90 protein-coding genes and 3 pseudogenes (1 of these 93 running past the window's edge) are annotated in these 94,822 nt (G+C 71.6%); 47 read left to right on the top strand and 46 right to left on the bottom strand.

Annotation, left to right across the window (positions count from 1 at the left end; genetic code table 11):
* The first annotated feature begins 166 nt into the window (after nt 1–166).
* The gene (locus AC5WRT_RS18955; RefSeq protein ID WP_496096035.1) at nt 167–931 is read left to right on the top strand and encodes a DsbA family protein; all 765 of its coding nucleotides are present in this window, start codon (nt 167–169) and stop codon (nt 929–931) included.
* A gap of 6 nt (nt 932–937) precedes the next feature.
* Here the strand turns inward: AC5WRT_RS18955 and AC5WRT_RS18950 are convergent, their stop codons facing one another.
* Genes AC5WRT_RS18950 through AC5WRT_RS18940 form a run of 3 tightly spaced genes read right to left on the bottom strand, consistent with a single transcriptional unit; the run spans nt 938 to nt 4,496 of the window.
* Entirely contained in the window at nt 938–3,220 is a 2,283-nt protein-coding gene (locus AC5WRT_RS18950; RefSeq protein ID WP_496096038.1) for an FtsX-like permease family protein, read from the bottom strand.
* A gap of 20 nt (nt 3,221–3,240) precedes the next feature.
* Complete coding sequence (locus AC5WRT_RS18945; protein WP_496096034.1) at nt 3,241–3,993, bottom strand: ABC transporter ATP-binding protein; 753 nt, start codon at nt 3,991–3,993, stop codon at nt 3,241–3,243.
* Complete coding sequence (locus AC5WRT_RS18940; RefSeq protein ID WP_496096033.1) at nt 3,990–4,496, bottom strand: PadR family transcriptional regulator; 507 nt, start codon at nt 4,494–4,496, stop codon at nt 3,990–3,992. Before AC5WRT_RS18940 ends, AC5WRT_RS18945 begins: the two co-directional genes overlap by 4 nt.
* A 129-nt stretch (nt 4,497–4,625) precedes the next feature.
* Between AC5WRT_RS18940 and AC5WRT_RS18935 the strand changes: the two genes are divergently transcribed.
* The 5 genes from AC5WRT_RS18935 (at nt 4,626) to AC5WRT_RS18915 (ending at nt 11,263) form a co-directional block, all read left to right on the top strand.
* On the top strand, nt 4,626–5,897 hold the full coding sequence (locus AC5WRT_RS18935; RefSeq protein WP_496096032.1) for an ABC transporter substrate-binding protein: 1,272 nt from the start codon (nt 4,626–4,628) through the stop codon (nt 5,895–5,897).
* A 195-nt stretch (nt 5,898–6,092) separates the two neighbouring features.
* A complete protein-coding gene (locus AC5WRT_RS18930; RefSeq protein ID WP_496096031.1) occupies nt 6,093–7,700 on the top strand; it encodes a glycoside hydrolase family 13 protein in 1,608 nt (535 codons plus the stop codon).
* Between the two features lie 29 nt (nt 7,701–7,729).
* The gene (locus tag AC5WRT_RS18925) at nt 7,730–9,055 is read left to right on the top strand and encodes an ABC transporter substrate-binding protein (RefSeq protein ID WP_496096030.1); all 1,326 of its coding nucleotides are present in this window, start codon (nt 7,730–7,732) and stop codon (nt 9,053–9,055) included.
* Nucleotides 9,056–9,057: 2 nt separating this feature from the next.
* Nucleotides 9,058–10,413: an ABC transporter permease subunit gene (locus AC5WRT_RS18920; protein WP_496096029.1), complete on the top strand. Its 1,356-nt coding sequence runs from the start codon at nt 9,058–9,060 to the stop codon at nt 10,411–10,413.
* Nucleotides 10,414–10,423: 10 nt separating this feature from the next.
* The gene (locus AC5WRT_RS18915; RefSeq protein WP_496096028.1) at nt 10,424–11,263 is read left to right on the top strand and encodes a carbohydrate ABC transporter permease; all 840 of its coding nucleotides are present in this window, start codon (nt 10,424–10,426) and stop codon (nt 11,261–11,263) included.
* Between the two features lie 304 nt (nt 11,264–11,567).
* Here AC5WRT_RS18915 and AC5WRT_RS18910 read toward each other — a convergent pair whose 3' ends face one another.
* The 6 genes from AC5WRT_RS18910 to tkt all read right to left on the bottom strand — a co-directional run bounded on the left by AC5WRT_RS18910 (nt 11,568) and on the right by tkt (nt 18,806).
* Entirely contained in the window at nt 11,568–12,062 is a 495-nt protein-coding gene (locus AC5WRT_RS18910) for a lamin tail domain-containing protein (protein WP_496100424.1), read from the bottom strand.
* Nucleotides 12,063–12,174: 112 nt separating this feature from the next.
* Nucleotides 12,175–12,957 carry a 6-phosphogluconolactonase gene (gene pgl / locus AC5WRT_RS18905; protein WP_496096026.1) on the bottom strand — a complete coding sequence of 261 codons (783 nt, stop codon included), beginning with the start codon at nt 12,955–12,957 and terminating at the stop codon, nt 12,175–12,177.
* Nucleotides 12,954–14,015 (bottom strand): glucose-6-phosphate dehydrogenase assembly protein OpcA, encoded by a 1,062-nt coding sequence (gene opcA, locus AC5WRT_RS18900; RefSeq protein WP_496096025.1) that lies wholly within the window; start codon nt 14,013–14,015, stop codon nt 12,954–12,956. The genes pgl and opcA overlap by 4 nt, the downstream gene beginning before the upstream one ends.
* Nucleotides 14,012–15,550 carry a glucose-6-phosphate dehydrogenase gene (zwf, locus tag AC5WRT_RS18895; protein WP_496096024.1) on the bottom strand — a complete coding sequence of 513 codons (1,539 nt, stop codon included), beginning with the start codon at nt 15,548–15,550 and terminating at the stop codon, nt 14,012–14,014. Before zwf ends, opcA begins: the two co-directional genes overlap by 4 nt.
* 1 nt (nt 15,551) lies before the next feature.
* The gene (tal, locus tag AC5WRT_RS18890; RefSeq protein ID WP_496096023.1) at nt 15,552–16,670 is read right to left on the bottom strand and encodes a transaldolase; all 1,119 of its coding nucleotides are present in this window, start codon (nt 16,668–16,670) and stop codon (nt 15,552–15,554) included.
* Between the two features lie 33 nt (nt 16,671–16,703).
* Complete coding sequence (gene tkt / locus AC5WRT_RS18885; protein WP_496100423.1) at nt 16,704–18,806, bottom strand: transketolase; 2,103 nt, start codon at nt 18,804–18,806, stop codon at nt 16,704–16,706.
* 378 nt (nt 18,807–19,184) lie between these two features.
* Between tkt and AC5WRT_RS18880 the strand changes: the two genes are divergently transcribed.
* From AC5WRT_RS18880 to AC5WRT_RS18870, 3 genes are all read left to right on the top strand, one after another.
* A complete protein-coding gene (locus tag AC5WRT_RS18880) occupies nt 19,185–20,174 on the top strand; it encodes a heme o synthase (RefSeq protein WP_496096021.1) in 990 nt (329 codons plus the stop codon).
* 69 nt (nt 20,175–20,243) lie between these two features.
* A complete protein-coding gene (locus AC5WRT_RS18875) occupies nt 20,244–20,564 on the top strand; it encodes a hypothetical protein (protein ID WP_496096020.1) in 321 nt (106 codons plus the stop codon).
* Nucleotides 20,565–20,741: 177 nt separating this feature from the next.
* Nucleotides 20,742–21,851 carry an amidohydrolase family protein gene (locus tag AC5WRT_RS18870; RefSeq protein ID WP_496096019.1) on the top strand — a complete coding sequence of 370 codons (1,110 nt, stop codon included), beginning with the start codon at nt 20,742–20,744 and terminating at the stop codon, nt 21,849–21,851.
* A 6-nt stretch (nt 21,852–21,857) separates the two neighbouring features.
* Here the strand turns inward: AC5WRT_RS18870 and AC5WRT_RS18865 are convergent, their stop codons facing one another.
* Genes AC5WRT_RS18865 through AC5WRT_RS18850 form a run of 4 tightly spaced genes read right to left on the bottom strand, consistent with a single transcriptional unit; the run spans nt 21,858 to nt 25,508 of the window.
* A complete protein-coding gene (locus tag AC5WRT_RS18865; protein ID WP_496096018.1) occupies nt 21,858–22,868 on the bottom strand; it encodes a COX15/CtaA family protein in 1,011 nt (336 codons plus the stop codon).
* A 45-nt stretch (nt 22,869–22,913) separates the two neighbouring features.
* Complete coding sequence (locus tag AC5WRT_RS18860) at nt 22,914–23,630, bottom strand: ABC transporter permease (RefSeq protein WP_496096037.1); 717 nt, start codon at nt 23,628–23,630, stop codon at nt 22,914–22,916.
* A 53-nt stretch (nt 23,631–23,683) separates the two neighbouring features.
* Nucleotides 23,684–24,661, bottom strand: coding sequence for an ABC transporter ATP-binding protein (locus AC5WRT_RS18855; protein ID WP_496096017.1), 978 nt, complete (start codon nt 24,659–24,661; stop codon nt 23,684–23,686).
* Between the two features lie 31 nt (nt 24,662–24,692).
* Entirely contained in the window at nt 24,693–25,508 is an 816-nt protein-coding gene (locus AC5WRT_RS18850; RefSeq protein ID WP_496096016.1) for an AAC(3) family N-acetyltransferase, read from the bottom strand.
* A 170-nt stretch (nt 25,509–25,678) separates the two neighbouring features.
* On the opposite strand from AC5WRT_RS18850, the gene AC5WRT_RS18845 reads away from it, so the two are divergent.
* From AC5WRT_RS18845 to AC5WRT_RS18810, 8 genes are read left to right on the top strand one after another with little or no spacing between them, the layout of a single operon-like run.
* Nucleotides 25,679–26,413 carry a helix-turn-helix transcriptional regulator gene (locus AC5WRT_RS18845; RefSeq protein ID WP_496096015.1) on the top strand — a complete coding sequence of 245 codons (735 nt, stop codon included), beginning with the start codon at nt 25,679–25,681 and terminating at the stop codon, nt 26,411–26,413.
* Nucleotides 26,410–27,831, top strand: coding sequence for a Fe-S cluster assembly protein SufB (gene sufB / locus AC5WRT_RS18840; protein WP_496096014.1), 1,422 nt, complete (start codon nt 26,410–26,412; stop codon nt 27,829–27,831). Before AC5WRT_RS18845 ends, sufB begins: the two co-directional genes overlap by 4 nt.
* Nucleotides 27,832–27,887: 56 nt before the next feature.
* Complete coding sequence (gene sufD, locus AC5WRT_RS18835) at nt 27,888–29,108, top strand: Fe-S cluster assembly protein SufD (RefSeq protein WP_496096013.1); 1,221 nt, start codon at nt 27,888–27,890, stop codon at nt 29,106–29,108.
* A complete protein-coding gene (locus AC5WRT_RS18830) occupies nt 29,105–29,422 on the top strand; it encodes a non-heme iron oxygenase ferredoxin subunit (protein WP_496096012.1) in 318 nt (105 codons plus the stop codon). Before sufD ends, AC5WRT_RS18830 begins: the two co-directional genes overlap by 4 nt.
* Nucleotides 29,423–29,429: 7 nt before the next feature.
* Nucleotides 29,430–30,194, top strand: a complete 765-nt coding sequence (gene sufC / locus AC5WRT_RS18825; protein WP_496096011.1) for a Fe-S cluster assembly ATPase SufC — start codon at nt 29,430–29,432, stop codon at nt 30,192–30,194.
* Entirely contained in the window at nt 30,191–31,447 is a 1,257-nt protein-coding gene (locus tag AC5WRT_RS18820) for a cysteine desulfurase (protein ID WP_496096010.1), read from the top strand. Before sufC ends, AC5WRT_RS18820 begins: the two co-directional genes overlap by 4 nt.
* A gap of 16 nt (nt 31,448–31,463) precedes the next feature.
* Nucleotides 31,464–31,931, top strand: coding sequence for a Fe-S cluster assembly sulfur transfer protein SufU (gene sufU / locus AC5WRT_RS18815; protein ID WP_330340759.1), 468 nt, complete (start codon nt 31,464–31,466; stop codon nt 31,929–31,931).
* Entirely contained in the window at nt 31,928–32,260 is a 333-nt protein-coding gene (locus AC5WRT_RS18810) for a metal-sulfur cluster assembly factor (RefSeq protein ID WP_330340760.1), read from the top strand. The genes sufU and AC5WRT_RS18810 overlap by 4 nt, the downstream gene beginning before the upstream one ends.
* Before the next feature lie 59 nt (nt 32,261–32,319).
* Here AC5WRT_RS18810 and AC5WRT_RS18805 read toward each other — a convergent pair whose 3' ends face one another.
* On the bottom strand, nt 32,320–32,679 hold the full coding sequence (locus tag AC5WRT_RS18805; protein WP_496096009.1) for an AbfB domain-containing protein: 360 nt from the start codon (nt 32,677–32,679) through the stop codon (nt 32,320–32,322).
* Nucleotides 32,676–32,975: a hypothetical protein gene (locus AC5WRT_RS18800; RefSeq protein ID WP_496096008.1), complete on the bottom strand. Its 300-nt coding sequence runs from the start codon at nt 32,973–32,975 to the stop codon at nt 32,676–32,678. Before AC5WRT_RS18800 ends, AC5WRT_RS18805 begins: the two co-directional genes overlap by 4 nt.
* A 263-nt stretch (nt 32,976–33,238) precedes the next feature.
* Here AC5WRT_RS18800 and AC5WRT_RS18795 point away from each other — a divergent pair, with 263 nt between their 5' ends.
* From AC5WRT_RS18795 to dapD, 3 genes are all read left to right on the top strand, one after another.
* A complete protein-coding gene (locus AC5WRT_RS18795; RefSeq protein WP_496096007.1) occupies nt 33,239–33,562 on the top strand; it encodes a DMT family transporter in 324 nt (107 codons plus the stop codon).
* Nucleotides 33,562–34,098, top strand: coding sequence for a TetR/AcrR family transcriptional regulator (locus tag AC5WRT_RS18790; protein ID WP_496096006.1), 537 nt, complete (start codon nt 33,562–33,564; stop codon nt 34,096–34,098). The genes AC5WRT_RS18795 and AC5WRT_RS18790 overlap by 1 nt, the downstream gene beginning before the upstream one ends.
* A gap of 64 nt (nt 34,099–34,162) precedes the next feature.
* Nucleotides 34,163–35,149 carry a 2,3,4,5-tetrahydropyridine-2,6-dicarboxylate N-succinyltransferase gene (gene dapD, locus AC5WRT_RS18785; protein ID WP_496096005.1) on the top strand — a complete coding sequence of 329 codons (987 nt, stop codon included), beginning with the start codon at nt 34,163–34,165 and terminating at the stop codon, nt 35,147–35,149.
* A gap of 276 nt (nt 35,150–35,425) precedes the next feature.
* Here dapD and dapA read toward each other — a convergent pair whose 3' ends face one another.
* Nucleotides 35,426–36,328 carry a 4-hydroxy-tetrahydrodipicolinate synthase gene (dapA, locus tag AC5WRT_RS18780; protein WP_496096004.1) on the bottom strand — a complete coding sequence of 301 codons (903 nt, stop codon included), beginning with the start codon at nt 36,326–36,328 and terminating at the stop codon, nt 35,426–35,428.
* A gap of 167 nt (nt 36,329–36,495) precedes the next feature.
* On the opposite strand from dapA, the gene AC5WRT_RS18775 reads away from it, so the two are divergent.
* The 5 genes from AC5WRT_RS18775 (at nt 36,496) to AC5WRT_RS18755 (ending at nt 39,603) form a co-directional block, all read left to right on the top strand.
* Nucleotides 36,496–36,648, top strand: coding sequence for a hypothetical protein (locus AC5WRT_RS18775; protein WP_496096003.1), 153 nt, complete (start codon nt 36,496–36,498; stop codon nt 36,646–36,648).
* Nucleotides 36,645–37,340 carry a hypothetical protein gene (locus AC5WRT_RS18770; RefSeq protein ID WP_496096002.1) on the top strand — a complete coding sequence of 232 codons (696 nt, stop codon included), beginning with the start codon at nt 36,645–36,647 and terminating at the stop codon, nt 37,338–37,340. Before AC5WRT_RS18775 ends, AC5WRT_RS18770 begins: the two co-directional genes overlap by 4 nt.
* A gap of 375 nt (nt 37,341–37,715) precedes the next feature.
* Nucleotides 37,716–38,189, top strand: a complete 474-nt coding sequence (locus AC5WRT_RS18765; RefSeq protein ID WP_496096001.1) for a DUF3618 domain-containing protein — start codon at nt 37,716–37,718, stop codon at nt 38,187–38,189.
* A 53-nt stretch (nt 38,190–38,242) separates the two neighbouring features.
* Nucleotides 38,243–38,851 (top strand): ArsR/SmtB family transcription factor, encoded by a 609-nt coding sequence (locus AC5WRT_RS18760; protein ID WP_496096000.1) that lies wholly within the window; start codon nt 38,243–38,245, stop codon nt 38,849–38,851.
* Between the two features lie 14 nt (nt 38,852–38,865).
* Entirely contained in the window at nt 38,866–39,603 is a 738-nt protein-coding gene (locus AC5WRT_RS18755; protein WP_496095999.1) for an SRPBCC family protein, read from the top strand.
* Nucleotides 39,604–39,609: 6 nt separating this feature from the next.
* On the opposite strand, the gene AC5WRT_RS18750 is transcribed toward AC5WRT_RS18755, so the two are convergent.
* Nucleotides 39,610–41,436, bottom strand: coding sequence for a DUF8508 domain-containing protein (locus tag AC5WRT_RS18750; RefSeq protein ID WP_496095998.1), 1,827 nt, complete (start codon nt 41,434–41,436; stop codon nt 39,610–39,612).
* Nucleotides 41,437–41,703: 267 nt separating this feature from the next.
* Here AC5WRT_RS18750 and AC5WRT_RS18745 point away from each other — a divergent pair, with 267 nt between their 5' ends.
* The 3 genes and pseudogenes from AC5WRT_RS18745 to AC5WRT_RS18735 all read left to right on the top strand — a co-directional run bounded on the left by AC5WRT_RS18745 (nt 41,704) and on the right by AC5WRT_RS18735 (nt 44,296).
* Nucleotides 41,704–43,131: a hypothetical protein gene (locus AC5WRT_RS18745; protein WP_496095997.1), complete on the top strand. Its 1,428-nt coding sequence runs from the start codon at nt 41,704–41,706 to the stop codon at nt 43,129–43,131.
* 81 nt (nt 43,132–43,212) lie between these two features.
* Nucleotides 43,213–43,347 (top strand): annotated as a pseudogene (locus tag AC5WRT_RS18740) (alkaline phosphatase PhoX); the annotation flags it as partial.
* A gap of 382 nt (nt 43,348–43,729) precedes the next feature.
* Nucleotides 43,730–44,296, top strand: coding sequence for a TetR/AcrR family transcriptional regulator (locus tag AC5WRT_RS18735; RefSeq protein ID WP_496100422.1), 567 nt, complete (start codon nt 43,730–43,732; stop codon nt 44,294–44,296).
* 264 nt (nt 44,297–44,560) lie between these two features.
* Here AC5WRT_RS18735 and AC5WRT_RS18730 read toward each other — a convergent pair whose 3' ends face one another.
* From AC5WRT_RS18730 to AC5WRT_RS18700, 7 genes are all read right to left on the bottom strand, one after another.
* On the bottom strand, nt 44,561–45,751 hold the full coding sequence (locus AC5WRT_RS18730; RefSeq protein WP_496095995.1) for a TerD family protein: 1,191 nt from the start codon (nt 45,749–45,751) through the stop codon (nt 44,561–44,563).
* Between the two features lie 70 nt (nt 45,752–45,821).
* Nucleotides 45,822–46,811, bottom strand: coding sequence for a zinc-dependent alcohol dehydrogenase family protein (locus tag AC5WRT_RS18725; protein ID WP_496095994.1), 990 nt, complete (start codon nt 46,809–46,811; stop codon nt 45,822–45,824).
* Complete coding sequence (locus AC5WRT_RS18720; protein ID WP_496095993.1) at nt 46,808–47,635, bottom strand: carbohydrate ABC transporter permease; 828 nt, start codon at nt 47,633–47,635, stop codon at nt 46,808–46,810. The genes AC5WRT_RS18725 and AC5WRT_RS18720 overlap by 4 nt, the downstream gene beginning before the upstream one ends.
* Nucleotides 47,632–48,567, bottom strand: coding sequence for a carbohydrate ABC transporter permease (locus tag AC5WRT_RS18715; RefSeq protein ID WP_496095992.1), 936 nt, complete (start codon nt 48,565–48,567; stop codon nt 47,632–47,634). Before AC5WRT_RS18715 ends, AC5WRT_RS18720 begins: the two co-directional genes overlap by 4 nt.
* A complete protein-coding gene (locus AC5WRT_RS18710) occupies nt 48,564–49,931 on the bottom strand; it encodes an ABC transporter substrate-binding protein (RefSeq protein WP_496095991.1) in 1,368 nt (455 codons plus the stop codon). Before AC5WRT_RS18710 ends, AC5WRT_RS18715 begins: the two co-directional genes overlap by 4 nt.
* A gap of 76 nt (nt 49,932–50,007) precedes the next feature.
* On the bottom strand, nt 50,008–50,778 hold the full coding sequence (locus AC5WRT_RS18705; protein ID WP_496095990.1) for a DeoR/GlpR family DNA-binding transcription regulator: 771 nt from the start codon (nt 50,776–50,778) through the stop codon (nt 50,008–50,010).
* A 273-nt stretch (nt 50,779–51,051) separates the two neighbouring features.
* Nucleotides 51,052–51,861, bottom strand: a complete 810-nt coding sequence (locus AC5WRT_RS18700; protein ID WP_496095989.1) for an NAD-dependent epimerase/dehydratase family protein — start codon at nt 51,859–51,861, stop codon at nt 51,052–51,054.
* A gap of 212 nt (nt 51,862–52,073) precedes the next feature.
* On the opposite strand from AC5WRT_RS18700, the gene AC5WRT_RS18695 reads away from it, so the two are divergent.
* Both AC5WRT_RS18695 and AC5WRT_RS18690 read left to right on the top strand, forming a co-directional pair.
* The gene (locus AC5WRT_RS18695) at nt 52,074–53,015 is read left to right on the top strand and encodes a 5-dehydro-4-deoxyglucarate dehydratase (protein WP_496095988.1); all 942 of its coding nucleotides are present in this window, start codon (nt 52,074–52,076) and stop codon (nt 53,013–53,015) included.
* Nucleotides 53,012–54,175: a hypothetical protein gene (locus AC5WRT_RS18690; RefSeq protein ID WP_496100421.1), complete on the top strand. Its 1,164-nt coding sequence runs from the start codon at nt 53,012–53,014 to the stop codon at nt 54,173–54,175. Before AC5WRT_RS18695 ends, AC5WRT_RS18690 begins: the two co-directional genes overlap by 4 nt.
* On the opposite strand, the gene AC5WRT_RS18685 is transcribed toward AC5WRT_RS18690, so the two are convergent.
* Nucleotides 54,112–55,344 (bottom strand): MFS transporter, encoded by a 1,233-nt coding sequence (locus tag AC5WRT_RS18685; protein WP_496100420.1) that lies wholly within the window; start codon nt 55,342–55,344, stop codon nt 54,112–54,114. The two genes, AC5WRT_RS18690 and AC5WRT_RS18685, sit on opposite strands and share 64 nt — an antisense overlap.
* Before the next feature lie 195 nt (nt 55,345–55,539).
* Here AC5WRT_RS18685 and AC5WRT_RS18680 point away from each other — a divergent pair, with 195 nt between their 5' ends.
* From AC5WRT_RS18680 to AC5WRT_RS18655, 6 genes are all read left to right on the top strand, one after another.
* Entirely contained in the window at nt 55,540–55,728 is a 189-nt protein-coding gene (locus tag AC5WRT_RS18680) for a hypothetical protein (protein WP_496100419.1), read from the top strand.
* 240 nt (nt 55,729–55,968) lie between these two features.
* Nucleotides 55,969–56,634 carry a GntR family transcriptional regulator gene (locus AC5WRT_RS18675; protein WP_496100418.1) on the top strand — a complete coding sequence of 222 codons (666 nt, stop codon included), beginning with the start codon at nt 55,969–55,971 and terminating at the stop codon, nt 56,632–56,634.
* Nucleotides 56,631–57,542, top strand: coding sequence for a dihydrodipicolinate synthase family protein (locus tag AC5WRT_RS18670; RefSeq protein ID WP_496095983.1), 912 nt, complete (start codon nt 56,631–56,633; stop codon nt 57,540–57,542). The genes AC5WRT_RS18675 and AC5WRT_RS18670 overlap by 4 nt, the downstream gene beginning before the upstream one ends.
* A complete protein-coding gene (araD, locus tag AC5WRT_RS18665; RefSeq protein ID WP_496100417.1) occupies nt 57,530–59,251 on the top strand; it encodes an L-arabinonate dehydratase in 1,722 nt (573 codons plus the stop codon). The genes AC5WRT_RS18670 and araD overlap by 13 nt, the downstream gene beginning before the upstream one ends.
* 177 nt (nt 59,252–59,428) lie before the next feature.
* Nucleotides 59,429–60,226, top strand: a complete 798-nt coding sequence (locus tag AC5WRT_RS18660; protein ID WP_496095981.1) for an HAD family acid phosphatase — start codon at nt 59,429–59,431, stop codon at nt 60,224–60,226.
* Between the two features lie 427 nt (nt 60,227–60,653).
* Nucleotides 60,654–62,051 carry an NCS2 family permease gene (locus AC5WRT_RS18655; protein WP_496095980.1) on the top strand — a complete coding sequence of 466 codons (1,398 nt, stop codon included), beginning with the start codon at nt 60,654–60,656 and terminating at the stop codon, nt 62,049–62,051.
* 6 nt (nt 62,052–62,057) lie between these two features.
* Here AC5WRT_RS18655 and AC5WRT_RS18650 read toward each other — a convergent pair whose 3' ends face one another.
* From AC5WRT_RS18650 to AC5WRT_RS18640, 3 genes are all read right to left on the bottom strand, one after another.
* Nucleotides 62,058–63,512, bottom strand: coding sequence for a peptidoglycan D,D-transpeptidase FtsI family protein (locus AC5WRT_RS18650; protein ID WP_496096036.1), 1,455 nt, complete (start codon nt 63,510–63,512; stop codon nt 62,058–62,060).
* A 244-nt stretch (nt 63,513–63,756) separates the two neighbouring features.
* Entirely contained in the window at nt 63,757–64,227 is a 471-nt protein-coding gene (locus AC5WRT_RS18645) for a GNAT family N-acetyltransferase (RefSeq protein ID WP_496100416.1), read from the bottom strand.
* A gap of 48 nt (nt 64,228–64,275) precedes the next feature.
* Entirely contained in the window at nt 64,276–65,049 is a 774-nt protein-coding gene (locus tag AC5WRT_RS18640) for an IclR family transcriptional regulator (RefSeq protein WP_496095978.1), read from the bottom strand.
* A gap of 132 nt (nt 65,050–65,181) precedes the next feature.
* Between AC5WRT_RS18640 and AC5WRT_RS18635 the strand changes: the two genes are divergently transcribed.
* The 5 genes from AC5WRT_RS18635 (at nt 65,182) to AC5WRT_RS18615 (ending at nt 69,902) form a co-directional block, all read left to right on the top strand.
* Nucleotides 65,182–66,711 (top strand): aldehyde dehydrogenase (NADP(+)), encoded by a 1,530-nt coding sequence (locus tag AC5WRT_RS18635; RefSeq protein WP_496100415.1) that lies wholly within the window; start codon nt 65,182–65,184, stop codon nt 66,709–66,711.
* Nucleotides 66,712–66,756: 45 nt separating this feature from the next.
* Nucleotides 66,757–67,365 (top strand): DUF1349 domain-containing protein, encoded by a 609-nt coding sequence (locus AC5WRT_RS18630; RefSeq protein WP_496095976.1) that lies wholly within the window; start codon nt 66,757–66,759, stop codon nt 67,363–67,365.
* Nucleotides 67,366–67,449: 84 nt separating this feature from the next.
* Entirely contained in the window at nt 67,450–67,956 is a 507-nt protein-coding gene (locus AC5WRT_RS18625) for a GNAT family N-acetyltransferase (protein ID WP_496095975.1), read from the top strand.
* A gap of 77 nt (nt 67,957–68,033) precedes the next feature.
* Nucleotides 68,034–68,753: a DsbA family oxidoreductase gene (locus tag AC5WRT_RS18620; protein WP_496095974.1), complete on the top strand. Its 720-nt coding sequence runs from the start codon at nt 68,034–68,036 to the stop codon at nt 68,751–68,753.
* Nucleotides 68,754–68,849: 96 nt separating this feature from the next.
* Nucleotides 68,850–69,902, top strand: coding sequence for an aminotransferase class V-fold PLP-dependent enzyme (locus AC5WRT_RS18615; protein WP_496100414.1), 1,053 nt, complete (start codon nt 68,850–68,852; stop codon nt 69,900–69,902).
* A gap of 75 nt (nt 69,903–69,977) precedes the next feature.
* Here AC5WRT_RS18615 and thpD read toward each other — a convergent pair whose 3' ends face one another.
* From thpD to AC5WRT_RS18590, 5 genes and pseudogenes are all read right to left on the bottom strand, one after another.
* A complete protein-coding gene (gene thpD / locus AC5WRT_RS18610) occupies nt 69,978–70,871 on the bottom strand; it encodes an ectoine hydroxylase (protein ID WP_496095972.1) in 894 nt (297 codons plus the stop codon).
* A 6-nt stretch (nt 70,872–70,877) separates the two neighbouring features.
* Nucleotides 70,878–71,282 (bottom strand): ectoine synthase, encoded by a 405-nt coding sequence (locus tag AC5WRT_RS18605; RefSeq protein WP_496095971.1) that lies wholly within the window; start codon nt 71,280–71,282, stop codon nt 70,878–70,880.
* A 32-nt stretch (nt 71,283–71,314) separates the two neighbouring features.
* Nucleotides 71,315–72,586 carry a diaminobutyrate--2-oxoglutarate transaminase gene (gene ectB, locus AC5WRT_RS18600; protein WP_496095970.1) on the bottom strand — a complete coding sequence of 424 codons (1,272 nt, stop codon included), beginning with the start codon at nt 72,584–72,586 and terminating at the stop codon, nt 71,315–71,317.
* Between the two features lie 13 nt (nt 72,587–72,599).
* A complete protein-coding gene (ectA, locus tag AC5WRT_RS18595; protein ID WP_496095969.1) occupies nt 72,600–73,118 on the bottom strand; it encodes a diaminobutyrate acetyltransferase in 519 nt (172 codons plus the stop codon).
* A gap of 287 nt (nt 73,119–73,405) precedes the next feature.
* Nucleotides 73,406–73,634, bottom strand: a pseudogene (locus tag AC5WRT_RS18590) (alanine--glyoxylate aminotransferase family protein); the annotation flags it as partial.
* 225 nt (nt 73,635–73,859) lie between these two features.
* Here AC5WRT_RS18590 and AC5WRT_RS18585 point away from each other — a divergent pair.
* The 5 genes from AC5WRT_RS18585 (at nt 73,860) to AC5WRT_RS18565 (ending at nt 78,519) form a co-directional block, all read left to right on the top strand.
* Nucleotides 73,860–74,714 carry a transporter substrate-binding domain-containing protein gene (locus AC5WRT_RS18585; protein WP_496100413.1) on the top strand — a complete coding sequence of 285 codons (855 nt, stop codon included), beginning with the start codon at nt 73,860–73,862 and terminating at the stop codon, nt 74,712–74,714.
* A 4-nt stretch (nt 74,715–74,718) separates the two neighbouring features.
* Nucleotides 74,719–75,555, top strand: a complete 837-nt coding sequence (locus tag AC5WRT_RS18580; RefSeq protein WP_496095967.1) for an amino acid ABC transporter permease — start codon at nt 74,719–74,721, stop codon at nt 75,553–75,555.
* Nucleotides 75,552–76,346, top strand: a complete 795-nt coding sequence (locus tag AC5WRT_RS18575) for an amino acid ABC transporter ATP-binding protein (protein WP_496095966.1) — start codon at nt 75,552–75,554, stop codon at nt 76,344–76,346. The genes AC5WRT_RS18580 and AC5WRT_RS18575 overlap by 4 nt, the downstream gene beginning before the upstream one ends.
* An 18-nt stretch (nt 76,347–76,364) precedes the next feature.
* Nucleotides 76,365–77,456, top strand: a complete 1,092-nt coding sequence (locus tag AC5WRT_RS18570; RefSeq protein ID WP_496095965.1) for an amidohydrolase family protein — start codon at nt 76,365–76,367, stop codon at nt 77,454–77,456.
* 157 nt (nt 77,457–77,613) lie between these two features.
* Nucleotides 77,614–78,519, top strand: a complete 906-nt coding sequence (locus AC5WRT_RS18565) for an SCO1860 family LAETG-anchored protein (protein WP_496100412.1) — start codon at nt 77,614–77,616, stop codon at nt 78,517–78,519.
* 16 nt (nt 78,520–78,535) lie between these two features.
* Here AC5WRT_RS18565 and AC5WRT_RS18560 read toward each other — a convergent pair.
* From AC5WRT_RS18560 to cobM, 7 genes and pseudogenes are all read right to left on the bottom strand, one after another.
* Nucleotides 78,536–78,766 (bottom strand): annotated as a pseudogene (locus AC5WRT_RS18560) (NADPH-dependent oxidoreductase); the annotation flags it as partial.
* 85 nt (nt 78,767–78,851) lie between these two features.
* A complete protein-coding gene (gene cobC, locus AC5WRT_RS18555) occupies nt 78,852–79,907 on the bottom strand; it encodes an Rv2231c family histidinol phosphate aminotransferase CobC (RefSeq protein WP_496095963.1) in 1,056 nt (351 codons plus the stop codon).
* The gene (locus AC5WRT_RS18550) at nt 79,897–80,826 is read right to left on the bottom strand and encodes a sirohydrochlorin chelatase (RefSeq protein ID WP_496095962.1); all 930 of its coding nucleotides are present in this window, start codon (nt 80,824–80,826) and stop codon (nt 79,897–79,899) included. The genes cobC and AC5WRT_RS18550 overlap by 11 nt, the downstream gene beginning before the upstream one ends.
* A complete protein-coding gene (locus AC5WRT_RS18545; RefSeq protein WP_496095961.1) occupies nt 80,823–81,410 on the bottom strand; it encodes a precorrin-8X methylmutase in 588 nt (195 codons plus the stop codon). Before AC5WRT_RS18545 ends, AC5WRT_RS18550 begins: the two co-directional genes overlap by 4 nt.
* Nucleotides 81,407–83,077, bottom strand: a complete 1,671-nt coding sequence (gene cobJ, locus AC5WRT_RS18540; protein ID WP_496100411.1) for a precorrin-3B C(17)-methyltransferase — start codon at nt 83,075–83,077, stop codon at nt 81,407–81,409. Before cobJ ends, AC5WRT_RS18545 begins: the two co-directional genes overlap by 4 nt.
* Complete coding sequence (gene cbiE / locus AC5WRT_RS18535) at nt 83,074–84,360, bottom strand: precorrin-6y C5,15-methyltransferase (decarboxylating) subunit CbiE (RefSeq protein ID WP_496095959.1); 1,287 nt, start codon at nt 84,358–84,360, stop codon at nt 83,074–83,076. Before cbiE ends, cobJ begins: the two co-directional genes overlap by 4 nt.
* Nucleotides 84,357–85,175: a precorrin-4 C(11)-methyltransferase gene (cobM, locus tag AC5WRT_RS18530; RefSeq protein ID WP_496095958.1), complete on the bottom strand. Its 819-nt coding sequence runs from the start codon at nt 85,173–85,175 to the stop codon at nt 84,357–84,359. Before cobM ends, cbiE begins: the two co-directional genes overlap by 4 nt.
* Nucleotides 85,176–85,292: 117 nt before the next feature.
* Here cobM and AC5WRT_RS18525 point away from each other — a divergent pair, with 117 nt between their 5' ends.
* Complete coding sequence (locus AC5WRT_RS18525; RefSeq protein ID WP_496095957.1) at nt 85,293–86,027, top strand: ZIP family metal transporter; 735 nt, start codon at nt 85,293–85,295, stop codon at nt 86,025–86,027.
* A 23-nt stretch (nt 86,028–86,050) separates the two neighbouring features.
* Here the strand turns inward: AC5WRT_RS18525 and cobI are convergent, their stop codons facing one another.
* The 6 genes in view from cobI to AC5WRT_RS18495 are tightly spaced (each overlapping or abutting the next) and all read right to left on the bottom strand, a layout consistent with a single transcriptional unit that may run on beyond the window.
* Complete coding sequence (cobI, locus tag AC5WRT_RS18520) at nt 86,051–86,782, bottom strand: precorrin-2 C(20)-methyltransferase (protein ID WP_496095956.1); 732 nt, start codon at nt 86,780–86,782, stop codon at nt 86,051–86,053.
* Nucleotides 86,779–88,128 carry a cobyrinic acid a,c-diamide synthase CobB gene (locus AC5WRT_RS18515; RefSeq protein WP_496095955.1) on the bottom strand — a complete coding sequence of 450 codons (1,350 nt, stop codon included), beginning with the start codon at nt 88,126–88,128 and terminating at the stop codon, nt 86,779–86,781. Before AC5WRT_RS18515 ends, cobI begins: the two co-directional genes overlap by 4 nt.
* Nucleotides 88,122–88,721 carry a cob(I)yrinic acid a,c-diamide adenosyltransferase gene (cobO, locus tag AC5WRT_RS18510; RefSeq protein WP_496095954.1) on the bottom strand — a complete coding sequence of 200 codons (600 nt, stop codon included), beginning with the start codon at nt 88,719–88,721 and terminating at the stop codon, nt 88,122–88,124. The genes AC5WRT_RS18515 and cobO overlap by 7 nt, the downstream gene beginning before the upstream one ends.
* Nucleotides 88,721–90,805 carry a putative cobaltochelatase gene (locus AC5WRT_RS18505; RefSeq protein WP_496095953.1) on the bottom strand — a complete coding sequence of 695 codons (2,085 nt, stop codon included), beginning with the start codon at nt 90,803–90,805 and terminating at the stop codon, nt 88,721–88,723. The genes cobO and AC5WRT_RS18505 overlap by 1 nt, the downstream gene beginning before the upstream one ends.
* A complete protein-coding gene (gene cobN, locus AC5WRT_RS18500; protein ID WP_496100410.1) occupies nt 90,802–94,455 on the bottom strand; it encodes a cobaltochelatase subunit CobN in 3,654 nt (1,217 codons plus the stop codon). The genes AC5WRT_RS18505 and cobN overlap by 4 nt, the downstream gene beginning before the upstream one ends.
* Nucleotides 94,452–94,822, bottom strand: partial view of a cobyric acid synthase gene (locus AC5WRT_RS18495; RefSeq protein ID WP_496100409.1) — the 3' portion only. It continues 1,141 nt past the right edge of the window; the window shows 371 of its 1,512 coding nt (coding positions 1,142–1,512); the start codon falls outside the window, past its right edge — the gene reads right to left on this strand; the stop codon is at nt 94,452–94,454. The genes cobN and AC5WRT_RS18495 overlap by 4 nt, the downstream gene beginning before the upstream one ends.

Here is a 94,822-nt window from a genome sequence, read left to right as displayed (position 1 = left end):
GGGCGCGGACGTCCCCGGCCTGGACGCCTCCACCAAGGCCCTGGTCGCCAGGTACCGGCAGCTGCGCGGGCGGAGCTGATCCGGCGTGAGCCGCCGCGGCAGCGCTTTCCGGGTGTCCTCCGTGCTGATCCCTTAGGGTTGGGCGACTTCAGGGGAGGAAGGGCGCATGGTGCACAGAGGGTTCGCCGCGGCGGTCGCGACGGCCGTGGTGGGGGTCTCGGCGGTGGGCTGCGGCGGCAGAGACCGGCCGGCGGAGGGAAAGAACGGTCTTCCCGCAAGGACCGCGCCCGCCTACAAGACGCTGTCGGACGTGCCGGAGCGGCTGGGCAGCGACGGTACGACCATCACGGTCGGCGACCCGGCCGCCCCCGTCACCGTGCACCTCTACGAGGACCCGCGGTGTCCGGTGTGCAAGCGGTTCGAGACCACCGGCGGTGCCCCGCGACTGCGTGCGGCGACCATCCGGCGGGAGACGAAGACCCTGTACACCCTGGCCTCCTTCCTGGACGGCCGGCTCGGCGGCAACGGGTCGAGGAAGGCGGTCAACGCCCTGCGGGCCGCGCTGGACAAGGGCAGGTTCGCCGAATACCACGACGTGCTGTACGCCCACCAGCCCGAGGAGAGCGTCGACGGGTTCACCGACGCCTGCCTGCTGAAGCTGGCCACCCGCGTCCCCGGGCTGCGCGGGCCGGACTTCGACTCGGCGGTGAAGACCATGAAGTACCGCTCGTTCGTGGACCGGGCCGAGGAGGTGTACGAGAAGGCGGGCGGAGCGCAGGACCCCCGGGGCCCCGGCACCCCCACCGCCGAGATCGACGACGTGCGCATCCCGGCCGAGTACAACGCCGTGCTGTTCGACGGCGACGCCTTCGCCGGTCTCCTCTCGAAGATCCGGGCTCACCCCGAGCAGTGGCGGAAGGCCGCGCCCTGACCGCCGTCAGGCCACCGCGCTCAGGGTGTCCGCGAGGCGTCGGCGCGCCGCGCGGGCCGCGGGCAGGGCGGCGAGTGCCGCCGCCCCGAGCACGGCGGCCGCGCCCAGCACGAGCAGCAGCGTGGGCGACGGGGACTGGGCGATACCGGCCCCGATACCGCTGGAACTGCCCTGGGCGTCGATCAGCCGACGGCCCAGCGGCAGCCCCAGTGCCGTGGCGGCGATCGCAGCGGCCAGGGCCGTACAGCTCGTCGCCGTGACGGTGATCGCGGTGATCTGCCGTGGCGACATGCCGATCGCCTTCAGGGCCAGCACGTCCCGCTCGCCCTCGCGGACGCTGCCGCCGATGGCGGTGAGCAACTCGACCAGCCCGATCAGGGCCAGCACGGCGATCAGTCCGGCGACGACGCCGCGCAGCGGGGACAGTCCGTCGGCCGGGTTCGTCACGGGGTGCACATCGAGGTGGCCCCGGCCGGCCCGGGCCAGCGCGGCGGCCACGCTCCGCGCGTCGGCACCGGGGCGCAGCCGCAGCTCCCAGAAGGCCGGGGTCAGCGCGGGGTCGTTCTCGCGAAGGGTGTCCAGGGAGGTGGTCACCACCCGGCCGGCGTTCTGCGGTTCGATGCTGCGGCCCACGATGTGCAGGATCTGCGGCCGGTCGCCCACCGTCATGCGCACCCAGTCACCGACCCGCGCGTGCAGCAGGTCCAGCAGGCCCTGGCCCGCCACCGCCTCGTCCGGCCCGCGGGCCGGACGGCCCTCGGCGAGGGCGTACGGGTAGGGCTCGGCGCGGGTGCCGACGCCGCGCAGCGCGATGGTGCCGGTCTGGCCCGGGACCAGCGCGGCGACCTCGACCCCGGGATAGGCGGCGGCGACCCGGAAGTCGCCGGTCAGCACGGACCGCACACCGGAGGCGTTCAGGGCGCCGTCCGTGCGGACGGTGAGCGAGGTGGGCAGCCCCATGCGGGCGGGGCTGCTGTGGAAGCGGTCGATCGTGGTCCAGGCGCTGAGCGCCACCACCATCAGCAGCAGCGGCAGCGTCAGCCGGGCCACGGTTGCCAGCGACCGGCCGCGCCCCGCGAACGCCTTGTGGCAGCCGAGGACCAGCGCGGCCGGCAGCCGCAGACCGAGCGCCCGCCGGGCCACACCGGTCAGCCGTCCGCCGGCCGGCGCGGCCCGGCGCGGCACCGGAACCGGCGGCACCCGGCCGGCCCGCCACGCCGCGAGACCTGTGGTCAGACTGATGAACAGCACCGCGCTCACGGGCACCGCGAACAGCGCCACGGTGTGCCCGGGGAGCCCCTGCCACACTCCCACGGCGTCGCCGAGCCGGCCCGGGATCCGGCGGCCGAGGGTCTCGGCGAGCGCGGCCGCGGCGGCCGAGCCGAGCAGCGCGTACGCCAGGTGCTGGAGCAGGAAGATCCGCACGACCTGGCCGGGCGTGAAGCCGATCGCCTTCAGCACCGAGATGTCGCGCAGATGCCCCCGGATGCGGGTGGTGATCGCCCCGTGCACGGCGAATCCGGCGGCGATCAGGGCGCCCAGTCCGAACAGGCCGAGCACCTGGCCCAGCAGCCGGTCGTCGCCCTGGGCCACCGAGCGTGCCTGCTGCCAGGTGGACACCTCCCCGACCGCGCCCGAACCCAGCACCGTGACGGCCCTCTGCACCAGGTAGTCCGTGTCGGCCGGGTCGGCGAGCCGGAGGCCGATCACCTGGCCGCCGGGGGTGCGCACGGCGGACGGCAGCGCCCAGACCAGGCCGGGCTGCTCGCCCGGGCTGTAGTGGGGCTCGGCGCTGTCCGCGATGCCCTCGACGGTCAGGGAGCGGGCCGTACCGGGCAGGGTGAGGGTGTCCCCGGGTTCGGCCAGCAATGCGCGCGCCAGGCTGCTCTCCAGCACCACGCCGTCCGGTTCGGCCGGATCCAGCCAGTGCCCGGAGGTGAGCAGCGGCCGCCCGACGGAGGGCAGCTGCGGGATGCCGCGCAGCTCCACGGAGGCACGGGTGCCGCGTACGGCGACGGTGGCGGACTCGGTGCGGTAGGGGCCGGCCACCGACTCGACCCCGTCCAGCCGGGCCAGCCTGCGGGCGTCGGCGGACGGCACCGTGTGAATCCACACGTGCGCCCCGCGGGCCTGGGTGAAGATCCGCTCCCAGGGGTTGGTGGCGTACCCGAACAGGGCGGTGGCCAGCAGCAGCGAGGCGACGATCCCGGCGGTGGCCAGCACGAGGAACAGCGCCTCGCCCCGATGCGTACGCAGGTCGGAGTGCGCCCATCGCAGGGCGGCCCGCACATCTCCGAGATCCGGCACCGTCAGTCCCTCAGCTCCAGCACGCCCGAGATCCCCGGTTTCCGGGAAGGGGTCGCGCCGTTCAGGGGCGCGTCGTCGGCTATGCGCCCGTCGAAGAAGCTGATCACGCGGTCGGCGGCGCTCGCGAGCCGGGCGTCGTGCGTGACGAGGACGATGCTCTGCCCGCGGCCGTGGAAGCGGGACAGCAGCCGCATCACCTCACGCGTGCCCTTGCTGTCCAGGCTGCCTGCGGGCTCGTCGGCCAGCAGCAGCGGGGGATGGTTGACCAGGGCGCGAGCGAGCGCGACCCGCTGCTGTTCGCCGCCGGACAGCTCGCCCGGCATGCTGCGCTCCTTGCCCGCGAGCCCGAGCTCGGCCAGCAGCTCCTCGCGTTCGGCGCGCGCCTTCTTCGGCGGGACGCCGGCGAGCAGGGCGGGCAGCTCGACGTTGTCGGCGACGGACAGGTTCGACACCAGGTTGAAGAACTGGAACACGATCCCGATGGCCTTGCGGCGCTCCACCGCCCAGCGCGCCTCGCCGAAGGAGTCCGTGCAGCGTCCGTCCAGCCAGATGCTGCCCCGGTCCGGCCGCTGCAGTCCGCCGAGCAGATGCAGCAGCGTGGACTTGCCGGCGCCGGACGGGCCGGTGATCGCGACGAACTCGCCGTGCGTCACGGACAGGTCGACCCCGCGCACGGCGTGCGCGGGCGCGCCCTCGCCGTGGTGGGTCTTCACCAGGCCCTCGGCCCGAAGCACCGGAACAGTGTCCTCGCTCATTCCAGTTCCTCCTGGCACCGCTCCAGCCAGTCGAGGTCGGCCTGCAGATGCAGCATCGCGCCCTCGATGAGCAGGTGGGCGATGCGGTTGTCCCGGTTCTCGGCCGCGGCCAGTTTCGACAGATTGCGCATGGTGTTGAGGTACTGGCGCCGCTGCTTGTTGATGAGGGCGATCTGGTCGGTGAGACCGGTCTGCGGGGCGAGGGCGAGCTTCATGAAGAACTCGTCCCGTACCCGCGGCTCGTCCTCGGTCTCCTCGAACCAGGCGTGCAGCGCCTCCCGCCCGGCGTCGGTGAGGTGGTAGACCTTCTTGTTGGGTCGGCTGGACTGCTCGACGTCCTCGCCCTCGATCAGTCCCGACTTCTCGAGACGGCCGAGGGTGACGTAGACCTGGCCGACGTTCGGCTGAGGGTACGCCGAGCCCAGCAGTTGCTCAAGGTCCTGCTTCAGCTCGTAACCATGGGCCGGGCCGCGGGCGAGGAGTGCCAGGAGGGGCAGGCGCACTCGTGCTGTCCTCCTGTCTGCTCAATGTGCTCCAGGCCCTAGTATCGCCCATACCTAACAGGTATACATGGCCTCTGACTCCCGGGCGAGGGTGCCCGGAGCCGTGTGTACGTGTTCAGGGAGGAACCTATGCGGTGGATGCGCGCCGCCGGTAGGGGTCTCCTCGTACTCGCGGTGGTCATGACCGGGTACGTCGCCGCCGGCGCCCATGCCGACGAGGGCGCGGACGAGGGGCGCGGACCGCTCACCCTGGCCACCGCCGGTGATCTCACCGGCTATCTGGCCCCGCTGCTCCAGGGCTGGAACCGCACCCACCCCGGAGAGAAGGTCACCCTCGTCGAGCTCCCGGACTCCGCCGACGAGACCCACGCGCAGATGACCACCGATCTGCGCGGCGGCGACCGGGGCCGCTTCGACGTCCTCAACATCGACGTCAACTGGACCTCCGAGTTCGCGGCGGCCGGCTGGATCCGCCCGCTGCCGCGCGACCGCTTCCCGCTGAAGAGCTTCCTGCCGCCGGTCGTGGACACGGCCACCTACGACGGCCGCCTGTACGCGGTCCCGTATGTGACGAATGCCGGACTCCTCCTGTACCGCAAGGACATCCTCGCCAAGGAGGGCGTGCCCCCGCCGCGTACCTGGGCCGAGTTGGAGCACGACGCCAAGACCATCGCGCCCAAGTACGGACTCGACGGCTACGCGGGACAGTTCCTGCCGTACGAGGGCCTCACCGTCAACGCTGCCGAGGCCGTCTACTCGGCGGGCGGCACGATCCTGGGCGGTGAGGGCACCCGGGTCACCGTCGACTCCGCGGCCGCGCGCGAGGGCATCGGCTTCCTCGCCCGCGGTGTGCGCGAGGGCTGGATACCGAAGGCGGCGCTGACATACAAGGAGGAGGAGTCCAAGCGGGCCTTCCAGGACGGCAGGCTCCTCTTCCTGCGCAACTGGCCCTACGCCTACGCCGTCGCCTCCGCCAGGGGATCCAAGGTCGCCGGGAAGATCGGCGCCCTACCGATCCCCGGACCCGACGGGCCGGGCACCAGTGTGCTCGGCGGCTCCGACCTCGCTGTCAACTCCCATACCCGGCATCCCGATTCGGCCGCACGGCTGATCGCCTACCTCACCAGCGCGCCCGTCCAGCGACAGGTGCTCACCCGGGGCTCGCTGCCGCCCGTGCGTGCCGCGCTGTACGAAGATCCCGCACTGATCCGGCGGTTCCCCTACCTGCCGACGCTGCGCACCGCCGTGCTCACCGCCCGGCCGCGCCCCAAGAGCCCGCACTACGACCAGGTCAGCCTGGTGGTGCAGGCGGTGATGCAGGACGCGCTCACCGGGCGCGAGACTCCCGAGCAGGCGGTGCGCCGGCTCGCGCGCGAACTCGACGCGATCGCCCGTCGCTAGTTTCCGCCTAGTTACTTGTTAGGTAACGCGCGGATCTCATCTCGGCTTTCAATGCCCTAGTAAGTCCGAATTTATAACCTCAACTCACCAGTAGCTTTCGTTCTTTTCGTTGACATCCTCGCGACACGGCTACCTAACATGCATGCATAACCGCTGCACTGCGCAGCTGGCCCTTCAGAGAGACAGGCACAAGGGTTGAACAGGCATCATTGGTGGCGTGACGCGGTGATCTACCAGGTCTACGTCCGCAGCTTTCTCGACAGCACCGGCGACGGCGTCGGCGATCTGGCCGGTGTCCGGGCCGGACTGCCGTACCTCAAGAAGCTCGGCGTCGACGGCATCTGGCTGAGCCCGTTCTACCCCTCGCCGCAGCACGACCACGGCTACGACGTGGCCGACTACTGCGACGTCGACCCGGTCTTCGGCGACCTCGCGGAGTTCGACCTGCTGATGGCGGCGGCCCGGCGACTCGGTGTCAAGGTGCTCCTCGACATCGTCCCGAACCACTGCTCCGTCGAGCACCCCTGGTTCCGCGAGGCACTGGAGAGCGCCCCCGGCAGCCCGGCCCGCGCCCGCTTCCACTTCGCCGACGGGCGCGGCCCCGACGGTGCCGAACCGCCCAACAACTGGCACGCCATGTTCGGCGGCCCCGCGTGGACCCGGGTCGGCGACGGCCAGTGGTACCTGCACATGTTCACGCCCGAGCAGCCCGACTGGAACTGGCGCGCCCCCGAGGTCGCCGAGGAGTTCGACCGCGTCCTGCGCTTCTGGCTCGACCGGGGCGTGGACGGCTTCCGCATCGATGTGGCCGCCGGGCTGTTCAAGCACCCCGACCTGCCCGACTCCGACGACCCGGAGGCCGACGCCCGCACCCGCGACTCGGTCAACCCGCTCGCCTGGAACCAGCCCGAGGTGCACGAGGTGTGGCGCCGCTGGCGCGCCCTGTGCGAGGAGTACACCGCACGCGACGGCCGTGAACGCCTCCTCGTCGGCGAGGTCTCCGTTCCCACCGCCCGCGAACACGCCCTCTACGTCCGCCGGGACGAACTCCACCAGGCCTTCTTCTTCGACCTGCTCGGCGCTCCCTGGGACGCCGACGCCTTCCGCAAGGTCATCTCCGAGGCCATGCAGGACATCGCCGGCACCGGCTCGACCGTCACCTGGGTCCTCAACAACCACGACCAGGTCCGCACCGTCACCCGCTACGGCGAACCCGCCCCCGAGGGCAGCGGCCTCGGCGCCGCCCGCGCCCGCGCCGCCGCCCTGCTGATGCTGGCGCTGCCCGGCGCCGCGTACATCTACCAGGGCGAGGAACTGGGCCTGCCCGAGGTCGTCGACCTGCCCGACGACGTCCTCACCGACCCGATATTCCGCCGCACCGGCAGCCGCGCGCGGATCCGCGACGGCTGCCGGGTGCCGCTGCCCTGGTCCGGGCAGGCCTCCCCGTTCGGCTTCACCTCCGGTGTCGACGGTGTGAAGCCCTGGCTGCCGCAGCCGGAGTACTTCGCCGAGTACGCCACCGACCGTGCCCTCGCCGACACCCGCTCCTTCTGGCACCTGTACCGCGAGGGCCTCCAGCTCCGGCGATCCCTGCCGCAGTTGGGCGAAGGCGAACTGCACTGGGTGGACACCGCGCCCGGCGTCCTCGCCTTCAGCCGCGGCGACGGCCTGGTCTGCGCCGTCAACTTCGGTACGGCGCCCGTGCCCGCCCCCGTCTCCGGCACCCCCCTGCTCTCCAGCGGCCCCTGCCCGGCCGGCGTCCTGCCCGGCGCCACGGCCGCGTGGTGGCTCAGCGACCTGTGATCAACCGTCTCTCGAAAAGGACATCGACGATGATGCGACGCCGTACCACCCTGCTCACCAGTTGCACAGCACTCGCCCTCGCCCTCGGCGCGACCGCCTGCGGCGGCGGACCCGTCTCCGCCGGCGGCGGCGACAAGGCGCTCAGTGGCCAGACCGTCACCGTGGCCGGCGTCTGGTCCGGCAGCGAGCAGAAGAACTTCCAGAAGGTGCTGGACGCGTTCACCGCGAAGACCGGCGCCAAGACCCAGTTCGTCTCCACCGGCGACAACGTCTCCACGGTCGTCGGCAGCAAGATCGAGGGCGGCAACGCGCCCGACGTCGTAATGGTCCCGCAGGTCGGCGTCCTGCAGCAGTTCGCGAAGAAGGGCTGGCTCAAGCCGCTCTCGCCGACCGCCCAGCAGACCATCACCGCCGACTACGCGCCCGTGTGGAAGCAGTACGGCAGTGTCGACGGCACCCTCTACGGCCTCTACTTCAAGGCCGCCCACAAGTCCACCGTCTGGTACAGCCCCGAGGCGCTCGCCCAGGCCGGGGTCAAGCCGCCGAAGACGTACGACGAGATGCTCAAGGACGGGCACACCGTCTCCGACTCCGGGCTCGCCGCCTTCGCCATCGGCGGCGAGGACGGCTGGACCCTCACCGACTGGTTCGAGAACATCTACCTCTCCCAGGCCGGACCCCAGAAGTACGACGCCCTCGCCGCGCACAAGCTGAAGTGGACGGATGCCTCGGTCGTCAAGGCGCTCACCACGCTCGGCAAGCTGTTCAAGGACAAGCAGCTCATCGCGGGCGGCCAGAAGGAGGCCCTGAACACCGACTTCCCCGGGTCGGTCGAGAAGGTGTTCGGGCCCAAGCCCCAGGCCGGCATGGTCTACGAGGGCGACTTCGTGGCCGGGGTCGCGCACGACCAGTTCGGCAAGACGATCGGCAAGGACGCGAACTTCTTCCCGTTCCCGGCGGTCGACGGCGGCACCGCACCGGTGGTCAGCGGCGGTGACGCTGCGGTCGTCCTCAAGGACGGCAAGAACAGCAAGGCCGGCATGAAGCTCCTGGAGTACCTGGCCACGCCCGAGGCGGCGGCCGTCTGGGCGAAGGCGGGCGGCTTCCTCTCCCCGAACAGGAAACTCGACCTCGCCTCCTACGGCGACGATGTCACTCGCGCCACCGCCAAGTCCCTCATCGACGCCGGCGACTCGGTCCGCTTCGACATGTCCGACCAGGCGCCGGCGGCCTTCGGCGGCACCAAGGGCGCGGGGGAGTGGAAGCTGCTCCAGGACTTCCTGCGCGATCCGTCGGACCCCAAGGGCACGGCGGCGAAGCTGGAGTCGGCCGCGGCGAAGGCCTACCAGGACTGAACATGGCCGCCACCACTGTCGTGAAACAGCGGGCGGCCGAGCCGGCCGCCGCCGGCGTGGCGCGTGGGCGCCGCGGCCGGCGGCGCGCCCGGCTGATCGCCCTGCTCTTCGTCTTCCCCGCGCTGCTCCTGCTCGGCGCGCTCGTCGTCTACCCGGTGCTCTTCTCCGTGGGCCGCAGCTTCTTCGACGCCTCCGGCACCCGCTTCGTCGGCGGCGACAACTACGCCGAGATGTTCCGGGACCCGGCGACCCTGAAGGCCATCCGCAACACCACCATCTGGGTCGTCGTGGCCCCTGCCCTGCTGACCGGCCTGGGCCTCATCCTGGCCGTCCTGGTGGAGAAGGTCCGCTGGGCCACCGCCTTCAAGCTGCTGCTCTTCATGCCGATGGCGGTGTCCTTCCTGGCCGCCGGCATCATCTTCCGGCTGGCCTACGACGAGGACCCGAACAAGGGCGTGCTGAACGCGGCCGTGGTCTCCGTCCACGACGCCTTCGAGGGCACCTCGGCGTACCCGACGGCGCGCGGCCGAGCGGGCCTGCTGACCCAGGATCGGGACGGCTCGTACCGTACGACCGCCGCCACCGGGCACTCGGTGGCGCTCCCGATGGTCGGCGTGCTGCCCAAGGACCTGCCCGAGGGCGCCGAGGCAGCCGCGGCGGCGGCCTCGCGCCCGGCGGCGCCCGGCGAGCTGCGCGGTGTCGTCTACCTGGACTTCACCCCCGGCGGCGGGGGCAGGCAGGGCAAGGTCGACCCCAAGGAGAGCGGCCTGCCCGGCATGAGGGTGCAGGCGGTGCGTGACGGGCGGACGGTTGCGAGCGCGACCACCGCGGCCGACGGCTCCTTCCGCTTCTCCGGACTGCGCGCCGGCTCCTACACGGTGAAGCTGCCGGCGTCCAACTTCGCCCAGCCCTACCAGGGCGTCTCCTGGCTCGGGCCGACGCTCGTGACCCCGGCGATCATCGGCGCCTATCTGTGGATCTGGACCGGCTTCGCGATGGTCCTGATCGGCGCCGGCCTGTCCACGCTGCCCCGGGACGCGCTGGAGGCGGCCCGGATGGACGGCGCGAACGAGTGGCAGATCTTCCGCAGGATCACGGTCCCCCTGCTGGCGCCCGTCCTGACGGTCGTCTTCGTCACGCTCGTGATCAACGTGATGAAGGTCTTCGACCTCGTCTACATCATCGCGCCCGGGCCGGTGCAGGAGGACGCCACGGTGCTCGCCACCCAGATGTGGCTGGTGTCCTTCGGCGGCGGCAACAACCAGGGCCTGGGCAGCGCCCTCGGCGTGCTCCTGCTGCTGCTGGTGATCCCCGCGATGGTCTTCAACGTCCGCCGTTTCCGAAGGAGTCAGCGATGAGGAGTCAGCGATGAACGCGATCAGGCGGGGCCTGGGCAACGGTCTGGTGCAGGCCTTCCTGGTGGTGATCGGCCTGGTCTGGCTGACCCCGCTGGCCGGACTCTTCGTGTCCTCCCTGCGCTCGGCCCAGGACACCGCGAAGGGCGGCTGGTGGACGGCGCTCAGCAGCCCCGGCCAGCTGTCCTTCGGCAACTACACGGCGCTGCTGAAGAACTCCGGCATGACGCAGGCCTTCTGGAACACGGTGCTGATCTCGGTTCCGGCCACCACCCTCGTCGTGGTCATCGCCGCGCTCGCCGGATACGCCTTCGCCTGGCTGGACTTCCCGCTGAGGGAGCCCCTCTTCCTGCTGGTGGTGGCCCTACTGGTGGTGCCGGTGCAGATCGGTCTGCTGCCGGTGGCCAAACTCTTCGGCGCGCTCGGCCTGTTCGGCACGATCCCCGGAGTCGTCCTCTTCCACGTCGCCTACGGCCTGCCCTTCGCGGTGTTCCTGCTGCGGAACTACTTCGCGGAGATGCCGAAGGAGATGCTGGAGGCGGCCCGGATGGACGGTGGCAGCGAGTGGCGCATCTTCACCCGCCTGGTCCTGCCGGTGGGCCGGCCCGCCATCGCCTCGCTCGCCATCTTCCAGTTCCTCTGGGTCTGGAACGACATGCTGGTGGCGCTGCTGTTCGCCGACAGCTCCGCACAGCCGCTGACGGTGGAACTCCAGTCCCAGATCCGGCAGTTCGGCAGCAACATCGACGTCCTGGCCCCGGGCGCCTTCCTGTCCCTGATCGTGCCGGTGGTGGTGTTCTTCGCCTTCCAGCGGCACTTCGTGCAGGGCGTGATGGCGGGCTCGGTCAAGTGACCGACCCCGCCCGGCTCACCCGTGCGTACGGCGCCAGGCGCTGCCCCTGTAGGAGCACGTGATCGGCGTACCGCTCGCGGTGACGGTCGGTCCGGGCGGTCGGACGGTTCTCGTCCGGGTGACGCGCCCGGGCGCCGGCTCGGCGGTCACGGGGGCGTCGGCACCGACGCCTTGGCTGCGCCGCCGGACCGGCCGCAGCCGGCCGCGCCGGCGGCCGGCAGCGTGACACCGGCGGCCCATGGGCGCACACGCCGGTACGGGCGCTTGTACGCGTTCACTCCCGCCCTCTGCGGGCTGTGCGGTGTCAGCCGTGGAAGGTGATGTAGCCGTTGCCGTCCCGGTCGTCGCGGGACTTGGTGTAGGCGTGGGTGTCCGCGTGGGCGCCGGAGGGCTTGGAGAGGTGGACGGTGTCCTTGTCGTTGTTCCAGAGGAAGTTGCAGTTCTGGCGGTAGACGACGTTCTTCGCGTCCGAGTCGGTGCCGCGGCCACCGCGCAGCTTCACGTAGTCGCCGGGCTCGAGGTAGTGGTTGGACGGGAAGGTGAACCGGTTGCCGGTGGCGTCCTTGACGACGTAGCCCCTGAGGTTCACGGTCGTCGTGCGCGAGTAGTTCTTGATCGTCAGGTACTCGTCGCGGGTGTTGCCCGTACGACAGTTGTTGGAGTCCCGCCCCGGCGCGTCGTACTGGACGCCCTTGATCTTCAGGGCGGAGGAGTACTCGGTGGCCCGGGCCGGCGCCGCGACGACGACGCCGAGCGTTCCGGCCGTGACGGTGGCGGCGAGCGCGAGGCGTACACGCATGAGGCCCCCCTCGGTGGTGCGGATGCAGCGCCTGGAGCCTACACAAAAGTTGACCGGTGCATGGATATCCGGTGGAGATTGTGTGAAGCACCGGTGAGGGGGGCTCAGTGGATCACGGCGACGCCGGCGGATACAGCGACCTGGGCAGCTGCGAGGCAGCCGCCGCGTCCAGCAGCCACAGCGTGCGCGAGCGGCCGTACGCCCCGGCCGCCGGCGCCTGGATCTCGCCCGCGCCCGACAGAGCGATGGCCACGGCCTCCGCCTTGTCCTCGCCGGCCGCGAGGAGCCAGACCTCACGGGCTGAGCGGATCGCCGGGAGGGTGAGCGAGATCCGGGTCGGTGGCGGCTTCGGCGCGCCGTGCACACCGATCACCGCGCGCTCGGCCTCCCGCACCCCCGGATGCTCCGGGAAGAGCGAGGCCACGTGGGTGTCCGGGCCGACGCCCAGCATCAGCACGTCGAAGGTGGGCACCGGACCGTGGTTCTCCGGACCGGCGGCCTTCGCCAGCTCCGCCGCGTACACCTCCGCCGCCGCCTCGACGTCCGTCCCGTACGGCCCGTCGGAGGCGGGCATGGCGTGCACGCGCTCCGGGTCCAGGGGTACGGCGTCCAGCAGGGCCTCGCGGGCCTGCGTGACATTGCGCTCGGGGTCGCCCTCGGGCAGATACCGCTCGTCGCCCCACCACAGGTCCAGGCGCGCCCAGTCGATGGCGTCCCGGGCCGGTGCCGCCGCCAGCGCGGCCAGCAGGCCGTTGCCGTTGCGGCCGCCCGTGAGGACCACGGACGCGGTGCCCCGGGAGGCCTGCGCGTCCACGATCTTCGTGATCAGGCGGGCCGCGGCGGCCTGCGCCATCAGCTCCTTGTCGCGGTGGACGACCAGCTGCGGAGTGCTCACTTCGCCGTCGCCTTCCTCGCCGGTGCCTTCTTCGCGGTCTTGGCCGCCGCCTTCCTCGCGGGCGCCTCGGCCGCCTCCTCCTCGGACCCGGGCTCGGCCACCGGCGCACTCGGCGCAGGCTGCTGCTCCGGAACCGTGCTCAGCCGCTCCACGCCGTAGCGCAGCGCCGACGCGTAGGTGTCGTCCGGGTCGAGCCGGCGCAGCTCCTCCGCGATCAGCTCGGCGGTGTCCCTCCGCTTCAGCGCCACCGCGCGGTTCGGCTGCCCCTGGACGGACAGCGTGGCCAGCGTGCCGTCCGCGCGGTCCAGGACGATCGGGCCGCAGGTGGTGTCCATGCGCACCGCGGTGAGGCCCGGGCCGCCCGACAACGACCGCTTCACCGGGACGTCCAGCCGCTCCGCGAGCCACATCGCCAGCAGCTCACAGCTCGGGTTGAACTCCTCGCCCTCCACCTCGACGGCCTTCACCTCGCAGCTGACCTGGTCGAGTGCGGCCGCAAGCATGGAACGCCACGGGGTGATCCGCGTCCAGGACAGGTCGGTGTCGCCGGGGGTGTAGGCCGCGGCGCGGGCGGACAGCTCCCGCACGGGCTGCTCGGCCGCGTAGGTGTCGGTGACCCGGCGCTGGGCGAGCGCGCCCAGCGGGTCCTTCGCCGGATCGAGCGGCGCGTTCACCGGCCACCACACCACCACCGGCGCGTCCGGCAGCAGCAGCGGCAGGACGACCGAGTCGGCGTGGCCCACGACCTCGCCGTACAGCCGCAGCACGACCGTCTCGCCGGTCCCCGCGTCCGCGCCCACCCGTACCTCGGCGTCGAGACGCGAGGACGTGCGGTCGCGGGGGGTGCGGGAGACCCGCTTGACGACCACCAGCGTGCGCGAGGGATGCTCGCGCGAGGCGTCGTTGGCGGCCTTCAGAGCGTCGTAGGCGTTCTCCTCGTCGGTGACGATGACGAGGGTGAGCACCATGCCGACGGCGGGCGTCCCGATGGCCCGGCGGCCCCGCACGAGCGCCTTGTTGATGTCGCCGGCGGTGGTGTCGGTCAGGTCGATCTTCATGGCCTGCGCCAGCTCCGTCCGTCTCGTGCGAGCATCTCGTCCGCCTCCGCCGGGCCCCAGGTGCCCGACTTGTACTGCGCGGGCCTGCCGTGCTTGTCCCAGTACGCCTCGATCGGGTCGAGGATCTTCCAGGACAGCTCGACCTCCTCCGTGCGCGGGAAGAGGTTGGCGTCGCCCAGCAGCACGTCCAGGATCAGCCGCTCGTACGCCTCCGGGCTGGACTCCGTGAAGGACTCGCCGTAGGCGAAGTCCATGGAGACGTCCCGGATCTCCATCGAGGTGCCCGGCACCTTGGAGCCGAAGCGGACCGTGACGCCCTCGTCCGGCTGCACCCGGATGACGACGGCGTTCTGGCCCAGCTCCTCCGTCGCCGTGGTGTCGAAGGGGGAGTGCGGAGCCCGCTGGAAGACGACCGCGATCTCCGTCACCCGGCGGCCGAGGCGCTTGCCGGTGCGCAGATAGAACGGGACGCCCGCCCAGCGGCGGTTGTCGATCTCCAGCTTGATCGCGGCGTACGTGTCGGTCTTCGACTTCGGGTCGATGCCCTCCTCCTCGAGGTAGCCGATGACCTTCTCGCCGCCCTGCCAGCCGCCCGCGTACTGCCCGCGCACGGTGCTGCGACCCAGGTCCTTGGGCAGCCGTACCGCGCCGAGCACCTTCTCCTTCTCCGCGGCCAGCGCGTCCGCGCCGAAGGACGCCGGCTCCTCCATGGCGGTGAGCGCCATGAGCTGGAGCAGGTGGTTCTGGATGACGTCACGGGCGGCGCCGATGCCGTCGTAGTAGCCGGCCCGGCCGCCGATGCCGATGTCCTCGGCCATGGTGATCTGCACGTGGTCCACGAAGGACCGGTTCCAGACCGGCTCGAACATCGTGTTGGCGAAGCGCAGCGCCAGGATGTTCTGGACGGTCTCCTTGCCGAGGTAGTGGTCGATCCGGAACACCTGCTCCGGCTCGAACACCTCGTGCACGACCTTGTTCAGTTCCTCGGCCGACCTCAGGTCGTGCCCGAACGGCTTCTCGATGACCGCGCGCCGCCAGGAACCGCCCGACTGCTCGGCCAGACCGTGCTTCTTCAGCTGCTGGATGACCACCGGGAACGAGCGTGGCGGCACCGACAGGTAGAAGGCGAAGTTGCCGCCCGTGCCCTGGGCCTTGTCCAGCTCCTCGATGGTGCCGCGCAGCCGCTCGAAGGCCTCGTCGTCGTCGAAGGTGCCCTGGACGAAGCGCATCCCCTGCAGGAGCTGCTGCCAGACCTCCTCGCGGAACGGAGTGCGCGAGTGCTCCTTCACCGCGTCGTGCACGACCTCGGCGAAGTCCTCGTGCTCCCAGTCGCGGCGGGCGAAGCCCACCAGCGAGAATCCCGGCGGCAGCAGACCCCGGTTGGCGAGGTCGTACACCGCGGGCATCAGCTTCTTGCGGGAAAGGTCGCCGGTGACCCCGAAGATGACCAGGCCCGACGGCCCCGCGATACGCGGGAGCCGTCGGTCGGCCGGGTCACGAAGCGGGTTCGCTCCCGAACCGGAAAGGGGTGACAATTCAGCCCTCCGAAGGAGCGAGGCGCTCGAGCTCCGCCTGGGTGGACTTCAACAGGTCGTTCCAGGACGCCTCGAACTTCTCGACGCCCTCGTCCTCCAGCACCTGCACCACGTCGTCGTACGAGATGCCGAGCTTCTCCAGCGCGTCCAGGTCGGCGCGCGCCTGCTCGTAGGTGCCGGCGATCGTGTCGCCGCTGATCTCGCCGTGGTCCTCGGCCGCCTCCAGCGTGGCCTGGGGCATGGTGTTGACCGTGTTCGGCGCGACCAGCTCGGTGACGTACAGGGTGTCCGGGTACGCCGGGTCCTTCACGCCGGTCGACGCCCACAGGGGACGCTGCCTGTTGGCGCCCGCGTTCTCCAGCGCCTGCCAGCGGCTGGAGGAGAAGACCTCCTCGTACGCCTGGTAGGCGAGGCGCGCGTTGGCGACGCCGGCCTTGCCGCGCAGCGCCTTGGCCTCCTCGGTGCCGATGCCGTCCAGGCGCTTGTCGATCTCGGTGTCGACGCGGGACACGAAGAAGGACGCCACGGAGTGGATCAGCGACAGGTCCAGGCCGCGCTCCTTGGCCTTCTCCAGGCCGGAGAGGTAGGCGTCCATGACGGCCCGGTACCGCTGGAGGGAGAAGATCAGCGTGACGTTCACGCTGATGCCGAGGCCGATGGTCTCGGTGATCGCCGGCAGACCCGCCTGGGTGGCCGGGATCTTGATCAGGGTGTTGGGCCGGTCCACCAACCAGGCCAGCTGCTTGGCCTCGGCGACGGTGGCCCGGGCGTCGTGGGCGAGGCGCGGGTCGACCTCGATGGACACCCGGCCGTCCTTGCCGCCGGTGGCGTCGAAGACGGGGCGCAGGATGTCGGCGGCGTCGCGGACGTCCGCCGTGGTGATCATGCGGATGGCCTCTTCCACGGTGACCTTGCGCGCGGCGAGGTCCGAGACCTGCTGGTCGTAGCCTTCGCCCTGCGAGATCGCCTTCTGGAAGATCGTCGGATTGGTGGTGACGCCCACGACGTGCTGCTGGTCGATCAGCTCGGCGAGGTTGCCGGACGTGATCCGCTTGCGCGACAGGTCGTCCAGCCAGATCGCCACGCCTTCCTCGGAGAGGCGCTTGAGTGCGTCTGTCATGGAATTACATCTCCTACGGGTCGTATATGAGCGTCAGCGCTGGGCGGCGGCGATGGATTCCCGGGCCTTGGCGGCCACGTTCTCGGCGGTGAAGCCGAACTCGCGGAAGAGGACCTTGCCGTCGGCGGAAGCACCGAAGTGCTCCAGGGAAACGATGCGGCCGGCGTCCCCGACGTACCGGTACCAGGTCAGCCCGATGCCTGCCTCCACGGCCACACGGGCCTTGACGGACGGCGGGAGCACGGAGTCCCGGTACCCCTGGTCCTGCTGCTCGAACCATTCGACGGACGGCATCGACACCACGCGCGTCGGGACGCCCCCGGCCTGGAGCTGCTCCCGCGCCTCGACCGCGATGTGCACCTCGGAACCGGTGGCGATCAGGATGACCTGCGGCGCCGCGCTCCGTCCTTCGGGCCCTTCGGCCTCGAACAGGACGTAACCGCCGCGGGCGGCGTCCTCATCGGGCTCGTACGTCGGCACGCCCTGGCGGGTGAGCGCCAGGCCGTGCGGCTGGCCCTTGCCGAACTCCTTGGTCCAGCGGCGCAGGATCTCGCGCCAGGCGATCGCGGTCTCGTTGGCGTCGGCCGGGCGGACGATGTTCAGGCCCGGGATGGCGCGCAGCGAGGCCAGGTGCTCGACCGGCTGGTGGGTGGGGCCGTCCTCGCCGAGGCCGATGGAGTCGTGCGTCCACACGTACGTCACCGGCAGGTGCATCAGGGCCGACAGGCGCACCGCGTTGCGCATGTAGTCGGAGAAGACGAGGAACGTGCCGCCGTAGACGCGGGTGTTGCCGTGCAGCGTGATGCCGTTCAGCTCGGCGCCCATGGAGTGCTCGCGGATGCCGAAGTGGATCGTGCGGCCGTACGGGTTGGCCTCGGGCAGCGGGTTGCCCGCGGGCAGGAACGAGCTCTCCTTGTCGATCGTCGTGTTGTTCGACCCGGCGAGGTCGGCGGAGCCGCCCCACAGCTCGGGGATCACGGCGCCGAGCGCCTGCAGCACCTTGCCGGACGCGGCACGCGTCGCGACGCCCTTGCCCGGCTCGAAGACCGGGATCTTCTCCTCCCAGCCGGTGGGCAGCTCGCCCCGGCTGATGCGGTCGAACTCGGCGGCGCGCTCGGGGTTGTCGTCCCGCCACACCTGCAGGGCCTTCTCCCACTCGGCGCGCGCCTGGGCGCCGCGCTCCAGGGCCTTGCGGGTGTGGGTGATCACCTCGTCCTCGACCTGGAAGTGCTTGTCGGGGGCGAAGCCGAGGACGCGCTTGGTGGCCGCGACCTCCTCGTCGCCCAGCGCCGAGCCGTGCGCGGCCTCGGTGTTCTGGGCGTTGGGGGCCGGCCAGGCGATGATCGACCGCATCGCGATGAAGGACGGCTTGTCCGTGATCTTCTTCGCCTCCTGGATCGCGGCGTGGATCGCCTGCGGGTCCAGGTCGCCGTCCGCCTTCGGCTCGACGCGCTGCACGTGCCAGCCGTACGCCTCGTACCGCTTGACGGTGTCCTCGGAGACGGCCGTCTCGGTGTCGCCCTCGATCGAGATGTGGTTGTCGTCCCACAGCAGGATCAGGTTGCCGAGCCTCTGGTGGCCCGCCAGCGAGGAGGCCTCGGCGGAGATGCCCTCCTGCAGGCAGCCGTCGCCGGCGATGCAGTAGACGAAGTGGTCGAAGGGGGACTCGCCGACGGCCGCGTCCGGGTCGAACAGACCGCGCTCGTAGCGGGCGGCCATCGCCATGCCCACCGCGTTGGCGACACCCTGGCCGAGCGGACCGGTGGTGGTCTCGACACCCTTGGTGTGCCCGTACTCCGGGTGGCCCGGGGTCTTCGAACCCCAGGTGCGGAAGGACTCCAGGTCCTCGAGCTCCAGACCGAAGCCGGCCAGGTAGAGCTGCGTGTAGAGGGTCAGGGACGAGTGGCCGGCGGACAGCACGAAGCGGTCGCGCCCGACCCACTCCGGGTCGGCGGGGTCGTGCCGCATCACCTTCTGGAAGAGGGTGTAGGCGGCCGGGGCCAGGCTCATCGCCGTACCGGGATGGCCGTTGCCGACCTTCTGTACGGCGTCGGCGGCCAGGACACGGGCGGTGTCCACGGCCCGCTGGTCCAGCTCGGTCCACTCAAGGTCTGTGGTGGTCGGCTTGGTGCTCACCCTGGGTCAGGGCTCCTCTCCACATGTCGGTCGCCGGTCGTCGGGGCACTACGCGCCCACCCGGCCGCCGGCGTGCTTCTGCCCGCCGGCCGCTGACGAGCCTACCCCCGTGAGGACGTGCATTTTTTCGAGTGTTTCCAGACTGCCGGGACTCCGTGTCATCCGCCTCCCGACTGGCCGACAAGGGCATTTGGCACATGAATACGGAGGCGGTCATCTGAGCGCTCAATCGAGTGCCGTGTCCCCTCTTATGGGGGGTGTGTCAACACGACCCCACCCCCGCGAAGGACGAGGTATGGGCAACGTCTAAAGTGGCGTGGTACGCGCGAGCCTTACCGGCAGTTCCCAGGAAAGGCTCGCTGGGAGTCTCTGTCAGGGGTGTGCGTGACGGTCGTCGAATCCCGTCCTGGGGGCACCTCCCAGGCCCTCAAGGCCCTGGGGGAGGGTGTGCTCGGTGGTGCGGGCCAGGGCCCGGTTCACCGGCCGTTCGGGGCCCGTGTCAAGGCGTTCGTGGCTCTGACCAAGCCGCGGATCATCGAGCTGCTGCTCATCACCACCGTTCCGGTGATGTTCCTGGCGCAGCGGGGCGTGCCGGACCTGAAGCTGGTCCTGCTGACCTGCGTCGGCGGCTACCTCTCGGCGGGCGGCGCCAACGCGCTGAACATGTACATCGACCGGGACATCGACGCCCTGATGGACCGCACCGCGCAGCGGCCGCTGGTGACCGGCATGGTCAGCCCGCCCGAGTGCCTCGCCTTCGGCATCGCCCTGGCGGTCGTCTCGACGCTGCTGTTCGGTTTCACCGTCAACTGGCTGAGCGCGTGGCTCTCGCTCGGAGCGCTCCTTTTCTACGTCGTCGTCTACACGATGATCCTCAAGCGGCGTACGTCGCAGAACATCGTGTGGGGCGGCATCGCGGGCTGCATGCCCGTGCTCATCGGCTGGTCGGCCGTGACGGACTCCCTTTCCTGGGCGCCGGTGATCCTCTTCATGGTGATCTTCTTCTGGACCCCGCCGCACTACTGGCCGCTGTCCATGAAGGTGAAGGACGACTACGCGCGCGTGGGCGTTCCGATGCTGCCGGTCATCGCCTCCAACAAGGTCGTCGCCAGGCAGATCGTCATCTACAGCTGGGTGATGGTCGCCGTCTCCCTGCTCCTCACCCCGCTCGGCTACACCGGCTGGTTCTACACGGCCGTCGCGGTGGCCGCCGGCGGCTGGTGGCTGTGGGAGGCGCACGCGCTGCAGAACAGGGCCAAGGCCGAGGTCGCGGGCGCGAAGCTGAAGGAGATGCGGCTGTTCCACTGGTCCATCACCTATGTGTCGCTGCTGTTCGTGGCGATCGCGGTGGACCCGTTCCTGCGCTGAGGCACACCGGGCGTACGTCACAGAGCCCCGCCCTCGCCAGTCGATCTACCCGCGAGTAGCATCCTGGTCATGGCAGACACGCAGCAGGTTGACGCGAGGGCCGAGCGCAAGGTGGCCGAGCTCGCCCGGGAGATCAGTGCCTTCGCCAAGGTGCACGGCGGCGCCGAGGGCCAGGTGGCCTACATCGGCGAGCGCGGCGCCCGCATCGTCCTCGTAGGCGAGGACGGCGGCTGGGGCGATCTCGTGGCGCCCACGTACGCCGTCGCCGAGCAGGCGGTGGAGAAGTCCGGCATCACGCGCCACGAGTCCTTCGACGGCGAGTTCGCGGCGAAGGTGAAGACGGGCGCGTACGAATGGAAAAGGATGGCCGGCATCCAGATCGGCGGCTGAAACAACGCGCCCCGAAGGGGCGCAGGACTGCGTCGGCATACGGCTCCGCCGCGCGGGCGCGAGCGACCGGCGACGGCCCGCAGCCGCCGCTCGATGCGTATTCCCGGGCCGAACCGCCACCTCGAACCCCCTTCCCCCGTTAGGCCGTTGAAGCCCAGCGCAGCGGGGAGGCCGGGAATGATCGAAACGCCGTCCCTCGTGGACCAGTACTGCCACGGCGTACTGAGAACGGAGCTGGGCCTCGGCACCTTCGAGGCTCAGCTCGCCCGCACCGAGGGACCGCCCGCCCCCGGCACCACTCTCTTCGACACCCAGACCGGCTTCGCCGTCCGGCGCTGGTGCCCGCCCCTGCTCGGCCTGGAACCGCACTGCCCGCCCGCCCGCTATCTGGCCCGGCGCCGGGAAGTGGGCGTGCTGGAAGCGGGCCGCAGGCTGCTGCGCGGCAGCGGCATCACCACGTACCTGGTCGACACAGGACTGCCCGGCGACCTCACCGGCCCCGGCGAGATGGCGTCCACCGGCGAGGCCGAGGCCCGCGAGATCGTCCGGCTGGAGCAGCTGGCGGAGCAGGTCGCCGACACCTCCGGCACCGTCGAGTCCTTCCTCGCCAACCTCGCCGAGTCGGTGCACGGAGCCGCCGCGAGCGCCGTCGCCTTCACCTCCGTCGCCGGTGTCCGGCACGGTCTCGCGCTGGCACCCGAGCCGCCGGGACCGGGGGAGGTGCGGGGCGCGGCGGGCCGCTGGCTGGCCGGACGCCGGGTCGGCGGGCCGCTCACCGATCCGGTGCTGCTGCGACACCTGCTGTGGATCGCGGTCGCCTCGGGCCTGCCCCTGCAACTGCACGCCGGACTCGGCGAGCCGGGCTCCCGCATCGACCGCACCGACCCCGTGCTGCTCACCGACTTCGTGCGGGCCACGGCCGCCCTCGGCACCGATCTGATCCTGCTGCACGGCTATCCGTACCACCGCCACGCCGCCCATCTGGCCGGCGTCTTCCCGCACGTCTACACCGACTCCGGCGCCGCGCTCGTGCGGACCGGCGCCCGGGCGGCGACCGTCCTCGCCGAGATCCTGGAGCTGGCGCCCTTCGGCAAGATCCTCTTCTCCACGGGCGCCCACGGCCTGCCCGAGCTGCACGTCGTCGGCGCCCACCTGTTCCGCGACGCCCTGGGGCGGGTGCTGGGCAGCTGGGTTGCCGACGGCGCCTGGTGCCTGGAGGACGCCCAGCGGGTGGCCCGGATGGTCGCGGCGGACAACGCACGCCGGGTCTACGGGCTGAGCGGCTGAGGGCGGCTACGCGCGCGTGCCGACCGCCACCTCGGCCGAGGGGCCGGGGAGGCCCAGGTCGGCCGCCGGGCGTTCGCGGAGGGCCAGCAGGACGCGCAGGACGCCGATCCACACCAGGCAGGAGCCGAGCATGTGCAGGCCGACCAGAAACTCCGGCAGGTGCGTGAAGTACTGGACGTAACCGACCACGCCCTGGGCGAGCAGGATCAGGAACAGATCGCGGGTGCGGGCGAGCGGTCCCTTCGGCGCGTCCACCGCCTTGAGCACGAACCACAGCGCGAACGTCAGCGTCACCACGATCCAGGCGAGCACCGCGTGCAGCTTGGCCACGGTCTCCCAGTCGATGGGGATCCGCTTGACGTCGCTGGAGTCACCCGCGTGCGGTCCGGCTCCGGTGACCACGGTGCCGACCGCGATGAGCAGCAGGGACGCGGTCACCAGGAACCACACGAGCTGCTGCACGGCTGTGCCGACCAGCGGGCGCGGGGCACCGTCGCCCTCGTGGGTGCGCTGCCACATCACGGCGGCGACCGCGACCAGCGCCGTCGCCAGCAGGAAGTGCGCCGCGACCGTGTACGGGTTGAGGCCGACGAGCACCACGATGCCGCCGAGGACCGCGTTGCCCATCACCAGCCAGAACTGCGCCCAGCCCAGGCGCGTCAGGCTGCGCCGGTAGGGCTTCTCGGCTCGGGCGGCGATGATCGCCCAGCCGACGGCGGCGCACAGCACATAGGTCAGCATGCGGTTGCCGAACTCGATCGCGCTGTGATAGCTCAGCGCGTTCGTCGGGGTCAGCGAGCCGTCCGTGCACTCGGGCCAGGTCGGGCAGCCGAGACCGGAGCCGGTGAGGCGGACGGCGCCGCCGGTGACGACGATGATCACCGACATCACGAGTGCGGCGAGGGCCGCGCGCTGAACCGTCCGGGGGGTCGGGGTCCAGCGTGCGGCGATGAAGGCGAGCGGGTTGCGCACGGCCGCTGCGGCGTCCGCGGGGTTCAGCTTGGGCACGCCCCCCATCGTAGGCCGCCGCTTGTGCACACTTTCACGAGGGTCCACGACGGCTCACTCCCAGCGGAAGAACTTTCCGGCCGCGGCCAGCCCGACGGCAGCCCACACGGCCAGGATCCCCAGGTCGCCCCACGGCATCCCGGCACCGTGCTGGAGGACGCCCCGCAGACCGTCCGACAGCGCGGAGATGGGCAGCAGCCCGAGGACGTGCTGCGCGCCCGCGCCGAACCTCTCCAGCGGCACGACGACCCCGCCGCCGACGAGCAGCAGCAGGAAGACCAGGTTGGCGGCGGCCAGGGTCGCCTCCGCCTTCAGGGTGCCCGCCATCAGCAGGCCCAGACCGGAGAAGGCGGCCGTGCCGAGGATCAGCAGGAGCAGGACGGCCGCCGGGTTCCCGTGCGGGTTCCAACCCAGCGCGAAGGCGATCACCGTCAGCAGGACCACCTGGAGGACCTCCGTGACCAGCACGGACGCCGTCTTGGCGGTCATCAGTCCCCAGCGGGGCAGCGGCGAGGCGGCGAGCCGCTTGAGCACGCCGTAGCGGCGCTCGAAGCCGGTGGCGATGGCCTGCCCGGTGAACGCCGTCGACATCACGGCGAGCGCCAGGATGCCGGGGGCGAGGAAGTCGACGGCCTTGCCCTTTCCGGTGTCGACGATGTCCACCGAGCTGAAGAGCACCAGCAGCAGGGTCGGGATGACCACGGTCAGCAGCAGCTGCTCGCCGTTGCGCAGCAGCATCTTCGTCTCCAGCACCGCCTGCGCCGCGATCATGCGGGGGAGGGGCGCCGCGCCCGGCTTCGGGGCGTACGTACCGGTTGCAGTGGTCACGAGCGCAGCTCCTTGCCGGTCAGCTCCAGGAAGACGTCCTCCAGCGTGTGCCGCTCCACCGAGATGCGGTCCGGCATCACTCCGTGCTGGGCGCACCAGGAGGTCACGGTCGCCAGCAGCTGCGGGTCGACGTCGCCGACGACGCGGTAGCTGCCCGGGGTCAGCTCGGCGGCCGTGCAGGAGGCCGGGAGGGCCTTCAGCAGGGAACCCACGTCGAGGCCGGGGCGGCCGGTGAAGCGCAGGGTGTTCTCGGCGCCGCCCTTGCACAGCTCCTCCGGGGAGCCCTGGGCGATGACCCGGCCGCCGTCGATGATCGCCACGTCGTCGGCGAGCTGCTCGGCCTCTTCCATGTAGTGGGTGGTGAGGATCACCGAGACGCCGTCGGAGCGCAGGTCCTTCACCAGGTCCCAGGTGGCCCGGCGCGCCTGCGGGTCCAGGCCGGCCGTCGGCTCGTCGAGGAAGACCAGTTCGGGACGCCCGACGACGGCCATGGCGAGCGCGAGCCGCTGCTGCTGCCCGCCGGAGAGGCGCCGGTAGCCGGTCCGGCCGCAGCTGCCCAGACCCAGCCGCTCGATCAGCGCGTCCACGTCCAGCGGGTACGCGTGCAGCTTGGCCACGTGCCGCAGCATCTCGTCCGCCCGGGCGCCGGAGTACACGCCGCCGGACTGGAGCATCACCCCGATCCGGGGGCGCAGCTCGGCGGACTGCCGTAGGGGGTCGAGGCCCAGGACACGCACCGTCCCGGAATCCGGCTTCCGGTACCCCTCGCAGGCCTCGACCGTGGTCGTCTTCCCGGCCCCGTTCGGACCGAGTACGGCGGTCACGCCCGCCTCGGCCACCAGGTCGAGGCGGTCCACCGCGGTCTTCGTGCCGTACCGCTTCACCAGGGCCTGGACCTCGACGAGCGGGTGCGACGCGAAGCGTCTCCCCGAGGGGCGGTGGCCGAAAGACGGCTGGGCGGGCTCACTTCGCATGGGTCCAGAGTCTAGGGAGACCGCTTGCCGATCAGGCGGGCGGGTGGCGGAACTCCTCCGCACGGGGCCGGTGCAGCGGCAGCCACCGCTCGGCGTAGGCCACGGCGTCCGCCACCGGGAAGAGCCGTACGTCCGCCGCGCCCACCTTCCCGCGCACGACCGGCCGGTCCCGCTCGAAGTCGTGCCCCAGCTCGTCGAAGCGGTCGGAGGTGATCGACACCTCGGTCACCGTCTCCCAGCCACCGCCGGGCGCCGGCCGGCCCACCTCGACCAGCGGCGCCGGGATGCGGTACTCGGCCAGGTGGAAGCCGGTGCAGGCGTCGTAGCCCGCGCCGAGCAGCAGTACGCGCGCACCCAGCCTCTCCAGCGCGGCCAGCGGGCTGCGCTCCCCGAGCCGGCAGTCGGGGGCGTGGCCGTCGGTGATCTCCCCGGCGAGCGGGCCGAGGGCCGCGAAGGAGGTCTGCGGATGCGCGCTGCGCCGGGCGCCCGGCCAGGTCCGCACGGTCTCCGGTACCGCGCCGACACCGCGGCTCGGGGTGGTCAGCGGGTCGTAGGGCGGCATGGTGGCCCGGATCCGGTCCCACCACTGCGCCGGCACGGGTGGTCTGCTCCACAGCGCGGGGTCCGAGAGGTCACCCGACTGGGTGGGGACGACGAGCGTGCCCGAGGGGCCGAGGACGTCGAGGAGTCCCTGGACGACGGCGACGGCCCCTCCGTTCACCCAGCCGAGCGAGCGGAGCGAGGAGTGGACCAGGAGAATCTCGCCGGGTTCGACACCCAGCGGGCGCAGCTCCGCGGCGATGGTGTCCCGGGTGACAAGAGGGCCGGTCGGAGGGGGTGTCGGCATGGTGGGGAGTCTTCCGGGCGGGTGGCGGGGTGTCACCTGGTTATCGGAAGGATGATCGATCAAAGATCGTTTCCGCAGGTCGGATTAGGTATGCCTAAGTGATGCAGGGCACCGCTCGGTGATCCGGACGCCGCTTGTCAGGCTCTCGGGAATTACGCAACAATGGCGTTGTGAAAAACGTCGACGAGGCTCGGGAGACCCCCCTGGGGGCCCCGCAGGAAGAGTTCGCGACCGGTGAGCGCTCCACGCGCAACCGTGTCGCGCGCTCCATCCTGGATCACGGCCCGTCGACCGTCGCCGAACTCGCCGGCCGGCTGGGACTGACCCAGGCAGCCGTCCGGCGCCACCTGGACGCGCTCGCCACGGAGAACGTGGTGGAGGCGCGCGAACAGCGTGTGTACGGCACGCGCACACGCGGTCGTCCCGCCAAGGTCTTCGCGCTCACCGACTGCGGCCGGGACGCCTTCGACCAGTCCTACGACAAGCTCGCCGCGGACGCGCTCCGCTGGATCGCGGAGCAGGGCGGCGGACCCGAGGCGGTCGCCGCCTTCGCCCGCGCCCGGATCGCGGCCCAGGCGAGCGCCTACCGCAAGGCGATCGAGGCGGCCGGCCCGGACGAGCGGGCCGAAGCGCTGGCCAAGGCCTTGAGTGCGGACGGGTACGCTGCTACGGCGCGCAGCGCACCGGTCGGCGAGCAGCTGTGCCAGCACCACTGCCCGGTCGCTCACGTCGCGGAGCAGTTCCCGCAGCTGTGCGAGGCGGAGACGGAGATCTTCGCCGAGCTGCTGGGTACCCACGTCCAGCGACTGGCGACCATCGCGCACGGCGACGGCGTCTGCACGACGTTCATCCCCAAGACATCCACTGACGCACCTGCAAGCACGGCCGGGAGGAACCCCGCATGACTCTCCCCACGGAGACTGCCCACCCTGAGCTCGAGGGCCTGGGCAAGTACGAATACGGCTGGGCCGACTCCGACGTGGCCGGTGCCTCCGCCAGGCGTGGCCTGAGCGAGGAGGTCGTCCGCGACATCTCCGGCAAGAAGTCGGAGCCGGAGTGGATGACCAAGCTGCGTCTGAAGGGCCTGAAGCTCTTCGAGAAGAAGCCGATGCCGAACTGGGGCTCCGACCTCTCGGGCATCGACTTCGACAACATCAAGTACTTCGTGCGCTCCACGGAGAAGCAGGCGGAGTCCTGGGAGGACCTGCCCGAGGACATCAAGAACACCTACGACAAGCTGGGCATCCCGGAGGCCGAGAAGCAGCGCCTCGTCGCCGGTGTCGCCGCCCAGTACGAGTCCGAGGTCGTCTACCACCAGATCCGGGAGGACCTGGAGGAGCAGGGCGTCGTCTTCCTCGACACCGACACCGCGCTGAAGGAGCACCCGGAGCTCTTCAAGGAGTACTTCGGGACCGTCATCCCCGCCGGTGACAACAAGTTCGCGGCCCTGAACACCGCCGTGTGGTCCGGTGGCTCCTTCATCTACGTGCCGCCGGGCGTGCACGTCGAGATCCCGCTCCAGGCCTACTTCCGCATCAACACGGAGAACATGGGCCAGTTCGAGCGGACCCTGATCATCGTCGACGAGGGTGCCTACGTGCACTACGTCGAGGGCTGCACCGCCCCGATCTACAAGTCGGACTCGCTGCACTCCGCGGTCGTCGAGATCATCGTCAAGAAGAACGCCCGCTGCCGTTACACGACCATCCAGAACTGGTCGAACAACGTCTACAACCTGGTCACCAAGCGCGCCGTCGCCTACGAGGGCGCGACCATGGAGTGGGTCGACGGCAACATCGGCTCCAAGGTGACGATGAAGTACCCGGCCGTCTACCTGATGGGCGAGCACGCCAAGGGCGAGACCCTCTCCATCGCCTTCGCGGGCGAGGGCCAGCACCAGGACGCCGGCGCCAAGATGGTGCACATGGCGCCGAACACCTCGTCCAACATCGTGTCGAAGTCGGTCGCGCGCGGTGGCGGCCGGACCTCCTACCGAGGTCTGATCGAGATCGGCGAGGGCGCCGCCGGCTCCAAGTCGAACGTACTGTGCGACGCGTTGCTGGTCGACACCGTCTCCCGCTCGGACACGTACCCGTACGTCGACGTCCGCGAGGACGACGTGTCCATGGGCCACGAGGCCACCGTCTCCAAGGTCTCCGAGGACCAGCTCTTCTACCTGATGAGCCGCGGCCTCTCCGAGGACGAGGCCATGGCGATGATCGTGCGCGGCTTCGTCGAGCCCATCGCCAAGGAGCTGCCCATGGAGTACGCGCTGGAGCTCAACCGGCTGATCGAGCTGCAGATGGAGGGCGCGGTCGGCTGACGCCCGCCCCGTCACCAGCAGACGTCCCACTCAGGAAAGAGAGCACTACGACAGCCATGGCTGAGGCCCAGAACTCCCCCACCCTCGAATCCGCTCGGGCGGGGGGACCCCTGCCCGTGGGATCCACCACCGCGGGCTCGATCGCGGTCGCCGCGGAGTCGACCGTCGTCTCGCGCATGAGCGCGCCCCCGTCCTTCGACGTGGCGGACTTCCCGGTCCCGCACGGCCGGGAGGAGGAGTGGCGGTTCACCCCGCTGGAGCGCCTGCGCGGGCTGCACGACGGCACGGCCGTTGCGAACGGCGGGGGCGTGAAGGTCACCGTCCAGGCCCCGGAGGGCGTCGTCGTCGAGACCGTGGACCGCGACGACGCGCGGCTCGGCAGGGCGGGCACCCCGGTGGACCGGGTCGCCGCCCAGGCGTACTCGGCGTTCGAGAAGGCCGGCGTGGTCACCGTCCCCAAGGAGACGGTGCTCACCGAGCCCATCCGGATCGCCGTGCACGGCGAGGGCGGCGTCGCCTTCGGCCACCAGGTGATCGAGCTGGGCGCCTTCGCCGAGGCCGTCGTCGTCATCGACCACACCGGTGACGCCGTGCTCGCCGCCAACGTGGACTACCTCCTGGGCGACGGCGCCAAGCTCACCGTCGTCTCCGTCCAGGACTGGGACGACAAGGCCGTCCACGTCGCCCAGCACAACGCGCTGGTCGGCCGGGACGCCTCCTTCAAGTCGGCCGTCGTCACCTTCGGCGGTGACGTGGTCCGTCTGCACCCGCGCGTGACGTACGCCGGCGCCGGCGGCGAGGCCGAGCTGTTCGGCCTGTACTTCACCGACGCCGGGCAGCACCAGGAACACCGCCTGCTGGTCACCCACAACACCCCGCACTGCAAGTCGAACGTCGTCTACAAGGGCGCGCTCCAGGGCGACGACGCGCACGCGGTCTGGATCGGCGACGTGCTCATCGAGGCCGAGGCCGAGGGCACGGACACCTACGAGATGAACCGCAACCTGGTCCTCACGGACGGCGCGCGCGTCGACTCGGTGCCGAACCTGGAGATCGAGACCGGTGAGATCGTCGGCGCCGGCCACGCCTCCGCCACCGGCCGCTTCGACGACGAACAGCTCTTCTACCTGATGGCCCGCGGCATCCCGGAGTACGAGGCCCGCCGCCTGGTGGTCCGCGGCTTCTTCGCCGAGCTGGTCCAGCAGATCGGTGTCGCCGACATCGAGGAGCGCCTGCTCGCCAGGATCGAGGAGGAGCTGGAGGCTTCGGTCGCATGAGCTTCGTACGCGTCTGCGGGCTGAGCGAGCTGGAGGAGGACACCCCGAAGCGGGTGGAGATCGACGGCACGCCCATCTCGGTCGTGAAGACCGACGGCGAGGTGTTCGCCGTCCACGACATCTGCTCCCATGCGAACGTCTCGCTAGCGGAGGGCGAGGTCGACGACTGCCACATCGAGTGCTGGCTGCACGGCTCGCGCTTCGACCTCCGTTCCGGCAAGCCGGACAGTCTTCCGGCGACGCGCCCCGTCCCCGTATACCCCGTCAAGATCGAAGGGGACGACGTTCTCGTCTCCCTCACCCAGGAGTCCTGAGGCACCCATGGCAACGCTTGAAATTCGAGACCTGCACGTCACCGTCGAGGCCGACAACGCCACGAAGGAGATCCTCAAGGGCGTCGACCTCACCGTGAAGCAGGGCGAGACGCACGCCATCATGGGCCCGAACGGCTCCGGCAAGTCGACCCTCGCCTACTCCCTCGCGGGTCACCCGAAGTACACGATCACCAGCGGCACCGTCACCCTCGACGGCGAGGACGTCCTGGAGATGTCCGTCGACGAGCGGGCCCGTGCCGGTCTGTTCCTGGCGATGCAGTACCCGGTCGAGGTCCCCGGCGTCTCGGTCTCCAACTTCCTGCGCACCTCCGCCACCGCCGTCCGCGGCGAGGCGCCGAAGCTGCGCACCTGGGTGAAGGAGGTCAAGGAGGCCATGGAGCGCCTCAACATGGACCCGTCCTTCGCCGAGCGCAACGTCAACGAGGGCTTCTCCGGCGGCGAGAAGAAGCGCCACGAGATCCTGCAGCTCGAGCTGCTCAAGCCGAAGATCGCGATCCTGGACGAGACCGACTCCGGCCTGGACGTCGACGCGCTCCGCATCGTCTCCGAGGGCGTCAACCGCGTCCGCGAGACCGGCGAGGTCGGCACCCTGCTGATCACGCACTACACGCGCATCCTGCGCTATATCAAGCCCGACCACGTCCACGTGTTCGCCGGCGGCCGCATCGTCGAGTCCGGCGGCCCGGAGCTCGCGGACAAGCTGGAGAACGAGGGCTACGAGGCTTACACGAAGGGTGGCGCATCCGAGTGACACAGCTGCCGGGCCTCCTCGACACCGAGGCGATCCGCAAGGACTTCCCCGTCCTGGACCGGCTGGTCCACGACGACAGGAAGCTCGTGTACCTGGACAACGCGGCGACCTCGCAGAAACCGCGCCAGGTGCTGGACGCCCTGAGCGAGTACTACGAGCGCTACAACGCCAACGTCCACCGCGGTGTGCATGTGCTCGCCGAGGAGGCCACGGCGCTGTACGAGGGCGCGCGCGACAAGGTGGCCGCGTTCGTCAACGCGCCCAGCCGCGACGAGGTGATCTTCACCAAGAACGCCTCCGAGTCGCTGAACCTCGTGGCGAACATGCTGGGCTGGGCCGACGAGCCCTATCGGGTGGACCACGAGACCGAGATCGTCATCACGGAGATGGAGCACCACTCCAACATCGTGCCCTGGCAGCTGCTCGCGCAGCGCACGGGCGCGAAGCTGAAGTGGTTCGGCCTCACCGACGACGGCCGGCTCGACCTGTCGAACATCGACGAGATCATCACGGAGAAGACGAAGATCGTCTCCTTCGTGCTGGTGTCGAACATCCTCGGCACGGTCAACCCGGTCGAGGCGATCGTGCGCCGCGCGCAGGAGGTCGGCGCGCTGGTGTGCATCGACGCCTCCCAGGCCGCCCCGCACATGCCACTGGACGTGCAGGCCCTGCAGGCCGACTTCGTCGCCTTCACCGGCCACAAGATGTGCGGTCCGACCGGCATCGGCGTCCTGTGGGGCCGCCAGGAGCTGCTGGAGGACCTGCCTCCGTTCCTCGGTGGCGGCGAGATGATCGAGACGGTGTCCATGCACTCCTCGACGTACGCCCCGGCACCGCACAAGTTCGAGGCGGGCACGCCCCCCATCGCGCAGGCGGTCGGTCTCGGCGCTGCGATCGACTACCTCCAGTCGATCGGCATGGAGAAGATCCTCGCCCATGAGCACGCGCTCACCGAGTACGCGGTGCAGCGGCTGCAGAAGGTCCCGGACCTGAGGATCATCGGCCCGACGACGGCCGAGGACCGGGGCGCCGCGATCTCCTTCACGCTGGGTGACATCCACCCGCACGACGTGGGCCAGGTCCTCGACGAGCAGGGCATCGCGGTCCGCGTCGGCCATCACTGCGCGCGGCCCGTCTGCCTCCGCTACGGAATTCCTGCGACCACGCGAGCGTCGTTCTATCTGTACTCCACGCCGGCCGAGATCGACGCTCTGGTCGACGGCCTGGAGCACGTACGGAACTTCTTCGGCTGAGAGGCGTGTCGACACCGTGAAGCTGGATTCGATGTACCAGGAAGTCATCCTGGACCACTACAAGAACCCGCACGGGCGTGGTCTGCGGGATGGCGACGCCGAGGTGCACCATGTGAACCCGACGTGCGGCGACGAGATCACCCTCCGTGTGAAGTACGACGGCACGCAGATCGCGGACGTCAGCTACGAGGGCCAGGGCTGCTCCATCAGCCAGGCCTCCGCCTCCGTACTGAACGAGCTGCTGGTCGGCAAGGACCTGGCCGACGCACAGAAGATCCAGGAGACCTTCCTGGAGCTGATGCAGTCCAAGGGCAGGATCGAGCCCGACGACGCGATGGAGGACATCCTGGAGGACGCGGTCGCGTTCGCCGGCGTCTCCAAGTACCCCGCGCGGGTCAAGTGCGCCCTCCTGAGCTGGATGGCGTGGAAGGACGCGACGGCCCAGGCGCTGGGTGGCGCCGACGCCGAAAGGAAGACGGCATGAGCGACACCGCTGAGATGAAGCCGGTCTCCGAGGAGGAACTCCGCGAGGCCCTGATGGACGTGGTCGACCCCGAACTGGGCATCGACGTCGTCAACCTCGGGCTGATCTACGGCATCCACATCGACGACTCGAATGTGGCCACGGTCGACATGACCCTGACCTCGGCGGCCTGCCCGCTGACGGACGTCATCGAGGACCAGGCCAAGTCCGCCACGGACGGCCTCGTCAACGAACTCCGCATCAACTGGGTCTGGATGCCGCCGTGGGGCCCGGACAAGATCACGGATGACGGCCGCGAGCAGCTTCGGGCGCTCGGGTTCAACGTCTGACGACAGGACCTGGCGACTGAGAGGGACCGCGGCACCCGGCCGCGGTCCCTTTCGTGTGCTCAGCCCAGCCCGTCCACCTGCAGGAACGCCGAGTCCTCGCGGTACAGGCCGGTGTCCTGGTGCGGGTCCGGCCCCAGCTGGGAGTTCGAGTTCTGGTGGCGCAGGAAGCGGCCCGGGTGGTCGACCGACTCCGGCATGGTCGCTCCGCCGACGGACGACCGGCGGGGGCAGAACGTCGCGTCCTGGCGGAACGGAAGGGTGTTGTCGTCACGTTCCGCGCGCAGCAGGAAGTCGCGGTGGCGCAGGTAGCCGCCCGTGGCGGTGACGAAGGCGTGACAGCGGCCGTCGGCAAGGCCGTTCCCGACCGTGAAGGTGGCGGACCGGCGCGCTTCCGGTGAGGTGACCCGGTCGAGCCTCACGTGGTGACCGCTGATGTGCCAGTGGCGGCGGAGTGGTTGACGGAGCGGACGGACCGGTGGTTCTGCGCGGCTTCGGGTGAACTCGCAGGTTTCGAAGGGTACTTGGCGGGGCCCGGCGTGCCGGAGGGCGGGTGCGCGGCGGCGGAGGGGGATGCGGTCGTGGGTCTGTGGTTGTCGTCCGGCGCGGGCGCGGGCGTACGGGCCGGGGGCGAGGCGAAGGAGAGCAGGCCGGGGCCGTCGTCCGTGGGGGCGCCGGCCGCCTGTGGGGTGCCGGTGCGCGGGGGCTCGCCGTCCATGGCCAAGGCCGTGACACGGGCCGCGACGACCGCGAGCGCCGGCGCACCGGCCGGCCGGAGTCCTCGGGTGCCGGGCGGCCGGGAGGTGCCGGTGCTTCAGCCGGTCTCCCGTCGGTTGGGGGTGTGGTCGGGCACGGGCCCGCACGGCAGGGACCGGAGCGGGCCGGGTGAGCGGCTTCCGTGAAAGTGGGATCGCCCCGTGTCGGGCGGATGTGCGCGGCCTGTGTGTACGACCGTACGCAACGGTGTGTACGCTCGTACACATGGGATACCTGACGCTCGCCGGCGCCATAGCCGCCGAGGTCGCCGCGACGACGGCGATGAAGTACAGCGAGGGGTTCAGCCGGTTCTGGCCCTCGCTCGTGACGGCTCTGGGCTACCTCGTCTCCTTCGCACTCCTGGCCCAGACGCTGAAGACCGTCCAGATCGGCACGGCGTACGCGATCTGGTCCGGCGTCGGCACCGCGGCCATCGCTCTGCTCGGTCTGCTGCTCTTCGGGGAGGGGCTGAGCGTCGCCAAGGTCGGGGGGATCCTGCTGATCATCGGCGGAGTGGTCGTGCTGAACGTCGGCGGGGCGAGTCACTGATGGGGCGGCGCTACGACCCCGAGCGTCGGCAGCGGATCATCGACGCGGCCCTCCGGGTGGCCGCCCGCGACGGCATCGCCGGACTCAGCCACCGTACGGTCGCCGCGGAGGCCGACGTCCCGCTCGGCTCCACCACGTACCACTTCGCCACCTTGGACGACCTGCTGGTGGCCGCCCTGTGCCAGGCCAACGAGGGGTTCGCGCGCGTGCTCGACGCGAGCGGCGTCCTCGCGGACGGCGGCGACGACCTCGCGGCCGGCCTCGCCCGGGTCCTCGGCGAGTGGCTGGGCCGCGACCGGCCGGGCGTGGAGTTGGAGTACGAGCTGTACCTCGCGGCGCTGCGCCGCCCGGCGCTGCGCCCGGTCGCCGCCCAGTGGGCGCAGGAGACGGCCCGTCGGCTGGCCGCGCGGGTGGACGAGGTGACGGCGCGGGCGCTGGTGGCCCTGATGGACGGAATCTGTCTGGAGGTGCTGCTCACGGGCGGTTCGTACGACGAGAAGCGCGCGCGTGAGGTGCTGGCTCGGCTGATCCCCTGAAGCGGCGCCCGGCACGTGAGACGCAGTTCGCCCCGACCAGCCCGGCCACGTTAAGTTTTCTCCCATGACCGAGTCTGCTACCCGCACCACCGGCGCCGTCGCCGCCGGCCTCGCCACCATCGCCTCCGACGGCACCGTTCTCGACACCTGGTTCCCGGCCCCCGAGCTGGTCGAGGAGCCGGGCCCGGCCGGCACCGAGCGGCTCACCGCCGAGCAGGCGGCCGAGCTGCTGGGGGGCGGCGCGACCGCGGCGACCGGCCCGGACGCCCGCCGGGGCGTCGAGGTGGTCGCGGTCCGTACGGTCATCGCCTCGCTGGACGAGAAGCCGATCGACGCCCACGACGTCTACCTGCGCCTGCACCTGCTCTCGCACCGCCTGGTCAAGCCGCACGGCCAGAGCCTGGACGGCATCTTCGGCCACCTCGCCAACGTCGCCTGGACCTCGCTCGGTCCGGTCGCCGTGGACGACGTCGAGAAGGTGCGGCTGAACGCCCGCGCGGAGGGCCAGCACCTCCAGGTCACCTCGATCGACAAGTTCCCGCGTATGACCGACTACGTCGTCCCCAAGGGCGTCCGGATCGCCGACGCCGACCGGGTCCGCCTCGGCGCGCACCTTGCCGAGGGCACCACGGTCATGCACGAGGGCTTCGTCAACTTCAACGCCGGCACGCTCGGCACCTCCATGGTCGAGGGCCGGATCTCCGCGGGCGTCGTGGTGGGCAACGGCTCCGACATCGGCGGCGGTGCCTCCACCATGGGCACCCTGTCCGGCGGCGGCAACGTGATCATCTCCATCGGTGAGCGCTGCCTGATCGGAGCCGAGGCGGGCGTCGGCATCGCGCTCGGGGACGAGTGCGTGGTCGAGGCCGGCCTCTACATCACCGCCGGCACCCGGATCACCATGCCCGACGGCCAGATCGTCAAGGCCCGCGAGCTGAACGGCGCCTCCAACATCCTCTTCCGCCGCAACTCGGTCACCGGCACGGTCGAGGCCCGTCCGAACAACGCGGTCTGGGGCGGCCTGAACGACATCCTCCACAGCCACAACTGACCCACCACCACCCACGGCGCCCTCCGCCTCACGGCCGGGGGCGCCGTCCTGTACCCACCGGCCTCCCGAACTCCGTTGACGCGGCCTCGGCCGCAGGCGGCTCACGGAGCCACCGTACGGCAGGGCGGGTGGCAGGCCGCCCGGATTCCCTTTCGCAGGCGAGGTACAGCCGGCGGGGGCCGCGGGCGTCGGGAGGGGTGCGGGGGCCAAGACAGGGGGGCCCGGGGGAAAGAGATGGTGACGATGGATGCCGAAGCGCAGGAGAACGGTCGCCGGTCAGGCGGTCGTGAGTTCCTGGTACCGGGTCAGCAGCCCGTGGGCCGTCTCGCGGTCGGCGGGCAGCAGGGGGGCGCGTACCGGGCCCGCGGGCAGGCCGAGGCCGGTGAGCAGTGCCTTGGCGGTGACCGTGCCGGGCAGGCCCGCGCCCGTCATCGCCTCGATCAACGGCGTAGCCCGCAACTGGAGTCGGGCCGCCCGTGCGGTGTCGCCGGTGTCGAAGGCGTCGAGGATCGCGGCGATCCGGCCCGGCACGGCGTTGGCGACCGTGCTGACGCAGCCCGCGGCACCGACCGCGTACAGCGCGAGCACGTGTTCGTCGCAGCCCGCGTAGTACGCGAGATCCGTGCGCGCCAGCACCTTCTGGCTGCCCAGGAAGTCGTAGGAGCAGTCCTTGACCGCCACGATCCGCGGGTGCTCGGCGAGGCGGATCATCGTCCGTGGCTCGATCCGGGTGCCGGTACGGCCCGGGATGTCGTACAGCATCACGGGCAGCGCGCTCGCGTCGGCGACCTGACGGAAGTGTGCCTCCACCGCTTCCTGCGGTGGCCTGCTGTAGTACGGCGTCACCACCAGCACCCCGTCCGCGCCCGCCTCCTCGGCAGCGCGGGCCAGCTCGACGGTGTGCCGGGTGTCGGCGGTGCCCACGCCTGCCACCAGGGACGCACCGGCGCCGACGGCCTCGCGGACGGCCGCGACCAGTTCCGTCTTCTCCGCGTCCGTGGTCGTGGGCGACTCGCCCGTGGTGCCGTTCAGCACCAGGCCGTCACAGCCCCCGGCCACCAGCCACGCGGCCAGTTCGCGGGCGCCCTCCAGGTCCAGGGAGCCCTCCCCGGTGAACGGCGTGACCATCGCGCACAGGGTGCGGCCGAAGGGGCGGGCGGTGGTGGCTGTGGTTGTCATGGGTGTAGTCTCGGCGAGTCATTGGTGAAGCTCTACTTAATTTTTCTTTCCTGTACCGCTAAGCACTGCTGAGCGGTTCGGTCGACGTCCGAAGGCCCTGTGTCCAAGTCGGCCCTTCATGGGTCACTATGGCCGGAGGGTCACCGACGTCCGTCATGGGAGGCACCATGAAGCTCGGCAAGGCACTGGCCACCGGAGCCGCCGAGGAGCGGCCGCGCGGCGAAGAGGCCGTCCGTGAGGAGCGGGTATCGCTTCCCGAGGACGTCACCCGCGCCGAAACGGCCGAGCCGGCCCGCGAAGAGGTTCCGGCCGCCCGATGAGACTGCGGCTCCCGGCGGAACGCCCGACGGAGCCGCCGACCGGATACAAGATCGCCCACCCGGTGCTGTCCCAGGACGGCACCCGGGCCGGGTTCACCGGAGTGTCGCTCGGCGGCGCGCTGCCGTACGGCGTTCTCGACGAAGCCGCCTGTGTCTACGGGCGCCGGCACCGGCCGCCGGCCCGGCTGTGCGGCTGCGGATTCCACTGCGTCCACGACCGCGCCGCCGCCGAGGCCATGCTGTGCACCACCGAGCACCGTACGGCCCTGCTGCTGGAGGTCTCCGTGCTCGGCGCCTACATCCGCTTCGAGCGCGGGTTCCGGTACGCCCGGCAGCGGGTGCGTACGGCCGTCGTAGGGCCGTGCGCCTGTGGCGGTACCGCTGTCGCGCTCGCCGACGCCGGGTGGGGCAGACCCGGCTGGCGGGCGCTCGCCCCGGTGTGCGCCGGCTGCGTGCGCGGGCGTACGTCCGTCTCGCTCGCCGGGTTCGCCCGGCTGGCCGGGGAGGGACTGCGGGTGGTCGCGCGCGGTGCGGGTACGGGGGTTCCCACCGCCGAGTCGGCGGCGGGGCCGGAGCTCGGCGTGCCCGAACTGGTCGCCGAGGCCGCGTTGTTGCAGGCTCGCCTCGACTGGTTCCAGAGCCAACTCGCTCGGCTCGGGGAGCGTGGGGGCGGGGGATCGGGGCGGGGCTGACGGTCTAACGGCCGGTTGTCCGGGTACCCGCAGCCCAGGGCGGCCTGTGCGGTGCGTCGTTCCGCGTGGGGCGTGGGTCCCTGCGGGCGCGTCGTGCGGTGCGCGGGTTCATGCCTGCGGCGGCCCGTGCGGGTGCGCCGTCGCCGGGATCGCGCCTACGGTGGTCTGTGAGTCGGCGGCGCGCCGGACGGTGTCCGCCCTCGGTCCGACGGGCTGCCCGCTGTGGGGCACCCGGTGTGCTCGCTCGCCGCCGCGGGCGGACACCACCGGGCACGTCCCCCCTCCGTACGCGGCCTCGGGGGCGACACGCTCAGAGCCGCCCCGGGGCTCGGCAGCCGCCGGGCACGTCGACGCGATCAGGGAAAGGGCACACCGATGAAGCACAGGATTGCGCACCGTTCGGGCGCCAAGGGACCCGACGAGCTGCGGCAGCAGATCGAGCACACCAGGCACCAACTCGGTGACACGGTGGCCCACTTGGTCGGCAAGGCCGACATGAAGGGGCGGGCCCGGGTGCGGGCCGCCGACCTGCGGGACAAGGCCGGCGCCATGACCGTGCAGCTGCGTGTCAGCGCCGCCCAGGCCGGCCACGCCGTGCAGGGCAGGGCCGCGCACGCCGGTCATGCCGTGCAGGGCCGGGTCGCGAACGTGCAGCATGTCGTGCAGGGGCGGGCCGGGCAGGCCGGGCACGCGGCACAGGGCAGGACCGCAGGCGTCGGGCACGCTCTTCAGGCCAGGGCCCTGCGGATCCTCGGGCGGCTGCGGCGACCGGCGGTGATCGCGGGCGCGGCGGGCGTCGCGACGGTGGTCGCGGCGGGTGTCGCACGGATGAGGCGCAGCGCCCGCTGACCCCGGTGTCCCCCACCGTGGACAAGAAAAGTTTTCGGTGGGAGGGTGGGGCCATGCTGGACGTGACCGTGATCGAGGACCCCGAGGCGGCGGCCGTGTCGCTGGACCCCATCCGGGCCCGGCTGCTCGCCGAACTCGCCGTCGAGCCCGCCTCGGCGACCATGCTGGCCGGCAAGGTCGGACTGCCCCGGCAGAAGGTGAACTACCACCTCAAGGCGCTGGAGCGGCACGGCCTGGTCGAGCTGGCCGGGGAGCGCCGCAAGGGCAATGTCACCGAGCGGCTCATGCGCGCGACCGCCGCGTCGTACGTCATCTCGCCCGCCGCCCTGCCGGGCGTGCAGCCGGATCCGGACCGCTTTCGCGACCAGTTGTCCGCGCGGTGGCTGCTCGCGCTGGGCGCCCGTCTGGTGCGGGACGTCGGCACGCTGATCAACGGCGCCGCCCGGGCCAGGAAGGCGCTGGCCACCTACGCCCTGGACGGGCAGGTCCGCTTCGCGTCCGCCGCCGACCGGGCGGCCTTCGTGCAGGAGCTGACGGCGGGCGTGAGCGCGCTGATCCGCAAGTACGACGCCCCGGACGCCGAGGGCGGCCGTGACCACCGCATCGTGGTCGCCCTGCATCCCACGGTCAGGGAACAGCCGGTCCCCGCACCGGATCAGTGAGCAGGAGTCCCGACATGCCCGAGGAATTCGAGATCGTCCGCGAGTTCGAGGTGGACGTCCCGCCCGAGAAGGTGTGGGAGGCCGTCACCACCGGCACCGGCGGCTATCTGTGGCCCATGGATCCGCCCGAGCCCCGGGAGGGCGGCAGGGGGCCCTTCGGGTCCACCGTCACCGCCTGGGACCCGCCGCACCGCTACACCAACCGCAGCGAGAACGTGGGCATGACCACCCAGTCGGTCAACCAGCTCGACTACACCATCGAGCCCCGTGACGAGGGCCGCCGCGCCTGGGTGCGCTACGTGCACAGTGGCATCTTCACGGACGACTGGAACAACCAGTACGACGGCGCCGGCAAGCACACCGACTTCTATCTGCACACTTTGTGCGAGTACCTCACCCACTTCGCGCCGCGGGCGGTCGCCTTCGCCCAGCTGAACGGGCCCGCGGCGTCGGCGACCCCGCGGGCGCTCGCCGCCGTCGCGCGCGCCCTCGGCCTGGCGGACGACGCGGCCGCCGGTGGGAAGGTGAGCGTCCGGGGGCCCGGTGGGCAGGCCCTGGACGCCGTACTCGACTACCGCAACCGCTACTTCGTCGGGCTGCGCACCGACCACGCCCTCATCCGCTTCTTCGGGCGCGGTCACTGGGGCGCCCCGCTCGGCATCAGCGTCCACGACTTCGCGCCGGACGCCGACGCCAGGACGAACGAGGCCGTCTGGCAGGACTGGCTGAACGGGGTGTTCGGCCGGTCCTGAGTCAGGTCACGGGCGGAAGCGCAGCACCTGTGGGTCGTGGTCGCTGATCTGGTCGTTGAACTCCGAGTTGATGTGCACGCTGTCGTAGTCCACATCGCAGCGGCGCCGGATCGCCGGACTGACCAGGATCTGGTCCAGGACCTGCTCGTTGCCCTGGTAGTCGTAGGTGTAACGCTCGCTCTTCGGCAGGGACTTGATCGCCGACCACAGCTCGCCGCCGCCCTCGAGGATCTTCGCGGTCCCGGAGAACTCGAAGTCGTTCATGTCGCCGAGAGCGATCACCTCGGCGTTCTTCTGGGCCTCGAGGATGTCGTCGACGAACGCGTTCACCTCGGTGGCCTGTGCGTGGCGCTGGATCTCCGAGCTGCGCGTCGGCGGCTGGTACCGGGAGGCCAGGCCCTGGTCGCCGCCCTTGGAGATCAGGTGGTTGGCGATCACGAAGACGGTCTTGCCGCGGAAGACGAACTGGCCGACGAGCGGCTTGCGGCTGTCCTTCCAGGCGGCGTTCGTCGGGTCGATGCGGCCCGGGGACGCCGTCAGCTCGGCCTTGCCGTGCTCCTTGGTGACGCCGACCGCGGTGGTGGAGTCACCACCCGCGCGGTCCACGAAGGACACCCGCTGCGGGTTGAAAAGGAAGACCTGGCGGATGTTGCCGCCCGGCTCGCCGCCGTCCTGGTCGTTCACCGGGTTGATCGAGCGCCAGTCGTACTTCGGGCCGCCCGCCGCGACGATCGCGTCGATCAGCTTGTCCACGGTGACGCTCGCATCGACCGTCCCGTCGTCCGTGGCGCCGTTGTCGTCCTGGATCTCCTCCAGGGACACGATGTCCGGTGACTGCAGGTTGTTCACGATCGCGGAGGCGTGCTGGGCGAAGGTGTTGTCCGACGGATCGAGGTTCTCGACGTTGTAGGTCGCCACCGCCAGCTCGCGAGCCGACTGCTTGCGCGTCGTCTCGCGCTCCAGACCGCCGCTCTTCAGCGTGCCGAGCCTGCTCGCGACGAGCGTGTAGCCGCCGTACTGGTTGAAGTCGAGCGGTCCGGTGGTGGTGCCCTCCAGGGCGTCGCCGACGTTCGCCTTCGGGAAGTCGGCGGTCGAGCCCAACGACTGGATCTGGAGGCGGCCGGTGTTCTGGGAGTCGTAGGAGCCGTAGACCGTGCCGCCGCGGCGGTTGGCGTGCTCGTGCGGCTTCACCGTGACCCACAGCTCGCTGTAGGGGTCGGTGGGCGTGACCACGCGGGCGTCGACGACCTGGACGTTCATGCCCTCCAGGGACTCGTAGTAGTCCAGGGCGTACCTCGACGGGTCCAGGGTGAGGCTGTCGATCGAGCCGCCGGCCGCGGTGTCGCCCTGCGGGGTGTACGCGTCCGGCACCGAGTTCTCGTCGATCACGACCGGCGCCGGGACCGGGTTGCCGGTGGAGACCGTGGTGACCGTCGGCCTGGTGATCTCCGTCAGGGACTGGTTGCCGCTGGAGGCGCCGCCCGGGACGTACTCGGAGACCGTGCCGGTCACCGTCACCGAGTCGCCGACCGCGACCTTCGGCGTGGAACCGGTGAAGACGAAGACGCCCTCGCTGGTGGCCGGGTTGTCGTCCGGGTTCGGATCCTGGATCCAGAAACCTCTGGAGGAGCCGTACGCGCGCGTGGCCGTGACGATGCCGGGTACGTCCGTCACCTTCTGCCCGGCGAACGGCGATATTCGGGTCGTGCCCTGGATGTCGTGGATGCGCACCGAGTCGGCGTGCGCGGGCGAGGTGAGGGCGACGGCGGACGCCGCGCTGCAGACGGCGGCGACGGTGAGCGCGGCGAGGCGCGCGGAAGACCTGCTCGGCAAGGGATCCCTCCGGGGACGTGACGATGCGCCGGGACGAGGGTGGTACGGGTGCGTGTGGGGCTCGTAGCCCTCCGTGACACGCGTAGATGCCGAGTGAACAGTTGTCCCCCCAACTTCTACGCGCGTCAATCTCCAGCCTGCGCACGGGAGTTGTCAAGGTTTCGGCCATGTACGGCTGCCGAAGGGCAGATGAACCGGGCGGCATGGGTGGAAATCCGTCTAGGCTGAGCGGCTGAGCCCGTTTCACGCTCCGAGGAGATCCAGCCGATGTCAGACAGCTCTCCCCTGCCGCCCGTACGGCTGCACGCCGAAGCGGAACTGGCCCGCGCCGCGCTGTCCACGCCGCTGCTCTCCCGGGCCGCCCGCCTCGCCCGGTGGGCCGGGCCCGACGCCCGCGTCGACGCCGGCGGCGCACTGGTCGAGGAGCAGCTTCCGGCCGCCGCCGAGCTGCTCGGCCTCGGCGGCGACGACGCCGCCGCGTACGTCAGCGAGGCCTGGCGGGTCGCCGTGGACACCGGGCTGGTCGAGATCGTCGACGAGGAGGCCGGGACCGTCCGGGCGGGAGAGGAGCTGAAACTGCTCACCGGCGGCTCCCCGGCCGATGTGCTCTCCGTCTGGCTCACCGCGCTGGAGACCGTCGTCGCCGACGCGACCGTGCCCGATCTGGACGATCTGGTCGAGGCCCTGGACGGGGGCGGCGAGGTCGATTTCTCGTCACTCGACTGGGATCCGGACGGGGAGGCCGCGTTCCTCGACGGCGTCCTCGGCAATCTGTATCTGCTGACGGTGAGTGAGGGCGGCCCCGGCGACGGACCGGTCCCGCTGCCCGCCCTCGCCGCGTCGATGATCGTCCCCGACGGCCCGGGCGAACCCAGCGACGACGTCCTGGAGCAGGTCTCCGACGCGATGATGCGGCTGGACGACCAGTTCCGGATGCTGGAGCCGGTCGGCCTCGTGGAGTACCGGCCGGTGGACGAGGCGCTGATGGCCGACCCGGAGGAGGAGCCGGCCGCGCCGCTGGACGACACCGACGTCGCGCGCTACGGCATGGTCCGGCTCACCCCGCTCGGGGTGTACGGACTGCGCGCCCGGCTGCTGGATGCCGGGTTCGCGGCACCGGCCGTCGGTGAACTCGCCGACAAGGGCGCGGACGCGCTGCTCGACGGCACGGCCGCGTTCGGCCAGGCGGCGGCGCGCGCCGAGACCGAGCAGTGGCTCGCCCGGCGGGAACCGCTCGACGCGGCACGGGAGTTGCTGGCGGCGGCGAGGGGTGGGGACGCGGGTGCGCCGCTGCGCCGGCTGCACTGCCAGCAGGCCCTGTCCCTGATCGGCACGGAGGCCGAGCCGGCGCTGCGGGAGGTGCTGGACGATCCGGAACTGGGCGGCCTGGCCCGGGTCTGGCTGAGCGAACGGGGCGTGGCCGGGGTGCCCGCGCCGTCCGAGGGTCTGGTGTTCTGGCTGACCATCGACACCGTGGCCGCGCAACTGGCCGCCGAGGGCAACTCCGAGGAACTCCAGGCGCTGGTGGAGGGGCTGGCCGCGCAGCACAGCGGGTTCTTCTCCGCCGCGTGGCGGGTGGAGCACCCGGCGACGGCCGACGTACTGGAGGCGATGGGGCGGCTGCACCCGGACAAGAAGGTGGCGAAGGAGGCACGGAAGGCCGCGTTCAAGGCCCGTTCGCAACAGGGGAGCTGAGGTGAGTCCGGCGCGGCCGTACGCCGGGTGGTGGCCGGGTGCGGGCGCGGCGGGTGATGGCGCCCTTGGGGCGGTCAGCCCTCCGAGACGGAGCCGGAGTACAGCGAGTTCACCGGCGTCACCTTCTCGCCCGACGGCACGACCCTGTTCGCCAACATCCGGACGCCCGGCATCATGCTCGCCAGCACCGGGCCGTGGAAGCGGCAGAAACGTTGACGTTCTCCCGGGCCTGCGGGCCGTGGACCCCGGTCCGGCTCGTCCCGCCCGTCCGAGGGCTTCCAGAACGCGGGCTGTCGATCTTCGTCCCGTCCGAGAGGACGGCGAAGGCGGACAGGCCGAGGCCGATGCCGGCGTCGGTCCCCGCCGCCGGGAGGATGTCCGGCTCGGTTTCCAGCGGGGCGGCCCTGCTGTGCGGCCTGGCCGCTCGCCTTTGGCCATCACCGTACTGATCCGTCATGACCGCCCGCCTCACAAGATCGCGTCACATCGCAAGTGCATTCACAGTGAACCCGCCCGGGGTAGCCGTCTTGAAACCGGTCGACAGCCTCAGGGTTCGATAAAATGCGGAGAGTGTCTCCGATTTGTGAGGAGTTACTCGATGACGCAGGTCAGGCCCATGCGCGCGGACGCTCGGCGCAACTACGAGCGGTTGCTGAAGGTGGCGGCGGAAGCCTTCGCCGAGCATGGGGAGAAGGCGTCACTCGACGACATCGCCAAGCGGGCGGGCGTCGGCTCCGGCACGCTCTACCGGCACTTCCCGACGCGGCAGGCGCTGCTGGAGGCGGCGTACGTGGACCGCATCGAGGCGCTGGGGGCGAGGGCCGACGAGCTGGCGGACCAACTGCCGCCCGGCGATGCGCTGATGGAGTGGCTGAACGAGCTGTGCGTCGCCACCATCCAGGTGCGCGGGATGAAGGCGCTGCTGGGCTCGGCGGTCACGGACGGCAGCTCGGTCGCGCTGACGGCGTGCGGGACCACGGTGAAGGGCGCGGCCGGGAGACTGGTCGAGGCGGCACGGGCGGAGGGACTGCTGCGGGCCGACGTCGAGCCGATCGACGTACTGCGGCTCGCCCACGGGGTCGCCACGGCGTCGGAACTCGCGAACGGGCAGGGGCGGGAGATCCGGCGGTATCTGACCCTGCTGGTGGAGGGGCTGCGGGGCTAGGGCGTGTTTCGAAAGTCCCGTCTGGTCCGCGGCGTCTGGCACGGCACCTCGCCGCGTTGTCGGGATCGTCCACGTACGCCCGGTACGAGGACGATCCTCCGCCTTGCGATGCACCGCACCGGACGCCGCGGACCCGGCCCTCCGGGCGGACGACGCCACTTTCGAAACACGCTCTAGGGGATTTCGTTCGGATCGGTCCGGGCCGGCTCCCCGGTACCGGCCTGACCGTCGCGACGACCCGCCCCAGCCCCCGCTCCCGACGCCCTACAGCGCCCGTGCTCCAGGCTCCGCCATGTTCCTCACCGTGCGGGCCTTGACGAAGTCGCCCAGTGCCGTCATGTCCCACTCGCCCGAGTACTGGCGGACGAGCTTGGCCATCAGCACGCCGGTCTGGGGCTCGGCGTGGGTGAGGTCGAAGCGGACCAGCTCCTCGCCTGTGGTGGCGTCCAGCAGGCGGCAGTAGGCCTTGGCGACCTCGGTGAACTTCTGACCGGAGAAGGAGTTGACCGTGAAGACCAGACCGGTGACGTCCTGGGAGAGGCGGCCCAGATCCACCGTGATCACCTCGTCGTCGCCCGCGCCCTCGCCGGTGAGGTTGTCACCCGAGTGCCTGATCGCGCCGTTCAGGATCGTCAGCTTGCCGAAGTAACAGCTGTCGATGTGGTTGCGCTGCGGGCCGTAGGCGATGACCGAGGCGTCCAGGTCGATGTCCGCGCCACGGAACGCCGGCTCCCAGCCGAGCCCCATCCTGACCTGGGCGAGCAGCGGACGGCCGCCCTTCGTCAGGGACACGGTCTGGTTCTTCCGCAGGCTGACCCGGCCCTTGTCGAGGTTGATCTTCCCGGCCCCCGGAGCGGGCGGTCCCGAGGGAGGGGACACCGGCGGGGCGGGCGGGGTGACCGGGGACTGCACGGCGGGCGGCGGCGGGGTCACCGGCCGGGGCGGCGCCGGCGGGGCGGCCGGTTCCTCCACGGTGACGCCGAAGTCCGTCGCGATGCCGGCCAGCCCGTTGGCGTACCCCTGGCCGACCGCGCGGGCCTTCCAGGCGCCGCCCCTGCGGTAGACCTCCACCACGATCAGCGCCGTCTCGGTGCCGAGCTGCGGCGGGGTGAACGTGGCCAGCACCGTGCCGGCGTCCGCGTCGCGGATCGTGGCCGTCGGCTCGATGCCCTGGAAGGTCTGGCCGGCCGCGTCCGGGCTGGCCGTGACCACGATCTTCTCGATGTCCGGGGGTACGGCTGCGGTGTCGACCGTGATCGCGTCGGGGGCCGAGCCGCCGCCGGACGCGTGGTTCACGCCCGGTCCCGCCGGCTGGTTGTAGAAGATGAAGTCGTCGTCCGAGCGCACCTTGCCGTCGGCCGTGAGCAGCAGGCCCGACACGTCGAGCCGCACGGGCGCGGAAACGTCCACCGTGACGCGGGCGGCCGACAGAGGGATGTTCGAGCCAGGGGTCATAGCTGTCATGCCGGGTGAACGAACGACACCGCTTTACCGTTCCCTTACCAGCCGAAACCCGCCGAACGGCCTACGGCACCACCACGATCTTGCGCCCGACCCCCGCCGCGAACTGCTCGAGCGCCTGCGGGTACCGGGCCAGCGGGATCCGGTCGCTGATGAACACCTGCGGATCCAGCACCCCGGTGGCGAACAGCTCCGCCGCCCGCTCGAAGCTGTGCAGCACCGCCATGGAACCGGTGATGGTGATCTCCTGGTTGTAGATCCGGTACGGGTCGATCGTCACCCGGGTCGCGTAGTCGGCCACGCCGAACTGCAGGAACGTGCCCGCCTTCGCCACCCTTTCCAGGCCGTCCTGGATCGCCGCGGCGTTCCCGGTCGCGTCCACGACCACGTCCCAGCCCTGGGGGCGGTCGAGTTCGTCGGCGTTCGCCGCCGAGGCCGACACGCCCAGCCGCCGGGCCGTCTCCAGTCGCGCCGGGTTGACGTCGACCACGTCCACGCTCGCCGCGCCGGTCCGCTTGGCCAGCTCCAGCATCATCAGCCCCATGGTCCCGGAGCCGTAGATCAGCACGTGGGCGCCGAGACGGGAGCCGAGGACGTCGTAGCCGCGCACCGCGCAGGACAGCGGCTCCACCAGGGCCGCGTCCTCGGTGCGCACGTGCTCGGGCAGCTCGACGCAGTTGGCCACCGGCGCGACGGCGTACTGTGCCGCCCCGCCCGCCGTGGTCACGCCGATCGCGGCCCAGCGCTCGCACAGGTTGTTGTGGCCGGTACGGCAGTAACGGCATTCGTAGCAGTACAGGGAGGGGTCCACGGCCACCCGGTCGCCGACCGCCACCTCGGTGACCTGGCTGCCGACCCCGACCACCTCGCCCGCGAACTCGTGCCCGGGGACGATCGGCAGCTTGGGTGCGAACTCGCCCTGGAGGATGTGCAGATCGGTGCCGCACAGCCCGCAGGCCGCCACCTCGACGACGACCTCGCGGGGTCCCGGAGTCGGGTCGGGCACCTCGGTGACGACGGCCCGGCCCACGGACTCGATGACGGCGGCCTTCATTTCACGGCTCCCAACGACAGGCCCTGGACCAGCTTGTCCTGGGCGGCGAACCCCGCGGCGAGCACCGGCAGGGAGATGACGAGCGACGCGGCGCACACCTTGGCCAGGAACAGACCCTGGCTGGTGATGAAGCCGGTCAGGAAGACGGGGGCGGTCTCGGCGACCACGCCCGTGAGGACTCGGGCGAACAACAGCTCGTTCCAGCTGAAGATGAAGCAGATCAGGGCTGTGGCGGCGATGCCGGGCAGGGCGATCGGGGCGACCACGCGCGCGAGGACGGTCGGCAGCCGGGCGCCGTCGATCTGCGCCGCTTCGATCACCGCGACCGGGACCTCGGCGAGGAACGACTGCATCATCCACACCGCGATCGGCAGGTTCATGGAGGTGTAGAGGATGACCAGGAGCCAGATGTTGTCGAGCATGCCGGTGTTCTTGGCGAACAGATAGATCGGCAGCAGACCGGCCACCACCGGCAGCATCTTCGTGGACAGGAAGAAGAACAGGACGTCCGTCCACTTCCGCACCCGCCGGATCGACAGCGCGTACGCCGCCGGAAGCGCGAGCAGCAGGACGCAGACCGTCGACGCCACCGACGCCACGGTGGAGTTGACCAGCGCGGGCCAGGGAGTCGCGCCGCCGCCCGACCCGAAGAACTCGCGGTAGCCGTCGAGGGTGAGCGACGCGGCGAAGGACGGCGGGTTGGTGGCCGCGTCCGCCTCGGAGTGGAAGGACGTCAGCGCCATCCAGGCGATGGGCAGGAAGAACACGATCCCGACCAGCCAGGCCAGCAGGCCCAGCCCGCCTCGGCGCAGTACGGCGTTCATGCGCGCGATACCTCCTCGCGGAACAGGGACGACACCACGCGCAGGGCGAAGGTCGCGATGACGATCGAGCCGATGACCACCAGGACGCCGGCGGCCGAGGCGAGGCCGTTCTCGTGAGCCTGGTAGAAGCTCTGGTAGACGGTGTAGGGCAGGTTGGCGGTGCCGAGGCCGCCGGACGTGATGGTGAACACCGCGTCGAAGTTCTGGACGATGTAGATCGAGCCCAGCAGGGCGCCGAGTTCGAGGTAGCGGCGCAGGTGCGGAAGCGTCAGATGGCGGAAGATCTGCCAGTCGTTCGCGCCGTCCACCCGCGCGGCCTCGATCTGCTCGTGGTCGCGGCTCTGCAGTCCGGCGAGCAGGATCAGCATCATGAACGGCGTCCACTGCCACACCAGGGAGGCCTCGACCGCGAGCAGCGGCGTGTTGGAGATCCAGTCGGGCTGTGGGCCGCCGACATAGTGCAACAACCCATTGAGCAGACCGTATTCAGGGTTGTAGAGCACATGCTTCCAGAGCAGGGCGGCGGCCACGGGCACGACCAGGAAGGGCGCGATGAGCAGGGTGCGGACGATGCCCCGGCCGCGGAACCTTCGGTCGAGCAGCAGTGCCAGTACGAGGCCCAGGACCAGGCTGGCCAGCACCACCGTGACGGTGAGCAGCACGGTCGTCCAGACCGAGTGGCGCAGGTCCGCGTCGGTGAGGACCTGGCGGTAGTTGTCGAGGCCGGTGAAGCGGCGGGCCTTGGGATAGAGGGCGTTCCAGTCGAAGAAGGAGATCACCAGCGTGGCCACGAACGGCAGCTGGGTCACCACGATCATGAAGACGAGGGCGGGCATCAGGGGGGCCCGGGTGGCCCAGGCGCGCAGGCGGGCGGAGGGCCGCCGCGTGGCGCGTACCGGTGTGGCGGCAAGGGGGGCTGTGGTCGCGGTCATCGTCCCTCGTACTCCTTGGAGATCTTCTCGGCGAGCGCCTGTGATTTCCTCAGGGCCGACTCGACGGACTGGCGTCCGGCGACGGCCGCGCTGATCTCCTGGGAGACCTTGGTGCCGAGATCGGTGAACTCGGGGATGTCGACGAACTGGATGCCGGGCGCGGGCCGCGGCTGTACGCCGGGGTCGTTCGGGCGGGCGCTCTCGATGGCCTGCTTCGTCATGTCCTGGAAGGCGGCGGCCGACTTGCGGTACTCGGCGTTGCTGTACGTCGACGCCCGCTTGCCCGCCGGGACATCGGGCCAGCCGCTGGTCTCGCCGACCAGTTGCTCGTAGCCCTTGCCGGACGCCCACGACACGAACTTCCAGGCCTTGTCGGGGTTGCGGGAGGCCTTCTGGATGCCCCAGGCCCAGGTGTACAGCCAGCCGGAGGACGGGGTCTTCTCCACGGGCGCGGGGGCGTAGCCGAGCTCGCCCTTGACGGGGGAGCCGTTCGCCTCCAGAAGGCCGGCCGCCGAGGTGGCGTCGTACCACATGGCGACCTTGCCCTGGGTCATGTCGTTGAGGCACTCGGCGAAGCCGGACTGGGCGGCACCCGACTCGCCGTGCTTGCGCACCAGGTCGACATAGAACTTCGTCGCCTTCTCGAACTCGGGGGAATCCAGGTGCGCCTTCCAGTTCTTGTCGAACCAGGTGCCGCCGAAGGTGTTCACCACCGTGGTCAGCGGCGCGATCATCTCGCCCCAGCCGGGCAGGCCGCGCAGGCAGATGCCCCTCATGCCGGGTTTGGCGCCGTCCACCCTGGCCGCGAGGTCGGCGACCTGCTGCCAGGTGGGGTGGGCCGGCATGGTGAGGCCCTTCGCCGCGAACACGTCCTTGCGGTACATCAGGAAGGACGACTCGCCGTAGAAGGGCTGACCGTAGAGCTTCCCGTCGGAGGCGGTCAGGGACTGGCGCATGGGTGCCAGGACGTCCTGTTCGTCGTACGACGGGTCCTTGGCGACGTACGAGTTCATCTCGTGCAGCCAGCCGTTGCGGGCGTAGATCGGTATCTCGTAGTTGCTCAGGGTCGCCACGTCGTACTGGCCGGCCTGGTTGGCGAAGTCCTGGCTGATCTTGTCGCGGACGTCGTTCTCGGGCAGGACCGTGAAGTTGACCTTGATGCCGGTCTCCTTGGTGAAGTGCGCGGCGGTCAGTTTCTGCAGCTCGGTCATCTGGGGGTTGTTGACCATCAGGACGTTGATGGAGTCGCCACCACCGGTCCCGCCCGCACCGACCCAGCAGCCGGAGAGCAGCGGGGCGAGCAGCGTCCCTGCGGCGGCCATGGCGAGCGTGGCTCGCGGCCTCCGTCGGCTCTGGGTTCGCATGGATCGCTCCTGAAGATATGGGGATATAAGGGGCATTTGGAGGTGTGGAACGCACCGGGGGAGGCGAGGTGGACCTTCAGACCCGGATGACCTGCGGGCCCAGCAGGGAGTAGCGGTGGGCCTCGGAGGCCGCGAGCTGGGTGCTCGTCACGATCGTCTCCAGCACGCCGACCTCGGCGAACCTGCAGAAGCTGACCGCGCCGAACTTGGTGTGCACGCCCACGAAGACGCTCCGGCGCGCGGCCCGCATCGCCTGTGCCTTGACCTCGCTGACCGCCGGGTCCGGGGTGGTCAGGCCGTGCTCGCGGGTGATGCCGTTGGCGCCGATGTAGGCGAGGTCGATGACGAAGCCGGCGAGCATCTTCGTCGTCCAGTGGTCGACGGTGGCGAGCGTGCCGGCCCGGACCCGGCCGCCGAGGAGCAGGACCTGGGTCTGTCCCGCCTCGGCGAGAGTGCCCGCGACCGGCAGGGAGGCGGTGACCACGGTCAGCGGCCGGTCGGCGGGCAGGGCTTCGGCGATGAGCTGCGGGGTGAAGCCCTCGTCCACGAAGACCGTCTCGGCGTCCCCGAGCAGCTCGGCCGCGGCGGCCGCGATCCGGCGCTTCTCGGGCACATGGCTGGTGGCGCGGAAGGCGAGCGTCGTCTCGAAGCCGGCGCTCTCCACCGGGTAGGCGCCGCCGTGCGTACGGCGGACCAGTCCGTGGTCCTCCAGGGCGCGCAGATCGCGCCGGATGGTCTCCTTGGCCACGCCCAGCTCGACGGCGAGCGCGGTGACGTCGACCGAGCCGGTGGCGCGCGCGGCGCGCACGATCTCGCGCTGGCGTTCTTCCGCCGTCCTTGTGCTCATGTCGTCACCCACCTTCCGCGGAACTGCCCGTTCGGGCTCCCTGGTGGAAGTTCTACAGCGGGTGCGCGGCACTGACCAGGCCTGTTGCGGGCCCGATACTGCCCGTTTGCGCCCGTTCACCGAGGGCGGTGCCCGGCGCGGACCTGCGCGCCCGTGTCCGGCCGTGCGGGAACGGGCGTCCCGGATGCCCGAACATGCCGACGGGCGGGCCCGTTCGGTGCCCGCCCATGTGCGTGAGCGATCGTTTTCCGTCGTGCGGAGCCTTCGGCGGGATCACTGCGGCCAGATGGGCGGGTCGTTCACGAAGTGCCCGCCGAGGTGGCTGTGCGCCGGGTTCTCCGGGTCCAGCTCACCCTGCTCGGCGATCAGCTTCTCGGCGTAGGGCTCGGAGTCGTCCTGCGGCTCGTAGCCGAGGTCCCGCGCGGTGCTCAGGTCCCACCACAGCCGCGTGTTGGCGGAAGAGCCGTAGACCACCGAGTGACCGACGTTCTCCGCGGTCAGGGCCGCGTGGAAGAGGCGCGCGCCGTCGGCCGGGCTCATCCACACCGAGAGCATGCGCACGCTGGTCGGCTCCGGAAAGCAGGAGCCGATGCGCACCGAGACCGTCTCCAGGCCGTGCTTGTCCCAGTACAGCTGGGCGAGGTCCTCACCGAAGGACTTGGACAGGCCGTAGAAGGTGTCCGGGCGGCGCGGGGTGTCGACCGGGATCGGCGGCTCGCCCGGGCGCGGGGCCGGGGTGAAGCCGACGGCGTGGTTGGAGGAGGCGAAGACGACCCGGGCCACACCCTCCTGCCGGGCGGCCTCGTAGAGGTTGTAGGTGCCCTCGATGTTCGACTTCAGGATCTTCTCGAAGGGGGCCTCCAGGGAGATGCCCGCGAGGTGCAGGACCGCGTCCACGCCCCGCACGGCCTCGCGCAGCGCCGCCGTGTCGGTGAGGTCGGCGGTGATCGCGTCCGGCTCGCCCTCGACGCGCCGCACGTCGAACAGGCGGAGCGTGTAGCCGTACTCGGGCAGCAGGGACCGCATCAGGGTGCCGAGGCCGCCGGCGGCGCCGGTGAGCAGAACGGTGCGGGGAGCTGGCATCCTCGGTCCTCCTTGTGGCCGCCATTCATATACATGGATACGCTAGAGAGCTTCGCCGTGCACCGTCAAGTGTCGCGTGATCTCCGTCAATTCGCTTCGAGTGTTGCGGGTTTGCCTGCTTGACCTGCGACGAAAAGGCCCCGTAGCGTGGTCGTGTTCAGAAATGTAGACATGGATCAGAGGCATGCACCAGCGTGTCCTAGGGAGAGCCCGTGACGCCAGCCCCTCTCACCGAACGGCTCGGAGATCCGCGCGGGCCGCTCTTCTTCCCCGTCACGGCCTACGGCCCCGACGGCGCGGTCGACCTCGACGTCTACCGCACCCATGTCCGCCGGGGCGTCGCCGCCGGTGCCCCGGCCGTGTTCGCCTGCTGCGGCACGGGGGAGTTCCACGCGCTGCTGCCGGAGGAGTTCGAGGCCTGCGTCCGGGTGGCCGTGGAGGCGGCCGAGGGCCGGGTCCCGGTGGTCGCCGGCACCGGCTACGGCACCGCGCTCGCCGTACGCTACGCACGTCTGGCGGAGCGGGCCGGTGCCGACGGCCTGCTCGCCATGCCGCCGTACCTCGTCCTCGCCGGCCAGGAGGGACTGCTGCGGCACTACCGGGAGGTCGCCGCGGCCACCGCGCTGCCGGTGATCGTCTACCAGCGCGACAACGCCGTGTTCACCCCCAGCACGGTGGTGGAACTCGCCCGCACCGACAAAATCACCGGCCTCAAGGACGGCCTCGGCGACCTGGACCTGATGCAGCGGATCATCAGCGCCCAGCGCACCGAGGTCCCAGGCGACTTCCTGTACTTCAACGGCCTGCCCACAGCCGAGCAGACCCAGCTCGCCTACCGCGCCCTCGGCGTCACCCTGTACTCCTCGGCCGTCTTCTGCTTCGCCCCCGAGATCGCCCTCGCCCACCACCGGGCGCTGGAAACGGGTGACACGGCGACCGTGCGACGCCTGCTGGACGGCTTCTACCGCCCGTTCGTGGAACTGCGCGCCCAGGGCCGCGGCTACGCCGTCTCGCTCGTCAAGGCGGGCGTACGGCTCCGCGGCCTGGACGTCGGCGAGGTCCGGCCCCCGCTGCACGAGCCGACGGAGGACCACGTCGAGCAACTCGCCCAGCTGATCGAGCGGGGCCGTGAGCTGCTGGAGGAAGACGCGTGAAGGCGTCGGCGTTCGTCTACCCCTGGGACGTCGACGGGGACCCCGAGGCCCCCGCGCGCATCGCCCGGCTCGGTGCGGAGCAGGTGACCCTCGCCGCCGCCTACCACTCCACCCGTGCCCTGACCCCCCGCCATCCCCGCCACCGCGTCGTCACCGCCGAGTACGCGGCCGTCCTCTACCCGCCCGGCGCCCGCTGGGCGGGCCGGGGTCTTCGGCCGTACCCCGCCGGCCGCTGGGCCCCCGGCGACGCCTACGGCGAGGCGGCACGGGCCCTGAGCGCGGCCGGGCTGGAGGTGCACACCTGGGTCGTCCTGGCCCACAACTCGCGCATGGGCGCCGAGCATCCGGACACCTCGCTGGTCAACGCCTACGGCGACCGCTACCCGTGGGCACCCTGTATCGCCCAGCCCGCCACGCGCGCGTACCTGGTCGACCTGGCCGCCGAGGCCGCCGTACGCCCCGGCGCGCACGGCACCGAGCTGGAGTCCCTCGGCTGGTACGGGCTGCAGCACCTGCACGCCCACGACAAGACCTCCGGGGTCGCCCTCGGCGAGGCCGGGCAGTACCTGATGTCCCTGTGCTTCTGCCCGTCCTGCCGCGCCGGGTACGACGAACAGGGTTTGCTCGCAGACGAGTTGGCGGCCTCTGTGCGGGCCGCACTGGAACCGCTGTGGCGGGGCGCGGCGGACGACGTGGGCTGGCCGACGGTCGCGAAGCTGCTCGGCGAGGACACGGCGGCCCGCACGCGCGCGTGGCGCGACGAGGTCGCCGGCACCCTCCAGGAGGAGGCCATCGCCGCCGTACGCTCCGCCGCGCCCACCGGCTTCCAGATCCTGCTGCACGCCGACCCGGTCTCCTACCACTGCGGGGCCGACGCCGGTGTGGACCCGGCCCGCGTCCTGGCCGTCGCCGACGGCGTGGTGGTGCCCTGCACGGGCGGTACGGCCCTGCTGGCGCCCTTCGCCGCACACGCCCGGGACCGGACGGTGCTCGCCGCCAACCTCACGGTCGTCTCCGGCATGGGCGGCAGCCCCGGCACGCTCGCGGCGGACGCGGTCCGCGCGCGCGCCCAGGGCGCGAACGAACTGCGCCTTTATCACGCCGGGTTGGCATCGGACGGCGACCTTGCCGCGGTGCGCGACGCGCTGTCGGGGCGCTGAGCCAGCGAGGCCGCCGTCATCAGCAGGGCGACGGCGTACAGGGGCAACAGCAGGACGGGGGAGGCGAGTTCGACCAGTCCGGCGCCCACGCCCAGGCCGATCACGTTGGGCGTGAAGACCAGGGTGCCGGCGGTGGCCGTCGCCCGGCCGAGCAGAGGGCCGGGCGTCTCCCGCTGGACGGCGGTGAACGCCGCGACGAGCACACAGGGCAGGCCGAGCCCGTTGGCCAGGGACGCCGCGAGAGCCACCGCGTCGGAGGGCACGGCACGCACGGCCACCGACAGCGCCGTCAGCACGATGCCGGCCGCCGCGAACCGGCGCGCGCCCAGCCGGCGCAGCGCGGCCCCCGAGAAGAGCCCGGCCGTCACCGAACCGGCGCCCTGGACGGCGTACAGCACGCCCGTGTAGGCGGGGGAGTGGCCGAGCCGGTCGACGACGGCGTACAGCGTCGTGCTCGTGAGCGAGGCGAGGAGCATGGTCGCACCGCCCGCCCGGACCAACGGGCGCAGCCGCGGGTGCCCCCACAGGTGCCGGACGCCCTCCGCGGTCTCGGTGCGCCAGGTGCTCCCGGACCGGGCCGGGCGTTCCTCGCGCACGCGCACCAGCCCGTACAGCGCGGCGGCGACCGCGAAGGTGGCCGCGTCCAGACAGGCGACGGCCGGTCCGCCGAAGGCCGTGTAGAGGCCGGCGCCGGTCAGCGGCGCGACGAGCTTCACGCCCTCGGTGACGGCCATGCGCAGCCCGTTGAAGTCGCCGAGCCGCTCCGGGCCGACCGCCGCGGTCACCAGCGCCGACTCGGCCGCGTCGTGCACGACCTCGGCGGCGCCGTAGGCCAGCAGGACGGCGAAGAGCAGCCACAGCCCGTCCGGGGAGCGCACGGTGCACAGGGTGAGCAGCAGCACCGCCAGGCCCGCGTTCAGGGCCACCAGCAGCGGCGCCCGCCGCACGCGGTCGGCGACCGCGCCGAGGAGCGGGCCGGCCAGGGTGGGAGCCCACACGGCCAGCATGCACAGGGCGGCCAGGCCGTCGGACCCCGTGAGGTCCTTCACCCACACACCCGATGCCAGGAACAGCGCGGAGTTGCCGAAGCCCGACACCACCACGGCCGCCAGATACAGCCCCGCGTTGCGATCGCGCAGCACGCGGAGCAGGGTCCAGGAAGTCGTCATGTCGGCTCATCGTGGGTCTGAGGCGGCCCGGGGCGGATCGGTAAGGTGCCTCATCCGTGCGGGTGCGGCGATGACAATCCGTCGGAACCCGTCGGTCATGCCCCCGGGGCGCACCCGTGCGGCTGCATACGGTCGTCCGCATGCGCTGCCCCGCCCCGGTCCCGACCGGACTCGGTGTTCGCCGGGTTCTCCGTGATGGAGACGGACAGCTGCGGCCCCGACGACGGCTCGGCCGCGCTGAACACCTCCCTGTCCTGGATCTTCGGGCTGCTTCGTCTCGGCGGCCCCCTGTGCCTCGCCGCCCTGGCCACGGCCTGGGCCCTGCCCTGGCGGCGCCGCTGGTCCGTGACGCGCGCCTGGGCGGCTGCCCTCGCTCACCCGTGAGACGGCCACCGCGCGCGGCCGCGGTCTCCGGCCGGCCCACCGGTACCGCCGTGGAGGGCGCCACCCACGCATGCTGAGGCGTCGGACTCCCGCTGCCGCAAGCGCGGCCGGTCTCTGCCGACACCGTAGAAAGCGTTTCCTGTCAGAAGGATTGACGAAATCCTGGCCCCCTCCTACCTTCGACGCGTGTACTTCGTACGTCATATATGAGACGCGATATGTGAGATCCGAGAGGGCCGCATGACCTCTGTGCCCACCCCGATCCCGTCCCGCACCCAGTACGTGCTGGACGCGATCAAACACCGCATTCTGACCGGGCGGCTCACGCCCGGCCAGGCGCTGGTCGAGACGGAACTGGCCGCGCAGTTCGGGGTGTCGAAGACCCCCGTGCGCGAGGCGCTGAAGACGCTCGCCGGCACCGGACTCGTCGTGATGAGCCAGTACAAGGGCGTCACGGTGCGCATGGTGGACGCGGACATGGCACGCGAGGTCTACGACGTGCGGCTGCTGCTGGAGCCGGAGGCGCTGCGCAGGGCCGTCCGGCGGGGCGCCTCCCTGGAGGACGCGCGCGACGCGCTGCACCGGGCCGACACCGCCGCCGACACCGCCGAGCGTTCCCTCGCCAACCGGGAGTTCCACCGTGCCCTGTACCTGCCGTGCGGCAACCCGCTGCTCGGCCGGATGCTGGACGAGGTCCGCGACCAGGCCGCCCTGGTCTCCGCCGTCGCCTGGGCCGCCGACCCCTCCTGGGAGCGGGAGGCCGCCGAGCACCGCGAGATTCTCCGGCTCGCGCTCGACGGCGACGCCGACGGTGCCGCGAGCGCCCTGCACGCCCACATCGCCTCCTTCGTGGAGCGCGCGTTCCCCGCGGACACCGGCCCCCGCGCAGAGGAAGGTCGTTCATGAGCAGCGTGACGTTCGAGACCCAACGGGCGGCCCTGGCCGACGTGGTGGCCATCCCGGTGACACCCTTCGCCGAGGACGGCTCCGTCGACACCGGCACCCTCCGGGCCCTGCTGCGTCGCCTCCTCGACGGCGGGATCCGCACCCTCACCCCGAACGGCAACACCGGCGAGTACTACGCCCTCACCGCCGAAGAGCGCCGCCTGGTCACCGGGACGACCGTCGACGAGGCCGGCGACCGGGCCGCTGTCCTCGTCGGCGTCGGCCACGACCTGCCCACCGCCGTCGCCTCCGCCCGGCACGCGGGTGACCTCGGCGCCGGGATGGTCATGGTTCACCAGCCCGTCCACCCTTGTGTCTCGGCGGCCGGCTGGGTCGACTACCACCGCGCCATCGCCTCGTCGGTGCCCGGGCTGGGTGTGGTGCCGTACATCCGCGACGCCCGGCTGCCCGGCACCCGGCTCGCCGAACTCGCCGACCACTGCCCGAACGTCATCGGGGTCAAGTACGCCGTCCCGGACGCCGCCCGCTTCGCCGCCTTCGCCCGCGACGCAGGCCTCGACCGGTTCGTCTGGGTCGCCGGCCTCGCCGAGCCGTACGCCCCCTCCTACTTCTCGGCCGGTGCGACCGGCTTCACCTCCGGGCTCGTGAACGTCGCCCCGGCCGTCTCCGTGAACATGGTCGAAGCGCTCCGATCCGGCGACTACCCGGCCGCCATGAAGGTCTGGGAGCGGATCCGCCGCTTCGAGGAACTGCGCGCCGCCCACGGATCCGCGAACAACGTCACCGTCGTCAAGGAGGCTCTCGCCGCGCTCGGCCTGTGCCGCCGGGACGTCCGCCCGCCCAGCAAGCCCCTGCCCGAGGACGAGCGCGCCGAGGTCGCCGCCGTCGCCGCGGGGTGGTCCGTGTGAAGGAGCTGAGGAGCCACCAGTGGTACGGCGCCGACGGGCTGCGGTCGTTCGGTCACCGGGCCCGCACCCGGCAGCTCGGCTATCTGCCCGAGGAGCATCTGGGCAAGCCGGTGATCGCCGTGCTCAACACGTGGTCCGACATCAACCCGTGCCATGTGCACCTGCGGGACCGCGCCCAGGCCGTGAAGCGGGGGGTGTGGCAGGCCGGCGGCTTCCCGCTGGAGTTCCCGGTCTCCACGCTGAGTGAGACCTTCCAGAAGCCGACCCCGATGCTCTACCGCAACCTGCTCGCGATGGAGACCGAGGAACTGCTGCGGTCCTATCCGGTCGACGGGGCCGTGCTGATGGGCGGCTGCGACAAGTCCACGCCCGCCCTGCTGATGGGCGCGGCCAGCGCCGATCTGCCCGCCGTCTTCGTACCCGCCGGGCCCATGCTGCCCGGCCACTGGCGCGGCGAGGTGCTCGGGTCCGGTACGGACATGTGGAAGTACTGGGACGACAAGCGGGCGGGCCTCCTCGGCGACTGCGAGATGACCGAGCTGGAGAGCGGGCTCGCACGCTCCCCGGGCCACTGCATGACCATGGGCACGGCGTCCACGCTGACCGCCGCCGCCGAGGCCCTCGGGGTGACCGTGCCGGGGGCGTCGAGCATTCCCGCCGTCGACTCCGGGCACGACCGGATGGCCGCCAGGGCCGGGATGACGGCCGTGGAACTGGTGCGCGATGACCGGAAGCTGTCCCGGATCCTCACCCGCGAGGCCTTCGAGGACGCGGCGACGACCGTGCTGGGTCTCGGCGGCTCCACCAACGCCGTGATCCATCTGATCGCCATGGCCGGCCGCGCCGGGGTACGGCTCACCCTGGACGACTTCGACCGCATCGCCCGGACCGTGCCCGTCCTCGCCGACGTCCGCCCCGGCGGCCGGAAGTACCTGATGGAGGACTTCCACTTCGCGGGCGGCCTGCCCGGCTTCCTGTCCCGGATCACCGACCTGCTCCACCTGGACCGGCCGACGGTGTCGCACGACACCCTGCGCGAGCAACTCGAAGGCGCCCGGGTGCACGACGACGACGTCATCCGCCCTCGCGGCAACCCGGTCGCGAGCGAGGGCGGGGTCGCGGTCCTGCGCGGCAACCTCTGCCCGGGCGGCGCGGTCATCAAGCACGTCGCCGCCGAGCCGCGTCTGCTCAAGCACACCGGCCCCGCGGTCGTCTTCGACGACTACAGGACGATGCAGCGCACCATCGACGACCCCGCGCTCGGCATCACCGCCGACAGCGTGCTGGTGCTGCGCAACGCCGGCCCCAAAGGCGGCCCCGGCATGCCCGAGTACGGCATGCTCCCCATCCCGGACCACCTGCTCAGGCAGGGCGTGCGGGACATGGTCCGGATCTCCGACGCCCGCATGAGCGGGACGAGTTACGGCGCCTGCGTACTGCACGTGGCCCCGGAGTCGTACATCGGCGGCCCGCTGGCACTCGTGCGCACCGGGGATTTGATCACCCTGGACGTCGAGGCCCGCAGCCTGCGTCTCCATGTGGACGACGCGGAACTGCAGCTCCGGCGTGCCGCGTGGACCCCGCCGCCCGCGCGTTACGAGCGCGGCTACGGCGTCCTCTACAACAGCCAGATCACCCAGGCCGACACCGGCTGCGACTTCGAGTTCCTGGCCCGGCCGGGCCATGTGCCGGACCCCTACGCCGGCTGACCCACGCATCGAGAGAGACGAAGCGCTTCACCCGTGTGTACGTGGCAAGCGCTTCCTGCGCCGTCGTGCCCTGCGTATCGATCCAGTAACAGGGCTCGCAGTCAGTGGTGTTATGCGCGTAGACAGTCCGTGACCTGGTACGTCAAATCTCATCCAGCCACCAGATCCGGAGAATCCATGCGGAAGTCCCACAGACTCGTCGCCGCCGGCGCCGCCTGTGCCCTCGCCGGTGCCGCCCTGTACGGCGCGGGTGCCGCCACCGCCGGGCAGTCGACGGCCAACTCCACCCATGAGCCCTACAACATCGGGCAGTTGGTGAAGGACATCGACACCTACTACGGCACGACCACCGACAGCAACGGCGTGTACCAGGCGTCCCCGGACAGTCCGTACGCCAAGGACCTGGCGGACATCGACGCGAACGCCGAGCGGTACATCGGCAAGGCCGCGCGCCAGGCGCGGCGGCACGGCGAGAGGCCGGCCGTCATGTTCGACATCGACGACACGCTGCTGCTCAGCCTCGACTACGAGAAGCGCTACAACTACACGTACAACTCCACCACGTGGAACGACTACGTGAACCGCGCCGACCGCCCGGCCGTCTTCGGCAGCCCCGAACTGGTGCGGTACGCCCAGTCCAAGGGCGTCGAGGTCTTCTACAACTCCGGTCTGACCGAGGCCCAGCGCACCGCCGCCGTCACGAACCTGAAGAAGGTCGGCGCCGACGTGAACCTCGACGCCGACCACATGTTCCTCAAGGACAAGGCCGACCCGCCGGCCTACCTGAGCGACTGCGCCACCCCGGGCACCTGGAACTGCACGACCGTGCAGTACAAGTCCGGCACGCGCAAGCACATCGAGGACGATCTGGGGTACGAGATCATCGCCAACTTCGGCGACCAGTACTCGGACCTCGACGGCGGCTACGCCGACCGCACGTACAAGCTGCCGAACCCGACGTACTTCGTCAGCTGAGCCCTGGCCGTACGGCCTGAGCACCGCCCGTACCCGGCCCCCGCCACCGGCGCACCACGCCGTGGGCGGGGGCGGGTCCGGAAGGGCTCACGACGCGGCGTGCACGGCGAATTCACCGCCCACCGCGTAGGCGCGCCCCACCGCCGTACCCGTGATCGTGCAGCCGTCGTCCCTCGTGTCACCCCCACTCCGCCGGTGGTCGTACCGCCCCGAGAGGACCCACCACCCGCCTGGATGCCGCCCTCCTGCGGCAGCGTGCGCCAGGCGCCCGCCGAGGACCCCCGCCGGTCTGCGCCACCCGGCGGCCGGACATCCCTGGGCCACCGAACCGGATTCCGTAACACGGGGAAAACCTGAAACAGGTTGAACAGGGGAACAATCCAGCCAGCATCCGCAAGCCGATCATCAGGTGACGAGGAGTGGGACCATGTCAGTGGACCGGTACTTCAGAATCTCCGAGCGGGGATCCACGTTCGGGCGGGAGATACGCGGCGGCTTCGCCACGTTCTTCACCATGGCCTACATCCTCGTCCTGAACCCGATCATCCTGGGCAGCGCCAAGGACAAGTACGGCCACGCGCTGGACACCGGCCAACTGGTCACCGCCACCGCGCTGGTGGCGTGCGTGATGACGATCGTCATGGGCGTCGGCGGCAACCTCCCGCTCGCCATCGCCGCCGGCCTCGGCCTCAACGCCGTCGTCGCCTTCCAGATCGCGCCGCTGATGAGCTGGGCCGACGCCATGGGCCTGGTCGTCCTGGAGGGCCTGGTCATCTGCCTGCTGGTGCTCACCGGGCTGCGGCAGGCCATCATGAACGCGATCCCGCAGCAGCTGAAGCAGGCCATCGGCGTCGGCATCGGCCTGTTCATCGCCTTCATCGGCTTCGTCGACGCCGGGTTCGTCAGCCGCATCCCGGACGCCGCGCACACCACCGTACCCGTCCAACTGGGCGCCGTCGGACGCCTGACCGGCTGGCCCGTGCTCGTGTTCTGCCTCGGCGTGCTGCTGACCATCGCGCTGCTCGCCCGGAAGGTGAAGGGCGCGATCCTCATCAGCATCGTCACGATGACCGTCGTCGCGATCGTCATCGACGCCGTCGCCCACGTGAAGAGCTGGGGACTGACCACGCCCAAGGTCCCCGACAAGCTCGTCGCCGCCCCGGACTTCGGGCTCATCGGTCACTTCAGCCTGTTCGGCGGCTTCGCCAAGGCGGGCGTCCTGACCGCCGTCCTGCTCGTCTTCACCCTCGTCCTGTCCGACTTCTTCGACGCGATGGGCACGATCGTCGGCATCAGCGCGGAGGCCGGGCTGCTCGACGAGAGGGGACAGGTGCCCGGCATCGGCCGCGTGCTGTTCATCGACGGTGCCGCGGCCGCCGTCGGCGGTCTCGGCTCCGCCTCCTCCAACACCGCCTACATCGAGTCCGCGGCCGGCGTCGGGGAGGGAGCCCGTACCGGCCTCGCCAACCTCGTCACCGGCGGCCTGTTCGGACTCGCCCTCTTCCTCACCCCGCTGCTCACCATCGTCCCGCTCCAGGCGGCGGCGCCCGCGCTCATCGCCGTGGGCTTCCTGATGATGACCCACGTCAGGCACATCGACTGGGACCGCTACGAGATCGCCATCCCGGCGTTCCTCACCATCGCCGCGATGCCGTTCACCTACTCCATCACCGACGGGATCGGGGCCGGGTTCCTGTCCTACGTCGTCATCAAGACGGTGCTGGGCAAGGCACGGGAGGTGAACTGGCTGCTGTGGGGGGTCTCGGCGCTGTTCCTGGTCTACTTCGCCATCGACCCCGTCGAGCAGATCCTCGGCGTGAAGTGACGGGCGCTACCTCAGCGCCGCCTGCATCATCGCCCTGGCCACCGGCGCCGCCAGGCCGTTGCCGCTGACCTCCGACCGCGCCGCGTCCGACTGCTCCACCATCACGGCGACGGCCACTTCCTTGCCGTTGGTGTCGGACTTGGCGAAGGAGGTGAACCAGGCGTAAGGCGTCTTGCTGTTGTTCTCGCCGTGCTGAGCGGTGCCGGTCTTGCCGCCGACCGTGGCCCCGCCGATGAGGGCGTTGGTGCCCGTGCCGTCCCTGACCACCGTCTCCATCGCCGACCGGAGCTGCTCGGCGGTGGAGGCGCCGACGGTCTGCCGGGTGCCAGCGTCGTCGTCGTAGTTCTGCAGCACATCGCCGCCGCTGTCGGTGATCCGCGACACCATGTGCGGCGAGACGAGCTTGCCGCCGTTGGCTATGGCCGCGGACACCATGGCCATCTGCAGCGGTGTCGCGGTGACGTCGAACTGGCCGATGCCGGACAGCGCGGTCTGCGCCTTGTCCATGCCGGAGGGATACACGCTGGCGTAGGCGCGCACCGGCACGTCCTGCTGGTCGTCGTCGAAACCGAACTTCTCGGCCATCGCCTTCACCTTGTCCTGGCCGAGCTGGACGGCCATGTGGCCGAAGACGTTGTTGCAGGAGTACTGCAGGGCCACGCGGATCGAGGCGTTCCTGCAGGGCGCCGACTTGTTCTCGTTCTCCAGCACGTGCGTCGTGCCGGGCGGGGTGTAGGGGTCCGGGCTGTCGGTGGGGTCGTCCACGTTCCTGTACAGCCCGTCCTCCAGGGCGGCCGCCGCGACGACCAGCTTGAAGGTGGAGCCCGGCGGCAGCGGCTGGCGCAGCGCGCGGTTGGTGAGCGGCATGTCCCGGTCCGCGTTGAGCTGCTTCCACGCGGGCCCTGCCGTGTTCGCGTCGGTGAGGGCGGAGGGGTCGTACGACGGCGTGGAAACCGCCGCGAGGATCCTGCCCGTCTTCGGGTCGACGGCGACGGCTCCGCCCTTCTTGCCGCCGAGCGCGCGATAGGCCGCCTTCTGTACGGCCGGGTCGATCGTGGTGAGCACGTTGCCCGGATCGGCGCGCTCGCCGGTGAGGGTGTGCAGCACGGTCTTCAGCCGGTTGTCCGTGCCGTTCAGCAGGTGCTGGTAGATGCCCTCCAGCTGCGTGGGGGCGTAGGCCTGCGAGGCGTAGCCCGTCACCGCCGCGTACAGCCTGCCGTCCGTGTACGTCCGCTTGTACGCGAGGTCGCTCCCCTTCGTCCGCGTGGAGCCGGTGATCGCGTTGCCGGCCACGATGATGTTCCCGAGCGGCCGCGAGTACGTCTGTATCGCGTTCCGCCGGTTGTCGATGTCGTCCGCGAGGGCCTTGCCGTCGTAGAACTGCACCCACGTCGCCCTGACCAGCAGAGTGAGCACGAGCAGCAGCGCGAAGACGGACGCCCGCCTGATCGTCCTGTTCATCCCGCTGCGAAGACGAGCGGGACGGGGCCGACCGTTCCCGTACGCCCGATTTCTCATCGTGCGCTCAGGAAACCCGCCGGCGCCGGTCGGGCCGCCGGGCGGCTCGTGGAGGGTGGCGACGATCCGCCCCGTGGCCGGGACGCCGTCGATCCTCGGCATGCGGCCCTCCTTGAGGACTCCCTGCGGCCAGGGGCGTTCACCTCCTTCCGTCCGACGATCCGGCTCCGCCATGCGGGGGAGGAGGTCAGGCGTCCAGGACGAGCACGACCTCCTCGATCTCCCGGCCGCGCCCGTTCGCGTAGCCCCGGGCCCGTGCCGTCTCGCGGAACCCGCACTTGTGCAGCACGCGCAGCGATCCGGCGTTGTCGGCGGCCGCCCGCGCGTACAGCGGCCGTTCGGACACCTCGACGAGCAGTGCCCGCAGCACCGCCGTCGCCACGCCCCGGCCCCAGTGGGCGCGGTCGATCCAGTAGGTCACCTCACGCTCGCCCGGCTCCCCGTAGACCGCCGCGCTGCCCGCCACCCGCCCGTCGGCGACGACCGTGCGCAGCACGTCGCAGGAGGCCCGGATCCGCTTCCAGTGGGCCTCGAAGGCCTCCCGGTCGGCCGGGTCCTTCGGGCCGAACGCGGCCATCCGGACGGACTCCGGGTCGGTCATCTGCCGGAAGAACACCGGCAGATCACTGTCCTCCACGGCACGCAGCGCGATCTCCATGGGGCCCGAGCCTACGACGGTCCGGGCGCCGCGCCCACGACCGCGCGCTCAGAGCCGGCGGGTCGCCAGGGTCAGCCGGTCGCGCGCGTCGAACAGCGCGTCCTTGATCATCTGTTCGTGGGCGGGGGTCAGCCGGGCCACCGGCACCGAGCAGCTGATCGCGTCCCGGGCCGGGGTGCGGTACGGGATCGCCACGCCGAAGCAGCGCAGGCCCAGGGTGTTCTCCTCGCGGTCGACCGCGAACCCCTGCTGGCGCACCTGGTGCAGCTCCTCGATGAGCCTCTCCCGGTCGGTGATGGTGTGCTCGGTGAGGGCGGGCAGCGTCTCCGGCAGCAGCTTGCGCACCTGCTCGTCGGTGCAGGTGGCGAGGATCGCCTTGCCGAGGGAGGTGGAGTGGGCCGGGAGCCTGCGGCCGACCCGGGTGAAGGGGCGCAGGTAGTGCTGGGACTGGCGGGTGGCCAGGTAGACGACGTTGGTGCCGTCGAGCCGGGCGAGGTGGATGGTCTCCGTGGTGTCGTCGGAGAGCCGGTCCAGGGTCGGCCGGGCGGCGGCCACGACCTCGTCGCCGTCGATGTACGAGGTGCCGACCAGCAGCGCCCGCACCCCGATGCCGTACCGCGTGCCCGTCGCGTCCGTTTCCACCCAGCCCAGCTCCACGAGCGTGCGCAGCAGCATGTACAGGCTGGACTTGGGGTACCCCACGGCCTCCTGCACGGCCGCCAGGGAGTGCATTCCGGGCTTTCCGGCGAAGTACTCGAGCAGTTCCACCGTCCGCACCGCGGACTTGACCTGCGCCCCGCCGCCTGGCTCGGCTGCCGACATCGCCCTTGACCCCTTCGTTGGACGCCACATAGTCTCCGACAGCATATTCATCATCAGAGACAGCGTTCAGTATATCGAACACCGCTGATGGATGAGCCAGTACTGCGGCATGACATGTGGAGGGAATCCGCGGTGGCAGCAACACCAGTCTGGAGTGTCGACCCGCGCACCGGGAAGCAGCGTGAACAGGTTGCGGTGGAGGCCACAGCCCAGGAGGTGGACGCCGCGGTCAGGGCGGCCCACGCCGCGCGCGACGCCCTCGCCGACCGGGCGGTGCGCTCCGCGTTCCTGCGCTCGGCCGCCGCGGGCCTGGAGGCGGCCAAGGACGGCCTGGTCGAGACCGCCGACGCCGAGACCGCGCTCGGCCCGGTCCGGCTGACCGGCGAACTCGCCCGCACCGGCTTCCAACTGCGGGCCTTCGCCGACATCGTGGACGAGGGCGCCTTCCTCGACGTCGTCATCAACCACCCCGACGCGACCGCGACCCCGCCCATCCCGGACCTGCGCCGCTACAAAGTCCCGCTCGGCGTCGTCGCCGTCTACTCCGCCTCCAACTTCCCGTTCGCCTTCTCCGTCGCCGGCGGCGACACCGCGAGCGCACTGGCCGCGGGTTGTCCGGTCGTCGTCAAGGCCCACCCGGACCACCCGGCCCTGTCCGAACTGGTCGCCAAGGTGCTGCGGCGGGCCGCCGCCGAGCACGGCGTCCCCGAGGGCGTCGTCGGACTCGTGCACGGCTTCGAGGCGGGCGTCGGACTGATCAAACACCCGCTGGTCGCCGCCGCCGGCTTCACCGGTTCCGTCCGGGGCGGGCGGGCCCTGTTCGACGCGGCCGCCGCGCGTCCCGTGCCGATCCCGTTCCACGGCGAACTCGGCTCGCTGAACCCGGTACTGGTGACGCAGGCCGCCGCCGCCGAGCGCGCCGAGGAGATCGGCACCGGTCTCGCCGGGTCCATGACGCTGGGCGTCGGGCAGTTCTGCGTCAAGCCGGGCCTGGTGCTCGTGCCGTCGGGCGCGGCGGGCGACGGCCTGGTGAAGTCCCTGACGGACGCGGTGAGCGACACCGAGGCCGGGGTGCTGCTCGACCGTAGGATGCGGGACAACTTCCTCGCCGGGGTGGCCGAGCGCGCCCGGCTTGCGGAGGTGGAGTCCCCGGTCACCCCGGGCGCGGGTGGCGAGCACTCCGTGAGCGCCGGCTTCCTCACCGTGCCGGCGAGCAGGCTCGTGGACGGGGGCGCGTACGACCTGCTGCTCGAGGAGTGCTTCGGGCCGGTCAGCGTGGTGGCCCGCTACGCCGACGAGGAGGAGGCCGCGGCGGTGCTGTCCCGGCTGCCGGGCAACCTCACGGCCACGGTCCAGCTGTCCTCGCAGGAGGCCGCCGGGCAGGGGCGGGGACCTGAACTGCTCGCCCGGCTGACCCCGTTGGCGGGGCGCGTGGTGGTCAACGCCTGGCCGACCGGGGTCGCGGTCGCGCCGGCCCAGCATCACGGGGGGCCGTACCCCGCGACGACCTCGACCTCGACGTCCGTGGGCGGTACGGCCATCGAGCGGTGGCTGCGGCCGGTCGCGTACCAGAACGCGCCCGCCGCGCTGCTGCCGGCCGAGCTGCGGGACGAGAACCCGCTGGGGCTTCCCCGGCGGTTCGACGGCCGCCTCGAACGCTGAACACCGGGACCGGTTCACAGGACGGGAACCTGAGAAACTCACGCCATGGACGTAGATCTTCCCGAACTGCCCTTCCTCCTTCGTACGTACGGCCCCGACGGGCACTGGTCGTACGAGGAAGGTGTGCTCACCGGGTGGGCCGGGCCCCGGCACGACCGGTTCGTGCCGCCCACCGGGGAGGCCCTGGACCCCGCCTGCGACGCCCCCCGGCTGCTGGGGGCGCCCGACGGGGACTTCCAGCTGATCGCCCGGGTGACCGTGGGGTTCCGGGCCGCATTCGACGCCGGCGTGCTGTACGTCCACGTCGGCGACCGGGCCTGGGCCAAGCTCTGCCTGGAGTACTCCCCGGACGTGCCCACCGTCTGCACGGTGGTCACCCGGAGTCACTCCGACGACGCCAACTCCTTCACCGTCGAGGGCAGTTCGGTCTGGTTGCGGGTGAGCCGGACCGGACGGGCCTTCGCCTTCCACGCCTCCCGGGACGGCGAACGCTGGACCTTCTGCCGGCTCTTCACCCTCGGCGACGAGAAGGAGACCGGCGACGCGCTGGTCGGCTTCATGACCCAGTCGCCCCTGGGAGAGGGCTGTGTGGTGACGTACGACCACCTCTCCTTCCGCCCCGGCTGGCCCGACGACCTCCGGGACGGCAGCTGAGACGGAAGCCGGGCACAGCCACCGCGCGAGTCACGGTTCAGCCGTCCGGGAACCGGCGCGGGCCCGGGGCACGTCCTCGTTCGCATGATCGGTGAACGTCTCAGGGGAACCCGCGTCATCCGTACCGCTCTGCCCGCCGAGGCGGAGAAGATCGCCGCGCTGCACCGCCGGGCCCGCTCGACGTACTACCCGCGCGGCCTCCCGGACGACGGCATCGACTGGACCGCCGCCTGGCGCGGGGCCGTCGAGCGGCCCGACGGGCAGGTGCTGTGCGTGGTGGACGAAGGGGTGATCACCGGCATCGCCTCCTTCCGCACCCCGGACGGCGGCCGGGCCGACACGGTCAAGCTCTTCCAGTTCCACGTCGATCCCGGCCACTGGCGCTCCGGCGTGGGAACCGCCCTGCACGCCGCCTGCGTCGAGGAGTGGCGTGCCGAGGGCAGGCGGGCGGCCGTTCTCGACGTGCACGTGGACAACCGGCGCGCCCAGGCCTTCTACGCCCGCCGGGGCTGGGTCCCGGACCCCGAGAACCCGCCCGCCGAGGACGACCACCATCTCTTCCTGCGGTACGCCGTGCCGGTCCGGGAATGAAACCAGCTGATTGAACGTTCACGGACCGGCGGCGGAGAGAGCCTCCGTGCCCGTTCGACCCGAAGAGAGCCGAAGACATGCGCGTCGAGATCTGGAGCGACATCGCCTGCCCCTGGTGCTACGTGGGCAAGGCCCGCTTCGAGAAGGCGCTGGCGGCCTTCCCGCACCGCGACCAGGTCGAGGTGGTGCACCGCTCCTTCGAGCTGGACCCGGACCGCCCCAAGGGCGACGTCCAGCCGGTGATCACCATGCTCACCAGGAAGTACGGCATGAGCGAGGCGCAGGCCGAGGCCGGCGAGGACAACCTCGGCGCCCAGGCCGCCGCCGAGGGCCTGGACTACCGCACCCGGGGCCGCGACCACGGCAACACCTTCGACATGCACCGCCTGCTGCACTTCGCCGCGGAGCACGGCAGGCAGGACCGGCTGGTCCAGGTCCTCTACCGGGCGAACTTCGCCGAGGAGCGCTCCCTCTTCACCGAGGGCGACGAACGGCTCGTCGAGCTGGCCGTGGAGGCCGGGCTGGACGCGGACGCCGCCCGCGCGGTGCTCGCCGACCCGTCCCGCTACGCCGACGAGGTCCGCGCCGACGAGCGCGAGGCCGCCCGGCTGGGCGCGACCGGCGTGCCCTTCTTCGTCCTCGACCGGACGTACGGTGTCTCCGGTGCCCAGCCCGCCGAGGTCTTCACCCAGGCGCTGACCCAGGCCTGGGGCGACCGCTCCCCGCTGACGCTCGTCGACCGGACGGACGCCGAGACCTGCGGACCCGACGGCTGCGCCGTCCCGCAGCAGGGCTGAAAACCGCAGGCCGGGGCCGACGTATAAGGACTCCTAAGCGGATCCACGCAAGAATTCGCAATGGACGGGGGGTTCCGCGACCCGCACAGTGGGGTCATGGAGACCTTCGAGAGCCTCGTCCGCGCCGAGTTCGCCCCGAAGACCAGGTACCTCAACACCGCGAGCAACGGCCTGCTCCCCGCCCGCGCCGTCACCGCCCTGCACGAGGCGGCGCTGCTGCGGGCCGAGGGCCGGCCGCTGCTCCCGCTCCACGAGGACGTGGAGCGCTGCCGCGAGGCGTACGCCCGGCTGGCCGACGTGCCGGCCTCCCGGGTGGCGGCGGGCGCCTCGGTCGCCGCGCACACCGGCGTGATCGCCGCCTCGCTGCCGCCGGGCGCCGAAGTCCTCACCGCGGAGGACGACTTCACCTCCGTACTGAACCCCTTCCACGTCCGCGGCGACCTCAAGGTGCGCGCCGTCCCGCTGGAGCGGATCGCCGAGTCCGTCCGCCCGGGCACCGCGCTCGTCGCGGTCAGTGCCGCCCAGTCCGCCGACGGGCGGATCGCCGACCTGGCCGCCGTGCGCACGGCCGCCCGTGCGCACGGTGCGCGCACCTACGTGGACTTCTCCCAGTCCGCCGGCTGGCTCCCGATGCACGCCGCGGAGCACGACTTCACCGCCAGCGTCTCCTTCAAGTGGCTCCTCGGCCCGCACGGGGCGGCCTTCCTCACCGTCCCCGAGGACTTCGGCGGGCTGACGCCCGTGCTCGCGGGCTGGGTCGCGGGCGAGACGCCGTGGGACAGCTGCTACGGCCCGGTGACCGAACTGGCCCGCTCCGCCCGGCGGTTCGACCTCACCCATGCCCTGTTCAGCTATGCCGGGCTGCGGCGCTCCCTCGAACTGATCGAGGAGATCGGGCTGCCCGTCCTGCACACGCATGCCGTGGGCCTCGCCGACCGGTTCCGCTCCGGTCTCGCGGGCCTCGGCCACGAACCGGTGCCGGCGCCCGGCTCGGCGATCGTCTCCGTCCCCGGACTCGGATTCCGCCAGCCGGAGCTGAGCCGCGCCGGCATCGAGGTCTCCAACCGCGCCGGCAACCTCCGCGCGGCCTTCCACCTCTACAACACGCCCGGCGACGTCGACCACCTGCTGGACGTACTCGCCGACTGACGACACGGCCGGGCCGGAGCCCCCGTCCCACACGAGGAGGCCCCGGCCCGGTGGCCAAGGGTCACTTCACCGGAGTCACCGCACCGGCATGAAGTCCCGGGCCCCGATGAATTCGGGGCGCCGCACCGGTGCCGCGAACGGCTCCACAGCCGTGTTCTCCACGCTGTTGAACACGATGAAGACGTTGCTGCGCGGGTACGGCGTGATGTTGTCGCCCGAGCCGTGCATGCAGTTGCAGTCGAACCAGGTCGCCGAGCCGGCCTTGCCGGTGAACAGCCGGATGCCGTGCTCGCTCGCCAGCTGGGTCAGCGCCTCGTCGGAGGGCGTGCCCGCGTCCTGCATCTGCAGCGACTTCTTGTAGTTGTCCTCGGGCGTGGCGCCGGCGCAGCCCAGGAACGTCCTGTGCGAGCCCGGCATGATCATGAGGCCGCCGTTGGTGTCGTGGTTCTCGGTCAGCGCGATCGAGACGGACACCGTGCGCATGTTCGGCAGGCCGTCCTCGGCGTGCCAGGTCTCGAAGTCCGAGTGCCAGTAGAAGCCGCTCGCACCGAAGCCGGGCTTGACGTTGATCCGCGACTGGTGGACGTACACGTCGGAACCGAGGATCTGCCGGGCACGCCCGACCACCCGCGGATCGCGCACCAGCCTCGCGAACACCTCGCTGATCTTGTGGACCTCGAAGACCGAGCGGATCTCCTTCGACTTCGGCTCCACGATGGAGCGCTCGTCGGCGCGGATCGCCGGGTCGCAGACCAGCCGGTCCAGCTCGCGCCGGTAGACCTCGACCTCGTCCGGGCCGATCAGCCGGTCGATGGCGAGGAAGCCGTCACGCTCGTACGCCTGCAGGTCGGCCGCGCCGATCGGGCCCGGTGTGTCCGGGGAGCCCCAGACGACCGGGTCCTGACGCGGGACGGTCACCTCGGTGGTGCCGCGGGTCGGGTAGAGATCGGTGACGTCGGCAGCGGTCATGGGTTCTCACACCTCCTCGGGCTCGGTGAGCAGCGGGTAGACGCCGTTCTCGTCGTGGTCCTCCCGGCCGGTGACGGGCGGGTTGAACACGCAGATGCAGTGGAAGTCCTCCTTGACGCGCAGCGTGTGCCGCTCGTGCCCGTCGAGGAGGTACATGGTGCCGGGCGTGATGGTGTACGTCTTCCCGGCCTCGTGGTCGGTCAGTTCGGCCTCGCCCCGGGTGCAGACGACGGCCTCGATGTGGTTGGCGTACCACATCGACGTCTCGGTGCCGGCGTAGAGGATGGTCTCGTGCAGGGAGAAGCCGACCCGCTCCTTGGCGAGGACGATCCGCTTGCTCTCCCAGGTACCGGACTTGGACCTGATGTGCCGGTCGGTGCCTTCGATGTCCTTGAACGATCGGACGATCACGGTGGTGCTTCCTCCTGGTCGGCTTCAGCGGTTCAGACGGTTTCCCGGACGGCGCGGGCGAGGATGCTCAGGCCCTCGTCCAGTTCCTCGGGGGTGACGGTGAGGGCGGGCAGCAGCTTGACGACCTCGCCCTCCGGGCCGGACGTCTCGATCAGCAGCCCGAGCTCGAAGGCCCGCCCGGCGACCTTCGAGGCCCGGCCCTTGTCGTGGAACTCCACGCCCCACACCAGGCCCCGGCCGCGGTACTCCTTGACGTCGGCGAGGTTCTCCTCGGTGATGGCGATCAGCGCCTGCTCGACCTGCTCACCACGGGTGCGGGTCTGCTTCTCCATGGCCGAGCCGTCGGTCCAGTACGTCTCCAGGGCCGCGGTGGCGGTGACGAACGCCGGATTGTTGCCCCGGAACGTGCCGTTGTGCTCGCCCGGTTCCCAGACGTCCAGCTCCGGCTTGAACAGGCACAGTGACATCGGCAGTCCGTAGCCGCTGATCGACTTGGACACCGTGACGATGTCGGGCACGATCCCGGACTCCTCGAAGGAGAAGAAGGCGCCGGTACGGCCGCAGCCCATCTGGATGTCGTCGACGATCAGCAGCATGTCCTGCCGCTCGCACAGCTCCTTCAGCGCGCGCAGCCATTCGGGCCGGGCGACGTTGATGCCGCCCTCGCCCTGCACGGTCTCCACGATCACGGCGGCGGGCTTGTTGAGACCGGAGCCCTGGTCCTCCAGCAGCCGCTCGAACCACAGGAAGTCGGGGACCTTGCCGTCGAAGTAGTTGTCGAACGGCATCGGCGTGCCGTGGACCAGCGGAATCCCGGCGCCGGCCCGCTTGAAGGCGTTGCCTGTCACGGCGAGCGAGCCCAGCGACATCCCGTGGAAGGCGTTGGTGAACGACACGATCGACTCCCGGCCCTTCACCTTGCGGGCCAGCTTCAGCGCCGACTCCACGGCGTTGGTGCCGGTCGGGCCCGGGAACATGACCTTGTAGGGCAGGTCGCGCGGGCGCAGCACCAGGTCCTGGAAGGTCTGCAGGAAGGACCGCTTGGCCGTGGTCGACATGTCGAGGCCGTGGGTCACCCCGTCCCGGGACAGATAGTCGATCAGCGCCCGTTTGAGCACCGGGTTGTTGTGGCCGTAGTTGAGTGAGCCGGCCCCGGCGAAGAAGTCGAGGTACGCGTGGCCGTCCTCGTCGAACATCCGGCTGCCCTGCGCGCGGTCGAAGACGGTGGGCCAGCCGCGGCAGTAGCTGCGCACCTCGGACTCGAGGGTCTCGAAGACGCTCAGGTCGGGCTGGGTGATGGTCACGGTGAATCGCTCCTCAGCGGGGGGTGGAGGCGGTCAACGGGCCGATGCGGTAGAGAACTTCGGGGTCGTGCGGGCCGTCAGGGAACAGCTCGGCGGGGAACAGCACCTCACGGTCCAGGCGCGCGCCGTGCCGGGCGGCGAACGAGGTGAACAGCCGCTCGGAGGCGGTGTTGCCGGGGGTGACGGTGGTCTCGACGCCGGTGATGCCGCGCTCGGCGGTGAGCCGTGCGGTCAGCCCGTCCAGCAGTCTGGCGGCGATGCCGTGACCCCGCCGGGCGGAGTCGACGGCCACCTGCCAGACGAGCAGCGTGCGGGGCCGTTCCGGCCGTACGTAGCCGGTGACGAAACCGACCGGCTCCCCGTCCGCACCGCGCGCCACCGCCGAGGTGCCGGCGAAGTCCCGGCACCACAGCAGATAGCTGTACGAGGAGTTCAGGTCGAGGGTTTTCGAGTCCTTGGCGAGACGCCAGAGCGCGGCTCCGTCGGTCACCGCCGGTTGGTCGACGATCAGGTCTGCGGGTGCGGCAGTCATGCGGCACGAATTTAGCGAGGCGAATTAGGAAATGCACGGGCGTCGTGGCTGCGCCGCACAGGGGGAGTGGTGAAATGCCCGACTTAACCCCCTGCAAATCGGGGCAAAGCGACAGTACTGTGGAGTATGTCACACCTTGGAAACCGCTCGAAACCTGCCGGAAAACTTCCCTGTTTAGCCTCGCAAAAAGCGGGCAGGAGCTGATGGGAAGCTACCACGAGGGGAATTGGGCGGAAATCGTGAGACCTTCTGAATTTTGAATTCGGAATGCGGTGGCGTCGTCGGATTCAGGCGCCGAGTGCCGCACCGATCGCCGCGAGACACCTCCACGGCCTCCCGGCGAGGCGTCCGTCCCGTAGTGGGTGACCCGGATCATCCCTCGGCCGGCGCCCCGCCGCCGGCGGCGATCGGCGGTGCGGGATCACTCTTCAGGGCCCGGGGTGCCGGTTCCGACGCCACGACTGCGGAGGGCACCCGCAGTGTCGTGGCCACCGGCGCCGCGTCCTTCTGTGCGTATCGCGCGGCCGCGTCCTCGGCGGCGGCGAAGCGCTCGGCGGTCAGTGGAGGGCGGTCCGGGAAGGGGTGGGTCACGGCGGCGCTCTCCTGGTTCTCGGGGGTGATGTACGGGACAAACTCCCCCGATCGCAGGTCCAGCGCCCGCGTAACCATGGGTTTGGTTTGAGAGCCTCAAACTCCTCCTTATAATCGGAACCCACAGTTCCCCACAGAGAAGATCCCTCCATGAAAACGCTCCTCGGACGCCGGACCCGCCTGCTGGCTGCCACCACCGCGACCGCCGGCCTCGTGCTCGTCGCGGCCGGCTGTTCCTCCAGCGGCTCGGGGAGCGGCAAGGCCACCGTCGACGGCGTCCACCTGGTCAGGGCCGGCCAGCTGACCACCTGCACCCACCTGCCGTACCCGCCGTTCCAGTCGGAGATCGACGGCAGGGTCCAGGGCTTCGACGTCTCCCTGATCGACCTCGTCGCCAAGAACCTCGGCGTGAAGCAGCAGATCCTCGACACGCCGTTCGAGAACTTCAAGACCGGCGCCTTCCTCAACTCCGGCCAGTGCGACCTGGCCGCCGCCGGCATGACGATCACCCCGGAACGCAAGAAGAACGTCGACTTCTCCGACCCGTACTTCGAGGCCACCCAGGCGGTGCTCGTCGACAAGAACAGCGGCATCACCTCGCTCGCGGACGTCAAGGCCAAGGGCAAGAAGCTCGGCGCCCAGGCGCAGACCACCGGCGAGGACTTCGCCAAGAGCAAGGGCTTCGACCCGGTCTCCTTCGCCTCCTCCGACGCGGTCCTCAACGGCATGCGCACCGGGCAGGTCCAGGCCGTGATCATCGACTACCCCGTGGTCCAGGGCTGGCTGAAGGACAGGGACAACGCGGCGAAGTTCAAGGTCGTCGACAACCTCAAGACGGGCGAGCAGTACGGCTTCACGGTGAAGAAGGGCAACAAGGCCCTGCTCGACGCCATCAACAAGGCTCTGCGGGACGCCAAGGCCGACGGCGCGTACAAGAAGATCTACGAGCAGTGGATCGGCCCGTACAGCGCCTCCGCCGCCTCCCCGGCCGCCTCCGCCTCCTGACTCCATGACCACCGACACGGACACACCGATACAGCCCAGGAAGAGCGGACTGACGCGCCGGCAGAAGCAGCGGCTGTCGCGCGGGGCGCAGTACGTCGTCTTCGCCGCCGCGTTGATCGCCTTCGCGGTCACCGCGGACTGGGGCCGGCTGCAGAACCAGTTCGCGCAGGGCCGCATCGCCAAGCAGCTGTTCCCGGACCTCATCACGGTGGCGATGGAGAACACCGTGCTGTACACGCTGTCCGGGTTCGCCGTCGGCCTCGCCCTCGGCATGCTCGTCGCACTGATGCGCCTGTCGTCCGTGGGGCCCTACCGCTGGCTCGCCGGCGTGTACATCGAGGTCTTCCGCGGTCTGCCCGCGCTGCTGATCTTCATCTTCGTCGGCACCGGCGTGCCGCTGGCCTTCCCGAGCATCGAGTACCCGGGCGGTGTCTACGGCAAGGTGGCCGTCGCCCTCGGACTGGTCTCCGCCGCCTACATGGCGGAGACGATCCGCGCGGGCATCCAGGCCGTGCCCAAGGGACAGATGGAGGCGGCCCGCTCGCTCGGGTTCTCGCCCGCGCGGGCCATGGTCTCCATCATCCTGCCGCAGGCCTTCCGGATCATCCTGCCGCCGCTGACCAACGAACTCGTCCTGCTCTTCAAGGACTCCTCGCTGGTGCTGTTCCTCGGCGTCACGCTGGAACAGCGTGAACTGTCCAAGTTCGGCAACGACCTGGCCAGTTCGACCGCCAACTCCACCCCCATCCTGGTCGCGGGCCTGTGCTACCTGCTGATCACGATTCCGCTCAGCCTCGTCGTGCGCCGCATGGAATCCAGGGCGCGGAGGGAGATCCGGTGACCCGCCCCGAGATCCGCGTCAAGGACCTGCACAAGTCCTTCGGCGACAACCACGTCCTGCGGGGCGTCGACCTGGAGATCGGCCAGGGCGAGGTCGTCTGCGTCATCGGCCCCTCCGGCTCCGGCAAGTCCACGCTGCTGCGCTGCGTGAACCTGCTGGAGGAACCCAGCGCGGGACAGGTCTTCGTCGGCGGCACCGAGCTGACCGACCCGGACGTCGACATCGACGCCGTACGCCGCCGCATCGGCATGGTCTTCCAGCAGTTCAACCTCTTCCCGCACCTCAGCGTCACCGGGAACCTCACGCTGCCGCAGCGCCGGGTGCTCGGCCGGGACAAGGCGACCGCCGCGAGGATCGCCGCCGAGAACCTGGCCCGGGTCGGCCTGGCCGAGAAGGCGGACGCCTACCCGTCCTCCCTCTCCGGCGGCCAGCAGCAGCGCGTCGCCATCGCCCGGGCGCTGGCGATGGGCCCGGAGGTGATGCTCTTCGACGAGCCGACCTCGGCGCTCGACCCCGAACTGGTCGGCGACGTCCTCGCCGTCATGCGCATGCTCGCGCGGGACGGCATGACGATGATGGTCGTCACCCACGAGATGACCTTCGCCCGCGAGGTCGCCGACCGCGTCGTCTTCATGGACGGCGGCGTGATCGTCGAGGACGGCAGCCCCGAACAGGTCATCGGCGACCCGCGGCACGAGCGCACCCGGCACTTCCTCTCCCGCCTGCTCGACCCGGCAATGGCCGAGGTGGAGGAGGAGAACTCCGACCGGGTGGGGAACGAGCAGCCCTAGCTCGTTAAGGTCAGGGGCATGAGCGATGGCGCCGTGCTGCACGTGAAGGGGCGGGTCCTGGCCGGACCCGAGGACGTCCGCGACGAGCTGTGGGTGGTCGGGGGCCGGGTGTCGTACGACCGCCCCGCCGTGGCCCGGGACGTCACCACCGTCGAGGGCTGGGCGCTGCCCGGCCTCGTCGACGCCCACTGCCATGTGGGCCTCGGCGCCGAGGGTCCGGTCGACGCCGCGACCGCGGAGAAGCAGGCGCTCACCGACCGGGAGGCCGGCACCCTGCTGATCAGGGACGCCGGTTCGCCCTCCGACACCCGCTGGGTCGACGACCGCGAGGACCTCCCGAAGATCATCCGGGCCGGCCGGCACATCGCCCGTACCCGCCGCTACATCCGCAACTTCGCCTGGGAGATCGAACCGGAGGACCTGGTCGCGTACGTCGCCCGGGAGGCCGGGCGCGGCGACGGCTGGGTCAAGCTGGTCGGCGACTGGATCGACCGCGACCTCGGCGACCTCGCCCCCTGCTGGCCGCGCGCGGCGGTCGAGGCGGCCATCGCCGAGGCCCACCGGCTCGGCGCCCGCGTCACCGCGCACTGCTTCGCCGAGAACTCCCTGCGCGACCTGGTCGAGGCGGGCATCGACTGCATCGAGCACGCGACCGGTCTGACCGACGAGCTGATCCCGCTGTTCGCCGAGCGCGGGGTCGCGATCGTCCCGACCCTCGTCAACATCGCCACCTTCCCGCAGCTCGCGGCCGGTGGCGACACCCGGTTCCCGCGCTGGTCCGCGCACATGCGCAGGCTGCACGAGCGCCGCTACGACACGGTGCGCGGCGCCTACGACGCCGGTGTCCCGGTGTACGTCGGCACGGACGCCGGCGGCTCACTGGCCCACGGCCTGGTCGCGGCCGAGGTGGCCGAGCTGGTCACCGCCGGAATCCCCGCCGTGGACGCCGTGTCCGCGACCAGCTGGGGCGCCCGCGCCTGGCTCGGCCGCCCCGGCCTCGAGGAGGGCGCGCCGGCCGACCTGGTGGTGTACGAGGGTGACCCGCGGGCGGACGTGCGAGTGCTGGCGGCGCCGCGCCGGGTCGTGCTGAACGGCCTCGTGGTCGAGTAGCCGCCTGAGGAGGACGGGAACGTCCGTGCCCGGTGATTCGAATCGACGCACGGGAAATCCACGTTCGAGTGAAGTAACCCAGGATCACTGACCGTTCACTCACAGTGCGTACAAGGTTGACGGGTCCCGAGCGAGTTTCCATTGGGGGTCCCACGCCTTGAACAGCACCATCTCCCGCATGCCCGCACGCCGTACGGCCGCCCTGGCGACGGCCACCGCCCTTGCCCTGGCGCCCGCGGTGCTGGGCGCGAGCGCCGCGCACGCGACCACCGACCACGGTCGCGCCTCCGCGGTCGTGCTCCGCACCGGCCTCGACGTCTCCCTCCTGAACAAGACCGTCGACGTCCCGCTCGCGGTCTCCCTCAACGAGGTCCGGGCACCGCAGAGCGCCGACAGGACGGCGCTGTCCGCCCGGCTGGACGGCGTGGCCGGCGGCAAGCCGTTCACCGTCCTCGGCGCCGACGTCGCCTCCGCGAAGGCCACCGTGACCGCACGGCGCGCCGAGGGCTCGGTGCGGCTCGTGAACGCCCGCCTGCACGTTCCCGGCCTGCCCCTGCTGTCCCTGATCGAGGTCGGCACGGTCACCGCCGACGCGGCCTGCGAGGCCGGCAAGGCACCCGCCGCCTCGGCGAACGTCCTCGGCGCGGTCACGGTCCTCGGCAAACGGATCACTCTCACCGCCGGCGGGCCGACCGAGGTCGAGGTACCCGGCGTCGGCGGGGTCCGCCTCGATCTCGCCCAGCGCCGCACCACGACCCGCACCGCCGCCGCCACCGCCCTGGAACTGCGGGTCTCCGTCAACCCGTCGAAGCTCGACGTGGCCGATGTAGAGGGCACGGTCACCCTGGCCGAGGCCACCTGCGAGTCCCCGATGGCGGTGTCGCCCTCCGGCCACCCGGTGCCGGGTCACGATCCGGCCGCCGGCGTTCAGCCCCAGGGCGCCCGGGACGACCTCGCGGAGACCGGCGGCAGCTCCGCGACCCCGTACATCGCGGGCGCCGCGCTGGCGCTGGTGCTGATCGGCGGGGGAGCGGTGACGGTGGCCCGCCGTCGCAGGGGCTGACGCTCCCGTCCGGCGGTCACGCCGGGCAGGGAGCGGCCTCCCGGCCCACCGTGAGCGTGGCCGCCCACCAGGACAGCTGGTCCAGCAGCGCCTTGGCGCGCAACGGGGCCTTTTCGCCCAGCGGGCGGCCGTCCTGTCACGCGGTGAAGGAGTTCGGGAAGGCCAGACCGTCCCGGACGGTCACCGCGTCCAGCTCGGTCAGCCCGTTCTCGAGGTGCAGCAAGGCGTGCCGGCCACCGGCCGCGCCGGAGGAGGCGGACGCGTTCGCCGTCTCACGCCGGAGCACAACCACAAGTTGCCCCGCCTCCCTGTTGGCGGCCATCGAGCCCCGGTCACGGGAGCACGGCCGACAGCGCCTTCACGAAGCCGTTCACCGTCACCCGGTCCCGTACGGCGACCCGTACCCACTCCTCCCCGAGCCCCGGAAACGTGTCCCCCCGCCGCACCGCGTAACCCAGGTCCCGCAACCGCCGCCGTACAGCTCCCGCGTCCGGCATACGGACCAGCACGAACGGTCCCTCCGCCGGCTCCACCACCCGCACGCCCCGCGCGGCGAGCTCGGCCAGCCCCGCGACCAGATGACCCCGGTCGGAGGCGATCCGGTGTGCCGCATGCCCCGCCTCCGCCAGCGCCCGCGGCGCCACACACGCCTCTGCCGCGGCCAGTGCCGGCGTGGAGACCGGCCACAACGGTTGCGCCCGCTCCAGCGCGGCGACGATCTCCGCGGAAGCCAGCGCGTACCCGATCCGCAGTCCGGCCAGCCCCCACGTCTTGGTCAGGCTGCGCAGCACGACCAGTCCCGGCACGTCGGTCCGCCCGGCCAGCGCCTCCCGCTCGCCCGGCACCGCGTCCATGAACGCCTCGTCGACCACCAACACCCGGCCTGGGCGGGCGAGCTGCGCGAGCACCTGCGCCGGATGCAGTACCGACGTCGGATTGGTCGGGTTCCCGATCACCACCAGATCGGCATCCTCCGGCACCGCCCCCGGATCGAGCCGGAACCCGTCCTCCTCCCGCAGCAGCACCCGGTCCACGGTGTGCCCGGCGTCCCGCAGGGCCGCCTCAGGCTCGGTGAACTGCGGATGCACGACGACCGGCCGCCGTACCTCCAGCGCCCGGGCGAGCAGCACGAACGCCTCGGCCGCGCCCGCCGTCAGCAGCACCCGCTCGACCGGCAGCCCGTGCCGCGCCGCCACCGCCGCCCGTGCCGCCCGCCCGTCCGGGTAGGCCGCGAGGGACGACAGCGAGGCGGCGATCTCCTCCCGCAGCCACGACGGGGGCGTGTGGGCGCGGACGTTGACGGCGAGGTCGACCAACGCGGCGCCGTCGTCCCGCACCTCCGCGTCCCCGTGATGCCGCAGATCCGGTCCCGTGTCCTCAGTGCGCATGGCTGTGCGAGTGCCCCCCGTGATGCCCGTGCCCGTGGTCGTGCCCGTGGCCGTCGTCGTCGGGGTGGTAGTGCGGCTGCTGCGGCAGTCCCACCTTGTCCTCGAAGCCCGGCAGCGCGATCCGGTACACGCACGAGTCGCAGTTCATCCGCAGATCGCCCTTGACGGCCTCCTCGTACCGCTCCAGCACCAGGTCCAGCAGCTCCGGCTCGGGCCCGATGACATCGGCCGACCGCACGTCGATCCCCGGATGCGCGGCGGCCCACCCCTCGGTCTGCTGCCGTACCCGGTCCGGCAGGACGCCGGTGAACAGGAAGTACGGCAGTACGACGATCCTGCGCGCCCCCAGCGCCGCGCACCGGTCGAGACCGCTCGGCACGTCCGGAGCCGCCAGCGACACGAACGCCGTCTCCACCCCCGCGTACCCGCGGCCCTCCCACAGCAGCCGCGCCGCCTTGTACACCTCGGCGTTGGCGTCGGGATCCGTCGAACCGCGGCCCACCAGCAGCACCGTGACGTCGGCCCGGTCCTCGGGGCTCCTGCCGGAGGTACCCAGCGCGTCGTCCAGTCGTCGCTCCAGCACGCTCAGCAGCGCCGGGTGCGGGCCCAGCGGACGGCCGTAGGTGTACGAGATGCCCGGGTGCCGTTCCTTCTCACGGGCCAGCGCGGCCGGGATGTCGCCCTTGGCGTGCCCGGCGGACACCAGCATCAGCGGCACGGTGGCGAACCGTCGTACACCCTGCGCCACCAGCGCGGCGACGGCCTCGCCCAGCGGGGGCGCGGACAGCTCGATGAAGCCGCCCGCGACGGGCATGCCGGAGCGGTGCTGTACCTGCCGTACGAAGTCGCGGAACGCCTCGGCTCCGGCATCGTCACGGGTGCCGTGTCCGGCGATGAGCAGGGCGGGCGGGGTGGTCACGAGGTCTCCTCAGACGAAACGGGGTGGTACAGCAGGGCGTTGAGCGCGGCGGCGGCGACCGCCGAGCCACCCTTCTCGGACACGTTGCTCACGGCGGGCAGCCCGCTCGCGCGCAGCGCGGCCTTGGACTCGGCCGCGCCGACGAAGCCGACGGGCAGGCCGATGACGAGTGCGGGGGAGGCGTCCAGGGTCAGCAGCTCCTCCAGAGCGGTCGGCGCGCAGCCGATCACCCAGACCGCGCCCGGCCCGACCTCTTCGTGGGCGAGCCGCACGGCATGCGCCGAACGGGTCAGCCCCGGCCCGGACCTGGCGTCCTTGAGTCGGCAGACCGTCTCCCGTCGGGTGATGCCGGCCGCGACCATCTCCACGTCCACGACGACCGGCGCCCCGGCGTGCAGCACCGCATGCGCCCTCACCAGGTCGTCCTCGGCCATGACGAGATCGGTGGCGTACGCCAGGTCGGCGGCGGAGTGGATGACTCGCTCCACCACCGCCCGGGTCAGCGGCGGGAAGTGCGAGGTGTCCAGCCGGGCGCGCAGCCGCCGGAACGACTCCTGCTCGATGGGGTGGACGATCCGGTTCACCGGTTGCCCTCCTGCCAGCGGTAGCCGCGCGGGGTCACCATGCGCCCGGCGACGATCCGGGTGGCCGTGTTGCCCACGGTGACGACCGTCATCATGTCGACCGTCGCCGGGTCCAGCGCGGCGAGCGTGGTCACCCGGCTCGACTCGTCCGGCCGGGAGGCGTTGCGCACGACCCCGACCGGAGTGTCCGGCTCCCGGTGCCCGACGAGGACGCCCAGCGCCTTCGGCAACTGCCAGTCGCGGCCTCGGGAGCGCGGGTTGTAGAACGTCACCACGAGGTCCGCCTCGGCCGCCGCGCGCACCCGCCGCTCGATGACCTCCCACGGTGTGTGCAGGTCCGACAGGCTGATGGACACGTGGTCGTGGCCCAGCGGCGCGCCCAGGACCGCCCCCGCGGCCAGCGCGGCCGTCACCCCGGGCACCCCGACCACGTCGATGTCGTCCGAGGCCTCGGCGAGCGCCGGGGAGGCCATGGCGTACACGCCCGCGTCCCCGCTGCCGATCAGCGCCACGGCGTGCCCCCTGCGGGCCTCCGCGACCGCCGTACGCGCCCGCTCCTCCTCCGCCCCGAGACCCGACTCCAGCACCCGGGTGCCCGGCCGCAGCAGGTCGCGGATCTGGTCGACGTACTGGTCGAGCCCGACGAGCACCGAGGCCCGGCGCAGCTCGGCCGCCGCGCGCGGGGTGAGCAGGTCCCGGGCGCCGGGCCCGAGCCCGACCACCGCGAGCCGCCCGCGCCCCGGACGCCGTACGACGGCACAGGTCGCCATGGCCGACTTCCGCTTCGGCACGAGGAGTTCCCCGCCGTGCAGCAGGGCGGCGGCCTCCGCCACCGACGGCGTGCCGACGGCGGCGAGCGGTGCGGCGGACGGGTTCGGCACCTCCACCGCCGCCAGCTCGTCGGCGCTGTACGTCACCAGCGGCACCCCCAGCCGCCCCGCGGCGGCCACGACGCCCGGTTCCTCCGACTTGGCGTCCACGGTGGCGAGCTCGGCCACGGACTTCGGCGACAGCCCCGCCTGCGCCAGTGACTCCTCGATCAGGCCAAGGATCTGCTCCGCCGGAGCGCCCTTGGACGCGCCGACCCCGACGACCAGCGACGGTGGACGCAACAGCACCTCGCGCTCGCCCGGTACGACGTCCCGGTCGGTGAGCCGGACGGTGTACGCCCCCTGCGGCGCGGTCGGCAGCGGCGGCAGCGGCCACGGCAACTCCGCCTCGAGGGCGACCGGATCACCGTCCAGCAGGGCGCGGGACACGGTCGCGACCGAGCCCTCGCAGGGCAGGCCCAGCGTGTCCAGGCCGGCCAGCCCCACGGAGTCCGTCGCGGTCGTCACCACCGGCTCGGCGCCCAGCAACCCGCCGACCGCGCGGGCCAGTTCGTTGGCGCCGCCGCCGTGCCCGCCGACCAGCGACACCGCGAACCGGCCGGCCTCGTCCACGCACACCACACCCGGGTCGGCCGTCTTGTCGCCGAGCAGCGGTGCGAGCAGCCGTACCACCGCGCCCGTCGCCAGGAAGCACACCAGCTGCTCGCACTCGGCGAACGCGGCCCGCACCGCCTCCCCGACGGGTCCCTCGTACACCCGCGTCCGGTCCGGCCAGGCCGCGGCCAGCCGGTCGCGTGCCGCCGCCCCCGCCGCGGTCGCGGAAATCAGGCCGATCACTGAGCAACTCCTTCACTGGACACCGGGGATCTGACACCCCAGAGGACAAACACGGGATTGGTCGCGGCGAGCCGGGTCACGTTCCCGGGCAGCGGCGCCAGGCGGGACGACTGCAGCAGCACCCCGTCGCAGGTGAATCCGGCGGCCATGAGCGCCCCACGCGCGGTCGGCACCCGGTCGAGCGCGGCCATGGCGACGACGACGGTCCGCCGGGCCCGGCGCGCGCACGCGTCGACGACGGCGGGCAGCTCGCGGCCGCCCCCGCCGACGAACACCGCGTCGGGCTCGTCGAGCCCGTCCAGGGCCCGCGGCGCCGAACCGTGCACCACCCGCACGTCGACGCCGTGGACGCGCGCGTTCGCACGGATCCGCTCCACGCCGTCCGCCGCCTTCTCCACGGCGACGACGGCCGCCCCGAGCCGCGCGCACTCCACCGCCACCGAGCCCGAGCCGGCGCCCACGTCCCACACCAGGTCACCCAGGCGCGGCCCCAGCCGGGCCAGGGCCAGCGCCCGCACCTCGAACTTGGTGATCATCGAGTCGCGGTGGGCGAACTCACCCTCGTCCAGGGCCCATCCGGCGGGCCCGGCCGGCGCACCGGCGACCGTCCGCACCCCGCCGAGGGCGCGGTTCTCGTCGAGACACAGCACCACATTCACGTCCGGGCCCCAGTCGCGGGCGGCGGCCTCGGCGGGGGTGACCCGTTCGAGCCGCTCGCGTGCGGAGCCGAGGCCGGAGGCGACGACGAGGACACGCCCCGGCGGGGCCGGCTCGGCGGACCCGGGTGCGGGCGCCCCGGCCGGGTAACCCGGGTCGTCCCGCAGCGCCGCCCCCAGTTCCGCCGGTCCCGCGCCCGGCCCGGTCAGCACCGCCACCTTCGGCCGTGCCCGGCACACGTTGACCGCCGTCCGGAGGTCCCGGCCGTGCGCGCTGACGACCACGGCGTCGTCCCAGGGAAGCCCCGCCCGCGCGAACGCGGCGGCGACGGACGAGACCCCGGGCCGCACCTCCAGCCGCCGCGCCCCGAACCGCTCGGCCAGCACCCGCACGATCCCGAAGAACCCCGGATCCCCGGAGGCCAGCACCAGCACCGGGAGCTCTTTGCCGAGATACTCGGCGATCGTGTCCAGGGCGGGCGCCAGCGGCCCGAGCACGACGTGTTCGGCACCGCCGGGCAGCCGTACCGCGTCCAGGTGCCGGCGCCCGCCGACGACGAGGGCCGCCCCGGCCAGGAGGTCCTCCGGAACCGGCGCCCCCGTCCCCGTGCCGACGACCGTGATCACCTGCTCGCCCCGCGCTCGCGCAGCGCCCGCCGAGCCTCCGGGTCGGCCTTGCGGTACCCGTGGAAGTGGCCCGGGTGGTACAGGTGCGAGCGTGTGCCGTGCGCGTCCAGCGCCGGGCCGACCAGGAAGAGCGTGTGCTTCCAGAGCTTGTGCTCCTTGACCGTCTCCTCCAGCGTGCCGACCGTGCACTTCACGACCAGCTCCTCCGGCCAGGTCGCCTGGTGGGCGACGATCACCGGGGTGTCCGTGGGGTAGCCGCCCTCCAGCAGCTCGCGCACCAGCTGCCCGCTGCGCGCCGCGGAGAGGAAGACCGCCATCGTCGTACCGTGCCGGGCGAACTCGCGCACCTCCTCGCCGGGCGGCATCGGCGTCTTGCCGCCGCCCAGCCGGGTGAGTACCACGGACTGCGCGATCTCGGGGATGGTCAGCTCGCGCCGCGCGAGCGCGGCGACGGCGGAGAACGACGAGACGCCGGGTACGACCTCGGTCTCGATCCCGATCTCGGCGCAGCGGTCCAGCTGCTCCTGCGTGCCGCCCCACAGCGCGGGGTCGCCGGAGTGGATCCGGGCCACCTTCAGGCCCTCGGCGTGAGCACGACGGTAGACGGCGACGACCTCCTCCAGGGGCATGGCCGCCGAGTCCAGGATCTCGGCGTCCTCGCGCGCGTGCTCCAGCACCTCCGCCTGGACCAGGCTCGCCGCCCAGATCACCACGTCCGCCTCGGCGATGGCGCGTGCGGCGCGGAACGTCAGCAGATCGGCGGCGCCGGGGCCGGCACCGACGAAGGTCACCTTGCCGGTGGGGGCAACGGCCATGGGGAGGGTCCTCTCGTACGGAAACACACGTCAAAAGCGGGGGAAATGTCAGGGTCTGGGGGAGTGTGGCCGACGCCGGATGTGCGCGAAGGCCCCTTCATCGGATAGCAAGGGCCTATGGCGGTCTTCGTCGCGCTCGGCGCGTTCCTGATGACGCTGGCCGGCGGCTGGACGGCACAGCGCGTGACCGACCGTCGCCATCTCGTCCTGGGACTGGCCGGCGGCCTGATGCTCGGTGTGGTCGGCCTCGACCTGCTGCCGGAGGCGCTGCGCGCCGCCGGCCGCGAGGTCTTCGGTGTACCCGCCGCCCTGCTGCTGTTCGTGGCCGGTTTCCTGCTGGCCCATCTGGTGGAGCACACCCTGGCCGCCCGCACGGCCGCGCACGGCGGTGCCGAGGGCCACAACCACCGGGCACCGGAAGTGGGCCTGGCGGCGGCCGGGGCGATGGTGGGGCACAGCGCCATGGACGGCGTGGCGATCGGCGCGGCCTTCCAGGTGGGCGGCGGCATGGTCACGGCCGTCGCGCTCGCCGTGATCGCGCACGACTTCGCCGACGGCTTCAACACCTTCACCATCACGAGCCTGTACGGCAACGCCCGCCGCCGGGCGGTGGCGATGCTGGTGGCCGACGCCTGCGCACCCCTGCTGGGCGCCCTGTCGACCGCCTTCTTCCACATCCCCGAAGCACTGCTGGGCGGTTACCTGGGCCTCTTCGGCGGCGTCCTGCTCTACCTCGCCGCCGCCGAGATCCTCCCCGAGGCCCACCATCAGCACCCCGCCCGCTCCACCCTGCTGTGCACGGTCGCGGGCGCGGCCTTCATCTGGCTGGTGGTGGGGCTGTCGGGCGGCTGAGCCGGCCGGCCGGCGGGTGCCTCTCACAGCTTCCCGCCCCGCCCGCCGTCCCGCCGCGGGGGCGCGATCAGCGTCGACAGATACGGCAGCGGCGTCCCGTCCAGTGCGGCGGCCGGCCGCACGGATTCCTCCGGCAGACCCAGCGCCGACCCCCAGACGGCGTCGGCCAGCCGTCCGGTCTCCTTCAGCGCCGCGGCGACCTCCGCGGCCTGCCGTCCGAACTTGTACGCCACGACGGTCCCCGGCCCGGCCAGTGCCTCCTTGAGCACGGCCGACCCGGCCGTCACCGGCACCAGCGTCAACGGCTCGGTGCCCTCGGTCAGCACGGCGCCGGACCGCGCCGCCAGCTCCTGCATCGCGGTGATTCCGGGCACCGTCTCCACGACGACGTCCGGCACCAGCTCCGTCAGGGTCTGCGCGAGATACGTGAACGTCGAGTACACGTTGGGGTCGCCGATGGTGGCGAAGGCGACGGACCCGTGCCGCTCCAGCAGGGCGGCGACGGCGGCTCCCGCCGCGTCCCAGGCCGCCTCCCGCCGCGCCCGGTCGGTCCGCTCGTTCAGCGCGAACACCACCCGGACGACCTTTTCCTCGGGCACGTAGTGCAACACGGTCGCCTCGGCCCGTCCGCGCTCGCCGGTGTCCATCACCGGTACGACGACGACATCGGCGGCCCGCAGGGCGCGCACGCCCTTGACCGTCACCAGCTCCGGATCACCGGGCCCGACCCCGACTCCGACCAGCCTGCTGCTCATGACGTCCGGCACCTTTCCACGAAGCGACGGGCGACACCGGGCTCGGACGCCCAGTGCGTGTGCAGATAGCTCGCGTGCACGCCCTGCTGTACGAAACCTTCGACCCGCCGTACGGGCGCGCGCACGCCCCAGGCGGGGGCCGCGCCGGCGCCGGGCTCCACGATCGTGCGGTGGAACTCGTGCCCCCGCATCCGCGTCCCGGCGAGGGCCAGCGAACTGTCCCCGACGGCCACGGCGTCGCGGTAGCCGAGCGTGAGCCGCCGGGTCATGCGCGCCGTGGCGTCCAGCACCCCGCACATGGGGTGTCCGTCCAGTTCCCGGCACAGATAGAGCAGCCCGGCACATTCGGCGGCGACCGGCGCGCCGGAGAGCGCGAGGTCGGCAACGGCCCTGCGCAGCGGCTCGTTGGCGGACAGCTCGGCGGCGTACACCTCGGGAAACCCGCCGCCGACGACCAACCCCGCGGTCCCTTCGGGAAGCCGCTCGTCGTGGAGCGGATCGAACGTGACCACTTCGGCACCGGCGGCGGCGAGCAGCTCGGTGTGCTCGGCATAGGAGAAGGTGAAGGCGGGACCACCGGCGACGGCGACGACCTCACGCCTGTTCACCGTGCTGCCGGGCGGTTCCCACGCGGCACCGGGCAACGCCCCCGCGCTCCCGGCCAGTGCGAGCAGAGCCTCGAGATCGCACCCCTGCTCGACCTGCGCGGCCATCGCCGCCACCGCGTCCACGGCGTCGGTCCGCCGCTCGGCAACGGGGACGAGGCCGAGATGCCGCGAGGGCGTGTCCACCCGGGCTGCCCGCCGAAGCACACCCAGCACCGGCACACCCGCCGAGTCCAGTGCCTCCCGCAGCAACTCCTCGTGCCGGTCGGACGCGACCTTGTTCAGGACCACGCCCCCGACCCGAACACGAGGATCCCAGGAGGCGAACCCGTGCACCAGCGCCGCCACCGACCGCGACTGCGACGAGGCGTCCACGACCAGCACCACCGGCGCGCGCAGCAGCTCGGCCACGTGGGCGGTGGAGGCCAGCTCGCCTTCCCCGGCCGCCCCGTCGTACAGCCCCATCACCCCCTCGACGACGGCCAGGTCGCACCCCCGGGCCCCGTGCAGGAACAGCGGGGCGACCAGCTCCGGCCCGCAGAGGTACGCGTCCAGGTTGCGCCCCACCCGCCCGGTCGCGAGCGCGTGGTACCCGGGGTCGATGTAGTCCGGCCCGACCTTGTGCGGGGACACGGCGAGACCCCGCGCGGCGAACGCGGCCATCAGCCCCGTGGCGACGGTGGTCTTGCCGCTGCCGGACGACGGTGCGGCGATGACCAGCCGGGGAACGGGGGTCACCACTCGATGCCCCTCTGGCCCTTCTGCCCCACGTCCATGGGGTGCTTGACCTTGGACATGTCGGTGACGAGGTCGGCGAAGTCCACCAGCCTCCCGGGTGCGTTCCGCCCGGTGATCACCACGTGCTGGGTGCCCGGCCGGTCGCGCAGCACGTCGATCACCTCGTCGGTGTCGACCCACCCCCAGTGCATCGGGTAGGCGAACTCGTCGAGCACGTACAGCCGGTACGTCTCGGCGGCCAGGTCCCGCTTGACCTGCTCCCAGCCCTCCCTGGCCTTCTCCTCGTTGTCCATCTGGGCGTCCCGCTGGACCCAGGACCAGCCCTCGCCCATCTTGTGCCAGGCGACGGTGCCGCCCTCGCCGGAGTCGCCGAGCACGCGCAGCGCCCGCTCCTCGCCGACCCTCCACTTCGCCGACTTGACGAACTGGAACACCCCGACGGGCCACCCCTGGTTCCAGGCGCGCAGCGCGAGCCCGAACGCGGCGGTCGACTTGCCCTTGCCCACGCCCGTGTGCACGACGACCAGCGGACGGTTCCGCCGCTGACGCGTCGTCAGCCCGTCGTCCGGCACCACACTCGGCTGCCCCTGCGGCATTACGCGGCCCTCCTGTCGCCCTGAACGTCCCTGACCAGCCCGGCGATCGAGTCGGCCCGCAACTCGTCCAGCGTGACGGCCGCACCGCCCAGCTCACCCGCGAGCTGCCCGGCCAGCCCGAGCCGCACCGGCCCCGACTCGCAGTCCACGACGACCGAGGCGACCCCCTCGGCCGCGAACAGCCGCGCCGCCCGCCAGGCCTGCGCCACCGGCCCGCTCCCACCCGTCGCCCGGTCACCCCCCCGGCCGCGGGCGCTTCGCGCCGCCCCTGTGTCCGTGGCGCGTCCGTCGGTCACCACCACGACCAGCGCCCGCCGCGCCGGATCCCGCAGCCGCTCCACCCGCAGCACCTCGCGCGCCTCGAGCAGCCCGGCGGCCAACGGCGTACGGCCACCGGTGGGCAGCGACTCCAGCCGTGCGGCGGCGGCGTCGACGGAGGAGGTCGGCGGCAGCGCGACCTCGGCGCCGGAGCCCCGGAACGTCACCAGCCCCACCTTGTCGCGCCGCTGGTAGGCGTCGAGCAGCAGCGACAGCACGGCGCCCTTCACGGCGCCCATCCGCTGCCGCGCCGCCATCGACCCCGAGGCGTCCACCACGAACAGCACCAGGTTGCCCTCGCGCCCCTCCCGGGTCGCCTGCCGCAGATCGTCCCGGCGGATCACCAGCCCGCGCCCGGACCGGCCGCGTGCCCGCTGGTGAGGAGCGGCGGCCTGCACGGTCGCCGCGAGATGCAGCTTGGTCAGCGCACCCCGCGGCCGGCGCGCCCCGGTGGTCCGCCCGTGCTCGGTGCGCGCCCGCGAGCGCCGCCCGGCCGCACCCTCGCCGATCCCGGGGACGCTCAGCACCTTCGCGCGGAACGGCTCGGCGGCCCGTACGGCGGACTGCTCCCGTGCGCCCGACGTCTGCGGCTGACCGCCCTCACCGGCCTCGGGGCGGGCGGGGGTGTCCCCGCCCGCCTGGGGCCCGGCGTCAGGTGTCGGCTGCCCACCGCCTCCGGGCCCGTCGGGGCCGGGGCCGTCGGAGTCGGGATCGTCGTCGGGTGAGTCGGAGTCGGGGTCGTCGTCGGGTGAGTCGCCGGAGAACTCCTCCAGCGTCCGGTCGAGCTTGTCCTCGTCAAGGCCCGGCGCGTCGAACGGATTGCGTCGCCTGCGGTGCGGCAGCGCGAGCAGCGCCGCCTGCCGCACGTCCTCGGCGAGCACGTCCGTCCGCCCTGCCCACGCGGCCAGCGCGGTCGCCGTGCGCGCCATCACGATGTCGGCCCGCATGCCGTCCACCTCGAAGGCCGCACAGGTCGCCGCGATCTGCCGCAGCGCGCCGTCGCCCAGGCGCACCCGCGGCAACAACTCCCGTGCCGCAGCGACCCGTCGACGCACGGCGGCCTCCTCCTCGGCCCACCGCGCGGCGAAACCGGCCGGGTCGTCGTCGTACGCCAGCCGGCGGCGCACCACCTCGACCCGCTGGTCCGGCTCCCGGGAGGCCGCGACCTCCACGGTCAGCCCGAACCGGTCCAGCAACTGGGGCCGCAGCTCGCCCTCTTCGGGGTTCATGGTGCCGACGAGCAGGAAACGGGCCGCGTGCCGCACGGAGACACCCTCGCGCTCCACGTACGAGGCACCCATCGCCGCCGCGTCCAGCAGCAGGTCGACCAAGTGGTCGTGGAGCAGGTTGACCTCGTCGACGTACAGGATCCCGCGGTGCGCGTCGGCCAGCAGGCCCGGCTCGAACGCCTTCACGCCCTCCGCGAGCGCCCGCTCGATGTCCAGGGCGCCGACCAGCCGGTCCTCGGAGGCGCCGACCGGCAGCTCGACCATCCGCGCGGGCCGGTGCGCGCCCGGCCCCGGCTCGTGCGGACCGTCCGGGCAGGACGGGTCCGGGGCCGCCGGGTCGCAGGAGAACCGGCAGCCGGGCACCACGGCCACCTCGGGCAGCAGCGCAGAAAGGGCGCGGACGGCCGTCGACTTGGCCGTGCCCTTCTCACCGCGCACCAGCACACCGCCGACCGCGGGGGACACGGCGTTCAGCAGCAGCGCGAGCCGCAGGTCGTCCTGGCCGACAACGGCCGTAAAGGGGAAGGGGGTGGTCACTGGTCGTCGCCCTCCAAGTCGCCTTCCAGCTCCAGGTAGGTGGCGCGCAGCCGCTCCAGCGTGTCCGCGTCCGGCTCGGCCCACAGGCCCCGGTCCGCCGCCTCGAGCAGCCGCTCGGTGATCCCGCGCAGCGCCCAGGGATTGGACTGCTTCATGAAGTCCCGGTTCTCCGGGTCGAAGACGTACTCCGCACTGAGCTTCTCGTACATCCAGTCGTCGACCACGCCCGCCGTGGCGTCGTAGCCGAACAGATAGTCCACGGTCGCCGCCATCTCGAAGGCGCCCTTGTAGCCGTGCCGGCGCATGGCCGCCATCCAGCGCGGGTTGACCACCCGGGCCCGGAAGACCCGGTGGGTCTCCTCGCCCAGCGTGCGTGTCCTCACCTGGTCCGGTACGGCGGAATCGCCCACGTACGCCTCGGGGTTGGCGCCGGTCAGGTGCCGGACCATGGCGACCATGCCGCCGTGGTACTGGAAGTAGTCGTCCGCGTCGACCAGGTCGTGCTCGCGCGTGTCGACGTTTTTCGCGGCGACGGCGATCCGCCTGAACGCGGTCTCCATGTCCCCTCGCGCCGCCCGCCCGTCGAGCCCGCGTCCGTAGGCGTAGCCGCCCCACACGGCGTAGACCTCGGCGAGGTCCGCGTCGGAGCGCCAGTTGCGGGCGTCGATCAGCGGGAGCAGCCCGGCGCCGTACGCCCCCGGCTTGGAGCCGAAGACACGAGCGGTCGCGCGCCGCCGGTCGCCGTGCTCGGCCGCGTCCTCCTCCACGTGCGCCCGCACGTAGTTGGACCCGGCCGGCTCGTCCAGCTCCGCCACCGCCCGCACCGCGTCGTCGATGAGGCCCACGACGTGCGGGAACGCGTCCCGGAAGAAGCCGGAGATACGGACCGTGACGTCGATGCGCGGCCGGCCCAGCTCCGTCAGCGGGATCACCTCGAAGCCGGTCACCCGGCGCGAGGCGTCGTCCCACACCGGACGGCACCCCAGCAGCGCCAGGATCTCGGCGATGTCGTCGCCCTGGGTGCGCATCGCGGACGTTCCCCACACCGTGAGGCCCACGGACTTCGGGTACTCGCCCGTGTCCTGCAGATACCGCTGCACCAGGGAGTCCGCGAGCGACTGGCCGACCTCCCAGCTCAGCCGCGACGGGACGGCCTTCGGATCGACGGAGTAGAAGTTGCGGCCGGTCGGCAGCACGTTCACCAGGCCACGGGTCGGCGACCCCGACGGACCCGCCGGGACGTAACCGCCGTCCAGGGCCCGCAGGATGTGCCCGATCTCGTCGGTGGTGAGCGCGAGCCGCGGCACCACCTCGTCGCAGGCGAACTCCAGCACCGCGACCGCGTCCGGGAGTTCCGTGCCGAGGACGTCGTCCAGGACCGGGCGCACGGCCGCGCGCTCCCAGGCCCGCTCCTCCATGCCCTCCGCGATCCGTCGGCACAGCTGTTCCAGCAGGTCGATCGCGTCGGACGCGGTACGCGCCGGCCCCTCCACCAGGTCCGTCAGCTCGTCCGGCACCTTCACCGGCGTGCCCGGCTCGGCCAGCAACTCCTTCTCCACCAGCCCGAAACGAGCGGCGAGGCAGGCCCGCAGACCCGGCAGCGCGTTCGCCTGCCCGCCCCACACCTGCGAGGAGCGCAGCACCGCGAGCACCAGGTTCACCCGCGGCTCGCCGACCGGGCCGCCGCCCAGGATGTGCAGACCGTCGCGGATCTGCACGTCCTTGATCTCGCACAGATAGCCGTCGATGTGCATGACGAACTCGTCGAACTCGTCGTCGTCCGGCTGCTCGTCCACATGCAGGTCGTGGTGCAGTTCGGCCGCCTTGACCAGCGTCCAGATCTGGGCGCGGACGGCCGGGGCCTTCGCCGGGTCCAGGTCGGAGACGAGCGCGTACTCGTCCAGCAGCTGCTCCAGCTTGGCCAGGTCGCCGTAGGTGTCCGCGCGCGCCATCGGCGGCACCAGGTGGTCCACCACTGTGGCGTGCCCGCGCCGCTTGGCCTGGGTGCCCTCGCCGGGGTCGTTCACGATGAACGGGTAGACCAGCGGCAGCTCGCCGAGGACGGCGTCCGGTGCGCAGGCCGCGCTCAGCCCGAGGCCCTTGCCCGGCAGCCACTCCATCGTGCCGTGCTTGCCCATGTGCACGATCGCGTCCGCACCGAAGCCGTTCTCCAGCCAGCGGTAGGCCGCCATGTAGTGGTGCGAGGGCGGCATGTCCGGATCGTGGTAGATCGCGATCGGGTTCTCGCCGAAGCCGCGCGGCGGCTGGATCATCACGACGACGTTCCCGAAGTGCAGGGACGCCAGCACGATGTCGTCGCCGTCGACGTACAGGCCGCCCGGCGGCTCGCCCCACGCCCCGGTCATCGCGTCCCGCAGCTCCGGGTCCAGCTTCTCGAACCACGCCCGGTAGTCCGCCAGCGGCACCCGCGCGGGCGCGGCGGCCAGCTGCTCCTCGGTCAGCCACTCCACATCGTGCCCGCCGGCCTCGATCAGCCGGTGGATCAACTCGTCGCCGACGGAGGGGTATTCGGTCAGCGAGTAGCCCGCGTCCCGGAGCGCGTCGAGCACCCGGACCGCAGACGCCGGGGTGTCCAGACCGACCGCGTTGCCGACCCGGGAGTGCTTGGTCGGGTACGCGGTGAAGACCAGCGCGATCTTCTTCTCCGCGTTCGGCTTGTGCCTCAACCGGGCGTGCCGCACGGCGATCCCGGCCACCCGCGCGGCCCGCTCGGGGTCGGCGACGTACACCGGGACCTCGCCGGGGCCCTGCTCCTTGAAGGAGAACGGCACGGTGACCAGCCGTCCGTCGAACTCCGGGATCGCGACCTGCATCGCCGCGTCCATGGGGGACAGCGCGGCGTCCGACTCCGCCCAGGCCTCCTTCGACGAGGTGAGGCAGAGTCCTTGCAGGACCGGGACGTTCAGGTCGGCGAGTGCGCCGATGTCCCACGACTCCTCGTCGCCGCCCGCCGACGCCTGCGAGGCGTGGGTGCCGCCCGCCGCGAGCACGGTCGCGACCAGCGCGTCGGCCTGCCCCAGCAGCTCGTACAGCCCGGCGTCCGCGCCCCGCAGGGAACCGCAGTACACCGCGAGCGCGTTGGCGCCCCTGGCCTCGATCGCCGTGCAGAGGGTGTCCACGAAGGCGGTGTTGCCGCTCAGCTCGTGCGCCCGGTAGAAGAGCACGCCCACCGTCGGGCGGCCCTCGACGATCTCGTACGCGCCGTGGACGCCGTACTCCGGCATCCTCCGCGGCTCCTCGAAGCCCTCACCGGTCAGCAGCACGGTGTCCGAAAGGAACCGGGACAGCTCCAGCAGGTTCGCGGGACCACCCTCGACCAGGTACTTCAGCGCCTCCGCCACCACACCGGCCGGCACCGACGACTCGGCCATCAGCTCGGCGTCCGGTACGGCCTCGCCGCCCAGCAGCACGGTCGGCACGCCGGAGGCCTTCAGTGCGGCCAGCCCCTCCTCCCAGGCCCGTTTGCCGCCCAGCAGCCGTACGACGGCGAGGTCGGCGCCGTCGAGCAGCACCGGCAGTTCCCGTTCGACGTGCACCCGGGTCGGGTTGCCGATGCGGTAGTCCGCACCGGACGCCCGGGCCGCCAGCAGATCCGTGTCGGCGGTCGACAACAACAACACTGTGTTCATGCGGGCGCTCCCGGTGGGATGAAAGGCAGTCCTTGCGGCGCGCCCGACTCGATGAGCCGCCAGAGCGCGTCCGTGTCCGCGTGCTGTTCGATCAGATCGCCGAGCCGGTCGAGCTGTTCCTCGCGCAGCGCGGCGAAGGAGGTGTCCGGCGCGGGCACGAAGCGGCGGCCCGCGGCGGCGGCCACCTCGCGCAGGAAGGCCCGCCGGAAGCCGTCCGACTCCAGGGAACCGTGCCAGTGGGTGCCCCAGGTCTGGCCGGCCCGGCAGCCGTCGAGGAAGGGTGCGCCACCCTCGACGGTCGCCACCCCGTGGTGGATCTCGTACCCCTCGACCCGCTCGCCGAGGGCCTCGCCGACCGGGCGGGTCA

The organism is Streptomyces sp. NTD91 (assembly GCF_059510455.1).
This window is presented reverse-complemented; position numbering and strand designations above follow the sequence as displayed.

What these genes read in the sequence shown, in the direction of transcription:
- AC5WRT_RS18955 (WP_496096035.1), top strand. Translation starts at nt 167, where the DNA reads ATGGTGCACAGAGGGTTCGCCGCGGCGGTCGCGACGGCCGTGGTGGGG.
- AC5WRT_RS18945 (WP_496096034.1), bottom strand. Translation starts at nt 3,993, where the DNA reads ATGAGCGAGGACACTGTTCCGGTGCTTCGGGCCGAGGGCCTGGTGAAG.
- AC5WRT_RS18935 (WP_496096032.1), top strand. Translation starts at nt 4,626, where the DNA reads ATGCGGTGGATGCGCGCCGCCGGTAGGGGTCTCCTCGTACTCGCGGTG.
- AC5WRT_RS18925 (WP_496096030.1), top strand. Translation starts at nt 7,730, where the DNA reads ATGATGCGACGCCGTACCACCCTGCTCACCAGTTGCACAGCACTCGCC.
- AC5WRT_RS18920 (WP_496096029.1), top strand. Translation starts at nt 9,058, where the DNA reads ATGGCCGCCACCACTGTCGTGAAACAGCGGGCGGCCGAGCCGGCCGCC.
- AC5WRT_RS18915 (WP_496096028.1), top strand. Translation starts at nt 10,424, where the DNA reads ATGAACGCGATCAGGCGGGGCCTGGGCAACGGTCTGGTGCAGGCCTTC.
- AC5WRT_RS18910 (WP_496100424.1), bottom strand. Translation starts at nt 12,062, where the DNA reads ATGCGTGTACGCCTCGCGCTCGCCGCCACCGTCACGGCCGGAACGCTC.
- opcA (WP_496096025.1), bottom strand. Translation starts at nt 14,015, where the DNA reads ATGAAGATCGACCTGACCGACACCACCGCCGGCGACATCAACAAGGCG.
- tal (WP_496096023.1), bottom strand. Translation starts at nt 16,670, where the DNA reads ATGACAGACGCACTCAAGCGCCTCTCCGAGGAAGGCGTGGCGATCTGG.
- AC5WRT_RS18875 (WP_496096020.1), top strand. Translation starts at nt 20,244, where the DNA reads ATGGCAGACACGCAGCAGGTTGACGCGAGGGCCGAGCGCAAGGTGGCC.
- AC5WRT_RS18870 (WP_496096019.1), top strand. Translation starts at nt 20,742, where the DNA reads ATGATCGAAACGCCGTCCCTCGTGGACCAGTACTGCCACGGCGTACTG.
- AC5WRT_RS18865 (WP_496096018.1), bottom strand. Translation starts at nt 22,868, where the DNA reads ATGGGGGGCGTGCCCAAGCTGAACCCCGCGGACGCCGCAGCGGCCGTG.
- AC5WRT_RS18860 (WP_496096037.1), bottom strand. Translation starts at nt 23,630, where the DNA reads ATGATCGCGGCGCAGGCGGTGCTGGAGACGAAGATGCTGCTGCGCAAC.
- AC5WRT_RS18855 (WP_496096017.1), bottom strand. Translation starts at nt 24,661, where the DNA reads ATGCGAAGTGAGCCCGCCCAGCCGTCTTTCGGCCACCGCCCCTCGGGG.
- AC5WRT_RS18850 (WP_496096016.1), bottom strand. Translation starts at nt 25,508, where the DNA reads ATGCCGACACCCCCTCCGACCGGCCCTCTTGTCACCCGGGACACCATC.
- sufB (WP_496096014.1), top strand. Translation starts at nt 26,410, where the DNA reads ATGACTCTCCCCACGGAGACTGCCCACCCTGAGCTCGAGGGCCTGGGC.
- sufD (WP_496096013.1), top strand. Translation starts at nt 27,888, where the DNA reads ATGGCTGAGGCCCAGAACTCCCCCACCCTCGAATCCGCTCGGGCGGGG.
- AC5WRT_RS18830 (WP_496096012.1), top strand. Translation starts at nt 29,105, where the DNA reads ATGAGCTTCGTACGCGTCTGCGGGCTGAGCGAGCTGGAGGAGGACACC.
- sufC (WP_496096011.1), top strand. Translation starts at nt 29,430, where the DNA reads ATGGCAACGCTTGAAATTCGAGACCTGCACGTCACCGTCGAGGCCGAC.
- AC5WRT_RS18810 (WP_330340760.1), top strand. Translation starts at nt 31,928, where the DNA reads ATGAGCGACACCGCTGAGATGAAGCCGGTCTCCGAGGAGGAACTCCGC.
- AC5WRT_RS18800 (WP_496096008.1), bottom strand. Translation starts at nt 32,975, where the DNA reads ATGGACGGCGAGCCCCCGCGCACCGGCACCCCACAGGCGGCCGGCGCC.
- AC5WRT_RS18795 (WP_496096007.1), top strand. Translation starts at nt 33,239, where the DNA reads ATGGGATACCTGACGCTCGCCGGCGCCATAGCCGCCGAGGTCGCCGCG.
- AC5WRT_RS18790 (WP_496096006.1), top strand. Translation starts at nt 33,562, where the DNA reads ATGGGGCGGCGCTACGACCCCGAGCGTCGGCAGCGGATCATCGACGCG.
- dapD (WP_496096005.1), top strand. Translation starts at nt 34,163, where the DNA reads ATGACCGAGTCTGCTACCCGCACCACCGGCGCCGTCGCCGCCGGCCTC.
- dapA (WP_496096004.1), bottom strand. Translation starts at nt 36,328, where the DNA reads ATGACAACCACAGCCACCACCGCCCGCCCCTTCGGCCGCACCCTGTGC.
- AC5WRT_RS18775 (WP_496096003.1), top strand. Translation starts at nt 36,496, where the DNA reads ATGAAGCTCGGCAAGGCACTGGCCACCGGAGCCGCCGAGGAGCGGCCG.
- AC5WRT_RS18770 (WP_496096002.1), top strand. Translation starts at nt 36,645, where the DNA reads ATGAGACTGCGGCTCCCGGCGGAACGCCCGACGGAGCCGCCGACCGGA.
- AC5WRT_RS18765 (WP_496096001.1), top strand. Translation starts at nt 37,716, where the DNA reads ATGAAGCACAGGATTGCGCACCGTTCGGGCGCCAAGGGACCCGACGAG.
- AC5WRT_RS18760 (WP_496096000.1), top strand. Translation starts at nt 38,243, where the DNA reads ATGCTGGACGTGACCGTGATCGAGGACCCCGAGGCGGCGGCCGTGTCG.
- AC5WRT_RS18755 (WP_496095999.1), top strand. Translation starts at nt 38,866, where the DNA reads ATGCCCGAGGAATTCGAGATCGTCCGCGAGTTCGAGGTGGACGTCCCG.
- AC5WRT_RS18745 (WP_496095997.1), top strand. Translation starts at nt 41,704, where the DNA reads ATGTCAGACAGCTCTCCCCTGCCGCCCGTACGGCTGCACGCCGAAGCG.
- AC5WRT_RS18735 (WP_496100422.1), top strand. Translation starts at nt 43,730, where the DNA reads ATGACGCAGGTCAGGCCCATGCGCGCGGACGCTCGGCGCAACTACGAG.
- AC5WRT_RS18730 (WP_496095995.1), bottom strand. Translation starts at nt 45,751, where the DNA reads ATGACCCCTGGCTCGAACATCCCTCTGTCGGCCGCCCGCGTCACGGTG.
- AC5WRT_RS18725 (WP_496095994.1), bottom strand. Translation starts at nt 46,811, where the DNA reads ATGAAGGCCGCCGTCATCGAGTCCGTGGGCCGGGCCGTCGTCACCGAG.
- AC5WRT_RS18720 (WP_496095993.1), bottom strand. Translation starts at nt 47,635, where the DNA reads ATGAACGCCGTACTGCGCCGAGGCGGGCTGGGCCTGCTGGCCTGGCTG.
- AC5WRT_RS18715 (WP_496095992.1), bottom strand. Translation starts at nt 48,567, where the DNA reads ATGACCGCGACCACAGCCCCCCTTGCCGCCACACCGGTACGCGCCACG.
- AC5WRT_RS18710 (WP_496095991.1), bottom strand. Translation starts at nt 49,931, where the DNA reads ATGCGAACCCAGAGCCGACGGAGGCCGCGAGCCACGCTCGCCATGGCC.
- AC5WRT_RS18705 (WP_496095990.1), bottom strand. Translation starts at nt 50,778, where the DNA reads ATGAGCACAAGGACGGCGGAAGAACGCCAGCGCGAGATCGTGCGCGCC.
- AC5WRT_RS18700 (WP_496095989.1), bottom strand. Translation starts at nt 51,861, where the DNA reads ATGCCAGCTCCCCGCACCGTTCTGCTCACCGGCGCCGCCGGCGGCCTC.
- AC5WRT_RS18685 (WP_496100420.1), bottom strand. Translation starts at nt 55,344, where the DNA reads ATGACGACTTCCTGGACCCTGCTCCGCGTGCTGCGCGATCGCAACGCG.
- AC5WRT_RS18680 (WP_496100419.1), top strand. Translation starts at nt 55,540, where the DNA reads ATGGAGACGGACAGCTGCGGCCCCGACGACGGCTCGGCCGCGCTGAAC.
- AC5WRT_RS18675 (WP_496100418.1), top strand. Translation starts at nt 55,969, where the DNA reads ATGACCTCTGTGCCCACCCCGATCCCGTCCCGCACCCAGTACGTGCTG.
- AC5WRT_RS18670 (WP_496095983.1), top strand. Translation starts at nt 56,631, where the DNA reads ATGAGCAGCGTGACGTTCGAGACCCAACGGGCGGCCCTGGCCGACGTG.
- AC5WRT_RS18660 (WP_496095981.1), top strand. Translation starts at nt 59,429, where the DNA reads ATGCGGAAGTCCCACAGACTCGTCGCCGCCGGCGCCGCCTGTGCCCTC.
- AC5WRT_RS18655 (WP_496095980.1), top strand. Translation starts at nt 60,654, where the DNA reads ATGTCAGTGGACCGGTACTTCAGAATCTCCGAGCGGGGATCCACGTTC.
- AC5WRT_RS18650 (WP_496096036.1), bottom strand. Translation starts at nt 63,512, where the DNA reads ATGAACAGGACGATCAGGCGGGCGTCCGTCTTCGCGCTGCTGCTCGTG.
- AC5WRT_RS18645 (WP_496100416.1), bottom strand. Translation starts at nt 64,227, where the DNA reads ATGGAGATCGCGCTGCGTGCCGTGGAGGACAGTGATCTGCCGGTGTTC.
- AC5WRT_RS18640 (WP_496095978.1), bottom strand. Translation starts at nt 65,049, where the DNA reads ATGTCGGCAGCCGAGCCAGGCGGCGGGGCGCAGGTCAAGTCCGCGGTG.
- AC5WRT_RS18630 (WP_496095976.1), top strand. Translation starts at nt 66,757, where the DNA reads ATGGACGTAGATCTTCCCGAACTGCCCTTCCTCCTTCGTACGTACGGC.
- AC5WRT_RS18625 (WP_496095975.1), top strand. Translation starts at nt 67,450, where the DNA reads ATGATCGGTGAACGTCTCAGGGGAACCCGCGTCATCCGTACCGCTCTG.
- AC5WRT_RS18620 (WP_496095974.1), top strand. Translation starts at nt 68,034, where the DNA reads ATGCGCGTCGAGATCTGGAGCGACATCGCCTGCCCCTGGTGCTACGTG.
- AC5WRT_RS18615 (WP_496100414.1), top strand. Translation starts at nt 68,850, where the DNA reads ATGGAGACCTTCGAGAGCCTCGTCCGCGCCGAGTTCGCCCCGAAGACC.
- thpD (WP_496095972.1), bottom strand. Translation starts at nt 70,871, where the DNA reads ATGACCGCTGCCGACGTCACCGATCTCTACCCGACCCGCGGCACCACC.
- ectA (WP_496095969.1), bottom strand. Translation starts at nt 73,118, where the DNA reads ATGACTGCCGCACCCGCAGACCTGATCGTCGACCAACCGGCGGTGACC.
- AC5WRT_RS18585 (WP_496100413.1), top strand. Translation starts at nt 73,860, where the DNA reads ATGAAAACGCTCCTCGGACGCCGGACCCGCCTGCTGGCTGCCACCACC.
- AC5WRT_RS18580 (WP_496095967.1), top strand. Translation starts at nt 74,719, where the DNA reads ATGACCACCGACACGGACACACCGATACAGCCCAGGAAGAGCGGACTG.
- AC5WRT_RS18570 (WP_496095965.1), top strand. Translation starts at nt 76,365, where the DNA reads ATGAGCGATGGCGCCGTGCTGCACGTGAAGGGGCGGGTCCTGGCCGGA.
- cobC (WP_496095963.1), bottom strand. Translation starts at nt 79,907, where the DNA reads ATGCGCACTGAGGACACGGGACCGGATCTGCGGCATCACGGGGACGCG.
- cobM (WP_496095958.1), bottom strand. Translation starts at nt 85,175, where the DNA reads ATGGCCGTTGCCCCCACCGGCAAGGTGACCTTCGTCGGTGCCGGCCCC.
- AC5WRT_RS18525 (WP_496095957.1), top strand. Translation starts at nt 85,293, where the DNA reads ATGGCGGTCTTCGTCGCGCTCGGCGCGTTCCTGATGACGCTGGCCGGC.
- cobI (WP_496095956.1), bottom strand. Translation starts at nt 86,782, where the DNA reads ATGAGCAGCAGGCTGGTCGGAGTCGGGGTCGGGCCCGGTGATCCGGAG.
- cobO (WP_496095954.1), bottom strand. Translation starts at nt 88,721, where the DNA reads ATGCCGCAGGGGCAGCCGAGTGTGGTGCCGGACGACGGGCTGACGACG.
- cobN (WP_496100410.1), bottom strand. Translation starts at nt 94,455, where the DNA reads ATGAACACAGTGTTGTTGTTGTCGACCGCCGACACGGATCTGCTGGCG.